Annotated in this window: 109 protein-coding genes, 13 pseudogenes and 1 riboswitch; of the genes and pseudogenes, 61 read left to right on the forward strand and 61 right to left on the reverse strand. The window is 58.8% G+C overall.

Annotation, left to right across the window (positions count from 1 at the left end; translation table 11 throughout):
• Positions 1 to 135 precede the first annotated feature (135 nt).
• A complete protein-coding gene (locus ASD03_RS19085) occupies positions 136 to 408 on the reverse strand; it encodes a helix-turn-helix domain-containing protein (protein WP_057215025.1) in 273 nt (90 codons plus the stop codon).
• Positions 405 to 800, reverse strand: coding sequence for a hypothetical protein (locus ASD03_RS39720; RefSeq protein ID WP_162250512.1), 396 nt, complete (start codon positions 798 to 800; stop codon positions 405 to 407). Before ASD03_RS39720 ends, ASD03_RS19085 begins: the two co-directional genes overlap by 4 nt.
• On the opposite strand from ASD03_RS39720, the pseudogene ASD03_RS37870 reads away from it, so the two are divergent.
• Positions 694 to 930, forward strand: a pseudogene (locus tag ASD03_RS37870) (alkylphosphonate utilization protein). The gene ASD03_RS39720 and the pseudogene ASD03_RS37870 overlap by 107 nt on opposite strands.
• A 322-nt stretch (positions 931 to 1,252) precedes the next feature.
• Here the strand turns inward: ASD03_RS37870 and ASD03_RS19095 are convergent.
• Positions 1,253 to 1,747, reverse strand: coding sequence for a YbgC/FadM family acyl-CoA thioesterase (locus ASD03_RS19095; RefSeq protein WP_234908033.1), 495 nt, complete (start codon positions 1,745 to 1,747; stop codon positions 1,253 to 1,255).
• 94 nt (positions 1,748 to 1,841) lie between these two features.
• Between ASD03_RS19095 and ASD03_RS40590 the strand changes: the two are divergent.
• A pseudogene (locus ASD03_RS40590) lies at positions 1,842 to 1,952 on the forward strand (IS6 family transposase); the annotation flags it as partial.
• 88 nt (positions 1,953 to 2,040) lie between these two features.
• Here ASD03_RS40590 and ASD03_RS19100 read toward each other — a convergent pair.
• The 8 genes from ASD03_RS19100 to ASD03_RS19135 are packed head-to-tail and all read right to left on the reverse strand — an operon-like array spanning position 2,041 to position 10,629.
• Positions 2,041 to 3,129 carry a DUF4365 domain-containing protein gene (locus ASD03_RS19100; protein WP_057215031.1) on the reverse strand — a complete coding sequence of 363 codons (1,089 nt, stop codon included), beginning with the start codon at positions 3,127 to 3,129 and terminating at the stop codon, positions 2,041 to 2,043.
• Positions 3,130 to 3,141: 12 nt separating this feature from the next.
• Positions 3,142 to 3,675 carry an NADH-quinone oxidoreductase subunit B family protein gene (locus ASD03_RS19105; protein ID WP_057215034.1) on the reverse strand — a complete coding sequence of 178 codons (534 nt, stop codon included), beginning with the start codon at positions 3,673 to 3,675 and terminating at the stop codon, positions 3,142 to 3,144.
• Between the two features lie 12 nt (positions 3,676 to 3,687).
• Positions 3,688 to 5,202: a hydrogenase expression protein HypE gene (locus tag ASD03_RS19110; RefSeq protein WP_057215037.1), complete on the reverse strand. Its 1,515-nt coding sequence runs from the start codon at positions 5,200 to 5,202 to the stop codon at positions 3,688 to 3,690.
• 16 nt (positions 5,203 to 5,218) lie between these two features.
• On the reverse strand, positions 5,219 to 6,682 hold the full coding sequence (locus ASD03_RS19115; RefSeq protein WP_057215040.1) for a hydrogenase 4 subunit F: 1,464 nt from the start codon (positions 6,680 to 6,682) through the stop codon (positions 5,219 to 5,221).
• Entirely contained in the window at positions 6,679 to 7,344 is a 666-nt protein-coding gene (locus ASD03_RS19120) for a hypothetical protein (protein WP_057215043.1), read from the reverse strand. The genes ASD03_RS19115 and ASD03_RS19120 overlap by 4 nt, the downstream gene beginning before the upstream one ends.
• Complete coding sequence (locus ASD03_RS19125; protein ID WP_057215046.1) at positions 7,344 to 8,300, reverse strand: NADH-quinone oxidoreductase subunit H; 957 nt, start codon at positions 8,298 to 8,300, stop codon at positions 7,344 to 7,346. The genes ASD03_RS19120 and ASD03_RS19125 overlap by 1 nt, the downstream gene beginning before the upstream one ends.
• Positions 8,291 to 10,312: a hydrogenase 4 subunit B gene (hyfB, locus tag ASD03_RS19130; RefSeq protein WP_057215050.1), complete on the reverse strand. Its 2,022-nt coding sequence runs from the start codon at positions 10,310 to 10,312 to the stop codon at positions 8,291 to 8,293. The genes ASD03_RS19125 and hyfB overlap by 10 nt, the downstream gene beginning before the upstream one ends.
• Complete coding sequence (locus tag ASD03_RS19135; RefSeq protein WP_057215054.1) at positions 10,309 to 10,629, reverse strand: helix-turn-helix transcriptional regulator; 321 nt, start codon at positions 10,627 to 10,629, stop codon at positions 10,309 to 10,311. The genes hyfB and ASD03_RS19135 overlap by 4 nt, the downstream gene beginning before the upstream one ends.
• Before the next feature lie 435 nt (positions 10,630 to 11,064).
• Here ASD03_RS19135 and ASD03_RS40595 point away from each other — a divergent pair.
• Both ASD03_RS40595 and ASD03_RS40600 read left to right on the forward strand, forming a co-directional pair.
• A pseudogene (locus ASD03_RS40595) lies at positions 11,065 to 11,586 on the forward strand (phosphoribosyltransferase family protein); the annotation flags it as partial.
• An 849-nt stretch (positions 11,587 to 12,435) separates the two neighbouring features.
• Positions 12,436 to 13,718 (forward strand): annotated as a pseudogene (locus tag ASD03_RS40600) (erythromycin esterase family protein); the annotation flags it as partial.
• A gap of 41 nt (positions 13,719 to 13,759) precedes the next feature.
• Here the strand turns inward: ASD03_RS40600 and ASD03_RS39065 are convergent.
• Both ASD03_RS39065 and ASD03_RS39070 read right to left on the reverse strand, forming a co-directional pair.
• Complete coding sequence (locus ASD03_RS39065) at positions 13,760 to 13,927, reverse strand: hypothetical protein (RefSeq protein WP_156407992.1); 168 nt, start codon at positions 13,925 to 13,927, stop codon at positions 13,760 to 13,762.
• A 529-nt stretch (positions 13,928 to 14,456) separates the two neighbouring features.
• On the reverse strand, positions 14,457 to 14,603 hold the full coding sequence (locus ASD03_RS39070) for a hypothetical protein (protein WP_156407993.1): 147 nt from the start codon (positions 14,601 to 14,603) through the stop codon (positions 14,457 to 14,459).
• Positions 14,604 to 15,020: 417 nt separating this feature from the next.
• Between ASD03_RS39070 and mgtA the strand changes: the two genes are divergently transcribed.
• Positions 15,021 to 17,573 (forward strand): magnesium-translocating P-type ATPase, encoded by a 2,553-nt coding sequence (gene mgtA / locus ASD03_RS19145; RefSeq protein WP_057215059.1) that lies wholly within the window; start codon positions 15,021 to 15,023, stop codon positions 17,571 to 17,573.
• A gap of 555 nt (positions 17,574 to 18,128) precedes the next feature.
• On the opposite strand, the gene ASD03_RS19150 is transcribed toward mgtA, so the two are convergent.
• Genes ASD03_RS19150 through ASD03_RS19160 form a run of 3 tightly spaced genes read right to left on the reverse strand, consistent with a single transcriptional unit; the run spans position 18,129 to position 21,353 of the window.
• A complete protein-coding gene (locus ASD03_RS19150) occupies positions 18,129 to 19,496 on the reverse strand; it encodes a DUF1254 domain-containing protein (RefSeq protein WP_057215063.1) in 1,368 nt (455 codons plus the stop codon).
• Positions 19,493 to 20,518 carry a DUF1214 domain-containing protein gene (locus ASD03_RS19155; RefSeq protein WP_082557341.1) on the reverse strand — a complete coding sequence of 342 codons (1,026 nt, stop codon included), beginning with the start codon at positions 20,516 to 20,518 and terminating at the stop codon, positions 19,493 to 19,495. Before ASD03_RS19155 ends, ASD03_RS19150 begins: the two co-directional genes overlap by 4 nt.
• A gap of 49 nt (positions 20,519 to 20,567) precedes the next feature.
• Positions 20,568 to 21,353 (reverse strand): hypothetical protein, encoded by a 786-nt coding sequence (locus ASD03_RS19160; protein WP_057215069.1) that lies wholly within the window; start codon positions 21,351 to 21,353, stop codon positions 20,568 to 20,570.
• 340 nt (positions 21,354 to 21,693) lie between these two features.
• On the opposite strand from ASD03_RS19160, the gene ASD03_RS19165 reads away from it, so the two are divergent.
• Positions 21,694 to 22,383: a Crp/Fnr family transcriptional regulator gene (locus tag ASD03_RS19165; protein ID WP_057215072.1), complete on the forward strand. Its 690-nt coding sequence runs from the start codon at positions 21,694 to 21,696 to the stop codon at positions 22,381 to 22,383.
• Positions 22,384 to 22,548: 165 nt separating this feature from the next.
• Here ASD03_RS19165 and ASD03_RS19170 read toward each other — a convergent pair whose 3' ends face one another.
• Positions 22,549 to 23,796: an ATP-binding protein gene (locus tag ASD03_RS19170; protein WP_057215074.1), complete on the reverse strand. Its 1,248-nt coding sequence runs from the start codon at positions 23,794 to 23,796 to the stop codon at positions 22,549 to 22,551.
• Positions 23,793 to 24,518 carry a response regulator gene (locus ASD03_RS19175; protein WP_057215077.1) on the reverse strand — a complete coding sequence of 242 codons (726 nt, stop codon included), beginning with the start codon at positions 24,516 to 24,518 and terminating at the stop codon, positions 23,793 to 23,795. The genes ASD03_RS19170 and ASD03_RS19175 overlap by 4 nt, the downstream gene beginning before the upstream one ends.
• A 218-nt stretch (positions 24,519 to 24,736) precedes the next feature.
• On the opposite strand from ASD03_RS19175, the gene ASD03_RS19180 reads away from it, so the two are divergent.
• From ASD03_RS19180 to ASD03_RS40605, 5 genes and pseudogenes are all read left to right on the forward strand, one after another.
• Positions 24,737 to 25,384, forward strand: a complete 648-nt coding sequence (locus ASD03_RS19180; RefSeq protein ID WP_057215080.1) for a Spy/CpxP family protein refolding chaperone — start codon at positions 24,737 to 24,739, stop codon at positions 25,382 to 25,384.
• 58 nt (positions 25,385 to 25,442) lie between these two features.
• Entirely contained in the window at positions 25,443 to 26,591 is a 1,149-nt protein-coding gene (locus tag ASD03_RS19185) for an efflux RND transporter periplasmic adaptor subunit (protein ID WP_162250516.1), read from the forward strand.
• Complete coding sequence (locus ASD03_RS19190) at positions 26,588 to 29,704, forward strand: efflux RND transporter permease subunit (RefSeq protein ID WP_057215085.1); 3,117 nt, start codon at positions 26,588 to 26,590, stop codon at positions 29,702 to 29,704. The genes ASD03_RS19185 and ASD03_RS19190 overlap by 4 nt, the downstream gene beginning before the upstream one ends.
• A gap of 3 nt (positions 29,705 to 29,707) precedes the next feature.
• Positions 29,708 to 31,111: an efflux transporter outer membrane subunit gene (locus ASD03_RS19195; RefSeq protein WP_057215088.1), complete on the forward strand. Its 1,404-nt coding sequence runs from the start codon at positions 29,708 to 29,710 to the stop codon at positions 31,109 to 31,111.
• A gap of 68 nt (positions 31,112 to 31,179) precedes the next feature.
• A pseudogene (locus ASD03_RS40605) lies at positions 31,180 to 31,263 on the forward strand (transcriptional regulator); the annotation flags it as partial.
• Here the strand turns inward: ASD03_RS40605 and ASD03_RS37880 are convergent.
• The gene (locus ASD03_RS37880) at positions 31,248 to 31,409 is read right to left on the reverse strand and encodes an HAD family hydrolase (RefSeq protein ID WP_234908031.1); all 162 of its coding nucleotides are present in this window, start codon (positions 31,407 to 31,409) and stop codon (positions 31,248 to 31,250) included. The pseudogene ASD03_RS40605 and the gene ASD03_RS37880 overlap by 16 nt on opposite strands.
• Positions 31,410 to 31,784: 375 nt before the next feature.
• Between ASD03_RS37880 and ASD03_RS19200 the strand changes: the two genes are divergently transcribed.
• Together ASD03_RS19200 and ASD03_RS39075 are read left to right on the forward strand one after the other, a co-directional pair.
• Positions 31,785 to 32,567 (forward strand): universal stress protein, encoded by a 783-nt coding sequence (locus tag ASD03_RS19200; protein ID WP_057215091.1) that lies wholly within the window; start codon positions 31,785 to 31,787, stop codon positions 32,565 to 32,567.
• 155 nt (positions 32,568 to 32,722) lie between these two features.
• Positions 32,723 to 32,827, forward strand: a pseudogene (locus tag ASD03_RS39075) (protein-L-isoaspartate O-methyltransferase); the annotation flags it as partial.
• Positions 32,828 to 33,016: 189 nt separating this feature from the next.
• On the opposite strand, the gene ASD03_RS19205 reads toward ASD03_RS39075, so the two are convergent.
• From ASD03_RS19205 to ASD03_RS19225, 3 genes and pseudogenes are all read right to left on the reverse strand, one after another.
• Positions 33,017 to 33,421 carry a ProQ/FINO family protein gene (locus ASD03_RS19205; RefSeq protein ID WP_057215094.1) on the reverse strand — a complete coding sequence of 135 codons (405 nt, stop codon included), beginning with the start codon at positions 33,419 to 33,421 and terminating at the stop codon, positions 33,017 to 33,019.
• A gap of 121 nt (positions 33,422 to 33,542) precedes the next feature.
• Positions 33,543 to 34,807 (reverse strand): annotated as a pseudogene (locus ASD03_RS37890) (type IV secretory system conjugative DNA transfer family protein); the annotation flags it as partial.
• Between the two features lie 618 nt (positions 34,808 to 35,425).
• Positions 35,426 to 35,806, reverse strand: a complete 381-nt coding sequence (locus tag ASD03_RS19225; RefSeq protein ID WP_057215107.1) for a hypothetical protein — start codon at positions 35,804 to 35,806, stop codon at positions 35,426 to 35,428.
• 65 nt (positions 35,807 to 35,871) lie between these two features.
• On the opposite strand from ASD03_RS19225, the gene ASD03_RS19230 reads away from it, so the two are divergent.
• The 3 genes and pseudogenes from ASD03_RS19230 to ASD03_RS40610 all read left to right on the forward strand — a co-directional run.
• The gene (locus ASD03_RS19230) at positions 35,872 to 36,618 is read left to right on the forward strand and encodes a cysteine desulfurase family protein (RefSeq protein ID WP_244494655.1); all 747 of its coding nucleotides are present in this window, start codon (positions 35,872 to 35,874) and stop codon (positions 36,616 to 36,618) included.
• A 369-nt stretch (positions 36,619 to 36,987) separates the two neighbouring features.
• On the forward strand, positions 36,988 to 37,602 hold the full coding sequence (locus tag ASD03_RS19235) for a class I SAM-dependent methyltransferase (protein WP_057215111.1): 615 nt from the start codon (positions 36,988 to 36,990) through the stop codon (positions 37,600 to 37,602).
• A 673-nt stretch (positions 37,603 to 38,275) separates the two neighbouring features.
• A pseudogene (locus tag ASD03_RS40610) lies at positions 38,276 to 38,418 on the forward strand (nucleotidyltransferase); the annotation flags it as partial.
• A gap of 284 nt (positions 38,419 to 38,702) precedes the next feature.
• On the opposite strand, the gene ASD03_RS19245 reads toward ASD03_RS40610, so the two are convergent.
• The 4 genes from ASD03_RS19245 to ugpB all read right to left on the reverse strand — a co-directional run bounded on the left by ASD03_RS19245 (position 38,703) and on the right by ugpB (position 42,889).
• Positions 38,703 to 39,755 (reverse strand): sn-glycerol-3-phosphate import ATP-binding protein UgpC, encoded by a 1,053-nt coding sequence (locus ASD03_RS19245; protein WP_057215117.1) that lies wholly within the window; start codon positions 39,753 to 39,755, stop codon positions 38,703 to 38,705.
• Entirely contained in the window at positions 39,755 to 40,603 is an 849-nt protein-coding gene (ugpE, locus tag ASD03_RS19250; RefSeq protein ID WP_057215120.1) for a sn-glycerol-3-phosphate ABC transporter permease UgpE, read from the reverse strand. The genes ASD03_RS19245 and ugpE overlap by 1 nt, the downstream gene beginning before the upstream one ends.
• 9 nt (positions 40,604 to 40,612) lie before the next feature.
• Entirely contained in the window at positions 40,613 to 41,494 is an 882-nt protein-coding gene (ugpA, locus tag ASD03_RS19255) for a sn-glycerol-3-phosphate ABC transporter permease UgpA (protein ID WP_057215123.1), read from the reverse strand.
• A gap of 72 nt (positions 41,495 to 41,566) precedes the next feature.
• On the reverse strand, positions 41,567 to 42,889 hold the full coding sequence (ugpB, locus tag ASD03_RS19260; RefSeq protein WP_082557344.1) for a sn-glycerol-3-phosphate ABC transporter substrate-binding protein UgpB: 1,323 nt from the start codon (positions 42,887 to 42,889) through the stop codon (positions 41,567 to 41,569).
• A gap of 538 nt (positions 42,890 to 43,427) precedes the next feature.
• On the opposite strand from ugpB, the gene ASD03_RS19265 reads away from it, so the two are divergent.
• From ASD03_RS19265 to ASD03_RS41310, 7 genes are all read left to right on the forward strand, one after another.
• Positions 43,428 to 43,631, forward strand: coding sequence for a DUF2892 domain-containing protein (locus ASD03_RS19265; protein ID WP_057215129.1), 204 nt, complete (start codon positions 43,428 to 43,430; stop codon positions 43,629 to 43,631).
• Positions 43,632 to 43,713: 82 nt separating this feature from the next.
• Entirely contained in the window at positions 43,714 to 44,724 is a 1,011-nt protein-coding gene (locus tag ASD03_RS19270) for an efflux RND transporter periplasmic adaptor subunit (RefSeq protein WP_057215328.1), read from the forward strand.
• Positions 44,721 to 48,005: an efflux RND transporter permease subunit gene (locus ASD03_RS19275; protein ID WP_057215132.1), complete on the forward strand. Its 3,285-nt coding sequence runs from the start codon at positions 44,721 to 44,723 to the stop codon at positions 48,003 to 48,005. The genes ASD03_RS19270 and ASD03_RS19275 overlap by 4 nt, the downstream gene beginning before the upstream one ends.
• A gap of 26 nt (positions 48,006 to 48,031) precedes the next feature.
• A complete protein-coding gene (locus tag ASD03_RS19280) occupies positions 48,032 to 48,418 on the forward strand; it encodes a DUF302 domain-containing protein (protein ID WP_057215135.1) in 387 nt (128 codons plus the stop codon).
• 116 nt (positions 48,419 to 48,534) lie between these two features.
• The gene (locus ASD03_RS19285; protein ID WP_057215138.1) at positions 48,535 to 48,999 is read left to right on the forward strand and encodes an EF-hand domain-containing protein; all 465 of its coding nucleotides are present in this window, start codon (positions 48,535 to 48,537) and stop codon (positions 48,997 to 48,999) included.
• Positions 48,996 to 49,466 carry a thioredoxin TrxC gene (trxC, locus tag ASD03_RS19290; RefSeq protein ID WP_057215144.1) on the forward strand — a complete coding sequence of 157 codons (471 nt, stop codon included), beginning with the start codon at positions 48,996 to 48,998 and terminating at the stop codon, positions 49,464 to 49,466. Before ASD03_RS19285 ends, trxC begins: the two co-directional genes overlap by 4 nt.
• Before the next feature lie 407 nt (positions 49,467 to 49,873).
• Entirely contained in the window at positions 49,874 to 50,083 is a 210-nt protein-coding gene (locus ASD03_RS41310; RefSeq protein ID WP_347376826.1) for a hypothetical protein, read from the forward strand.
• A 71-nt stretch (positions 50,084 to 50,154) separates the two neighbouring features.
• Here the strand turns inward: ASD03_RS41310 and ASD03_RS41315 are convergent.
• The 9 genes and pseudogenes from ASD03_RS41315 to ASD03_RS19330 all read right to left on the reverse strand — a co-directional run.
• Positions 50,155 to 50,289 (reverse strand): annotated as a pseudogene (locus ASD03_RS41315) (hypothetical protein); the annotation flags it as partial.
• Positions 50,290 to 50,312: 23 nt separating this feature from the next.
• Positions 50,313 to 50,582, reverse strand: a complete 270-nt coding sequence (locus ASD03_RS19300; protein WP_025428909.1) for a hypothetical protein — start codon at positions 50,580 to 50,582, stop codon at positions 50,313 to 50,315.
• 250 nt (positions 50,583 to 50,832) lie between these two features.
• Positions 50,833 to 51,450, reverse strand: a complete 618-nt coding sequence (locus ASD03_RS19305) for a thiamine phosphate synthase (RefSeq protein WP_057215147.1) — start codon at positions 51,448 to 51,450, stop codon at positions 50,833 to 50,835.
• Entirely contained in the window at positions 51,447 to 52,220 is a 774-nt protein-coding gene (locus ASD03_RS19310) for a thiazole synthase (protein ID WP_057215150.1), read from the reverse strand. Before ASD03_RS19310 ends, ASD03_RS19305 begins: the two co-directional genes overlap by 4 nt.
• 2 nt (positions 52,221 to 52,222) lie before the next feature.
• Complete coding sequence (gene thiS, locus ASD03_RS19315) at positions 52,223 to 52,420, reverse strand: sulfur carrier protein ThiS (protein ID WP_057215153.1); 198 nt, start codon at positions 52,418 to 52,420, stop codon at positions 52,223 to 52,225.
• A complete protein-coding gene (thiO, locus tag ASD03_RS19320) occupies positions 52,410 to 53,396 on the reverse strand; it encodes a glycine oxidase ThiO (protein WP_244494656.1) in 987 nt (328 codons plus the stop codon). Before thiO ends, thiS begins: the two co-directional genes overlap by 11 nt.
• A 231-nt stretch (positions 53,397 to 53,627) precedes the next feature.
• A riboswitch (TPP riboswitch) is annotated at positions 53,628 to 53,759 on the reverse strand.
• Positions 53,760 to 54,220: 461 nt separating this feature from the next.
• The gene (locus ASD03_RS41145; protein WP_277996348.1) at positions 54,221 to 54,343 is read right to left on the reverse strand and encodes a hypothetical protein; all 123 of its coding nucleotides are present in this window, start codon (positions 54,341 to 54,343) and stop codon (positions 54,221 to 54,223) included.
• Between the two features lie 183 nt (positions 54,344 to 54,526).
• Positions 54,527 to 54,784: a hypothetical protein gene (locus tag ASD03_RS19325; protein ID WP_057215160.1), complete on the reverse strand. Its 258-nt coding sequence runs from the start codon at positions 54,782 to 54,784 to the stop codon at positions 54,527 to 54,529.
• Positions 54,785 to 54,919: 135 nt separating this feature from the next.
• Complete coding sequence (locus ASD03_RS19330; protein ID WP_057215163.1) at positions 54,920 to 55,171, reverse strand: hypothetical protein; 252 nt, start codon at positions 55,169 to 55,171, stop codon at positions 54,920 to 54,922.
• A 157-nt stretch (positions 55,172 to 55,328) separates the two neighbouring features.
• Here ASD03_RS19330 and ASD03_RS41320 point away from each other — a divergent pair.
• Together ASD03_RS41320 and ASD03_RS19335 are read left to right on the forward strand one after the other, a co-directional pair.
• Positions 55,329 to 55,482 (forward strand): annotated as a pseudogene (locus ASD03_RS41320) (glycoside hydrolase family 19 protein); the annotation flags it as partial.
• Positions 55,483 to 55,585: 103 nt separating this feature from the next.
• Positions 55,586 to 56,944, forward strand: a pseudogene (locus tag ASD03_RS19335) (DUF1254 domain-containing protein).
• Positions 56,945 to 57,073: 129 nt separating this feature from the next.
• On the opposite strand, the gene ASD03_RS19340 reads toward ASD03_RS19335, so the two are convergent.
• Positions 57,074 to 57,343 (reverse strand): hypothetical protein, encoded by a 270-nt coding sequence (locus ASD03_RS19340; protein ID WP_057215166.1) that lies wholly within the window; start codon positions 57,341 to 57,343, stop codon positions 57,074 to 57,076.
• Between the two features lie 361 nt (positions 57,344 to 57,704).
• Positions 57,705 to 57,911 carry a hypothetical protein gene (locus ASD03_RS19345; protein ID WP_057215170.1) on the reverse strand — a complete coding sequence of 69 codons (207 nt, stop codon included), beginning with the start codon at positions 57,909 to 57,911 and terminating at the stop codon, positions 57,705 to 57,707.
• Between the two features lie 371 nt (positions 57,912 to 58,282).
• On the opposite strand from ASD03_RS19345, the gene ASD03_RS37905 reads away from it, so the two are divergent.
• Positions 58,283 to 58,597, forward strand: a complete 315-nt coding sequence (locus ASD03_RS37905; RefSeq protein WP_082557345.1) for a hypothetical protein — start codon at positions 58,283 to 58,285, stop codon at positions 58,595 to 58,597.
• A 1,013-nt stretch (positions 58,598 to 59,610) separates the two neighbouring features.
• Here the strand turns inward: ASD03_RS37905 and ASD03_RS19355 are convergent.
• The 3 genes from ASD03_RS19355 to ASD03_RS19360 form a co-directional block, all read right to left on the reverse strand.
• Positions 59,611 to 60,036 (reverse strand): hypothetical protein, encoded by a 426-nt coding sequence (locus ASD03_RS19355; protein WP_057215175.1) that lies wholly within the window; start codon positions 60,034 to 60,036, stop codon positions 59,611 to 59,613.
• A gap of 95 nt (positions 60,037 to 60,131) precedes the next feature.
• Complete coding sequence (locus ASD03_RS40005; protein ID WP_200957335.1) at positions 60,132 to 60,305, reverse strand: hypothetical protein; 174 nt, start codon at positions 60,303 to 60,305, stop codon at positions 60,132 to 60,134.
• A gap of 55 nt (positions 60,306 to 60,360) precedes the next feature.
• Positions 60,361 to 60,630: a hypothetical protein gene (locus ASD03_RS19360; RefSeq protein ID WP_057215178.1), complete on the reverse strand. Its 270-nt coding sequence runs from the start codon at positions 60,628 to 60,630 to the stop codon at positions 60,361 to 60,363.
• Between the two features lie 614 nt (positions 60,631 to 61,244).
• Between ASD03_RS19360 and ASD03_RS19370 the strand changes: the two are divergent.
• Positions 61,245 to 61,734 (forward strand): annotated as a pseudogene (locus ASD03_RS19370) (C-5 cytosine-specific DNA methylase); the annotation flags it as partial.
• 21 nt (positions 61,735 to 61,755) lie between these two features.
• On the opposite strand, the gene ASD03_RS40010 reads toward ASD03_RS19370, so the two are convergent.
• A complete protein-coding gene (locus ASD03_RS40010) occupies positions 61,756 to 61,929 on the reverse strand; it encodes a hypothetical protein (protein WP_164474905.1) in 174 nt (57 codons plus the stop codon).
• A 63-nt stretch (positions 61,930 to 61,992) separates the two neighbouring features.
• Here ASD03_RS40010 and ASD03_RS19380 point away from each other — a divergent pair, with 63 nt between their 5' ends.
• Positions 61,993 to 62,175, forward strand: a complete 183-nt coding sequence (locus ASD03_RS19380; protein ID WP_057215192.1) for a hypothetical protein — start codon at positions 61,993 to 61,995, stop codon at positions 62,173 to 62,175.
• 286 nt (positions 62,176 to 62,461) lie between these two features.
• Here ASD03_RS19380 and ASD03_RS39085 read toward each other — a convergent pair whose 3' ends face one another.
• Positions 62,462 to 62,671, reverse strand: coding sequence for a hypothetical protein (locus tag ASD03_RS39085; RefSeq protein WP_057215195.1), 210 nt, complete (start codon positions 62,669 to 62,671; stop codon positions 62,462 to 62,464).
• Positions 62,672 to 63,135: 464 nt separating this feature from the next.
• Here ASD03_RS39085 and ASD03_RS19390 point away from each other — a divergent pair, with 464 nt between their 5' ends.
• Positions 63,136 to 63,630 (forward strand): ferritin-like domain-containing protein, encoded by a 495-nt coding sequence (locus ASD03_RS19390; RefSeq protein ID WP_057215198.1) that lies wholly within the window; start codon positions 63,136 to 63,138, stop codon positions 63,628 to 63,630.
• 727 nt (positions 63,631 to 64,357) lie between these two features.
• Here ASD03_RS19390 and ASD03_RS41150 read toward each other — a convergent pair.
• The gene (locus tag ASD03_RS41150) at positions 64,358 to 64,483 is read right to left on the reverse strand and encodes a hypothetical protein (RefSeq protein ID WP_272953752.1); all 126 of its coding nucleotides are present in this window, start codon (positions 64,481 to 64,483) and stop codon (positions 64,358 to 64,360) included.
• 417 nt (positions 64,484 to 64,900) lie between these two features.
• Positions 64,901 to 65,134 (reverse strand): hypothetical protein, encoded by a 234-nt coding sequence (locus tag ASD03_RS19395; protein WP_025428891.1) that lies wholly within the window; start codon positions 65,132 to 65,134, stop codon positions 64,901 to 64,903.
• A gap of 195 nt (positions 65,135 to 65,329) precedes the next feature.
• Between ASD03_RS19395 and ASD03_RS41155 the strand changes: the two genes are divergently transcribed.
• Complete coding sequence (locus tag ASD03_RS41155) at positions 65,330 to 65,461, forward strand: hypothetical protein (protein ID WP_277996349.1); 132 nt, start codon at positions 65,330 to 65,332, stop codon at positions 65,459 to 65,461.
• A 755-nt stretch (positions 65,462 to 66,216) separates the two neighbouring features.
• Here the strand turns inward: ASD03_RS41155 and ASD03_RS19410 are convergent.
• The gene (locus tag ASD03_RS19410) at positions 66,217 to 66,459 is read right to left on the reverse strand and encodes a hypothetical protein (protein WP_057215207.1); all 243 of its coding nucleotides are present in this window, start codon (positions 66,457 to 66,459) and stop codon (positions 66,217 to 66,219) included.
• A gap of 227 nt (positions 66,460 to 66,686) precedes the next feature.
• Between ASD03_RS19410 and ASD03_RS19415 the strand changes: the two genes are divergently transcribed.
• Both ASD03_RS19415 and ASD03_RS40615 read left to right on the forward strand, forming a co-directional pair.
• Positions 66,687 to 66,971: a hypothetical protein gene (locus tag ASD03_RS19415; RefSeq protein ID WP_057215211.1), complete on the forward strand. Its 285-nt coding sequence runs from the start codon at positions 66,687 to 66,689 to the stop codon at positions 66,969 to 66,971.
• Between the two features lie 389 nt (positions 66,972 to 67,360).
• A pseudogene (locus tag ASD03_RS40615) lies at positions 67,361 to 67,529 on the forward strand (IS110 family transposase); the annotation flags it as partial.
• A gap of 27 nt (positions 67,530 to 67,556) precedes the next feature.
• Here the strand turns inward: ASD03_RS40615 and ASD03_RS41160 are convergent.
• From ASD03_RS41160 to ASD03_RS19425, 3 genes are read right to left on the reverse strand one after another with little or no spacing between them, the layout of a single operon-like run.
• Complete coding sequence (locus ASD03_RS41160) at positions 67,557 to 67,682, reverse strand: hypothetical protein (protein WP_277996351.1); 126 nt, start codon at positions 67,680 to 67,682, stop codon at positions 67,557 to 67,559.
• A gap of 18 nt (positions 67,683 to 67,700) precedes the next feature.
• The gene (locus ASD03_RS19420; RefSeq protein WP_348523272.1) at positions 67,701 to 68,180 is read right to left on the reverse strand and encodes a thermonuclease family protein; all 480 of its coding nucleotides are present in this window, start codon (positions 68,178 to 68,180) and stop codon (positions 67,701 to 67,703) included.
• A 20-nt stretch (positions 68,181 to 68,200) separates the two neighbouring features.
• The gene (locus tag ASD03_RS19425) at positions 68,201 to 68,959 is read right to left on the reverse strand and encodes an SOS response-associated peptidase (RefSeq protein ID WP_057215214.1); all 759 of its coding nucleotides are present in this window, start codon (positions 68,957 to 68,959) and stop codon (positions 68,201 to 68,203) included.
• 135 nt (positions 68,960 to 69,094) lie between these two features.
• Here ASD03_RS19425 and ASD03_RS39090 point away from each other — a divergent pair, with 135 nt between their 5' ends.
• On the forward strand, positions 69,095 to 69,277 hold the full coding sequence (locus tag ASD03_RS39090) for a hypothetical protein (RefSeq protein WP_156407998.1): 183 nt from the start codon (positions 69,095 to 69,097) through the stop codon (positions 69,275 to 69,277).
• A gap of 22 nt (positions 69,278 to 69,299) precedes the next feature.
• Here ASD03_RS39090 and ASD03_RS19435 read toward each other — a convergent pair whose 3' ends face one another.
• The gene (locus ASD03_RS19435) at positions 69,300 to 69,548 is read right to left on the reverse strand and encodes a hypothetical protein (protein ID WP_057215220.1); all 249 of its coding nucleotides are present in this window, start codon (positions 69,546 to 69,548) and stop codon (positions 69,300 to 69,302) included.
• Between the two features lie 394 nt (positions 69,549 to 69,942).
• Between ASD03_RS19435 and ASD03_RS40620 the strand changes: the two genes are divergently transcribed.
• Entirely contained in the window at positions 69,943 to 70,269 is a 327-nt protein-coding gene (locus tag ASD03_RS40620) for a succinoglycan biosynthesis protein exoi (protein ID WP_244494657.1), read from the forward strand.
• 213 nt (positions 70,270 to 70,482) lie between these two features.
• Here the strand turns inward: ASD03_RS40620 and ASD03_RS19440 are convergent, their stop codons facing one another.
• A complete protein-coding gene (locus ASD03_RS19440) occupies positions 70,483 to 70,716 on the reverse strand; it encodes a DUF982 domain-containing protein (RefSeq protein ID WP_057215222.1) in 234 nt (77 codons plus the stop codon).
• A 187-nt stretch (positions 70,717 to 70,903) separates the two neighbouring features.
• Here ASD03_RS19440 and ASD03_RS19445 point away from each other — a divergent pair, with 187 nt between their 5' ends.
• Positions 70,904 to 71,311 (forward strand): hypothetical protein, encoded by a 408-nt coding sequence (locus ASD03_RS19445; RefSeq protein ID WP_057215224.1) that lies wholly within the window; start codon positions 70,904 to 70,906, stop codon positions 71,309 to 71,311.
• Between the two features lie 631 nt (positions 71,312 to 71,942).
• On the opposite strand, the gene ASD03_RS19450 is transcribed toward ASD03_RS19445, so the two are convergent.
• The 4 genes from ASD03_RS19450 to ASD03_RS19465 all read right to left on the reverse strand — a co-directional run bounded on the left by ASD03_RS19450 (position 71,943) and on the right by ASD03_RS19465 (position 75,930).
• On the reverse strand, positions 71,943 to 73,016 hold the full coding sequence (locus ASD03_RS19450; RefSeq protein ID WP_057215226.1) for an ABC transporter substrate-binding protein: 1,074 nt from the start codon (positions 73,014 to 73,016) through the stop codon (positions 71,943 to 71,945).
• Between the two features lie 49 nt (positions 73,017 to 73,065).
• A complete protein-coding gene (locus tag ASD03_RS19455) occupies positions 73,066 to 73,833 on the reverse strand; it encodes an ABC transporter permease (protein ID WP_057215333.1) in 768 nt (255 codons plus the stop codon).
• Positions 73,834 to 73,918: 85 nt separating this feature from the next.
• Positions 73,919 to 74,788, reverse strand: coding sequence for an ABC transporter permease (locus ASD03_RS19460; protein ID WP_156408008.1), 870 nt, complete (start codon positions 74,786 to 74,788; stop codon positions 73,919 to 73,921).
• Positions 74,789 to 74,814: 26 nt separating this feature from the next.
• Positions 74,815 to 75,930: an ABC transporter ATP-binding protein gene (locus ASD03_RS19465; protein ID WP_057215231.1), complete on the reverse strand. Its 1,116-nt coding sequence runs from the start codon at positions 75,928 to 75,930 to the stop codon at positions 74,815 to 74,817.
• 283 nt (positions 75,931 to 76,213) lie between these two features.
• On the opposite strand from ASD03_RS19465, the gene ASD03_RS19470 reads away from it, so the two are divergent.
• The 5 genes from ASD03_RS19470 to ASD03_RS19490 all read left to right on the forward strand — a co-directional run bounded on the left by ASD03_RS19470 (position 76,214) and on the right by ASD03_RS19490 (position 81,579).
• Positions 76,214 to 76,912, forward strand: a complete 699-nt coding sequence (locus ASD03_RS19470) for a GntR family transcriptional regulator (RefSeq protein ID WP_057215234.1) — start codon at positions 76,214 to 76,216, stop codon at positions 76,910 to 76,912.
• Between the two features lie 103 nt (positions 76,913 to 77,015).
• Positions 77,016 to 78,374 (forward strand): aspartate aminotransferase family protein, encoded by a 1,359-nt coding sequence (locus ASD03_RS19475; protein ID WP_057215239.1) that lies wholly within the window; start codon positions 77,016 to 77,018, stop codon positions 78,372 to 78,374.
• Entirely contained in the window at positions 78,371 to 80,080 is a 1,710-nt protein-coding gene (locus ASD03_RS19480) for an acetolactate synthase catalytic subunit (protein ID WP_057215242.1), read from the forward strand. Before ASD03_RS19475 ends, ASD03_RS19480 begins: the two co-directional genes overlap by 4 nt.
• On the forward strand, positions 80,077 to 80,853 hold the full coding sequence (gene fabG, locus ASD03_RS19485) for a 3-oxoacyl-ACP reductase FabG (protein WP_057215245.1): 777 nt from the start codon (positions 80,077 to 80,079) through the stop codon (positions 80,851 to 80,853). The genes ASD03_RS19480 and fabG overlap by 4 nt, the downstream gene beginning before the upstream one ends.
• Positions 80,854 to 80,883: 30 nt before the next feature.
• A complete protein-coding gene (locus ASD03_RS19490) occupies positions 80,884 to 81,579 on the forward strand; it encodes a response regulator transcription factor (RefSeq protein WP_057215250.1) in 696 nt (231 codons plus the stop codon).
• Positions 81,580 to 81,613: 34 nt separating this feature from the next.
• On the opposite strand, the gene ASD03_RS19495 is transcribed toward ASD03_RS19490, so the two are convergent.
• Both ASD03_RS19495 and ASD03_RS19500 read right to left on the reverse strand, forming a co-directional pair.
• A complete protein-coding gene (locus tag ASD03_RS19495) occupies positions 81,614 to 81,919 on the reverse strand; it encodes a helix-turn-helix transcriptional regulator (protein WP_025428883.1) in 306 nt (101 codons plus the stop codon).
• 4 nt (positions 81,920 to 81,923) lie between these two features.
• A complete protein-coding gene (locus ASD03_RS19500) occupies positions 81,924 to 83,261 on the reverse strand; it encodes a HipA domain-containing protein (RefSeq protein ID WP_057215252.1) in 1,338 nt (445 codons plus the stop codon).
• Positions 83,262 to 83,735: 474 nt separating this feature from the next.
• On the opposite strand from ASD03_RS19500, the gene ASD03_RS40625 reads away from it, so the two are divergent.
• Positions 83,736 to 84,050 carry a hypothetical protein gene (locus ASD03_RS40625; protein ID WP_082555506.1) on the forward strand — a complete coding sequence of 105 codons (315 nt, stop codon included), beginning with the start codon at positions 83,736 to 83,738 and terminating at the stop codon, positions 84,048 to 84,050.
• Between the two features lie 337 nt (positions 84,051 to 84,387).
• On the opposite strand, the gene ASD03_RS40630 is transcribed toward ASD03_RS40625, so the two are convergent.
• The 3 genes from ASD03_RS40630 to ASD03_RS39100 form a co-directional block, all read right to left on the reverse strand.
• The gene (locus ASD03_RS40630) at positions 84,388 to 84,576 is read right to left on the reverse strand and encodes a hypothetical protein (RefSeq protein WP_057206313.1); all 189 of its coding nucleotides are present in this window, start codon (positions 84,574 to 84,576) and stop codon (positions 84,388 to 84,390) included.
• Between the two features lie 648 nt (positions 84,577 to 85,224).
• The gene (locus ASD03_RS19510) at positions 85,225 to 85,458 is read right to left on the reverse strand and encodes a hypothetical protein (RefSeq protein WP_057215254.1); all 234 of its coding nucleotides are present in this window, start codon (positions 85,456 to 85,458) and stop codon (positions 85,225 to 85,227) included.
• A 2-nt stretch (positions 85,459 to 85,460) separates the two neighbouring features.
• The gene (locus tag ASD03_RS39100) at positions 85,461 to 85,676 is read right to left on the reverse strand and encodes a hypothetical protein (protein ID WP_156408000.1); all 216 of its coding nucleotides are present in this window, start codon (positions 85,674 to 85,676) and stop codon (positions 85,461 to 85,463) included.
• A gap of 149 nt (positions 85,677 to 85,825) precedes the next feature.
• Between ASD03_RS39100 and ASD03_RS19515 the strand changes: the two genes are divergently transcribed.
• The 3 genes from ASD03_RS19515 to ASD03_RS39105 all read left to right on the forward strand — a co-directional run bounded on the left by ASD03_RS19515 (position 85,826) and on the right by ASD03_RS39105 (position 88,396).
• Positions 85,826 to 86,539 (forward strand): response regulator transcription factor, encoded by a 714-nt coding sequence (locus ASD03_RS19515; protein ID WP_057215257.1) that lies wholly within the window; start codon positions 85,826 to 85,828, stop codon positions 86,537 to 86,539.
• Between the two features lie 188 nt (positions 86,540 to 86,727).
• Entirely contained in the window at positions 86,728 to 88,011 is a 1,284-nt protein-coding gene (locus ASD03_RS19520) for an aminotransferase class I/II-fold pyridoxal phosphate-dependent enzyme (RefSeq protein ID WP_057215260.1), read from the forward strand.
• On the forward strand, positions 87,992 to 88,396 hold the full coding sequence (locus ASD03_RS39105) for a hypothetical protein (protein WP_156408001.1): 405 nt from the start codon (positions 87,992 to 87,994) through the stop codon (positions 88,394 to 88,396). Before ASD03_RS19520 ends, ASD03_RS39105 begins: the two co-directional genes overlap by 20 nt.
• 65 nt (positions 88,397 to 88,461) lie before the next feature.
• Here ASD03_RS39105 and ASD03_RS19530 read toward each other — a convergent pair whose 3' ends face one another.
• Positions 88,462 to 88,815, reverse strand: a complete 354-nt coding sequence (locus tag ASD03_RS19530; protein WP_057206320.1) for a MarR family transcriptional regulator — start codon at positions 88,813 to 88,815, stop codon at positions 88,462 to 88,464.
• Positions 88,816 to 89,427: 612 nt separating this feature from the next.
• Between ASD03_RS19530 and ASD03_RS19535 the strand changes: the two genes are divergently transcribed.
• From ASD03_RS19535 to ASD03_RS19605, 15 genes are all read left to right on the forward strand, one after another.
• A complete protein-coding gene (locus ASD03_RS19535) occupies positions 89,428 to 90,132 on the forward strand; it encodes a transglycosylase SLT domain-containing protein (RefSeq protein ID WP_057215266.1) in 705 nt (234 codons plus the stop codon).
• Positions 90,129 to 90,425 (forward strand): TrbC/VirB2 family protein, encoded by a 297-nt coding sequence (locus tag ASD03_RS19540; protein WP_057215268.1) that lies wholly within the window; start codon positions 90,129 to 90,131, stop codon positions 90,423 to 90,425. Before ASD03_RS19535 ends, ASD03_RS19540 begins: the two co-directional genes overlap by 4 nt.
• A gap of 5 nt (positions 90,426 to 90,430) precedes the next feature.
• On the forward strand, positions 90,431 to 90,757 hold the full coding sequence (locus tag ASD03_RS19545) for a type IV secretion system protein VirB3 (protein ID WP_057215337.1): 327 nt from the start codon (positions 90,431 to 90,433) through the stop codon (positions 90,755 to 90,757).
• 3 nt (positions 90,758 to 90,760) lie between these two features.
• Positions 90,761 to 93,127: a VirB4 family type IV secretion system protein gene (locus ASD03_RS19550; protein WP_057215270.1), complete on the forward strand. Its 2,367-nt coding sequence runs from the start codon at positions 90,761 to 90,763 to the stop codon at positions 93,125 to 93,127.
• Entirely contained in the window at positions 93,127 to 93,819 is a 693-nt protein-coding gene (gene virB5 / locus ASD03_RS19555; protein WP_082555508.1) for a P-type DNA transfer protein VirB5, read from the forward strand. The genes ASD03_RS19550 and virB5 overlap by 1 nt, the downstream gene beginning before the upstream one ends.
• Entirely contained in the window at positions 93,816 to 93,956 is a 141-nt protein-coding gene (locus tag ASD03_RS39110; protein ID WP_156408003.1) for a hypothetical protein, read from the forward strand. Before virB5 ends, ASD03_RS39110 begins: the two co-directional genes overlap by 4 nt.
• Before the next feature lie 5 nt (positions 93,957 to 93,961).
• The gene (locus ASD03_RS19560; RefSeq protein WP_057215272.1) at positions 93,962 to 94,894 is read left to right on the forward strand and encodes a type IV secretion system protein; all 933 of its coding nucleotides are present in this window, start codon (positions 93,962 to 93,964) and stop codon (positions 94,892 to 94,894) included.
• Positions 94,895 to 95,221: 327 nt separating this feature from the next.
• The gene (locus ASD03_RS19570) at positions 95,222 to 95,893 is read left to right on the forward strand and encodes a virB8 family protein (RefSeq protein WP_057215276.1); all 672 of its coding nucleotides are present in this window, start codon (positions 95,222 to 95,224) and stop codon (positions 95,891 to 95,893) included.
• A 5-nt stretch (positions 95,894 to 95,898) separates the two neighbouring features.
• Complete coding sequence (virB9, locus tag ASD03_RS19575) at positions 95,899 to 96,771, forward strand: P-type conjugative transfer protein VirB9 (RefSeq protein WP_057215342.1); 873 nt, start codon at positions 95,899 to 95,901, stop codon at positions 96,769 to 96,771.
• Positions 96,768 to 97,940 (forward strand): type IV secretion system protein VirB10, encoded by a 1,173-nt coding sequence (virB10, locus tag ASD03_RS19580; protein WP_057215278.1) that lies wholly within the window; start codon positions 96,768 to 96,770, stop codon positions 97,938 to 97,940. The genes virB9 and virB10 overlap by 4 nt, the downstream gene beginning before the upstream one ends.
• Positions 97,941 to 97,950: 10 nt before the next feature.
• The gene (gene virB11 / locus ASD03_RS19585; RefSeq protein WP_057215280.1) at positions 97,951 to 98,946 is read left to right on the forward strand and encodes a P-type DNA transfer ATPase VirB11; all 996 of its coding nucleotides are present in this window, start codon (positions 97,951 to 97,953) and stop codon (positions 98,944 to 98,946) included.
• A 186-nt stretch (positions 98,947 to 99,132) separates the two neighbouring features.
• Positions 99,133 to 100,275: a TRAP transporter substrate-binding protein gene (locus tag ASD03_RS19590; protein ID WP_057215283.1), complete on the forward strand. Its 1,143-nt coding sequence runs from the start codon at positions 99,133 to 99,135 to the stop codon at positions 100,273 to 100,275.
• A gap of 44 nt (positions 100,276 to 100,319) precedes the next feature.
• Entirely contained in the window at positions 100,320 to 101,009 is a 690-nt protein-coding gene (locus ASD03_RS19595; RefSeq protein WP_057215286.1) for a TRAP transporter small permease subunit, read from the forward strand.
• On the forward strand, positions 101,006 to 102,748 hold the full coding sequence (locus tag ASD03_RS19600; protein WP_057215289.1) for a TRAP transporter large permease subunit: 1,743 nt from the start codon (positions 101,006 to 101,008) through the stop codon (positions 102,746 to 102,748). The genes ASD03_RS19595 and ASD03_RS19600 overlap by 4 nt, the downstream gene beginning before the upstream one ends.
• 401 nt (positions 102,749 to 103,149) lie before the next feature.
• Positions 103,150 to 103,359: a dodecin gene (locus ASD03_RS19605; RefSeq protein WP_057215292.1), complete on the forward strand. Its 210-nt coding sequence runs from the start codon at positions 103,150 to 103,152 to the stop codon at positions 103,357 to 103,359.
• A 56-nt stretch (positions 103,360 to 103,415) separates the two neighbouring features.
• On the opposite strand, the gene ASD03_RS39115 is transcribed toward ASD03_RS19605, so the two are convergent.
• Positions 103,416 to 103,568 (reverse strand): hypothetical protein, encoded by a 153-nt coding sequence (locus tag ASD03_RS39115; protein ID WP_156408005.1) that lies wholly within the window; start codon positions 103,566 to 103,568, stop codon positions 103,416 to 103,418.
• Positions 103,569 to 103,968: 400 nt separating this feature from the next.
• Between ASD03_RS39115 and ASD03_RS19610 the strand changes: the two genes are divergently transcribed.
• Positions 103,969 to 104,292, forward strand: a complete 324-nt coding sequence (locus ASD03_RS19610) for a DUF736 family protein (RefSeq protein ID WP_057215297.1) — start codon at positions 103,969 to 103,971, stop codon at positions 104,290 to 104,292.
• Positions 104,293 to 104,357: 65 nt separating this feature from the next.
• Positions 104,358 to 104,708, forward strand: coding sequence for a DUF2958 domain-containing protein (locus tag ASD03_RS19615; RefSeq protein ID WP_198956882.1), 351 nt, complete (start codon positions 104,358 to 104,360; stop codon positions 104,706 to 104,708).
• Positions 104,709 to 105,197: the final 489 nt, after the last annotated feature.

The following is a 105,197-nucleotide window of genomic DNA, read 5'->3' on the forward strand; positions in this document are numbered from 1 at the left end:
GCCGTTCAACGCCAACACACGCAAAGAAGAGAAGAAGAGGTGCGAGGATAGCCTCATCATTAGATTCCGAAACCTAGAGAAAGAGAAACAGGACAATGATGGATGTGAACGCCGAGTGCTGGTGGACCGTTTGATCTAGTTCAGCCTGCCCAAGGGCGCCTCTGCATGCCGGAACCGGACGCCCCGTCCGCAGCCGTTGCTATGCGTATGTTCGCCAAGCAGTTCGATGCCGGCGCGGTTGAGCGCTTCGATGACTTTCATCAGGCTATCGACGATGCCTCGCACGTTGCCTTGACTAGCTTCCATTCGTTGGATCGTTGGCAGGGAGACCCCAGCCATCTCGGCCATGGTTTTCTGGTCGATATCGAGGAGTGCGCGGGCGGCACGAAGTTGGGCGGCGGTGATCAACGAGGCGTCCGTGTTTGCATATGAGGAATGGGATTAATAGCATTATTATTGATGTAAAAAGCATCAAAATAAAACAATAAAATGTTGATCGACACTTGGCATGAATGACGTCGGCGATTACTGTTGCCCGTATGACCCAACGCTACAAAGCCTTTAGGGAACTGGACGGGACATGGACCGTCGTCGACGCTCGCACTGAGCGGCCCGCCGAAATGGGCAGCCGCACCGTCATCGGTATGAATCAGCAGGACGCTGAGGAGTTTGCCGAACTCTATAGTAGGCTGGATGCACAGAAGCAGGAAACAAGTCACGAACGTTAAAGACAGCAACGGCACGCCGCTCAGTGACGGTGACTCGGTCACGCGCATCAAGGACCTGAAGGTGAAGAGCACCTCCATCACCCTTAAGCGGGGAACGTTGATCTAGAACATCACCCTCACCGGCAATGAGGAGGAGATCGAGTGCCGGGCAGAGAAGGTGAAGAATCTGGTGCTGCGGACAGAATTCCTGAAGAAAGCCTGAACTGACGCCGCGCGCCAGCGCAATGAGCACAAACGGACTCCCTCTCATGCCGAGAGGTCTCGTCCATGTGCCGTGGCGACCATCGCTTCAGTCTCCCTCTACATTCCCAACATGACGAAGACCAGCATTGCAACGGGCACGGCGACGCATAGCGTCAGCAGTGCGTCTGCGCTAACATTTCGCCAGTACTGGGTTCTCGTATTTATATGAGAGGATCTCATCGTCTAGCCCTCCATTCCATTCGCTGTATTTTACTGCGATTTCGAATGGAAATCCTTGAGATTTGCATGATGCCCAGATTGTCGGTGAAGCAAGGTAGGCACTACATATTTTGCGGGCGGAAAAGCCGCTTCCATTCTTTTGGGAAGCGCTGAGGGCGGCCGTATTGATCAACGAGTGCGCATTCAATCTGCGCATTGACCAGAATTTTGCCGCTTCGCGTGATCGTCTGTACCACAAACACCCTGGCCCCAGAAATATCGGCGGTCTTTGTTTCTATGGTCAGCGTATCGTCCAATCGTGCCGGCTGCCGGTACTCAATTTCCAGTCGCCGGATGATCCAAACGACGCCATCACCTTGTTTTCGTTCGGTAAGGTTAGCGCGGTGTGCGCCCACTAGCCGCAGATACTCGATCCGCCCGCGCTCAAGGAACTCCAGATAACGTGCGTGATAAACAGAGCCAGACAAATCCGTGTCTGCATAATAGACGCGTGCTTCAAGCAAATGACCTGTCGCGGTTAGTGCTCCGGCGAGCGTAGCAGTTTCACCGGTCGCCAAACCGTCTAGCTCCTCCATTTCGTTAGTTACCGACGGCATCAAAATCCCTCATCGCGGCATATGGGTACCAACAGAACATGTCATGCCAATGCTTATCATCGATGGCCAAGCGGTCGATGCTGCACCGGCACGGCAACATTTTGTGTCGATCGTCTCCGCCTTCAGAAATCTCTTCGTTCCGTCCCATTCCATACGCTCAGCATTTGCCATCCATGTTCACCGCCAACGCGCCGTGCCGCAATGAAAAGCCGTGACCACAAGTTCCGCTTGAAATTCGCTCGTAACGCTTTCACGCCGAGATACATCAAGCAAGCTGACAACACGGCTGCGTTCTATTCCGCGATATCTGTGTGATCCCACTTCGTGAAACGAATTAACCCTTCCCTATCATGCGGATCGCGAGACCCTCGCCGGCTGCGCCAGAATTCTTGTTCCTCTTTCTCCGTTACGAAGTCCTCGGGTTCCGGAGGGAATGGTTCGTCATTCTCCGGATAGCCGGCCTCAAAGAAACTCTCGACCTCTAGGTACGCGTGAGCTGCAGGTCTGAGCTCGACATCCAAGATATGCACTGCGACTACCCCGGAATATTCCGAAATTGGTTCAGCATATGAGTAGGTCGCCCAAGGGAAAAGCTTGGTCATGATCTCATGGAGACTAGGCGCGCGCAGATGGTAGTCGATTGTTGCAACCAGCTCCTGCTCTTCGTCCTCGCCGATGTAAATGCGAAGATTGCGGAACGACAGGTTCTGGTTCAGCCATTCGTCCCACACAAAAAACGTCGTCTGATCCTGCATCTCCTCCATAAGGGCACGGTCGAGTGCAAAAGCAGAGCGTATCAATGACTCTGGATCCGAGGATATGGCCTCATCGAAAGAAAGCCTGGCAGAGGCATCCAGCACGTTCGTCGCTGGAATGATAATCGACCATCCCGTTCCGGTTGCCTGACAAAGCTGTTCTTCAACCCGCCACCACAGCACAAGACCAGTTTCGCGGGTGACGATGACCACGCAAACCGGCAACGAATGTTTGGTCCAGTATTCCAAGTGCTTGTTTTCCCCGTGATAGATATAGTCGCCGTCACTCGTCTTGAACCAAGACTGCCCCAACCTGATTTGCAGCGCTATAAACCTTCCTGTCGGGTTGCCGGCGTTTAGGATTTCCGCTTGCGCATCGACGCCGATATCCGGCTCGTATCGTTTGCGGAAAAACCACCTTGGATCACCACGGAAAACTTTTTCGACCGCGTCTATACCTTGGCACGCAGTAAAATCTTCCTCAGAGATATGAGGCCTGTTCTTGCGCGACCGACGTGATGCAGGTGGTGGATTGATCCGGTGTCGAACAGCCGCAAGGGCTGTCTTTGCAACGGCGACGAACCGAGCGCTTATTGCGATAAGTCTAGCCTGGAAACGTCCAACCATTGAAGATTGCCTTCACGAAGCGCGGGTTCCCAAAGTCACATGCTCGAGCAGTGCGAGCAAACCATTGAGGATGTCTGCCGGTGATGGCGGGCAGCCTGGAATATGGAGATCGACCGGTATGACGGCCGAAACCCCGCCCACGACAGCGTAGCTACCCGCAAAACAGCCGCCGTCGCGCGCGCAGCCGCCGAGCGCGACAACCCATTTTGGACCGGGCGTGGCGTTATATGTCCGTTCCAAAGCCTCTCGCATGTTCTTCGTCACCGGCCCGGTAACCATGAGCACGTCGGCATGCCGCGGCGAGGCAACAAAGCGGATCCCGAAGCGCTCAATATCGTAGAAAGCATTGCTGAGTGCGTGCATCTCCAGTTCGCAGCCGTTACAGGAACCGGCATCGACGGCGCGGATCGACAGGCTGCGGCCGAGATGCCGGCGGGCAGCGTTGTCGACAGCCGAGGCAAGTTCCTCCACCGCGGCATCCGAACGGGACGGAGCGCGTTCGGTCAGGGGCATACGGATCAGGCTTTCGAAGAGGAGCTTGCGCATGTTGGCCTGCCTTTAGAGATCGTGACCGGAATAGGAGCAGTTGAACGATTTGTTGCAGAGAGGAAAATCGGCGACGATATTGTCCTCGATCGCGGCTTCCAGAAGCGGCCATTGGAACCAGGACGGATCGCGCAGATGGCATCGGTCGATTCTGCCGTTTTCGGCGAGGCGCAGCCAGACCAGCACATCGCCACGAAAACTTTCAACGAGCGCCATGCCTTCCCGTTTCTCACCAATGTCCGGAATATCGATGCATACCGGACCAGCCGGCAGTTGATCCAGGATCTGCGCGATCAGCGACAGGCACTGTTCAACCTCGCGGATGCGGATCCAGATCCGGGCATTGACATCGCCTTCGTTCAGGACCGGGATCTCAAAGTGGAGGCTGTTATAGGGCGGGTAGCCAAGAGCGCGCCGGGCGTCGAAACCGCGCCCGGAGGCCCGTCCGACATAGCCGCCAGCACCGTACTGGTGCGCAAGTTCCGACCTGAGCACACCGGTGCCGACGGTCCGGTCCTGAAGCGAGGCGGTATTGTCGTAGAGTTCGACCAATGCCGGGAACGTCCGCCCGATCTCGGTGGCCACAGCCTGCAGAGCAGCCGCTCCCTCATGATCCAGATCGGCAGTGACGCCGCCGGGCTTGATGCGGTCGCGCATCAGGCGATGGCCAAACGCGGTGTCGGCAGCACGCAGCACGCGCTCGCGCAGCACGCCGCAATGCGTATGCATGAGTGGAAAGGCGGCGTCGTTGCAGATGGCGCCGATATCGCCGACATGGTTGGCGAGCCGTTCGAACTCCGCCATCAGCGCGCGCAGCCATATGGCGCGCGGTGGCACCTCGAGCTGTAGGGCGGCCTCGATCGCCCGCGAAAAGGCGTAAGCATAGGCGACCGTGCTGTCGCCGGACGTTCGTCCGGCAAGTTGCACCGCGCGGTCCAGGCTTGCTCCAGCCATGAGCGCCTCGATCCCCTTGTGGACATATCCGAGCCGCTCTTCGAGACGGACGATCGTCTCGCCGTTGGCCGTGAAGCGGAAATGCCCGGGCTCGATGATGCCGGCATGTACCGGGCCGACAGGAATCTGGTGCAGGCTGTCACCTTCTGCACGCAGGAACGCGTAGGGAGCGGTTTCGGGTGGAGGGGGCAGGCGGTCGCCCAGGGGAAACCGCAGGCCCCAGCGGCCGTGATCGGGCCATGGGCGCGGATCGGGCAAATCCTGCGGGACCAGCCCGACCAAATCGTGGATGGCGCGCTCTGGACGGAGGGCCGGTGGATGGTATTGCGCGACAGAGGGATATCCGCCTTCCAGTCCTTCCAAAGTGATGACGCCGATCATGCCCGTTGGTTCTTCGAGCAGGGCCATGTGAACCGCATCGGCCTCGCCCCAAAGCCCAAGCAGGGTCCAGTGGCCCTCCGCAAGGGACACAGTTGCCGATGTCCAGACCATTGGATCGACAATCGTCCGCGGCCAGGGGCGATGGTGTTGAACCGGACGGCCTTCCAGAATGAGATCGGCCAGGGCTTGCATCGAACGGCTCTCCCTATCATCGAAGAAGGGTGGCTATATGCTGGAACCAGGCGACCAGCGGCGGCGGCAGGTAAATGCCTGCGCCCAGTACGAGCGCCAGGTGGGAGTACATCGGTATGTAGGAAGCCTCGGCTGGTGCCGTGCTGCCGCGCGGCTGTCCGAAGGCAACCCCGGTGAGCCGCAGCAACAACGCGCCAAAGGCGATCAGAAGGCCGAAGACGAGCGGAATGGCAAGTAAGGGCTGCCGGGCGAAGGTGGAGCTCACGACCAGGAACTCGCTCATGAAAATCCCCAGCGGCGGCAGGCCGGCAATGGCAACGACGCCGATCACCAGGCCCCAACCGAGCCCCGGATGCGTTTCGGTGAGGCCGCGGATGCTGGAAAGCCTTTGCGTTCCCTTGATCTGCGCAATGTGGCCGACGGCAAAGAAGATCGCCGATTTGGTGAGCGAGTGCATGACCATGTGCAGCAGTCCGGCAAAATTGGCGATCGGCCCGCCCATGCCGAAGGCAAAGACGATGATGCCCATGTGCTCGATGGAGGAATAGGCGAACAGGCGTTTGATGTCACGGCGGCGGTAGAGCATGAACGCGGCGAAGACGAGTGATATGAGCCCCATCGTCATCATCAACGGCCCAGGGGCGATCGCCTCGGGACTGGCGGCAAGCAGGATCTTGAAGCGCAGGACGGCATAGAGCGCGACATTCAGCAGGAGGCCCGAGAGCACCGCCGAGATCGGTGTCGGCCCCTCGGCGTGCGCGTCGGGCAGCCAGGCATGCAAGGGCGCAAGCCCGACCTTGGTGCCATAGCCGAGCAGCAGAAACACGAAGGCGACATTGAGGAGAGCCGGGTCGAAGGCGGCAGCGTGCGTAATCAGGAGGGTCCAGACCATCGCATCATAGCCTTCGCCGACGACAGGCTGTGCGGCCATATAGACGAGGATGGTGCCGAACAGCGCAAACGCGATGCCGACGCTTCCCAGAATGAAATATTTCCACGCGGCTTCGAGCGCTTCATGCGTGCGGTAGATGCCGACCATCAGCACGGTGGTCAGCGTCGCAAGCTCGACGGCGACCCACATCAGGCCGATATTGTTCGACACGAATGCGAGATTCATGCCGAACATCATGATCTGATACATGGCGTGGTAGAAGCGAAGGTTTGCGGGCGTCAGCCGGCCGGTTTCCAGTTCATGTGCGATGTAGCTGGCGCTGAAGATGCTGGTGGTGAAACCGACGAAGGCGTTGAGGACGATGAAGACGATGTTGAGATCGTCGACGAGGAGATACAGTCCCGGTATCGGCCTTGCGGTCACGAGCAGCGAAAGTGCGGCAAGCAGGGTCAGCAGGCTCGCGACGACGTTCAGCCGAGCCGTCAGCCGATAGCCGGGCAGGAGCGCCAGCAGGGCAGCGGCGGCGACCGGTATCAGGAGAACGGCGGTGACTGCATCGAAAGCCAAGAGGGGGAAGAGAGCGTTCATTTCCGCCTTCTCCCCTTGAAATCATCGAGCGCACGAACATCGACGGTGTCAAACCTCTCGCGGATGCGAAACAGGAAAACGCCGATCACAATGAAGGCGATCAAGATCGAGAAGGCGACGCTGATCTCGACGACCAGTGGCATGCCCTTTGCGCCGGTCGCGGCGAGCACGAGCCCGTTCTCGAGCGACATGAACCCGACGACCTGGCTGACGGCGTTGCGGCGCGTGACCATCACCAGGAGCCCGAGAAGCAGAACCGACAGCGCGAAGGCAAGATCTTCGCGCGCCAATGGATTGGCTTCAGGCGTGACGCGCAGCATGACCACCATCGCCAGTGCGACAAGTCCGATACCGGCCAGCATCGTCGGGCCGATACCGACGACGGTCTCGATCTCACGGTGGATGCCGAGTTGCCGGATCATGCGGTGGAGCGCCACAGGAATGATGACGGCCTTGAAGACGAGCGCAATCGCTGCCGTCACATAGAGATGCGGAGCATCCTGGACGAAAGCCTGCCAGGCCACCGACAGCGTCAGCACCAGCGAATGCAGCGCAAAGACGTTGAGCAGCGCATAAAGGCGATCCTGATACAGCATCATCATGCTGACCAGGACCAGGCCACCGGCAAGCATATGCGCAATATCGAAAACAAGGCCGCTCATCACAGGCTCCTCGAGACGAACAGCAGGAGGGTGGCGAGCAGGCCAAGCATCAGTGCCGCACCGAGGAACTCTGGCACCCGGAAGATCCTCATCTTGGCGGTGGCGGTTTCGAACAGGGCAAGCAGCGTGCCGCCGACCGCAAGCTTGGCGAGGTAGGCGAGCAGGCCGACCAGGTAGACGGCGGGACCGGCCTCCAGGACCGCAAGTTTCCAGGGGACGAACATGCAGGCGATCAGGGAGATGTAGAGCAGCAGCTTGAGAGAGGCGGCCAGTTCGATCATCGCGAGATGGCGCCCGGAATATTCAAGTACCATGGCCTCATGCACCATGGTGAGTTCGAGGTGTGTCGCCGGGTTGTCGACCGGGATGCGGGCATTCTCGGCAATCGCCACCATGATCAGAGCGATCAGGGCGATCCCGAGCGAAACGCGCAACCCCACCTGCGGAGAGGTCATGAAGGCGGCGATGGTGGAAAGCTGGGTCGAGCCCGCGACAAGGGCAAGCGTAAAGATGATGAGCAGCATTGCAGGCTCGGCAAGTGTCGCGATCATCACCTCGCGGCTCGATCCGAGGCCGCCGAAGCTGGTGCCGACATCCATGCCGGCAAGTGCCAGAAAGAAGCGCCCGCTGCCAAGCAGGGCAATGATGGCGATCAGGTCTGCGGTCCAGCTGAACATAAGTCCCGTAGCGAACGTGGGGATGATCGCCGCCGCAACCCAGGTGACGGCGAAAATCACATAAGGGGTCACCCGGAACAGCCAGGACGCATTCTCTGCCAGTACCACTTCCTTGCGCAGAAGCCGCAAGATGTCGCGGTAGGGCTGGATAACGGGCGGCCCCTGCCTGCGCAGCAATCGCGCCTTGACCTTGCGGATGAAACCGGTCAGCAGCGGTGCCAGCAACACGACCGTTACCATCTGGACTGCCTGGACGAGGAGGGCGGAGATCACGACCATAGCGCCAGCACCAGGAGCAGGACGACGAGCGCCAGGAAGACCAGGCTTAGATAGCGCCTGATGGTGAGAAATTGCAGGTGATTGAGCTTTTCTGCGATAAATCCGACGGCGCCGGCGATCGGTACGTAAAGCCCGTCCCAGATCAGATCACGTGATACGACGGCAAGACGCGCCGGCCGCAGATCGCCTGGCGCCGGCATGTCGACCCGTTCGCGGGCTTGGAACGCGAGCGTCCCGAAAACCCGCCTGATGGGCTGGGCGAAGCTGCCGGCGGTATATTGCGTTGCAGGGTCGGCCTCGGGAAAGCCGCAGTCCCAGGCGGGGGCCCGCCGCAGAGCCCGCGAGGCGAAGCGGTGGACGAGATAGGCCGTAAGCGACGCCGAGAATGCGGTGAACAGGAAAACGAGCAGGCCATTATAGGAACTGCGGGTCTCAGTGATTGGTACGATCGAAAGCCATGGGACCCCCATCTGCACCGGCATTCGGGCACCGACCAGAGAGAGCGTCACCGTTGCGAGACGGTCCATGACGATCGCAGGCAGAATGCCAGCGAGAAGGCACAATGCAGCCAGCACCAACATGGCGGCAAGCGAGAGGCGGTCGACCTCCCGTGCTTGCCCGGCGACGAGCGTACGTGGGCGCCCAAGGAAGGTCACGCCGAATGCCTTGACGAAACAGGCAGCTGCGAGCGCTGCCGACAATGCCAGCAAGCCACCGATAGCCGGTATGATGATCTTGAGCCCCCATTGCGGCAGATCGGGGCTTTGAAGGATGGCCTGGAAGGCCAGCCATTCCGAAACAAAACCGTTGAGCGGCGGCAGAGCCGAGATTGCCATACAGCCGACAAGAAACGCAAAACTGGTGAACGGCATGCGATGGATGAGACCGCCCAGTTTCTCCATGTCCCGTTCGCCGGTCGCCACCAGCACGGCGCCGGCGCCGAAGAAGAGCAGGCTCTTGAAGAACGAGTGGTTGAGAACGTGGAACAGGGCAGCGGTGAGCGCCAATGCCGCCGCCAATCCCATGCCATTCGCGGCAAAGGCGAGTGCAAGCCCGAGGCTGACGAAGATAACGCCGATATTCTCGATGGTGCTGTAGGCAAGTAGGCGCTTGAGATCTTTCTCCATCAGCGCGTGCAGGATGCCCAGGACCGCGGTCGCGCCGCCGAAGATTAGCACGACAGCGCTTGACCAGGCCGTCGGTGTGCCGAGCAGGTCGAAGACAACCCGGATGAAGCCGTAGACGGCGACCTTGGTCATGACACCGCTCATGAGTGCCGAAACGTGGCTCGGCGCGGCCGGATGTGCCAGCGGCAACCAGACATGCAATGGCACGAGCCCTGCCTTGGAGCCGGCGCCGAGCAACAGGAGAACGAGCACGATACCGGCTGTAGACGACGTGTGCTCGGTAGCGCGCATAACGGCGAAATCGTAACTGCCTTCGGGACCGGCAAGCAGGCCGAATGCGAGGAGCAGGGCCAGCGTGCCGAAGCTCGCCATGACGATATAGAGGTAACCTGCGTTCCGGTTGCCGGCGGCCCGATGGTGCGCCATCACCAATGCCCACGAAGCCAGCGACATGAATTCCCACGAAAGCAGGAAGGTAAAGGCATCGTCCGCCAGAACCACGAGGTTCATGCCAGCGAGAAAGGCTGGGAAAAACGGCAGCACCCGTTGCGGCGCATGTTCGCGACGGCCGTAGCCGAGGCCATAGAGACTGGCGAGGGCGCCCCCGAGATCGACGACCACAAGGAAGAAGGCGGCAAGCGCGTCGAGCCGGAAATGGGCTCCCAACCAAGGCAACCCGAGGGGGAGAGTGAGCGTCGATGCCGAGGTGGGAGAGACAGCCGCAGCAAGTTGGATGAGCGCGGTCGTAAAGGCGATACACGAAACAACAAGGCTTGCGCCGTAGATCACCTGTGTCGCCCGGTCGGACCGCGCAGCCAGGATCGCCAGGATCGCCGTTCCCAAAAAAGCCGTCGCACATAGCAGCATGACGACCGCCGGCGTCATGAGCGCGCCCTCGGTCCACGCACTGTTCCCGGTAGTTTGGAGGGTTTCCGCGGCAAGGGCTTGACGTTGGCGTTTGCTTTCAGCCGCACCCCGCGTCCGCTACCTTCGCTGACCGCTCCCTCGTTGATCACCTCTATGCCAGCGGCATCCAAGGCTGCAAGCAGCCGCATCAGCGTATCTACATTGCCGCGAACGACATGCGCGCTTGCTTCCATGCGCTGGATGGTCGGCACCGAAACCCCGGCCAAGTCGGCCAGATGGCGCTGGTCGATGCCGAGAAGGGCCCTGGCGGCCCGTAACTGAGCGGCAGTAATCACGATTCAACCATCGCTTATGTTACTCAGGCTCTGATGTTTGAAGCTTACGGCCTCCTTATTGATGTTTCAAATTAATATTGCGAGGTCACGAAGATCACGCGCGCCCGGCGCACCGCAAAAGCAATGAATGTAAGCTCAATTGTCCCGCCCATCGGACCGTCCCACGAGCGTCAGCCAGTGCTGCCAGCGTTGTCATTCATCGTAGTCTCCATCCTTTAGTGATGGCTAAGATGCCGAATGTCGCGCCGACTTTGTTTGCGCTGGATCAATTGGGGCAAATTTACCGCGACAATGAAGATTGGGCGCAGCCAGCCCGCTCCCAGGCGAAATAGCTCCAGTCGAGAAGAGAAAAACAGCACTGGCAAAACAAGGAGCGACAGCAAACGCCTTGATCCTGGTCAATGCAGCTCGGCGTCCAAAGAATATGGTGTTCCTATGATACGATCTTCTTTCCAGTTCTCGGATCGATCCGATGCAGGACGTCAATTGGCGGCCAGCCTGGCCGACCTCGACCTGATCCACCCCGTCATTTACGCGCTTCCTCGCGGCGGCGTGCCGGTCGCACTAGAAATCGCGCGTGCGCTGCACGCACCTCTAGATCTTATTCTCGTGCGCAAGATCGGTGTGCCCGGAGCACCCGAGGTGGCGCTTGGTGCTATTGTGGACGGTGCAAGCCCTGCGACCGTCATCAACGAGGACATTCGCAGGCTGATCGGGGCCGACGACATCTATCTGGAGCGCGCAAAACTGCGCGAACTTGCCGAACTCGAGCGCCGCCGCACGCTATACCTCGGTAATCGCGCGCCAGTGGATCCGACCGGACACACTGCCATCATTGTCGATGACGGTCTCGCCACCGGGGCCACGGCAAAGGCAGCGCTCATCGCGGCTAAAACGCGAGGAGCTGTCAACGTCATCCTCGCCATTCCGGTCGCACCCGAAGAAACGCTCGCCGAGATGCGTCAGCACGCCGACGTTGTGGTGTGCCTTCTTCCTTCCAAGAACTTCCAGGGAGTGGGATCATTCTACCAGGACTTTCACCAGCTAACTGATGAAGAAACGATCGGACTGCTGCGTCAGGGATGGGCTGAGTTTGATCAAGCTGCCACGAGCCCCATGAAGCGCCAGATATCGGTACCACCGCTCGGCCTGCTTGGTGATCTAAGCGTGCCAGCGGACCCGCGAGGCATCATCCTGTTCGCCCACGGTAGCGGTTCAAGCCGCCTTAGTCCGCGAAACACTGCGGTCGCCGACAGGCTGAACGCCGAGGGTTTTGCCACTCTTCTTCTCGATTTGCTGACTGCGGACGAGGCCGAAGATCGCCGGAACGTCTTCGATATACCTTTGCTCGCGGAGCGCCTGCTCGAAGCTGCGATCTGGATCGGAGCCGAGCCAGATATTGCAGACTTGCCACTGGGTCTGTTCGGCGCAAGCACTGGCGCCGGCGCGGCAATGCTGGCGGCCGCCGAACTGCGCGACCGCGTAGCAGCGGTGGTGTCACGCGGTGGCCGCCCCGATCTTGCAGGACCACGACTGGCCGAGGTTGAGGCGCCGACTCTGTTTATCGTCGGCGGCGACGACCGGCAGGTTCTTGAACTGAACCGCAAGGCACTGGCCGTCTTAAGATGTGACAAACTGCTGAGAATCGTTCCCAACGCCACACATCTGTTTGAGGAGACTGGCGCATTGGCGACCGTGACCGACATGGCCAGCGTCTGGTTCGCGCATTATCTGACGCTGCCGGCATCCGGACGAATGCCTGCGCCAGCGCGGACGCCGCCAGCACAGCATATCCCGACGGTGGCCATCATACGGGCGGCCGCCGAGCCGCTACCCTCGCTGGATGACCCAGATTTCGCCACTGCCTTCGACCGATTTGCCAATGCCCGTGTCGTGTTGCTTGGTGAAGCGTCTCACGGCACGTCGGAATTCTACCGGGCGCGCGCCGCCATTACGCGCCGGTTGATCGAGCAGCATGGTTTCACCATTGTTGCGGTCGAGGCTGATTGGCCTGACGCCGCTACGATAGACCGCCATGTGCGGCGCAGACCGCATCAGCCGACGAATTCAACGCCATTTTCCCGGTTCCCGACCTGGATGTGGCGCAACAAGGATGTTGATGCCTTCGTCAGCTTCCTGCGCAATCACAACGCAACAAAATTGCCCAACGATAAGGTCGGTTTCTACGGCCTCGATCTCTACAACATGACGGCGTCGATCGCCGCGGTGCTCGCCTACCTCGATCGCGTCGATCCAGAGGCCGCGGCGGTGGCCCGCGCGCGCTACGCTTGCCTGTCGCCATGGTCGCGAGAGCCAGCAGCTTACGGCCGCGCATCGCTGACCGAGGGCTACGCATTATGCGAACGGCCTGTGACACGCATTCTCGTCGACCTCTTGCAGAAGGAACTCCACTACGCAGAAAAGGATGGCGCGGAGTTCTTTGACGCTATGGAGAATGCCCACCTTGTGGCCGATGCGGAACGCTACTATCGAGCCATGTACTACGGTGCCCATGAGTCCTGGAACCAGCGTGACCAGCATATGTTCAATACGCTACAAAATATCCTCGCCTGGGCAGGTTCAAGGGCGAAGGCGGTGGTCTGGGCACACAACTCCCACGTCGGGGATGCTCGTTCACAGATATGGGGATGGAGCGAAACGAGCTGAACATTGGCCAGTTGTGCAGACAGGCCTATGGAGAAGATACCGCCCTGATAGGCTTTGGCACGCATACTGGTACCGTCGCCGCAGCTTCGGAATGGGACGCGCCAATGGAGATAAAGACGGTGCGCCCGTCGCGCTCCGACAGTTACGAGGCTCTATGCCATGAGGTCGGCACTGACCGCTTCCTGCTCGACCTTCGCGCTGGGCGGCACGACGACCTTCGCCGTGCCATGGCTGACCCACGCCTTGAACGTTACATAGGGGTTGTCTATCGGCCGGAGACAGAGCGCTGGAGCCACTACAGTTACGCATCACTGCCCGATCAGTACGATGCTTTCGTATGGTTCGACAAGACTAGCGCCGTGATCCCCTTGCCGACGCAAGTGGCCGCCGGGGAGGATGAAACCTATCCTTTCGGCCTGTAATGTCATTCAAATTGACCAAAAATATGAAATGGGTCTGGCCCCTAAACTTGATTACCGTGAGTTTGATGTTTTCGCCATTGCTCTTGCTCGGGATTAATTGAAAGCATTCTGACGCGTTCGATCGCCGTGAGTACCGCAATCTCGGCGCCCGCGTCGCGGGCGGAGTCCACCGCCTTTTTGAAGCAAACCGATTGATCAAGATCGAGCATGTAATTCCCATCGCACGGCCTCAATAAGCGCGCATAAAACCGCCTCGATGGCGAGCTGTGCCTCAAAAGAAATGCCGGTCTTCGATGCACGATCCGCAAGCTTACCTCGGTACCACGGCGAAAAGGTTCCGCCGATTTGCAAAGAGGAAGGGCATACTCATGAATGCTCCCGCGGTTGCGCCGTGGATGGTCAAAGGGAAGTCGGGCGGCGGTCGAATCTCCCTGTAAACGAACCATCAAGGGTGAGAGGCTGCACTCGCGGCCTCTCTCCCAGATCCCTACGCGCCCCCCGCATCGCGGTAAGCGGGACGCGCAACCAGTTGCAACAGAACGCAGGCAATTCCACTCCTTAAATTAGGGAACAAACGCAGTATGCGCCTGTGGCGCTTGTCTCTCGCGCGATGCAGACGGCGTGCCCGCCCCGACGGCGTTACGACTTATCCCGTTCTCAGCGTGAGTATCGTCACCACTTCCGCCTGCAAATCTAGGCAGATCTGACGGTACTCATGTATCAAGTCCTCACGTCTCGTCATCTCTCGCTCGAGATGTCGAGTGTCGTCGATGCCAATGCGTAGGCCTCGAAATGGATGCGATGGTCCATTGCACCCCGCAATTGCTCGCGATGGCCTGGCAGCACCATGTCCAGTCGAGCACGCCCCAGTTCCAACAAGCTCATGCGCCCTCCAATGCCGCGCGGCCCGCGCAGGGTTAGTAATTCCGTGCTAACGGCGCGATGGTCCGGCTACGGCACGTCAAGAATATTAGCAGCCGTGCTGTTGATCCCGCGCCGGATGTTCGACCCCCTCTGCCTTTCCGCCGCGCAGCCTGAACCGGTAGTTCTGACCCGTTACTGACCCAACAACATCAATCGACGAAGAGCCGCTTCTCCGGGAAAGCGGACGCCGCGAGTTGCTTGGGACAATTTCGCGCTCGTCATGACATATGGACGGAATCAGAATTGCCCCACGAAACCGAGATGCGGAGCCGTGTTCGCTGTTTGACTGTTGTCGGACCTCTGCCGGTGCGACATCGCTTTTATTGGCGTAATATGAGAATTCTTTGCACCAATAGCTCATGATGATCGGACCTTTGGATGGGCGAGGCAAGTGCTGACGCTCCCTACTGGAGCCAGGACCGGACCGCGTTAGCGGCGTCTCTCGGATCCGGCCCGGTCGGTCTCACCTCCGATGGCGCTGCCGCTGAGCTTGCCCTTGTCGGCCCCAACAGCGTCGAGGATGCGGTGCATCTGAATGCTCTACGGCTCCTGCTGCGTCAGTTCGAAAGCCCTCTTGTTCTCATCCTGGCCTTCGCCGCGGCAATCTCTCTGGTGCTGAAACAATGGGTCGATGCCGGAATCATTCTGGCCATCGTAATGGGAAGCTCGCTGCTGAGTTTCTTTCAGGAGTACCGGGCGTCCACCGCAGTCGAGGAACTGAAGAAACGCCTCTCACTGACCTGCCGCGTCGTTCGCGATGGAGCGGAGCAACAAGTCTCCGTCAGCACGATCGTTCCCGGTGATCTCATTCTGTTGTCGGCTGGTAATCTCGTTCCAGCGGACGGCGTGGTGATCGATGCGGCGGACTTCCTCGTCACCGAGGCAAGCATGACCGGCGAGTCCTTCCCGGTCGAGAAGCGCCCGGGGACCGTCAGGCCGGACGCGCCCATCACGGAACGGACAAATTCGGTATTCCTGGGCGCATCGGTGCGCAGCGGCACGGCAAAGGTGCTCGCGGTCAAGACAGGCCATCGAACCGAGTTCGGCGCGATTGCCGCCAGGTTGCGGGCGCGTCAGCCTGAAACCGACTTCGCCCGCGGCGTGCGGCAGTTCGGTTACCTGCTCATCCGCGTGATGGTCGTGATCGTCCTGTTCGTGCTGACGGTGAACCTGCTGCTCGATCGTCCGGTAGTCGAGTCGCTGCTATTCGCCGTGGCTTTGGCTGTCGGATTGTCGCCGGAACTTTTGCCCGCCATCATCAGCGTCACCCTCTCGGCCGGCGCACGCGCCATGAGCAAGCGTGGCGTCATTGTGCGGCGGCTCGACGCTATCGAGAACCTTGGCAGCATGGACATCCTGTGTACCGACAAGACCGGCACGTTGACCGAGGGCACCATCGTTCTGAGCGATGTGCTGGACGCTGCCGGCCGTCCTTCGGAAGAGGTTCGGCGGCTCGCCTTCCTGAATGCGGCTTTCGAGACCGGGATCAAGAACCCGCTGGATGCGGCGATTGTGGCGGCAGGCGAGAGCGCCGGCCTGACGACGAGCGGTCTGATCAAGATCGACGAGATCCCCTACGACTTCATGCGGCGTCGGCTGACGATCGTCGTGGCGGAGAGGGCAACATCAACCCAGCACCTATTCGTGACCAAGGGGGCGTTTTCGAACGTGCTCGACATTTGCTCCTCGTTCGATCGCGATGGCGTCGAGGTTCCGCTGGATGCCAAAGCGCGGGCAGAATTCGAGACCTTGTTCAAAGCCAGCGGCGCCGAAGGATTTCGGGTTCTCGCGCTTGCCACCCGCAGGGTCGCAATAAAGGCGGATTACGACCGCGACGACGAACGCGAGATGACCTTCTGCGGCTTCCTTGTCTTCTATGACCCTCCCAAGGCGGATGCGAAACGCACGATCCATGACCTCAACCGTCTTGGCATCCGCATCAAAGTGATCAGCGGCGACAATCGCTACGTGACTGCCCATCTCGCCGAGGCCGTCGGACTGGACGCCAAGTCCATGCTGACCGGCGAAAAACTGGCGACATTGAAAGACGAGGCGCTATGGCACCTCGCGCCGCGGACCGATCTCTTCGTCGAGATCGATCCCCAGCAGAAGGAACGGATCGTGCGCGCGCTCCAGCGGACCGGGCACTCGGTCGGCTATCTCGGCGACGGGATCAATGACGCGCCGGCTCTTCATGCGGCCGATGTCGGCATCTCCGTCGAAGAGGCGGTCGACGTTGCGCGCGAGAGCGCCGACATCATCCTCTTGAGCCGCGACCTGGACGTCCTCCGCACCGGCGTTGAAGATGGCCGGCAGACATTCGCCAACACGCTGAAATATATTTCGATCACGACCAGCGCGAATTTCGGCAACATGATCAGCATGGCGCTGGCGACACCTCTGTTGCCGTTCCTGCCGCTCGCAGCCAAGCAGATCCTTCTGAACAATTTCCTCTCCGACGTGCCCTCGATCGCGATCTCCAGTGATAACGTCGATCCGGAGCGGGTGCTGCGTCCGCAGCGTTGGAACATCAAGGACATTCGGAAATTCATGATCGTCTTCGGGCTGATCAGCTCAGTCTTCGATCTCTTGACCTTCGGCGTCCTGCTCCTCGTTTTTCATGCGAATGAGGCGACCTTTCAGACGTCGTGGTTCATGATCTCGCTACTGACGGAACTGGCGGTGGTGCTCGTCTTGCGCACCCACAAGCCCGCTTTCCGCAGCAAACCCAGCCAGTTGCTCTTGGGGTCGACCGTTGCGGTGGTCATCGCGACTTTCGCCATCCCGTTCCTTGGAGGCCTGCCGTCGGTGTTCGGGTTCGTACCGCTCTCAACGGCCCAGCTAGCCGCCATCGTCGTCATCGTGCTCGGATACATCCTGGCCACAGAAATGGTGAAAGCGCGGTACTTCCGGTTGGAGAATTCGACTTGAGCGGGATGCTGCGCAACCGATCGCCGAATGAGGCCGATCCCGTTGTGGGGGCGACGCCAATCCTCCAACTTTTCGCGAGCATCCGCGAGGACCAGATGTAATCTTTATCATGCTGCCACATCGCACTTTTTTTCACGGGCCGGGATGTGGTTCCAGCCGGCATCCCTACTGCGGGTGTTGGTTAGACCCTCTACGCCGAAGCAGGCAGCAATTTCGCTTGTGCCGCAAGCGCCGCAGCCAGCTTTTCGTTCTCAAGGTCTAGCAACTCCAGAAGAACGCGCCTTTCGGATTCGTCTGGCGCTAATAGATGCAGCTCCTGATCTCCAGCAAAAGAAGGCGCTTGCTCTTGCCGTCAAGGGAAGGCTTCACGGGCATCGTGCTGTGCTTGTCTCCGATTTGTGCGATCTAGGATTGCATAAGGTATCAACTGGACTGGGCCGATGCGTAAGCGTGGCGCGGTTGACCGCAGGGGAGCGGGTTCCTGGGAAGGAGTTCGTCAATCCTGTTTGCGGATTGATCGGCCACGCGATCGAAGGTCGCCTTGATCTACATTTGTCACGCAAGGGCTTCGATCGGGGGCGGTGTCCAACGCCCGTCCAACGCCTCCGCCCTAGGCAGATAGAGCCTCATGACCGCATAGAAGATTTCGCTCGGGGCGGGGAGCCAGTTCGATTCCAGCTCCGGTCCTGGGCTTTCGTGCTGAAGGTAGAGGACGATCTGGCCGTTGTCGCTCTTCTTGAGTCCGGCAAACATCGGCGAGTTGATCAGGTAACGGTCGATGGGGTTGTCGACAAGGAATTGCTTGGGCCTGTCATACATGGTTAGCGACCAAAAGGCGTCAACCGGTGGAAGCGTCTCGGGCGTGAAGGTCAGAGTGCATCTTCCTGTCCGACCGTCAAGTGGCGCCTTCTGTGCGTCGAAGGCATAGATGACATAAAGCGCCTCCTGCACGGAGTTACCGTAGATGCCGCCTTGCGCCGCGGCGGCGCGGACCATGAACCGGCCCTTCATGAATTCGGGCGTACCGAATATCTTGGACGAATCCGTCAGCCGGGCAGCCTCGTCGCGAATCTCCTTTTCCGTCGCGACCGCCACGCCATTCATGAGCGTTACAGTTTCTGGTGAAAGATCCGCTCCGGGCCACGCTGCTCTTTCACGGATACCAAGCTTGGCAAGGTTTGCCCGCTGCGCGTCATCACCCGAATAAGGTGGAGCGAACTGCAACAGGAAGGCGGCAAGCGACCAGTAGTCCGTGACCATCAACTCGTCCGAGATAGGCACCCAGTCGACGGACGGAGGAGCAGCCGAAGCCGGCGTTTCCGCATAGACTGACAGCAGCGCGGCCTTGTAGCCCGCCTGGATCTCTTTCACTTTCTCGAGATCGTCGGGCGAGAAGAGCTGCGTCCTGATGATGCCTATGGCGAGCGTGGTCGGCATTTCGATCACGCGCTTGATGCCCTTCGGTATATCGCCCTTCCAGCCGGGGCCGGTGATCAGAAAATCGCCGCCGTCATTGCCGTCGACCCGGGTACCCGGATAGTCAACATTGTTGGTGTAGAGGTCGATGAGTTGCAGCGAATAGTAGCGGTCCTTCTCGATCGGCGGCATCGTCACGACGACAGGTTCAGCTCTCAGATCGAAGACGATGAAGGAATAGGGCGTGTCGGAATTCGGCGTGATGATTGCAGTATCTTCAGGCGTGTAGACCCTGGCGATGCTGACCAGAGTGTTGAGTGGCCCCTTATATTGGCTGCCGCCCGGTTCCAGCGCGTATTGATACATGGTGAGGTAGTTCTTCACCATCGGATAGGTGTAAATATACGCCTCACGGGCGATCGCCCTGATGTCATCCTGCGCGAAAGCCGGAAGTGACGGCAGCAGCATCAGTGCAGTGGTGCCTTGCAAAAAGGTGCGGCGCTTCATCTTTTCACGTCCTCCACAACCGGGAATTTCCAGCTTCCATCGAGAATTCGCGTCTCGGGCCGATACAGGCGCACCATATAGTTCCAGCCTTCGGGCGTCGGCAGGCAGTTGGCGACCTTGCCATCGCAGCCTCCGAACTGGATCGTGAAAGACCCGTCGGCGCTCTTCTTCGCGGTCACGTTGTTCAGCGAGTAGGCATTCAACTCGTTAGGCGTGAAGAAGCCGTCCTTGTTGTAGACCGTCACCGACCAGAAGTCCTTTACGGGAACATCGTTCACAGTCAGCCGATAGATGCCCTTGCCATCGTTCTTTTCCGGCGTCACGTTGAGATAGAGCGCGTCCTTGTCCGGGTTTCCACCCCATCCAAGTGCTGCTCCAATCAGATGCCGGACCGGATCTACTTCGTCATGCGATCCAAACATCTTCGCGGTGTTCGGGAGCAACGCGCCGAGATCCAGGAGCGCGCGGCGGGTCCTGTCCCGGCTTTTGCCGTCCCACTCGGGGATCTCGAAACTACCCGCTGCTGGTTGCTTGACCGTAACCGCATCCTGAAGCGCATGAACCTTCTTCATATCTTCGGCGCTATTAGGATCAGCGAAAAAGCGAAAGGCAGCCACGACGTAGCGGGTACCTATGTCGTTGCGCGTCAAGGTGTACGAGCCAGCCCCATAGTATACGCCATGGGCATAATGGTCTTGGTCGATCACCAGAAGCGACACGAATCGGCCGTCGGTATCCGGCACGTCAATCGTCACAGGTCCCGCATCGAGATCGAATACGGCGGAAGAATAAAGAGTGTCCCGGTTCAAACGGATGATTGTCTGCTTGTCGAGCGGTGCCATTTCGCGCGTGTGATCGAACTTCCCGAAGCCACCGTTCGCGGCGATACCAGAGAAGTAAAGGTCGCTCTCAGCGCGCACGAAGTTGTCGCTATTGACGAGGATTGGGTCGGCAGAAGCCGGAGGCGCAGCAAGCAGTGCTGCCGCCGCAATCGTCGAGAAGCTCATTTTTGCAAGAGACATGGAAACCCACCAAAGTTGAAATTGAAAGATGCGGATTGACCGACGAACGTTAGAAGCGCACGACCAGTCCGAGGATCGGACCTTGCTGCACCGCGTCGAAGATAAAGCGGTCGTGGTTGTAATCGACGCCGAGTGCGCGATAGCCAGCGATGGTTGAGATCCTGTCGCTGAACTCGTAACCGACGCCGGCGGCGAGATCCCAATCAAGATCCGCCTGTCCGGCCCCGACCAGACCCCAGGCGCTGAAATAGAAGTGGTCCGTCAGGAAATACCGACCGCGAATGCCCGCTATGGCGTCCACCCATGTGGCGCTGTCACGGCCCGAAATCCCACCTAGAAGCCCGCCGGAAAAAGAGAGCTCTGTACTCACATGCCAGACGCGCACCCCGGTCACGACGTCGACGTTGCTGCGGCCATCCTGAAAGACGGCATAACCCACACCGATCAGCCCGGCGAATGTCTCCGACGTGGTGTCGACCCGTCTCGTGACGACACCGAGCGGAGTGGCAGCCTCCGACGACACCTTGGTGTAGATGACGTCACCAAAGACGCTGAACCGATCGTAACGCGCTTCGCCGATCCCCATGAACCCGACGTCGAGATCCTTCAGGATGTCGCCGAAATCCGACTCAAGATGAACTGCGGGTAGACCGAACTGCCCGATATCACCAGAGATGCCGGCGCCCCAAAAATAAGGGCTTGCCGCAAAGGTCCAGCCCTCACTTGCAGCCTTGGCTTCGGGGACAATGAATGGCTGCTGAAGGTCCGCAGCGTTCGCGGACGAAGCCTGCACGACAGTGATCAACACTGCCGCCGCTAGTAGACAAGCTTTCATCGACCTGGCTCCGCCATTGAGCATAGCTTGCGCTCTGGTTTGCGCTTTCGGTAACAGGAGTGTCGACCGATTTGCGAACCATTCCGGAGGCTGGTCGGCGTAGGATTGCTCTCCGCGTCGAATGCTCATGGTGAAGACACCGGAGGGGCGCGGTATTTCCTTGCTGCGGTAGTGTGACGCAATTGAAGAGCTCAAGCTGTATGTAACCCCGTCGACCGTTGGCGATGAGCCCACTCTGCATATGCGATGACGAAAGATTGTCCGGATCCAGACAGTTTACGAAATTTTGTGTTTGATCAGCGAAAGACGTTCTGTCCGGATCGTGGCATTTGGAGAGACCATGTTGGAGTTGACACGAGAAAAGGCAGAACAGGTCATGAGCCAAGGCCCTTGGCTCGCGAGTATGACCGAGCAATTTCGGACGGAGCTGCTGCGCCACGCGCATTTGCAGAAGTTCGCTCCCGATCAAATCATCTATCGATATGGCGATGCGCCTGGCGGAATGTATGGTCTTGTCGCCGGTTCTCTCACAATCAACTCAGCGCCCTCCGACGCGATCCCCCGTCTGATCCATCTCGGAATGGCGGGCGCATGGACAGGTGAAGGTCCTTTTCTGACCGGCCAACCGCGCAGGGTGGAGTTGAAAGCTCTTGGTGACGCTTGGATGATGCATGTGCCACTGGACGCCCTGGAGCAGATGGCGGCACGGAATCCTGGCGTATGGCGTGCGGTGGGCTTGAACACAGTCTTAACCGTGGATGTTCTTGTCCGTATTATTCATGATCTGCAAAAGCGCAATGTCGAACGCAGAATCGCGTCCGTGGTTCAGCGAGCGGGTTGGCTCGGCGACATGGCCATCCCGTTGTCCCAAAGCGACCTTGGCGTCATGGCAAATGCATCACGGCAGCAGGTCAACAGAGCAATGCGGAGTTTCGCAAGGGCAGGTTGGGTAAACTACACCTATCGTTCTGTGACTATCATAAATCCGCAAGCGCTAAGACGGTTCTCCGACGGAGATGGCTCGGAGTAGTAAAAACGAGAATAGTGCCAGCCACGGTCTGGAATCCGATTCCACTCAAGGCGGCGGATTGAAGTCTCGTATCGTCGAAGGCACGATTGCCTGAAAGTCAGCAGTGGCCCCTCGTTTTCCTTGTAGCTCTCACATGGGTAGCTGCACGCCACTACAGGCACCTAACTAGTCGATATCAAACACGAGTCTCTGCTGCAGACCGCCCGTTGCCCGATTGGACAGGGTAATCGATCCGCCGTTCCGCTCGATAATTTCCTTGGCGATCGCGAGTCCCAAACCTGCTCCAGGTACCGATTGCCGGCGGGCGGGGTCGACACGGAAGAAGGGCTCGAAGGCCTTGTCGAGAAGATCAGACGGGATACCGGGTCCTCGATCGGCGATCGTGATGATCGCCTCGTTGTTTTCCACCGTGACGTCAACGTGGCAGCCTTGGCCGTGGGTGGCGGCATTGACAATCAGGTTTCTGAGCGCGCGGCGCAGGCCGAGCCCGCCGGCGCGCACTGAGACTTTGTCGATGCGGCCCGCCTCCACTTTCAAGCCGAGGGAGGCGAGTTCTTCGACAACGCCCAGCACCGCACCGTCCAAGGCCGTGGGTTCCAGGTTGTCTTCGTCGATTTCCTCGCGCACAAGGCTGATGGCACTGTCGGCGATGCGATCGAGTTCATCGAGGTCTCTCACCCAATTTTCGCGGTTCTCGTCTGGCAGGAACTCGGCGCGTAACCGCATGCGGGTCATGGGCGTTCTCAGATCGTGACCCGCCGCCGCAATGAGCCTCATCCGGCTCTCCATCGCCGACTTGAGCCGCGACGAAAGCCGATTGAGGGCACGTGCGGTGGCACGGACGTCGCTCGAGCCCTCTTCCGAGAGGGGAGCGAGAACGCCGTCTGGCCCAATGCGCGCTACAGCCTTTTCAAGCATCGCCACGGGTCGTGTGAGCACGGCAGCAAAGTAGAGTGAGACGGCGGTGGCGCCGAGCACAATCAGGATGATCCAGCCCGACAGCACCAACCAGCGATCGCGCGGCGGCGAATAGTCGGGAACATCCAGGATCAGCCACTGGCCGTTCGCAAGCGGAACGGACGCCACGATGCCGGGCCTTCCTACGGCGCGCGCCACAACGGCGGAAAGTGCGCTACCGCTTTTCTTGAAAGCTTCGTTGAGGAACTGCGTCGCCCTTTCATCCGCTTCGCCTTCGGCCCGTCGGTCGCGCAGATCAATATCCGGCTGCGGTCTGCCTGCTGCTACGGTTGGAAGCAGCTCGGTGAGAAGTCGGATCTGCCGGGCCAGCGGCTCGACGGTCGCTTCGGGCGCCGGGCCGCGAATAACACTTACAACTGCGAGCGTCGCCAGCCCGACGACGCCGACGATCGAAGCGATCAGCAGGATCGCAATGCGCATTCTGAGCGAGGTCATTCGGACATGTCCACGGCTTCGACGCGCACGGTCAGTTGGTAGCCGCCGTTCCGTACGGTCTTGAACAGAGGCGATCCTTCGTTGTCGCCGAGTTTGCGCCGCAACCGGCTCATCAGAACGTCGATCGACCGGTCGAGCGGATCGCGCCCACGTCCCTGGGTGAGATCGAGGAGTTGATCGCGAGAGAGGAGACGGCCGGGCCGCTCGATAAACACTTGGAGGAGTTCGAATTCGGCGCCGGTAAGGTCGATGTTTTCTCCAGCCGCGTTTGTCACCTGCCTCGTTTCGGGCTCCATCGTGTATACGGCAAAATGATAGCTGCGCTTGGTCGGAGCGTCGTGCTGGCCGATGACCGCTCGGCGGAGCACGGCACGAATGCGCGCGACGAGCTCACGCGGGTTGAACGGCTTGCCGAGATAGTCGTCCGCGCCGAACTCAAGCCCGATGATGCGGTCGACATCCTCCTTCAGGGCGGTCAATAGGATCACCGGGATATGCGGCTTGCGATTGCGCAAGGCGCGACAGATGTCCAGTCCCGAGCCATCGGGCAGCATGACGTCGAGGACGACCAGATCGAAATGGCCCGTGGCCAGCCTCATCTCGCATTCTGCGCGGTTGGCGGCCGAGGATACGCGGAATCCCTGCCCATCGAGATAGCGTCCAAGCAAGGTTCGGATTTCGCCGTCGTCGTCGACGACAAGAATATGCGGCTGAGTCTGCATCGTCCGTATCATTCAGTCCCTGTTACCAGCCGTGACTATAGGGCCGAGCCAAGGGTCTCGCATGGAAATTTGCAACCGAATGTTTCCGTCGATCGCCCAGCAAAGTTCAGCAACAAATCTCCTGAAACGAGAAACCTTGAGACACAGCTCGAAGCACGCCGGAAATGGATGCGTTCTACCTCTCCCTTCGTCACAGACACGTGGAAAGGAAACACATCATGCGAAACGGATTTCGGGCGCTTGGCGCCGCGTCCATCGCCGTGGTTCAGGTTGCTGCCGCACAGACGGCATTGGCCGCCGAACAGACTGCAGTCGTCGAAGAGGCTGGCCAAACCTTGGAGCGGGCAGGGCATGGCGACTTCGTCCCACCAGGGCCGCGTCGGTTCGAGGGGCGAGCTGGGCGCCAGATGCCTGGATTGGATGTGCCACCTGAAGCGGCGCTCGCCGCCTGTTTGGCGATCCTCGAGACACGCATCGGAATTCGTGCCGAGCAACTGAACGCATGGCGCGACTTCACCAGCGCCCTGCAGGCGCTCCTGTCTCCGCCGGGGCCGCGCCACTTCGATCCGCGTGAGTCGCGCCCGGAAGCCATGCCTGGCGGCCCGCCCCAACTCGCTTCGGACGCTGCGAAGGGGCCTTTTGCACGTGAGGAAGCCCTCGCCGATGACTTCGTCAAGCGCGCGGAGGCAGCGCAGAAGCTCAAGTTGGCCATCTCGGCGCTCCGCACCACCTTGACCCCTGAACAGCAAGCAATTCTTGCTTCGGCGCTTCACCCCTGGGGGCCTGAGTTCGACCCGGGAGGCCGGGGGCGTGCGCCGGAGGATGCAGCCGGCCCGGCAGGCGGCCACAAAGTGGGCCATCCGTGAAGCCGTCCCCAGGCGGAAGGGCACTTTGCTGATGCAGACCATGACAAGAGCAATACCCATGAGAACGTCACTTAAAAGATCCCTCCTCGTTGCGGCGGTCCTAGTCCCGGTCGCGGCTGTGGCGGTGCTGAAGGCCTACGGGCGAACGAGCGAGGCGCCGGGAAAAGAACCCGTCCCGGCCCAGGCTTCACTGACGGTCTCCGTCGAGAAGGTCCGCACGGACCCGTCCGCCATTTTCGTGACAACAACCGGATCGGTAGAGGCCTGGCAGGAGGCGACAATCGGCGCCGAAGCGAGCGGGCTGCGTTTGGCGGAAGTTCTTGTCGAGGAAGGCGACCACGTCGCCAGCGGCGAGATTGTCGCACGGCTGGACAGCGCGCTCTTGAAAGCGCAACTCGCCGAACAGCGGGCCGCGGTCGAGCAGGCACGCGCGACGCTGGAGTCCGCCCAGTCGGCGTCTGCGCGCGCGCAGAAACTCCTGGTCAGCAAGGCAATCAGTGTCGAGAGCGCCGAAGAGAAGTCGACCACCTTCAAGACCAGTCGCGCCCAGCTCGCCCAGGCCGAAGCGGCTGCCGAGCGGAAAGAGGCGGAACTGGCACAGACCGAGATCCGGGCTCCGTTCGATGGTGTCGTTTCCGAGAGGCCTGCGGTCGTCGGTGCGACCGTCCAGAACGGAACCGAGCTGATGAAGATCATCCGCGACGGTAGAGTCGAAGTCGCCGTGCAGGTTCCCGAAAAGAACCTGCAATCCGTCGCGGTTGGGCAGGCAGCGACAGTCACCGATGCGTCCGGCAGGGTATCCCAAGGCAGCGTTTCGTCTGTTGCGGAGAAGGTCGACGCAACTACCCGCCTCGGCACGGTGCGCGTGTCGATCGCCGACGGTTCCGCGCTCAAGCCGGGCATGTTCGCACGCGTTTCGATCGAAACGGCGGTAAGCCGCATGCCGAGCGTTGCCGAAAGCGCGCTTATCTGGCGAGACGGCACGTCGTCCGTTTTCGTTGTCGGGGATGGCGGCAAAGTCACGGCACGAGCAATTGAAACCGCCACGCGCAGCAGTGGGCGCGTCACCGTCCTTTCAGGCCTGGAGGGCGGGGAAAGCGTCGTCATCGCCGGGGCAGGTTTCCTGACGGACGGCAACACGGTCCGCGTCAGCCCTATCGCGGCAAACAACACCTCAAACACCGCGAGTAGCGAGACACTCCGATGAACGCCATTTCCTCCTGGTCGATCCGCAACCCTGTTCCGACCATCGTCCTCTTTCTGTCCTTGACGATCGCCGGGCTCTACGGGTTCACGCAGCTTCGTATCAACAATCAGCCTGATATCGACTTGCCGACCGTAACGGTGACGGTGTCGCAGCCGGGTGCTGCGCCGAGCGAGATGGAGGTCCAAGTCGCTCATGTCATCGAAAACGCCGTGGCGAGCCTCGAAGGCGTTGACGACGTCTCGACGTCGGTCAGTGAAGGCTCGTCCACCACGACGGTCGAGTTCACACTCGACACCGATCCGGAAACCGCGACCAACGACGTGCGCAACGCCGTGTCTTCGGTTCAGTCAGACTTGCCGGACGGTGTTCCCGAGCCAGTCGTCACGCGCGTCAACGCGACCGGCAACTCCGTGCTGACATTCACGGTCGACGCGCCGTCCATGGCATCGGATGAACTGAGCTGGTACATCGATAACGACGTCGCCAAGACGATGCTTGGAGTGGACGGCGTATCGAAAATCGAGCGTTCCGGGGGCGTTGATCGCGTGATCCGGGTCGAGCTCGATCCGGATAGGCTCGCGGCGCTCGGTATCAGTGCTGCCGATATCAGCCAGCAACTTGCCAGGATCAACGTCAACCAGCCGGGAGGCCGCGCCAATGTCGGCGGCCGAGAACAGTCGGTCAGAACCGTCGGGAGCGCGAAGACGGTCGAGGCGCTTGCCGAAACGCGCGTGCCGCTCTCCAACGGCAACGATGTAAAGCTCTCCGATCTCGGACAAGTCGTCGACAGCTGGGAGAAGCCGCGCCAGACCGCGTTCCTGAACGGCCGGGAAGTGGTGGCATTCAGCGTCTATCGCTCAATCGGTTCGAGCGAGCTCGACGTCGTCGAAAAGGTCCGTGCGGCGATTGCCGCGGCCGACGCCGGAAACGCTGACGTCACCCTTACGGAGGTGACCTCGTCCGCCGGCTTCGTCGAGGAAAGCTATGATGCGGCCCTGGAAGCCCTGTGGCTTGGGGCATTGCTCGCAATCGGCGTCGTCTGGCTGTTCCTGCGCGATATCCGCGCCACGCTGATTTCGGCAGTCGCCATGCCGATGTCCTTGATACCGACCTTCGCAGTGATGTGGGCCTTCGACATATCGCTGAACAACATCACGCTGCTGGCGCTTTCGCTGGTGGTGGGGATCCTCGTCGACGATGCCATTGTCGAGATCGAGAACATTGTCCGCCATATGCGCCAGACTGGTGCCAGCGCTTACCGCGCGGCGATCGAGGCAGCCGACGAGATCGGCCTTGCGGTTGTCGCAACCACGGCGACCATTGTCGCCGTCTTCTTGCCCGTGGCCTTCATGCCGGGGATCCCCGGCAAGTTCTTCCTCTCCTTTGCCGTCGCCGTCTGCGTCTCCGTGCTCTTCTCGCTCGTGGTCGCGCGGATGTTGACGCCCCTGATGGCTGCCTATCTGATGCGCGCCGGAGGCCATGCCAGCGAGGATGCGCCCGCCTGGGTGCCGACCTACGTCTTGCTGCTGCGCATCGCGCTCAGGCACCGCTGGATCACGCTCTTTGCCGGCGTCGCATTTTTTACCGGCTCGATCATGCTGGCCACGCAGCTTCCGACCGAATTCATGGCGGCGACGGACCGCGGCCGGTCGGTGATTTCGGTCGAACTGGCGCCGGGCTCGACCATCGAACAGACGTCGGCCATCGTGAAGGACATTACCCACCGGCTTGAGGGCGATCCGGTCGTCGCCAGCGTCTTTGCCTCTGTCGGCACGGCGGCGGAATCGGGCGCCGGCCCGAACCGATCGTCTTCCTCCTCGGAGGTCCGCACGGCGACAGTCACGGTGAACCTCGTGGCGGCGGACGAGCGCAACATTTCGCAACAGGAATTCGAAGCACAAGCCGCGCCGAAGCTTGCCGATATACCGGGAGCCCGCATTCAGTTCGGTGCCGATGGCTCCTCGGGCGCCAAGGTGTCCGTCACGCTCGTCGGCGACGATCCCGATGCGCTTGGGGCCACAAGCGATACGCTGCTCCGACAAATGCAGTCGGTCCCGGGGCTGACGCATCCGACATCGACCGCCACCAACACGAAGCCGGAATTGATCATCCGGCCAGACAATGCGCGCGCATCCGAGCTTGGGATCACCCCGGCTGAGATCGCCGAGACGGTGAAGGTGGCGACCATTGGTGACAACGACGCGAGCCTACCGAAGTTCAACCTCGGAGACCGCCAGATATCCATCATCGTGACGCTGCCGGACGGAGCGATCGATGATCCCTCCAAGCTCGCGGTTCTGCCACTCACCGGCACCAAGGGTACCGTGCCGCTCGGCGCGATAGCCGACATCGACTTCGATGCCGGACCGAACACGATAAGCCGTGTCGACCGCAGTCGCAGTGTTACGATCGAGGCGGAATTGTCGGGCATCACCCTCGGCGAAGCGAGCGCGGCAATCCGCAACTTGCCGGCGATGCAGTCGCCGCCGGACGGCGTCCACGAGCTGGCGCGCGGCGATACGGCCCGCATGCAGGAGCTGTTCTCGGGTTTCGCGACCGCGATCAGCGCCGGAATCCTGCTCATGTATCTGACGCTCGTTCTGTTGTTCCGCGGCTTTGTCCAGCCGGTGACGATCCTCGTCGCCCTGCCGCTCTCCGTCGGCGGCGCGCTCGGCTTCCTGCTGCTGACAGGCAAGGCGATCGGGATATCGGCCCTGATCGGACTGCTGATGCTAATGGGCATAGCCGCCAAGAATTCAATTCTGCTTGTCGAATATGCGCTGAAAGCCGAACAGGAGGGTGGCATGGGCCGCATCGAGGCGCTGCTCGATGCGGCGAGCAAGCGCGCGCGGCCGATCGTCATGACGTCGATCGCCATGGGCGCCGGCATGCTGCCGATCGCGTTTGGGATCGGCGCCGACGCGGAAACGCGCGCACCGATGGCCATCGCCGTCATCGGTGGACTTCTGTCGTCCACGGTCCTCAGTCTGGTTTATGTGCCTGTCGTCTACACTTTCCTCGACGACATCCAGCGCATTCTTGCCTGGCTCCTGGGCAAGCTTCTGCCGGAAGGGACGGAGCCGCGCGTATCAGTGAAAGCTCAGGAGCGCTGATCCGTGCGTCATCTTTCCATCGCATTGGGGGCGGTCTGCCTCCTCGGCGGCTGTGCCGCGGTTGGCCCCGATTACGCCACACCGAACCCCACGCTTGTCACCAGCTACGCGGAACCGGCGCAAAAGGGGTCCGCTGTCGAGCCCGAGACGCGCTGGTGGGAGGCGCTCTCTGATCCCTTGATAAACCGGCTCATCTCGGAAGGGCAGATCTCGAACCTGACCGTGGCCCAAGCCCTGGAGCGGGTTCGCGAGGCACAGGCCGACGCCAAGGCGATCGGAGCCGAAGGATTGCCGGACGTCGACGGCTCGATTTCATCCGAAACGACGAAAACGAGCGGCAAGTCAGCGTCGACGACCGCGACCGGAGAGTTGGCCAGCGGCTGGGAAATCGATCTCTTCGGCAAGTATCGGCGCAACCGCGAGGGCGCGCGAGCCACGGTGGAAGCGGCGCAGGAGGATCTGAGCGCAGCGCGCCTCGCCCTGCTCGGCGATATCGCCACTTCCTATGTGGAGGCGCGCGGGTACCAAAATCGACTTAGCGTGGCGCGCAGGGCGCTCAACGGAAAACGAGAGGCGGTCACCGTTGTCCAGGCTCAGCTTCAAGCCGGCGGAGCGACCACCTTGGACGTCTCCCAGGCGGTCGGGAGCGCCGCCTCGACGGAAGCGAACATTCCCGCGCTTGAAACCTCGCTGCATGCTTCCCTCAATCGGCTGGCGTCGCTGCTCGACCTTCCGGTTGCAACGATGCGCACTGAGCTCGCAAAGGGGAGGGCAGTGCCGTTGCCGCGGCAGAGCATTTCGGCCGGCTTGCCGGCGGATCTCCTGCGCAACCGGCCAGATATTCGCCGTGCAGAACGAAACTTGGCGGCCGTGGTCGCCGATATCGGCGTGCGCGAGGCGGACCTCTATCCAAGCCTGTCGCTTTCCGGTTCGATCACTATTTCCGCCGAACGCATCGCCGGCCTCTCGACCGATAGTGGCGGCTGGGCGCTCGGCCCGTCGCTGACTGTACCGGTTTTCGACGCCGGTCGGCGCAAGGCCCTCGTAGACGTCTCGCGTTCTCAGGCGCGCGAGCAATATCTAGCGTATCGCGAAACGGTGGCGAGCGCGGTGGAGGAGGTGGAAAACGCGCTCGTCAGCTACAATCGCGAACGACAGCGGCAGATGGCTTTACGCCGGAGCGTTGTCGCCTACAAGCAGGCCGTCACGCAGTCGAGCGAGCTATACAAGTCCGGCGCTGCGGACTTCCTCGATCTGCTGGACGCGCAAGACGATTTCTACTCGGCGGAAGACAAGCTGGTGCAGAACGAGGCGGCGATTGCAACGGCCTATATCACACTGTGCGAGGCGCTCGGTGGGGGATGGGCAATCACGAATCCTCTGGAGCAGTCGAGTACAGGAAACTGAGGAGTGCGACCGTTGGTCATTCGATCTCCCGCGGCGGTCGTGTTGAAAGGAGGTTCCCTCAGCCATGCCAACTTGCCGGCGCGATTGGCGTTGGCGTACGTTTTTTGCGTGAGCTTGAGGCCGGAAAAGTGAGCTGTCAGATCGGCGGCGCGTCGTTGACCCCGTCGCCAGTCATAGCGACCGACAGTCCGTTTGCCTGAAGGGCCGTGACCAGGCGCAGCTTGTGTTCCGGGCTGGTGCGGGCAAAGAGGCCCACCCCCGCGACCTCGAGCGCCAGTTGCGCATCGTCCAGCTGCATGCATCAAGCTCCCTTCACCGTGCGGTATAGCCGCCGTCCACCACCAGTTCGGCTCCGGTGACGAATTCGCCTCGTCGGATGGCGAAGCCGTGTCGCTGATCCATGCCAAACCTCCGTTTGCACAATGGATTCAGATTCATCGCATTGGGAAGCGAAATGAGTCGCAGCCTATGCCGGCTGGTGCGAGCCCTAAAATTTGCGACAGGCCCCCAAACCGCTGCCACCGAATCAAACGATATCGTTATTTCTTTGCGATCGTCCGGAACCTGCAGCGTCAATGGGTATTAGGTGCTCAAGGGGTTCGCCTCTAGTCCTACGACGGAGAAGCGAGCCCACGGAGCACTCGGCGCTGTACGTTCGCAAATGGAGGAAACTATGGGCTACCGAGATATCGTTGTCTATTTGGACGCTGGAGCAGATTGCGCGGCCCGTTTGCGCACTGCCATTGATGTCGCTGCCAAGCACCAAGCTAGGCTGATCGGCGTCGACATCAGCACGAAGGAAGCACAGGAAGGGGAGAGCCACGATCTCGCGCTGGCTATCGAGGATACATTCACCACGGCAGTTCAGGCGGCTGGCCTTGATTTCCAGTATCACGCGGCAAGGCCGGAAGCTCATACCGCAGAGCAACTTTTTTCCCACTCCGCGGATATTCTGGTAGCGACACAGCCCCATCCCGACCACCGCCATCTTTCCAATTCATCAGTTCCCAAAGAAGTTCTGTTGACAGCTGGGGTTCCAATGTTGGTGCTTCCGGCTGGCTGGACCGGAGAGGATGCGATCGGCGAGCAGGTGATCGTTGCCTGGAATTTCAGCCGCGAGTCAACCCGGGCCGTTCACGACGCGATGCCAATCCTCAAGGCAGCGCGCAAAGTTCTCCTGTTCGTGTTCGCGAGCAATTACAGCGACCAAAATGCAGATGTTCAAGAGATAAAGCGTCATCTCGAACACCATGGGGTAACGGTTGCCTTGGAAGGATGGCGCGATACGGGGCAAACAGATTTCACCAGTGCGTTGTTTGCTGTCCTCGACCGAGAGAGCGCAGACCTTATCGTCTGCGGCGCGTATGGCCACTCGCCGCTTTTCGAAGATGTGTTCGGCGGCGCGACGCCCAATCTGCTGAATAACATTTCCATGCCGGTCTTGATGTCGCACTAAATCGCAGCATTGCAGACTGGCCATTAACAGAACGGTGAAACATAGATACCGGCAGGGCCGCCTTTAATCCCGTCCATGTGTGTTGTTGACGAACTCACCTCGGTCGAAAAGCAATCTTATTGCCGCTGATGACAATGCGAGGAGAGGCCGCCCTCATGAAGCCAATGAACGAAAAGCACCTCGCTGTTCTGCTCGAGATGATTGCAATCCATACCGACCTTGCAAGCGAAGAACTCGGCAAAGCGGTGCTCAATGACAGGACAGCTCGAGGCGTGGCAACTGATCTCCGGTTCAGCCGGCTCGAGGCGGCCTAATGTGGGGCAGAGCTACGCCATCATCTATCAACTTCAGATATGTGAAATCGCCAAGGGGCTTTTTCCTGATTTTTCCCCCGACGCCGCCCTCCTGTAGAGCTTCAGTTTGCGCCACCTCATGAGGCTTCTTTTCTTTTATTGGCCAACCGCAGGTGCCGCTGCCTTTCGGGCCTCATCGCGCTTTCTGAAGCCTTCAATCTTCTCTGCAGCCGCCAATCTGTCGGCGTCCGATACCGAGTCGATCGGCATTCCGCCGATGTCGTGGCGAGCGGAGAATATCTGCGCGACCGCCAGATGATAGCTCTTTGAGTGGAGATGGGCGCCCGTCGCACGGCGCAGCGTCGAGCCGCTGATTTCGGGCCTTAGTAGTGGCCTGATTTGATTCCAGAGCCCGAGCGCGAATGGTCGGATTGGATCGCCTGCCTTCGTGGGCAGCATCGCGATCGGCTGGGTGAGGAGCGCATTGATCGCCCGGGCTTTCAAAACGTCCATCTCGCGCGCCGCAACCGGGCCAGATTTCTCTCTCGGCGATTTGCTCATGGATGGTTTCTCACACGTCACTTTCGGGACCTGTAGCAACGGATATGGGCAATGTCACGGTTGAGAACATCTCGGCTGAAGGTGAAGGCCAAGATTTCGGATAGGTGTTCGGTCTCGTCACTCATGTCGGATCGAACGCACCCTTGAACTCCGGATCGGCATAATACCGAAGCTTCTGAACCCAGGCCGGCCGTTGCCCCTGTCGCAGCAGGAATCATCCTGTCTTCCGGTAGTCGCATGATTTCATCGGCATTGATGAGATCACGCGCCGATACGTGCTCGGACGACGAGTTCTTGCCCTCGCTCCAGGACCTGGTGATGTACTGCGCATCGGTCTTGCCGATCGAGCGCGCGATCAGCTCGGCCGTTTCGGTATCATTGACGCCAAAGACTTGAAGGACGGCAGCATTCGACAGGAACGTGCCGGCGCCCCCACCATAGGTGGCGCGCAGCTAATGGGTATCCTGGAGGATCGGCCAGAGCTGGACGCCATAGCCGGCCATGAGGGCCATGGCGCGTTCGACCGGTGCCAGGTGGCCGAGTGCGGCAAACTCGTCGAGGAGATAGAGCACCGGCCGGGTGAGAAGTGCGGGATCACACGCCATGTCAGTGAGGCTCTGGGTGATCAGCAGCCGCAGCCACCTGGAATAGGTGGAAAGCCGATCAGGCGGCAAAACGAGGAAGACGGTGGCGTTGTTGCGCTTGAGATCGGCGAAGCGGAAGTCCGATCGGCTAAGCACGGCCGTCATGCGCGGACTGTCGAGAAAGTGGGTGTGGCGCAGCGCGGCCGAAAGAACGCCGGCCGCTTCCATGTCCTGCATTCGAGCGAGCAGGCCCAGGAAGCGCTCCGGGGCAAGCGTGAGATATTCGCGCAACGTTGCGAGGTTTCGGCGCCCTGGCGATTCCGCGACGACGATCTTGAGGATGAGGCCGGCGATCAGTGCCTTTGCTTCTTCATTCCAATGTGCGTCACCCGCCATGCCGGGTTCATCGAACACCACGGCGTCGGCCAGCGTGCTGGCATCCTCCGCGACATCAGGACCAGCGGGATCGAGCATATCAAGTCGTTTGAAAGCAGCGGGCCGTATACCCGCCACGCCACATGGATCGAGGATGTGAACCGGGCCAAATTGCTCACGGGCGCGACCAGCGACTCTGGCATTTTCTAACTTCGGATCGATGCAGATCACCGATCGATCGGCTGTCAGCAGATTGGGAATGATGGTGCCCACGCCCTTGCCGGTTCTCGTCGGCGCCGGTCAGCAGATGGGATGGCCCATCGTAACGCAGCAACTTGTCCGTCGTCGGATCGCGGCCGATCAGCAGGCCTTCATCTGTTGTCGAGAGATTCTGGAGTTCCTTGCCCATTGCCCAGCGGGCGGAGCCGAACACAGAGGCGATCGGCGCATCCGTCATGAATGCCGCGAGGAAACCGACTACGCAGGATTGTCTTGGGTTGTCCACGAGCGGCGACTTGGAGCGCAGCGCGAAGCTGAAACCTGGCAGCGCGAAAGGAGAGACGTGGTCGAAGTTCCTGGGCTCACTCAAGCAGTGAGGCCATGTTGAAGCAATTCAACGCTATTCCTCAGGCCAAGAAGGCGCAATTCGTGGAAGTGCTCGCCGGCAATCCCGCTGGAAGAGAGGCGCTTGAGGAAGCAAAGACGCTCGCGCATGCACTTGAATGCGTTTCGGAACCTCGGACCCACGTTCATTCAAGACAGAGCTCGACCGGCTAGGGTTCGCTGACGCGGCTAAGATCGAGCGTATCAATGAGATCGCCCGGATCGTCGATCGGGCACACGGGGCGGAGTTGAGCCGAAAGCACGAGCTGACGCGTGGACTGAAGAAGGGGCTAGGTTTGCGCCTGTAGGTCTTCGACGAGGGTGGAGTGCCGAGCCTTTTCAGCTCGTGCAGGATTTTGACGAGTCCGTTCGCGGTGGCGACATGGATTTCGAATTTACCCGTTCGGGTAGAATTACAGGACCATCCACCTTGTGGCATCTTTTAGGCGGCAACGTCGCCGATCAACGAGCCAGCGGGAATATTCCATTCCTTACTAAGCTTTCGAATCTGGTCCAGATTGATTTCCCGCTTGCCATTCAGAAGATCAGCCGCTCGCGCCTTGGAGCCAATGACCGCCACTAGATCGGCGCGAGAGTAATTGTTCGCAACCATTACCGACTTGATCACGTCAACCGGGCTCGCTGTCGGGATTGCGTAGTGTTTGGCTTCATACTGTTCGATCAGAAGGACGAGCGCGTCAAAATGAGCAGCCTCATCGGACCCTTCGTCGGGTTCGATTGCGAAATACGGCCGAACTTCATCCAATGCGGCGTTGTATTCGTCCTCACTCTGAAGTGTTCGAAAAGCTTTCAAATTCAACATAACGATCTCCTTTCACGTCAGAGTTCTTTCACATCAATCGCATCGTATAGCGCGTGGAATAACCCGTGATAACGATCTATCTCGACTGCAACGCCAGCACGCCGATCGATCCAGACGTGGCGGCTGCCATGCGGCCGTTTCTCGATAGGGCGTTCGGGAATCCTTCCATCGGCCACTGGGCGAGCACCCCGGCGAAGGCTGCTCTGGAGAATGCGCGGAGCCCGGTTGCCGGACTGCTCGGCTGTGAACCCGACGAGATCGTGTTCACAAACGGTGGCAGCGAGGCCAACAACCTGGCGATCAAGGGTACGTTCTTTGCCCTCCGGGATAAAGGCGAGCATCCCGCCGTGCTCGGCCCTTGCCGTTTTCTCGAGCGGCTCGGCGCGACGGTGACCTACCTTCCGGTCGACGGCACGGGCATGGTCAATCCCGAGGACGTGCGTCGCGCCATTACACCGCGCACCATCCTGATCAGCGTCATGCACGCCAACAACGAGGTCGGCACGATCCAGCCGATCGAGGAGATTGGCGCTATTGCGCGCGAACGGGGGATTCGTTTCCACACGGACGCGGCGCAATCTATCGGCAAGATTCCTACCAAGGTCGATACGCTCGGCGTCGATCTGCTGTCCATCGCCGGTCACAAGCTCTATGCACCCAAGGGCGTCGGGGCGCTCTACGTCCGCCGTGGCATCGAGCTCGGGCCGCTGATCCACGGCGCCGGGCATGAGCATGGCCGGCGCGCCGGCACCGAAAGCGCGTTGCTCGCAGTCGGGCTCGGAGCCGCCTGCGCGCTCGCCGTGGACCTCTAACCGATGACCCGCGTCCGGCCACTGCGCGACCGCCTTTGGAATGCGCTGCAGGAGGGGTTCGGCGGACGTGTCGTGCTGAACGGCCATCCACAACACCGACTTCCCAATACGCTGAACGTCTCGTTGTCGGTTTGGTCGGCGCCGAGGTGCTTGCCGGCCTCGACGGAGTCGCGGCCTCGAACGGGTCGGCATGCCACGCGGGCAGCGTCGAACTCTCTCAGGTGCTGGCCGCCATGGGAGTGGCCGAGACGGTCGGCATGGGAACGGTCCGCTTCAGTCTCGGTCGGACCACGACAGAAGCCGAGAGCGATAGCGTCGTGGATCAGCTTCGGACCGCCTTATCCCGATCTACGGCTGAAGGAGGTTCCGATGGCCTTCTATAATGACGTTATCCTACCGAAGCTTTGCCATCTGTCGATGCGCAACAAAAACCTTGTCCCTTATCGCGAGAGGGTGATCGGCGGGGCGCAGGGCCGGGTCCTTGAGATCGGCATCGGATCGGGAATGAACCTGCCTTTCTATGGATCTGGCGTGCGTGAAGTCCTGGCGCTCGAGCCCTCCGCGCCGCTTGTCGACATGGCTCGTGGGGCACAGCACGGAAGCGACTTTCCGGTCCGCCTTCTCGAAGCCTCGGCGGAGGCGATTCCGCTCGAGGATCGGTGCGTTGACACGGTGGTGACGACTTGGACACTGTGCACCATACCGCACGCGGACATTGCTCTTACAGAGATGCGCCGTGTGCTTCGCCTGGGCGGCCAACTGCTCTTTGTCGAACATGGGCTGGCGCCGGACGAAAGTGTTCGGCGCTTGCAGCACTGGCTGACCCCAGCTTGGCGACGCATCGCTGGCGGTTGCCATCTCAACCGCCAGATCTCCACGATGATCGAGGAGGGCGGCTTCCGTTTGGACCGATTGGAGACCGGCTACATGCCCGGCCCGAAGCCGATGACATTCATGTATGAGGGCAGCGCGAGGCCACGGTGACCGCGCAACAGAACGAAACTCTGGTCTCGGCGACTCCGACCAACACTATGCCGAACTCACGATCAGGAATTACCGGAAGTCACAGGCTTTGGAGAAGGACTCGGCATAGTTTCCTGCTCGGGACAAATACCGGATCGTCACGTTGACACCCTCAAGGTGAAGTCCAGAAATTTCCACTGATACCGACAGGAGACAAGAGTGCGTGAGGTTTGTACTAAACAAACTCAATAACTTGGCGACAAGCGTCGCGACGCGCGCGTTACTGAAAAATCTCGCGAGCTTCGGCCTTGGCCGCTAACAGCGCCTCCATTAAAAGGCTCTCGGCGTGAATATGCCGGCGGAGCGCTTCCTGGAAGCGGTGCAATAGACGGGCAACGGTGTTTGGCCCGAGATCGGACCGGCCATCGGCCAACTTGCAAAGGAGGAGTGAGAGTTCCTCTGCCGCCAGCCGGTCGCAGCGATGATCAGCCTTCGGCCTTTCGATGGCCTGACGATATCTCCATTCTACTGTTCCCATCATGCCGCCTGCGCCGCCGCTTCTCATTGCGCAGGCGCAAAGACTGGCTCACTCTCGACAGTTCGACACGGTCCTTGGAAGTTACTTCTTGTTTTCGGCCGCTGGCCGTCGGAGGCGACGATCGAGAGACCCAATCGCGCGCCCTGATGCCGCGACAGTCCGGCGTCCCACAATCTGAAATTCCTGCGTGGTCTTGCCGAAGAGCAGCATAGCGAGCTGCCGGAGTTCTTGCCGCGCGACCAGCAGTGTTCGCTGCTTGGTTTAATATCTTCAAAGAAGCCTTTGTAAAGGCGAGATATTACCGGACGTTATCAAATTACGGAAGAGGCTTGATGTGGTTAGGCGATGCACTCATTGATCTCGTGGAAAGCGTCCGCCGCACCGACCTCGAAACACCTAAGGTACAGACAGACAGATCATTTGGCATTGTGGAATAACTAGTAATATCAGCTGATTATCCGTACCTATTCATCTAGATAATAATCGTCTGGGATACAAGACACGCGGAACGATCGCTCCATTCTGCCGCCGAGGCAAGGCTCATTGATTTTGGCGAGGACGGGAAGCCGCAAAGCCCGTGTTTTTAGGACACGCGCTTGCCCCTATCATCAAACACATGCAGGTCCTTGGCCAGCGCGCCGACCGTGACATGGTCGTCGATCTGCCTCACCGATCGCCCTGGAACTCGGAACACGAGATCCTGACCATTGGCGAATTTGCCATGCACGTAGCTTTCCGCTCCAACGAGTTCGATGCTGTCGATGCGGACCTTGGCGGTGAAATCAAAGTCCGTCGCGGTGGGTTCACAGACTGCGAGGTCTTCCGGTCGGATGCCGATCGTGAATGCGCCGGCTGGTTTGGGCACATTTGGCGAGATCGACCAGCCTTCAAGCGTTTCAGCATGTTTGAGCAGGTTCATCGACGGTGAACCGATGAAAGTTGCGACAAACGTCGTCGCCGGTTTTTCGTAGAGTTCGATCGGTGATCCGACCTGCTCGATCTGTCCGCCATTGACCACGACCAGCTTGTCGGCAAGCGTCATTGCCTCCATCTGGTCATGCGTGACATAGACACTGGTCGTGCCAAGAGAGCGTTGCAAGCGCTTGATTTCGATGCGCATCTGCCCCCTCAACTTGGCGTCCAAGTTCGACAGAGGCTCATCGAACAGGAACGCCGCCGGTTCGCGCACGATCGCTCGCCCCATGGCCACACGCTGGCGCTGGCCGCCGGAAAGCTGGCGTGGTTTGCGGTGTAGATACTGCTCGATCTCCAGGGTCTTGGCGGCAATCGCGATACGACGCTCGATCTCGTCCTTCGGCGTGTTGCGGTTCTTCAGCCCGTAGGCAAGGTTCTGATGAACAGTCATATGCGGGTAGAGCGCGTAGTTCTGAAACACCATCGCAATGTCCCGCTCAGCGGGTTCTAAATCATTGACTGTTCTGTCGCCGATAACGATCTCGCCGGAGCTGATACTTTCGAGACCCGCGATCATGCGCAGAAGCGTGGACTTTCCACATCCGGATGGGCCGACGAGAACGACGAGTTCGCCATCGTCGATCTGGAGGGATACGCCTTTGATCGCCTCGATATTGCCGCCATAGATCTTGCGGACGTTGTTCAGGGTAATTTGAGCCATTACTTCTCAGTCTCCACAAGACCTTTGACGAACCAGCGCTGCATCAGCACGACGACGAGGATTGGCGGGATGATCGCGAGGATCGCGGTTACCATCACGTAGTTCCAGGGTGTCGAGGCGTCGGTGAAATCGACCATGCGACGCAGGCCGATGATGATGGTGTTCATCTTCGCGTCGTTCGTCACCAGCAACGGCCAGAGATACTGGGTCCAGCCATAGATGAAGAGGATGACGAACAGGGCGGCGATGTTGGTTTTTGAAAGCGGAAGCAGGATGTCGCGCATGAAGCGAAACGGGCCGGCATTGTCGATGCGCGCCGCTTCCACCAGTTCGCCCGGGATCGTCAGAAAGAACTGCCTGAAAAGAAATGTCGCCGTTGCCGAAGCCATCAAAGGCAGCGTCAGGCCGGCATAGGTATCGATCAACCCGAGGTCGACGATCACCTTGTAGGTAGGCAGGATGCGCACCTCGACCGGCAGCATCAGCGTTATGAAGATCATCCAGAAGAAGACCATCTTCAGCGGAAAACGAAAGAAGACGATCGCGAAGGCCGAGAGGAAGGAGATGACGATCTTGCCGACGGCGATGGCAATCGCAACGACTGTCGAATTGAACAAAAGCCGCTCAAGGCTGACGCCGACGACACGCTCGACGCCGCCAGACATCGCTTCCGTATAGTTCTCGGTCAGATGACCGCCGATGGTCAACGACATCGGTGGACGGATGATCTCGACCGAGGTCCGGGTGGAGGCGACGAAGGTGTAGTAGATCGGAAAGGCGACGATGATGACGCCGATGATCAGCACCAGATGGCCAATGAAATTGGCGATGGGACGTTTTTCAATCATCGGCGCGCCTCATGCGTAGTGAACCCGCTTCTCGACGAAGCGGAACTGGAACGCCGTCAGTGCGACAACGATGACCATGAGAATGACCGACTGGGCCGCCGAGCTGCCGAGGTCGAGATTGACGAAACCATCATTGTAGACCTTGTAGACGAGCGTTTCCGTGGCCTTCGCCGGGCCCCCGCCTGTGACGGCATGGATGATGCCGAAAGTGTCGAAGAAGGCGTAGACGGTGTTGACCACGAGCAGGAAGAAGGTGGTCGGTGCCAAAAGCGGGAAGACGATCGTCCAGAAACGCCGCGCTCCGCGCGCGCCATCAATCGATGCAGCCTCGATCAGCGATTTCGGGATCGCCTGCAGACCGGCGACGAAGAAGAGGAAATTGTAGCTGATCTGCTTCCAGGCAGCCGCGACGATCACCAACGCCATGGCCTGGTCGCCATTTAGAAGCGGATCCCAGGCAAAGCCGTTGCGCCGCAAAATATAGGCAAATGTCCCCATCGCGGGATTGAACATGAAGAGCCACAGCATGCCGGCCACTGCAGGTGCAACGGCATAGGGCCAGATCAGAAGCGTGCGGTAGATGTTTCGGCCGCGAACGACACGGTCTGCCGCCGTTGCCAACAACAGAGCGACAGCCATGGAGAGCAACGCTGTCGCCAGGCTGAAGACCACCGTGACCTTCAGCGAATGCAGGTAGTCCGGGTTTGCCAGAACAGCGCGAAAATTGGCAAGACCGACGAAGCCGGACTTGAGCCCGAATGGGTCCTCGCGAAGCACGGATTGATAAAGCGCCTGGCTCGCCGGCCAAAAGAAGAAGATGACCGTGAGCACGATCTGCGGCGCGAGCAGGAGATAAGGCAGGATTTTATTGGGAAAGACGACAGGCTGCAAAGCGACCCCCTTCTTTGCGCGAGGAGATGGCCTGCCCCGGTTCACGCCCGCGGCAGGCCTGCTGTGGCGTCGCTAGTTTCCGATGGCTGCCGCGATTGCGGCGTTCGCCTTCTTGGTGCCTTCGGTCAGGGCCGCTTGCGCATCCTTCTGCCCGGCGAGCATCGCCTCGAACTCTTCGTTGAGGATGTCTCTCACCTGCGGAAGATTGACGAGCCGCACACCCTTGGAGTTTTCCGTTGGCGCCTTGCCCATCATCTGCAGGATCGGCGTTTCACGGCCGGGGTTCTTTTCATAGAATCCCGACTTCTTGGTTTCCTCATAGGCGGCGAGGGTAACAGGCAGATAGCCCGAGACCTGATGCAGGCGTGCCTGGATTTCGGTCTTCGACAGGAAGTTAAAGAACTCGGCGATGCCCTTGTATTCATCGTCGGATTTGCCCCCGAACACCCAGAGGCTTGCGCCGCCCGGGATCGTATTCTGCGGACCGCTGCCCTCGTAATAGGGCAACTGGCCGATACCGTATTTAATTCCCGACTTGATGATGTCGCCGAGACCACCGGATGATTCCGTCAGAATGGCGCATTCACCTGATGTAAAGAGCTGTTTTGCCTCCGAAGTGCGACCGCCGTAACGGAACGTACCGTCCTTTGCGAGATCGGCAATCGCCTGGAAATGCTGCACGAACAGCGGCGCATCGACCTTCAGTTCGACGTCGAGGCCAGCAAGGCCGTTCTCGTTGGTTCCGTAAGGCACGTTGTTCCAGGCTGCGAAGTTTTCGGTCTGGATCCAGGTGAGCCAGGTGGAGGTGAAGCCGCAGGCCGAAGCGCCGCTCGCCTTGATCTTCTTGGCGGCGTCAAATACTTCCGGCCAGGTCTTCGGCGGCTTTTCCGCATCGAGCCCCGCCTTCGTAAACGCTTCCTTGTTGTAATAGAGGATCGGCGACGACGAATTATACGGGAAGGACAGCATCGTACCGTCCGCCTTCGAATAATAAGCGACGATGCCCGGCAAGTATTGATCCTTGTTGAATTCGTAACCGCCCTTCTGCAGAACCTCGGCCACCGGCAGGATTGCGCCTTCCGCACCCAGCATCACGCCGCTGCCGGCATCGAAGACCTGTAGGATCGCGGGCGCCTGCTTGGATCGGAACGCGGCAATGCCGGCGTTCAACGTTTCCGGGTAGGTTCCTTTGAAGACGGGCACGACCTTGTAGGCGGTCTGGCTGTCGTTGAATTCCTTTGCCAGCTTGTCGACGACTTCGTTGTTGGCGCCGGTCATGGCGTGCCACCAGGAAAGTTCGGTAGCGGCCATTGCGTTTGAGGCTAGGCCTGCTGAAAATGCGGACGCCGCGACCAAAACGGTCCAGTTCAAGTGTCTGAACATGATTCCTCCCATTTTTCAAAAGCCAGGGCATTTGGCACGCCCGGCGAAATCGATCCTCCTCGATCGAAGCTTACGCAACCTTCGCTGCGAAACCAAAAAGCAGTAGAAGCGAAATGAAATGAATATGCAACGAAAATATGACAATGGAATTTGCATTCCACGGCCGCCACGAAGGGGCCAGCGCCAATTATTGTGGATGCTTTCAGTGAGCCTGTGCAGGCGGAGGTCTATCGTTTCGTTCGCAACCCACTAAGGGTCAGGCTTGGTGTTGTTCCCGAAATAATCAGCGGCCAGAGCCGAGCCTGTCCAATTTTCCTGAGGTCCATCCCTTCCTTCCCTGTTGTGAAGTCCGGCGCTCAGTTGCTCAGGCACTTCTGCTGTCAAGTTTGAGCAGGATCAATGCGACTTTGCGCGATGGGATTACGATAGGTCGACGTTGAAGGCAGAGTTGAAGGCACAAGGGAGATCATTCGTGAGAATTCCGCCCTGGATCTGCTCGGGTCAGGGAGACCGGATCGAACAGATCAGCCGAAGCTCAAGGAGAAAGATGATGTCGATCGATCGTGCAGTCCTGATGTTCGCGGGAACGTTGATTCTCGTGTCCCTCGCGCTCGGATACTATGTCTCGTCCTATTGGTTCCTTCTGACGGCGTTCGCGGGCCTCAACATGATACAGGCGTCCTTCACCGGATTCTGTCCAGCCGCATTCGCCTTCAAGAAGATCGGCTGCAAGCCAGGCGTCGCTTTCAAGTAGCCGAGCCCCGAGGCGTCCGACGCCCCTCGGAGCAGCCGGTGGGCCGTTGCGGCTGAAGCCTCGCATCAAATGGACGTCCATCATGCTGAGATCACGGGTTTCCGCCGCCGTATTGCTCGCAGCCGCGACTGTCGTTTGGGGCGCGGCAGACGCTGCAGAATTCGTTGCCAGGAGCACGACGGTTACGCAGATGAAGGCGGTTTTCGGCCAGGTCGAAAGCCGTACGGTTGTTCCATCGCGCGCCCGCATCGGCGGCACGGTGCGCGAGATCCGCGTTTCCGAGGGGAGCGAGGTTAACGAGCGAGACATCATCGCTGTCGTTGTTGATGACAAGATTGCACTCGAGTTGCAGGCCGCCGGTTCCAAGATCAAGGCCCTGGAGTCGCAGCTCGAGAATGCGCGCACCGAACTCGAGCGCGCGCAGCAGCTACTTGCACGCGGAGCTACTGCCCAGAGCCGGCTCGACACGGCGAGAATGGCTCTCGAGGTGGTGCTGAACCAGGTTGCGGCAGCGCAGGCCGAACGGGCCGTCATAGAGCAACGTGCACATGAGGGTGACACCCTGGCGCCGGCGACCGGCCGTGTGCTGACGGTTCCAGTCACCCCAGGCTCAGTGGTCCTCCTGGGGGAGGAACTGGCTCGCATCGCGACCGGACCTTACTACCTCCGCCTTTCGCTTCCCGAGCGCCACGCGACGGAGATTGTGGAGGGCGGCACAGTGGTCGTTGGCACGCGCGGTCTCGCACAGCCCCCGACGGGACCGAAGGCTGAGGCGCACGAGGGACGCATCGCCAAAGTCTATCCGGAGATCTCGAATGGACGGGTGATCGCGGATGTCGAAGTCGCAGGTATCGGTGACTATTTCGTGAACGAGCGTACGCTCGTGTCGATCCCTGTCGGCAAACGATCAGTGCTTGCCGTGCCGCCTGTAGCCGTAAGGACGCTGCACGGCGTGGACTTTCTCCGGGTCGTGACGCCCGATGGTGAAATGGACATCACAGTCGTTCTCGGTGAGCGCTTCGAAGACAACGGTGAACAGCGGATCGAAATCCTCACTGGCCTTCGCGACGGCGATCGGATCGTACTGCCATGAAACTCGGACTCGCCGGCAGCCTCACGCGCGCCTTTATCGCTTCCCCGCTCACGCCCCTTCTTCTGATGGCCGCGCTGGTTCTCGGCCTCGTCGCGCTGATGACTCTTCCCCGCGAAGAGGAGCCGCAGATCTCCGTACCGATGGTGGACATTCATGTGGAGGCCAATGGACTGAAGGCCGAAGACGCGGTCAAGCTTGTGACCGAGCCGCTGGAAGCCATCGTGAAGAGCATCAATGGCGTCGAACATATCTATTCGCAGACGCGGGACGACGGAGCGATCGTCACCGCGCGCTTCTTGGTAGGCACGAGCGCGGATGCCGCGATCCTGCGTGTGCACGAAAAGGTCCGGGCCAACTTCAACCGAATCCCTGTCGGCATACCGGAGCCGCTGATCGTCGGCCGCAGCATTGATGACGTCGCCATCGTTGTCGTGACGCTGACCCCTACGCCGGAGGCGGCATCGCGCTGGACAGCGAACGGGTTGACCCGGCTCGCGCGCGAATTGCAGGTCGAGGTGACGAAGCTGCCCGGCATCGGATTGACCTACATCGTCGGCGAGCAGCCTGATCAAATCCGCGTTGAGCCGGATCCGGAAAAACTTTCGCTTTATGGCATCACCATTCAGCAACTCGCCGCCAAGATCGAAGGGGCGAACCGGTCGTTCCAGAGCGCGCTCGTGCGCGAAAACGGGGAACAGCGCACCTTGGTTGCCGGACAGACGCTGCAGAGTCAAAGTGAGATTGGCAACCTGCTCTTGACGGCGCGAGACGGTCGACCAGTGTATGTGCGCGATGTCGCCGAAATAGTGCTCGCCGGCGAACCGAATGAGACGCGTGTCAACGAGGTGCGCAAGACAGAAGGCGGCCTGGAGCGGGTTCCGACAGTCTCGCTGGCGATCGCCAAGCGGACCGGCACCAATGCCGTCGCAATTGCTGAAGACATTATTCACCGCCTCGAACAGGTCCGCGGGCAAATCTTTCCCGAGGAAGTCGAGATGGTGATCACCCGCGACTACGGCGAAACGGCCAGCGAAAAGGCGAATGAGCTCCTCTTCCATCTTGGTCTCGCCACCGTCTCGATCGTTCTGCTCGTCGCGGTTGCGATCGGCTGGCGTGAAGCGCTCGTCGTCGCTGTGGTCATCCCGACGACAATCCTGCTGACCCTATTGGCCTCCCGGGTCATGGGCTACACGTTGAACCGGGTGAGCCTGTTCGCACTCATATTCTCGATCGGCATTCTTGTCGACGACGCCATCGTCTTGATCGAGAACATCGCCCGGCACTGGGCGATGAAGGATGGACGCAGCCGGATCCGGGCCGCGACAGAGGCGGTTGCCGAAGTCGGCAACCCGACAATCGTCGCCACTATGACTGTCGTGGTCGCGTTGCTGCCGATGCTCTTCGTGTCGGGCATGATGGGCCCCTATATGAGTCCGATTCCCGTAAATGCCTCGGCGGCCATGTTGTTCTCGTTCTTCGTTGCGGTGATGCTGACGCCGTGGCTGATGACGAAGCTCGCCGGCAGGGAGACTGCAGGTCACCCAGGTGTCCATAGCGACCGCGATAGCCGTGGTGGATGGCTTGGCAAGGCCTATGTCGCCGCTGCCAGACCGATCCTGCAGTCGCGCGCTCGCGCGTGGACATTTCTGCTGCTGGTGGGCGTTGCAACCGTCCTCTCGCTTGGCCTCATCTATACCAAGGACGTCACAGTCAAGCTGCTGCCGTTCGACAATAAGGCCGAGTTGCAGGTCTTGGTTGATCTGCCGGAAGGGGCGTCGGTGGAAGCCACGGACCGCGTCTTGCAGCAGGTCGTAGCACGGCTGGTCGCGATTCCTGAGACGACGTCCTTCCAGACCTACGCCGGAACGTCCGCACCGTTCAACTTCAACGGCCTCGTGCGCCACTACTATCTGCGCTCCTCACCGGAACTGGGCGACGTACAGGTCAACTTGGTTCCGAAGAGCGAACGCAGTCGCGCCAGCCATGACATTGCGCTCGACATCCGCACCCGGCTGCAGGGACAGGACGTTCCTGCCGGCACGTCGGTCAAAGTGGTGGAGCCGCCGCCTGGTCCGCCGGTGATGTCAACGCTCATTGCCGAGATCTATGGCCCCGACGCCGAGACCCGGCGCGCAGTCGCCGCCAAGACCAGGGAGGCTTTCGAGAGCATCCCCTTCATCGTCGATGTGGACGATTCCTTCGGCGTTCGGCCCGAGCGTTTGCGGTTGGCGATCGACCAGGACAATCTGGAATATCACGGCGTCGAGCAAAGCGACGTCTACGACTCCATCCGCTCTCTTTACGCGGGAACGGCAGTCGGCTATTCGCATCGCGGCGGCGGCCGGCCGCCGATTCCGATCCGCATCGCACTTGCCAAAAGTGCGAAAGTCGTTAGCGAGCGAACGCTGGCGACGCCGGTTCCCGCCAATGCGCTGCCCGGCGAACGCGGCATCGTCGAGCTTGGCGACGTTGTGACGCTCAGGCGCGAGCCGGCATCCTTCCCAATCTTCCGACACAACGGCCGGTCTGCCGAGATGGTGACGGCCGAGCTCGCGGGCGAGTTCGAGGCGCCAGTCTACGGCATGATGGCGGTGGCAAAGGCCATCGAACGGGCCAACTGGGGCGACGTGCCGAAACCGGCTATCGCGTTTCACGGACAACCGGATGACGAGTTGGGACCAACCTTGCTTTGGGATGGTGAATGGGAGGTGACCTGGGTCACTTTCCGAGACATGGGTGCCGCCTTCATCGTTTCGGTCATCGGAATCTACATCCTCGTGGTCGCCCAATTTGGCTCGTTCAAACTCCCCTTGGTGATCCTGACGCCGATTCCTCTGACCTTCATCGGCATCATGGTGGGCCACTGGCTGTTCGGAGCACCGTTTTCGGCGACCTCGATGATTGGCTTCATCGCCCTCGCCGGGATCATCGTTCGTAACTCGATTCTGCTTGCCGATTTCATCCGTCTTGCCCGCAGTCCGGACCGACCGTTGATCGACGTGCTGCTCGAAGCCGGCGCGATCCGCTTCAAACCGATCCTGCTCACCGCGATCGCGGCGATGATCGGCGCAGCGGTCATTCTCGTGGATCCGATCTTCCAAGGCCTCGCGATCTCGCTGCTCTTCGGCCTGATCTCCTCGACCGTGCTCACTGTTTTGGTCATCCCCGCGATCTATATCGCCCTCAGAGGCGATGGCCGCGGCAGCGAGACGTTCCGGCCGGGTCCCCAACCGAGCAAATTGCCGGAGCACGAACCGGAGCACGAGCTTGAGCCAACCTGAGACATGATTGAACAAAGGAGATGCCGATGAGCTACTATTTCGCCAAGACGCTTACCTGTGGCTTCGATGAGGCCGTGCAGAGAACGACCGAAGCACTGAAGAATTCCGGCTTCGGCATCATCACGGAAATCGACGTGAAGGAGACGCTGAAAAAGAAGATCAACGCAGACTTCCGATCCTATAGGATTCTCGGCGCCTGCAATCCGCACATGGCGTATGAGGCCTTGAAGATCGAGGACAAGGTCGGGACGATGCTGCCTTGCAATGTCATCGTGCAGGATGCTGGGCCAGGCAAGACCGAAGTTGCGGCGATCGATCCCGTCGCCTCTATGCAGGCGATCGACAATCCCGAGCTACTGGTGACGGCAAAGCAGGTGCGATCGATGCTGGAGAAGGTCATCGACGGCCTCTGAGCGCGGGCGCGCCGTAGGGGCGAACCGCAATTCATTGCCCCGTCTGTTGACCTCGCTCAATGTCCGACGCCGTACGATAAGCTAGCCTTCTTTTGTCTTCAAAAGGAGCACTCATAATGTTCAAGGTTTCTGGCATCGCATTGATCGCGCTTGGCTTTTTCTCGGGACAAGCATTGGCTGACGACTATGGTGCGAGATGGGGGCGGTGGCATGGCTACGGCCCAGGGATGATGATGGAGCGAATAGGAACGATCGACACGAACGATGACGGCGTCATCAGTGACGATGAAGCCGCCGACCAGGTCGAAACGATCTTCGCCGCGATGGACGGTGACGATGACGGCGAACTAACAGAAGATGAATATATGAGTGTGCGCATGGGCCCAGGCCAAGGCTTCAATGAAGCGCGGCAAAAGGCCATGCAGGAACGAAAGAAGGCCAGTTTCACCAAAATCGACACGGATAAGAGTGGAAAGGTCAGCAAGGCCGAGTTCTTGACGGCCGGTAAGGCTCGCTTCGAAGCGGCTGATACGGACGGGCGGGTTACACCGTGGGAATTTCGCGCCCAACGGCGGGGATGATCCATCGACAAGGCACGTTGGTTGACAATGGTAAAACACGTCGATGTCCTAACTGCGCGGCTGTAAACCGGCTGGCCGCGGGCCGCACCGCCGTCACAGCCAAGTGTGGGACCTGTCGCCGGGCACTCTTCAACGGCCATCCGATTGACGCTGACGCAGAGATGTTTCGCAGACAAACCAGTCGGAGTGACATCCCCGTCCTGATTGATCTCTGGGCTCCATGGTGCGGCCCCTGCCGGATGATGGCCCCTGCATATCAGGAGGCCGCCAGAATCCTCGAGCCCGAAATACGTCTTGTGAAGCTCAATTCGGAAGCCAATCAGGAGATTGCGTCAACGCTTGGCATCCGGGGGATCCCAACCTTGATCCTGTTCTCCGGGGGCCGTGAGCTTGCCCGGGTGTCCGGAGCAATGAGCGCGGGCCAGATCGTCGACTGGACACGCACTCATCTCCGTGGAGTACAGTAAAGCGACACCATGGGTATCGCTGGGTCATCGGTTCCGCCGGGGCGGCGTCGTCCGGTCGCGAAGGATGAAGGCCTCGACAAAGTGGAGCGGCTTGCCGGGGGTAGTCGTTCCCGGTTCCCGGCCTGCGGCCGGCGCTTGCGCTGAACCTCTTTCGGCGACCCTTTTAGCCGGTCAAGCCGCGCGAACGGGCTTTGGCCGCTTTGGCGGCCGCCGCCTGGTACGCTCATCCTCTTCTGATCGTGCGGCATGGCCAGCATGGGCACATCGCGCGCACGGAGCCAGTTTCACGGCGATGCCCGGCCGTCAAGATCATCAGCTCCGCGCGAGCCTGCATCGGAAGAGACCTTTGGACTTGTCCGCCCTAAAAGGATGCTTGTGAGACGATGGGGCTGGAAAACGCCGCCGCAATGAGGACCTACATTTTTGAAAGTGCAGGTCTCATCAACTCGGCCGGCGGTGATCTGTGCTATCTGACCGCAAAGGCGCGGCGAGGGGAGTTTTTGCTCGGGCCAGTGGTGATGGCGTTGTTGGGCGCGCAGATAAAGTCGATCTCGCCAGCTTGTTCGAAGATGATCTCCAACGCTCTTGATCCACCGGACCCACAGCCGTCAGGGTAGATATCGAGCGCGTAGCCTTGTGTCTCTGGGTTCAGGTATGGCAGAAGCTGCGGATCATCGATGAAGATGTCGACATCAAAGCTCTCGCGATGATCGATCTGGAGCATCAGGGCGGTACCGCCTCCAAAAGTCCAATTGTCGATCAATGTGAGTTGGGAGCTTGCCTGATCGATAATGCAGCCAGCGTGGTCAAACAGGTCCCCCATCTGCTGGCTGGGTGTTCGACCAATTATGCCGCCCGCGCCAAAGGTAGCGGGTAACCGGCAAGTGCCGAGAACTTCCGTGCTAAGTCGGAAGCGATCGCCGGATCAACGTGCATTTCGCCAAGGAACGAGATCTGAAGGTTCTCGTCTACCTCGGAAAAAAAAGAGAACGCCGACGCATCGAAATTGACTGCGCTGGCAGGATCGGAAATCTTGGATGCCAATTGCTCAGCCGAAAGCTTCGTCCCATAAGGGGCGTTGACAGTCGACAAAACCTTTACTGCAACAATGGACATCTTCCTCGACCACAGAACCTTCAGGTTTTTATATACCTCGACGATGCTTGCGAAAAAAGGATCGCCGGTGAGGACGCCGTCACACGTTAGCGAATGACTGCGATAATTCTGACAAACTGATGTTCAGCCTCGAGAAATTCTTCGAGGCATCTGTATTCGGCCGATTTTCCGATGTTGCGGCTTGTCTGAGGGCGAGGCTCATCCGGGGACGGTACTCGGCGTGGGCGTGGACCGGGAAACGAAGATCTCGTCAAGCTGGCGCAGTGCGCCATCGTGAGGTTGCAGCGATCCATTGTCCTGTTCGGCCCTCGGGATCCTGGCTACGTGTAATGTCGGTCACGACCGCGGCACAATCCGCGCCATGGGTGAGGACGCCATCAATGCGTTCAATGTTCAGTCCACCGATCGCAACCAGCGGGGTCGATCCGATTTTCTTCCTCCATGTGGTGAGGCGGGCAAGCCCCTGCGGCGCCCACTTCATCTTCTTGAGAACAGTCGGATAGACCGGTCCCAACGCGACATAGTCGGGCGCGACGGAGAGCGCCATATCGAGTTCGGCCTCGTCATGTGTGCTGATTCCCAGCTTCAGTCCGGCCCCACGGATCGCGGCCACGTCAGCTTGCGCCAGATCTTCCTGACCGAGATGAACGAAATCGCAGCCTTCGTCGATCGCCACGCGCCAATGGTCGTTGACGACAAGTTGGCAACCGTGTCTGTCGCATATGGTTCTGGCGATGCGGATATCGCTACGAACCTCGCTATCGGGTCTTTCCTTGATGCGAAGCTGGACCAGCCTGACTCCTATTGGAACGAGGCGCTCGACCCAATGCGCGCTGCCGACAATGAGGTAAAAGGGATCGAGCTTCATGAGAAGACCGCCTTTCCGATCAACGGGGTGGAGGGGACTGCCATGTCTCTCGGTTCGAGCATGCCGGCTTCAAAAGCCAGCCGCCCGGCCGCGATCGCCTTGGCAAAGCCCGATGCCATCACGGCCGGATTTCCGGCACCGGCCACCGCCGTATTCAGGAGCACGGCATCGAAACCGAGCTCCATCACCGTCGTTGCATGCGAAGGGCGGCCGATGCCCGCATCGACAATCAGAGGCACGTCCGGGAAGTGTGCGCGCATCGACCTCAAGGCGGACAGGTTTTGCGGCCCCATGGCACTGCCGATCGGAGCACACCAGGGCATCAACACGCGGCAGTCAGCCTCCAGCAGGCGCTCGGCAACGACTAGATCGTCGGTCGTATAGGGAAAGACCTCGAAGCCTTCGTTCGAAAGGATCCGTGCGGCTTCGACCAGCGCGAACACATCCGGCTGCAATGTGTCGTGATTGCCGATCACTTCGAGCTTGATCCAGTTCGTCTTAAAAACCTCGCGCGCCATCTTGGCAGTGAGCACCGCCTCCTTGGCGGTGTGGCAGCCGGCGGTGTTCGGCAGTATTTTCGTCCCAAGCTCGCGGATCAGTTCGAAAAACGCACCTCCCGCTTTGCCGCCGGCCGTCTCTCTCCTCAAGGAGACCGTGATGATTTGTGTCCCTGAGGCCCGCACGGCGTCCGAAAGCACGGCTGGAGATGGATAGCCCGCTGTGCCCAGGAGCAGTCGAGAGGTAATTTCCGTGTCGTAGACTTGCAGCATGGTCAGCCACCTTTCATCGGCGAGAGAATTTCGATGCGATCATGGTCGCGTAAGCGCCATCGATCGCGGTCGGCCGCGTGAACGAGTTCGCCGTTGACAGCGGTCGCCAGCCAGCTTCCTTCATAGTCAAGTGCTGCCATCAGTTCGGCGAGCGTCGAGCAGGCGATCTCGTGCTCGTCGCCATTAATGTTAAGGTTCATCATAGAACTCCGATCTGTGGTCCGGGTTGAGCAGAAGTTCGGCAACGTCGTGCGCAAGGGCAGGCGAGAGCAGGAAACCGTGTCGATACATCCCGTTCACGGAATAGATCGAACCGCTTCTGGTGATCCTCGGCAGATTGTTGGGGTAGGCGGGGCGAATGCCAGTTCCGGTTTCGGTGATCTGCGCTTCGCCGAAGGCCGGGTGCAGGGCGTAGGCTGCGTTTAAGAGCTCCATCAGCGACCGTGCAGTGATGGGACCGGACAATTCGCTCTCTATCATTGTTGCCCCGACCATGAAGACGCCCTGGCGGCGTGGAACGACATAGATGGGGTGTCGTGGATGCAGGAAGCGCACTGGACGCGACAGCTGAATGTCGCCGGTGCGCAGATAGAGCATCTCACCACGCACGCCCCGCAGTGCCGCGTCATCCGGGAGCCTGGCACTGCCGGTGCAATCGATGCGCCAATCGACACGGCGATCGACGGTCGCATCCGTCATCTGGCCGAAGTGAAAACGCACGCCCATGGCCTCTAATGTGTCACGGAGCGAAGACAGCGCCTCTCTCGGATCGAGATGCGCTTCCCTCGGAAAGTAGAGTGCACGAGAGAAACGGCCGGCGAGATCCGGTTCCAATTTGGCTATCTGATCTGCATCAAGCCACCTGTACCCTGTGGTTCGTGTCGCGAAGCGATCGAGTTCGCGTGTGTCACGTGCGGCGGCGACGACGAGTGTCCCCTCTTGCGCGACTTTGTCGGGCAGCGCCGTCTGCCACCACTCAATAGCTGTCGCGCCGACGCGTTCGACCTTCTCGTCGGCACATTCGCGCTCACACCAGGGTGCCAGCATGCCTCCGGCAAACCAGGATGCCCCGGCGCCAATCCGTTCTGATTGTTCGACGACGTCGACCTCAATGCCGCGTCGTGCCAGCTCGTAGGCAGTGACAAGACCGACGACACCCGCTCCTTTAATGACCACCGGATTCATTCGGCAGCCGCTCGAGCAGATACTTGGTTGGCGCTGTAGGGCCATTCACCCATGCGCCGCTCTGCTAGCGGGCGTAGGTGTTGCCGTCTATGCCCGCGGTTTGGCTCGTGTACGACATCTGAAAAAACCATTGGCTGGCTCCAACCTTGACGTTTGGAGACCCAGATCTTGGAGCTGGAAAGATAGAGACACGTCCACGCGATAGCAAAGGAGCTGTCGCAAATGCCGTGGTTCCCACCGTCCCTACGCCAGCATGAACTGGATCAGGTTCAACGGGTCATTGCGCTGCGGTCGAAAGAGCCGATCCGCCCAGCAATATCTCAGCCCCTTGTCGGGACCCCCCTGGTGAATGAGCCGAGTTGAACGGCCAATGCCGTGCTTTGTCAAGCGTTGTTAGTTCATTCCCAACGGGGCAAAAACGTCATCCACATGCCATAGAGCATATCTTAATGCGTATCGCGCCGTGAGGAGGGAGGTGAAGCGTGAAGAAGCACGCCACGATTCATTTCGCCTGCAACGATCATCGCGACGGTTCATTCGCCGGAAAGGTCAATTTAGCGGCCTACGCGGAAAATGACTTGTGAACGCCAGGCATTGCTGAAGTCCGGTTCACCGTTGGCGATGATTTCATGCGTGTCCACCGCCGCAATTTCAAGTCGGAACGTCATATTGAGTCGGCGACTGGTGCTGGAATGCTTACGCCGATGGCGACATCGCGCCCGGACCAATCGTCATTCCGCCTGTACTGCCGATCAATCCGTCGCAGCTGCTCGCCGATTGGGTTATTCGAGTTCGGCGTTAGAGCAGCCAACCGCCTAGAGCGCCCTGGTCACGACCTGCGTTGCGACTCCGACCAGTAGACCCGCCAACGCCACGGCGGTTCCAAATCTCGCCACCTTCATACGGCGCCAGCGCGCGCCATCCCAATCATAGCTCATCAGATGCTCCGTCACGCGAAAGAACCGCAATCCATGGGGGCTGGATTACGGTTCCGAGTTACCGGCGGGGTACAGGAGGGCGACGGCAACGAACGAGAGCGTGCGTTCTGCCCGTTAATTTCTGGTTGGCGCACAGAGGCACCTTTTCGCCTCTAAGAATTTACTGCCATAATGAACTGGGTGTCAGCGCACGATACGCGGGCTAACGCTGGCGAGTACCTTGATGATGTCGTCCTCAAGGGTCTGACAGAGCGTTTCATACTCCTCGAGCATCGTGTGCTCGGGCGTCAGTTGTTCGCGTAGCTTGTCGCGCTTCATTGCTGCCTCGCCGTAAGCCTCAAGCAAATGGGTCATCGCGAGGAAGTTGGCATCGGAGATCTGTCTCCGGTGCCTTGGCAGCCGCATCATCATGCGGCCCCGCCCGATCTTTTCAAAGTCCATTGCGCTCCCAGCCTGCCGGCTCGGAGGGATTTTCTCCGACAAAACAGAAAGTAGCAACATGAACACGAACCGACGCATCAATGCGGCGGGCCTCGCGCTCGTCTAACGGTGGGAAGGCGTCAAGGAGCATGGCGTCTAGTAGAACAGGCGCTGCAGCGTGAGCTTTGCTCTCAGGCATGTGGAGGCATCATCTGCAACACTGCAATCAATGTCGCGAATGTTCTCAAGCGATTCTTTTCTCGCTTCTTCATTGATGTCGCTCAAAGACCTTTCATGGTTGGTGCCGTCCCTGGAAGTGACAGTACACGCATTTCCCAAACACACCGTCGTGTCCGCCTGAGCGGGCGCGCCCGAGGCGATGAGAGCCACGGTAATAAACGTGCGCATGCAGTTCGACCATTTCTCCTCGGTAGGTCGCCGTTCCGCATCCATTTGAGTTCCCCGTTTTGAGTGGTTCACGATGCAACGCCCGGTCGGTAATTGTCCAACTCACTAGTAAAAAGGAAAGTCCCAATGAGCGCCATATCTGTGCAGCAAATTTGTTCTGACCAGTAAGGACAACTATCGCCGATTTCGTGAATGTTACCGCAAGGAAGGTCTTCTGCCCCGACTTCGTCGCCGATCCGGATGCAGTCAACCGCGATCCATGGGAAGGACTGGTGCCTATATTTTATTGGCAGATGCGCGACCTCAACCGATAGGCCGACGTCGAGACGATCACGAAGTATCAACGGCGGCGGGCGATGCTCGCTCTGACTACGACACTTGTCCTGACGGCCTGTGGGATTTCGGCGCCAGCAATTGTGGACGGCCTGCGTCGGGTCGTCGGGAGTGGCTGTCGGCAGTGCTCGGTAACATTCCTCGGTGAGGCAATAGGAGGGGTCAAATCTTCACTTCGCTTGACAAGTGATCACAAACGTGGCCGAACCCAAAGGTACCAAGGCGCCGATGGGCCAGATTGGTCGACTGCGCGCCTATCCGGATGCGTCTTTCCGCGACGTGACGGCTCCCAACGCAGATACTCTCTACACCTATAGTTTCTTCGATATCGCCAAGGAACCCTATGTCTTGAGTCTTCCAGATCTGGGCGATCGCTACGCGCTTTTCCCAATGCTTGACGGCTGGACCAACGTCTTTGAAGTGCCCGGAAAGAGAACAACAGGAAAGGGCGCGCAGACATATGCGATCACCGGACCTGGGTGGACCGGGACCCTGCCTGAAGGGATGACCGAGTACAAATCACCGACAAGCATGGTGTGGCTCCTCGGACGTATCTATTGCACCGGAACGCCTGAGGACTATGCCGAAGTCCACAAGCTTCAGGATGACGTGAAGCTCGTTCCCCTGAGTGGCTACGGAACCAACTACACCCCACCTGCCGGCAACCCCGACCCGACTGTCGACATGAAGACCGCCGTTCGTGAGCAGGTCAATGCGTTGGATGCTGTCGCCTACTTCAAACTATTCTGCGACCTGCTGAAGACTAATCCACCCGCTGCAGCCGATGCCCCATTGTTGGAGCGGTTGGCCACCATCGGGATCGTTCCCGGTAAGGACTTCGACGAGAGCAAACTCGACGTCGTCCTTCAGAAGCGACTTCCACAGATCGCGTTCGCGCGGATTATGTTGCACTTCAAGGATAGTGGTGGCGATATCAACGACATCAACGGGTGGGCATACACGACGAAAACGGGTCTCTATGGCACGGACTATGTGCAGCGCGCCCTGATCACCGCCATCGGGCTTGGTGCCAATCGCCCACAGGATGCGGTTTATCCGACGAGTACGAAGTCCGGCGATGGCCTGTTTGCTCGCGACTATAACGGTTCGGAAAGCTATGTGATCAATTTTGCCAAGGGACAGCTGCCGCCGGCAAACGGGTTCTGGTCGATCACGATGTATGACGCGGGATACTTCTTCGTGGATAACCCGCTGAACCGCTATTCAATCAGCCCCCGCCAGGACCTCAAAGCCAATGCTGACGGATCGACCGATATCTACATCCAGCATGAGTCTCCAGGCGCAGACAAAGAGTCGAACTGGCTACCTGCCCCGAAGGGTAAGTTCATTCTGATGATGCGGTTGTATTGGCCAAAAGAAGGAAATCCGTCAATCCTCGACGGATCGTGGGTCCTACCGCCTGCAACGAAGACGAATTAACAGGCATAAGCATACGGCGTGGCCGTTTCGCGGCCACGCTGACCGGAGTATACTTGGCGTAGTGCGATCCCAGTCGAGGGCCGAGAGTGGGGCAGCGCGTCACTCTGCGGTGTTGATCATTCACATCGCTTAGTGCAGCATCCTGGTCGGTTGCTGTTCGCTCTGATCTCGACGTGTTGGGCTCGTCCGCCTACAGAACCAGCGACCGCATTCGGTCAATGCCAACTCATCCGTATTGCCGAACCTAAATTCATCCATCAGGAATTTTGCGAGGCGGCCAGCGCGGATGTCTTGGCGCGGGATCCTCGTTTCGAAGCAAATGCGATCGAATATCCTTTGAAGTGTATCGAGCTGTTCGGGTGCGAGTTCAAAACCTGACTGGTCAAAGTGAATAGCCATTTAGACCTCCCTTCTTAAGCTACCGCCTTCACCGAAGAGAGAAAGATAGCGAAATCTTTAATTGGCTCCAAGTGAGCAAAAGTTGAGATTGCGTGCGTCGAACTGCTGCTGGTAGTGGGGCCTCCGGCTCAGAGCCCACAGAGAAGCGGCCCTGATAAAAGGCGCCGCAGCAACGAAAGCGGAAACGAGACGACTCCTTAGCTGCTCCTTTCCTTAAATGCGAATTGTTCTCGCCAATCATCGGATTTGGTTCTATATTTAGCCATTGCTGATATTATAGACGGCCTTCCCGCCACAGAGCCCCAAGCTACAAAAGAAGGCCGCTCTTTTCCAATTGTCTCGCTGGGTCAGGCAGCCACCCTCACAAATAACCAGCCATTTGCTTGAGCGCATCGTGGTCGTGGATGCCGCTTTGAAAAAGGCTGATCAGGTGCGCCGCGAGCGTAACGGCATCATCGCTATCAAAGGCGAGGTGCCTTTCCTGGACCATTTCCCGGAAGACACTTTCGATCTGCTTGAAGTCGTCAGGCGTTATAATCTCTGTGCGAGATCCAACCGCTTTACCCATAGCCCTAATCCCAGCCGGCCCAGGGGAGAACAGGGCCGACGTTTGCCCCGCATAGAGTATGCGCCGTTGCTGGGGTATTACATTGGGAATCGTGGAAGGAGATCCAGACGGTCTTTGGGGGTAGCCAGACCGTCCGGAGCCCACGTTGGGTTGCCTCCACAATACACCAACGCTTATGCACTCAAAAACGCGTGCGGCAGGGCATTGTTCCGATTGCTAATGTATCGTGACTCTGTTCGGCGTGTGTGCCTTATGGTCATGGTTAAAGTACCCGACCACGGTTCTCGACCAAGGAGCCTGCTTCACAACGGCGATTGGGTCAAGCTGAAGTGTAATCAAAGCGATGGCTTTGTCGTCGTTGGATTTGAGCCATCGACGAAGGTGGCCGGTGCGATTTCGCGGTTGCTTGCGCGGCGAGACGAGGCGACGAGCTGGTCTATGTCGGCGGCGTCGGCACAGATCTTACCGACAAGATGGCCCGCGACCTGCGCAAGCAACTGGCAGCCATGCCGGCGAAGGCGCCGCCGGTCGCACTCAAGCGCAAGAACGCGGTTTTCTGTGAGCCGGCATTTGTCGCCGAGATCACCTATACCGAGATCACCAGCGACGAGAAGTTACGGCATCCATCGTTCAAAGGGCTGCGCGAGCTGGCCGATGACGTTGATGTCTTCGAGCTCAAAAAATAGGCCCCGGGGAAGAGGGGCCTTGGAGCTGATACGTTGGGGTGCTCTTATAACTCGGGTGCGACAACAATGTTCCATGGCTGCGGTCGACAATCACCGTCGGTGTTTTCGCACCCGGATCACGTTACCGTTGTTGTTGCTGCACTGTTTACAACGCACGCGTCGACCGAGTGCCACGATCGACTGAGTTGTGCCGAACCATCGCACCAGGCCGTGCCGATCAAGGTGATCCCAGAGCGCTGCTTTGCTCGGGACAGGGGCGTGCGCCCTGGGACCTCTAGCGACCTAGAGGCCGCTCTGGACATTCGGCAGCCAGAGACCTTCGGCGCCCCGCCAGCCGGTAAGTGGAATGTCGCATTTGCGGTCGAACTTGCCAATTGGCGCCTCGCGAACACAATTCTCAGTCGAGCGAAATGGGTGTCCTGGGACCTGGAAGGTCGTCTGAACAGTGGAACACGAAAAGTATGTGAGGATAGCTAGGGCGCATGCGATATAGTTCGGCATTGCGGGATCCTCTCCAATTTTAGAAGATGCTAAATCTACTTCAAAAGGGAGCGATTTGCCCTTAGCCTTTTCGAACTAGCTCAGGCGGAGGGGACTCTTGTTCAAACGTGGAAGCTTCATTCCTTCCCATTCAGGATGATCCGCAACGTCCGGATCATATTTGCTGCATCGAGCAGGGCAGCCCTGATTTCTCCTTTACGCGGCTCTTGATAAAACCAGGCTGGCACACCTCGTCGGGAAGGTGTTGCCACCATGCCGCTAGAAAGGTGTCGTTCTGCAAACGATTAAAGGTGGACCCATCATGGGGCAGCGACGGGAAGCTCCGTCATACGTCGTTCAAACGGCTGCGCAAGCTGGCCGATAATGCCGACGTGTTTGAGAATAGGCCCCAGGGGAAGGGGCCCAGAGATTGGGACAGCGCCGCGGGGCGACTGCCTGCTGTCACGTGGCATGTCCGGAAAAAACGCGTCTCTAAGAGGATTGTTCCTTCCCATAGACAAGCCTTTCAGGCGCTATCGACGTGGGCCAACATTGGGCGCCTTGTAGATCGACGGCCCCATGCCCCGATACTCGGGTTGAAGGAACGTGAATTCGTAGCTCCGGGTCAATGCTTCGACCAGCGCATTGACGATGGCTGCACGGGCGACCTCTTTCCTGTTGGCGTCAATTGCGACGAGGTCTTTCGCCACTGCCTCAGGCAGCTTCCAAAGCTCGGCCGCGACGAGCGCGACAACTTCGGCATCGTCGACCGCAGTCCCGGCGCGCTCGATACGGTGGTTGATGCGGATATGCCTGACGAGTTCCTCAGCGATTGAGCGGGCGCTGTCTTGTTCGCGGCGGCGCGAAACGCCTGTTCCTGCGAAGCGGCGTTTGGTCGATTGGTCTATCACCGCCAGATGGATGGCGATGAATGAGGATAGTTTGGCGTGGTCGGTCACTTGCTGAACTCCAGATAGCATTCTTCAGTGCCCGATCGTCGATCGGGGTGAGTTGTGCCTCATGTCTGAGATTGGCGCCCGCCTAGCGCCGTGGGTCAGGATCGCTTGGCCGGTGGCCATTCGATCTTGTGTTCGAAGCAATACCAGTTTGGCGCCGCCTGTCCGCAGGCATAGCCGAACGCGCCCCAATTCGTGCAGCCGGGATGCTCGCAAAGGTGCTCGACCAGGCCGCTTTCCGTTCTCTTGGTAGCGCCAACTTCGTCGCTCATGCTCAATGCCTTTTGAGTAAATATGTTCTACAGATGTTCTCATTGGGGCAGAGAGTCAACGACCAGATTTGGGGAGGCTTTCCGCATAACTCAAAAAGGGAAGCGCTGAATCGCGGAGCTCAATCGACCATTCGAAGCCGGTAGGTGGCTCGCAATTGTCCCAACCGCCAAACTCATTCATTTGCTGCCATCGACCCTTCTTGCCGTGTCGAAATTCCTCGCTATTCGATTTGTAGATTTTGAACCGATAGGGGCGCACGACGCGGACAAAGATTACGGATCCATCCTCCGGCATGTCGCCTTTTCGCCATGTGGTGCCGGGCATTTTAGCCTCCATCCAATCAATGCGGCTTTGGGGCTATCAGCACGACGCCGGCGCCAAGCTCAAACATTTCTGCCTCAGCATTGATCGAGAGATAGTGGTTTTCGGCCAGCTCGATCAACGCTGATGAGGCCTCTTCGGGCGACCATCCTGCTGCCTCGATCCTTTCGATCANGGATTGGTTTCCTTTTTTTGCCATTCCTCATTTCAGCCTCAGCATTGATCGAGAGATAGTGGTTTTCGGCCAGCTCGATCAACGCTGATGAGGCCTCTTCGGGCGACCATCCTGCTGCCTCGATCCTTTCGATCAGGAACTGGAATTCATCAGTGATCGCCTCCTGGCATTGCAGGTCACGTTCGGGGTGAGATTTCGGATGTTTAGGCGCGGCGATTTTCGGCATGGCGTATCCTCCTGCAGAAGATGTTAGGGCGGTCATTTCTTTCTGCAAGGCTTGCCTAATTTAACGATTCGCCTTCGATCTTAACGCGCCTGCCAGTCCAGCCGCACCGATAGGCCTCAGCACGTCGCGCCACATGTCATCATCGGACCCGTTGACCCAATTTGCTTGAGCAAGCAGGAAGACGGCCACCAGGTAAACATCACGAAGCTCGTCGACGCCCAGACGGTGACGCCGTACATGAAGGCCTACTACGGCACGGGTGGCTGCCAGTCGGAAACGGAACCGATGCGAACCATCACCACGAAGGACCGAGAAGGTCATGTCGAGGCGACCGTCACTGCACCGCCGTTCACGCCAGGGTAGGCTGAGCGGGCTCGCGAGGTCGCCAATTTCATGCGGGTACACGGGCTTTCGGGACGATCGCGAGTTCGTCACGGTCGAGGCCAAGGGCGCAACCTTCGTCATCGTCGATATCGCCATGCGGATGGTGACGCCGCGGGAACTCTACAACGCACAGGGCTTCCCACCGGATTGCGTCCTCGCCGGTGCCCATGACTATCAGGAAGATGGCTTGGGGCCGGTCTGGCGCTTGTTTTCCAAATTCGTGCAGGTGAACTGCGTCGGCAACTCCGTGTCGCCCCCGGTCGCGTGCGCGCTGGTCTCCGCGAATTGCGGGTACCTGGCAGTGCAGAGGGGCGCCGCATGAAAATCACCTACGCCGACGAAGCTATTTCAGGTGCTTTGGCGGCTTGTCATTTTCATCCGGATTCGGGTTGGGAATCTCGTCGGGAAGGACGTCAGGCTCGGGTTCCTCGATCGGTGGCTGAGGCAGGTCCGGCGGCAGGCCTGGCGGCAGTTCTGGAGGGGGCTTCGGGATGGGTTCAGTAGGTATCGTGCTCATGGTGGACTCCTTTCGGAGGCCAACTGATCCCGCGCCGTTTTTGTTCCGCAAGGGAGACGAAGCATGACGGTAATTGCATCCAACTACGCCCGGCTCGCGAACGATCTCTACCAGACGGAACCATGGGGCACCGAGCTTCTCGAGCGTTTCCCTGTGGATAGTCTCGACGTTTTCCGGCAGCAGGAAACCACCTCATGGCCGATGTTCTGGCAGAGCAAGCCGGGTGGGTCAAGACGTCTAACATAGCCACGTACGATCGCCAGAATGACGAGATTTTCGACTTCCTGAAACCTCATGGGTCTTGGGCGATTTCGGACGCCGTCATCACCAACCCGCCCTGCGGCAAGGGGAACGGTGACGCCCGCCTTTTCGCCGAGTATTCGCTGACCCGTTGCAAGGGTGCTGGTCGCTTTACTCGAGGCGACGCCTGGTGTCGCTGGCATCGTCAAAGCCGCCGACGGTCGCCCTCTCGCGATCGATATCATGGATATCCTCAAGGTAAGGGCGGCCGAGGTCGACGCTGAGGTCGAATTCACTTGCTGTACGTGGTCTTCCCGCTTCTATTCTGGCCACTCGAGTTGCCCTCGGAGATGGAGCCGCGACTTCTACTGGGGCCACCTGCCAGTTCGATCTGGTAGGTTGCTTTCGCGCCGGCTTTCTTTTCGACAGACATCGATGGCACGGCGGCAAAGGCAGAACCCGCAAACGCGAGCGACGCCACTCCGGCGATAGCGAACTTCATTGGTAGTCTCCTAGGTTCCAACCTCCCGTCAAGGATGCGGGAGTCTTGGCCTAGGACTAGCGACGAACCAGTGACATACGGCAGGTGTCGTATTTCCACGGTTCAACGGCCCGCGACACCTCGAAATGGTTACGAACTTGTTTGGAACACATTGGCCCCTTATATACCGGTTGTAGGCATTGGTTATGAGCGCTGAAAGTTTCGCCGCTCGCAAATGCCTTCATCGCTTTAGACTTTTGACCACGGATGTACTGGCACTGGTTGGTAAGCGATGATGAGGAAGGTCGGTGCGGTTTCGCCCCGGCCTTTTTTGTTGCATATAGACGAGCTCTTTAGTTTCCTTGATATTCCTGCGGACCCCTTGCGGCCCGTCGTCTGCGTGTCCGGTATTTTAGACATACGACTGGAACGATTCCGCCGCAGGATGCTTTCTCCCCTGCATTCATTTGCCAAGGAGAGAATTGATGAAATCGCTGGCTGATATTTTCGAACACACGCTGCAGGATGTGTATTTCGCTGAGAATGCCATCACTAGGGCGCTTCCAAAGGTCGCAAAGGCCGCGAACAACGCGGAACTCAAGAAAGCGACCGAGGAGCATCTTTCGGAAACGAAAGAGCAGATCAAGAAGTTGGAGCAGGTCTTCAAGTCAATCGGCAAGACGGCATCTGGCGAAAAATGCGACGCCATCGACGGCCTGATTAAGGAGGCCGACGGTTTGATGAAAGAGGCTGAAGGGACCGCGCTGGACGCTGGTCTTCTGGCCGCTTGCCAAGCCGTTGAGCACTACGAGATCGCCCGCTATGGTTCGCTTCGTGAATGGGCCAAAGACCTCGGCCATGATGAGGCGCACACGCTTCTCAGCGAGATCCTCGACCAGGAGAAGGCGACCAACAACAAGCTCACCAACTTGGCCGTCACGTCGATTAACAAGACCTCGGCGCGCTCAAAGGCGGCATAGCAAAACAAGGGCGGCATTGACCGCCCTTTTCCAATTCAGATTGCCGGGTAGTGCTGCTGGAAAATGCAGATAGACCCCGACCGTGCAAGCGCCACCACCCAATGACCGCAGTCTATGCGATAGTGTTGTCGCCTTCAGTTCCAGCGCGATTGGAAGTGGCGACCTTTGCCTCCTGCCGGAGAGGCGTATGAATCCGGTAACAAATTCAGCAGGCAGGGCAAATGGTAAGCCGCGTGCGAAGAGCCGGGTTCAATTCCCGGGCCTTCACAACCAGATAGCCGCTTAGTCGGCAATAGACTAAAAGTCGGAGCGACCATAGCTCTGGCCCCCACCAGACGGTCAACAAACTGGTGGGGCACCAATGAGAGCAGCGGCTTCGGTCGCCTTTTTCCGCCCCGGTAACGTGAGTAGCGGAAGCACGAGGCACCATGATGCAATTTCAAGCAGGCAACTGCCCGAGCTCTCGTAACGGCCGGCTCTTTCTCTTTCGCGAGAGCGAAACCGCAGATGTCTACGGACACTGCGAGGAGTGAGAGCAGGGTTATCGATCGCCAGAAGAAATCGAGGGCAAGAGCGGGTTTCTAACCCTACTCAACGATTCCGAAGCCGAATGGGCGACCGAGGAAGAAATCTCTCGAAGTGTCTGGGCGAACCATCAGATTTTCGAGGCATAGCCTTACCAGTTTCGAGAAGCTTTAAGGCGCGACCACCGCGCCACCTTTCCAGTTCAACGGGTGATTGGTGGTGTCGGGGCTGTCTCTGATCCGAAATCCTCCTTGAACGCCATGAGGCTAAGCACGATCCCAATGAGGATGCACAGCAGCACGATGAAGATGATGCCGGATTTGTTCATCACTCATTTCAGGCTCAGAATGTGAGAAATTCGTGGCACGACGGTACCACCTGCAGCCGCTGCGGCAGTGTTATCGCCTTCATTTGCGTCACTGAGTTTGCGTACTAGACTGATTTGTCTGCGACGACCCTGTGAACATTGTCGTTGCAGGTCTAAATGCCCAGACCAGCAGAATGCTCATCGAGACGACGAACAGAGATAGCACAAGACGATTTGACATGGCGCTTTCCTCCAAAGTTGGAGCGCTGTGAATTCAGGTTCAGCATTGGTCGCCGTGTCAGGTCGAACATTTCTGGCAAGGAGACGCGCAAGCGCCTTAATCGAGGCGCCGCGGTCCGTGCGGTACGGGCGGGTTTGAAGTGTCCTGTCGCCGCATGGCAACGTGCGAAGTGTACCACGTTCTTGCTTGCGAGCGCGTTAAATAATCAACTGCACGATGTGGGAAAAGGGTGTCATCGCCCATCTGCCGTTGGCATCCTTCGCAGTTCTGTAAATGATGAAATCCCGACCGATCGTGAACTTCCCGTGCATAGTGATCTCGTTACCAGTTGAGAGCACGGCGCGAAGTTCGTTTGCATGACGGTTTGCAATTTCGTCACTGATCAAATCGGCCAGGACCTGGTCTAAAATCGCCGGCTTTGAATCAGTCATTGGAAACTCCGAACTGTTGTGCAGATCTGCACTCTAACCGTTCACCCAGCGATTTCCAGACGTCGACCTGGAGCAGCCCGGCAGCTTGCCAGCGTCGGTCTTGACGGCTTCGACGTTCGTACCCGTTCCACTGCCGGCGGGCCCGTCGGCGGCGCCGGTAACATCATCAACCGGATTGGCATCGGAGGCTAAGACATGACGAAGTTTGCGACACATGACCTGATCGGCCTTCCGACCGCGTTCTACAGTGACGATGTCACAGCCGTACCCGCCCGGTCTGGTCACGCGACGACGTCAGGAACGTCCTTCTCGACGAAGACGGCATAAGCATCATTGGGGCTTATGGCGAAGATATAGGCTGGCGAGCGCGAGCAGCCGAGCGTCGCAGAAATTATTGCTGAGCTGCCCGGCGTTTGTTTGGCCTAGCTGACACCTTGGAGAAGGGACCCCTAAGGACCGAAGCTTTGAAACATCGCAGGTCACCGCGCGTTTACCACCAGATGGTGAATCGAGGTGTCAAATGTCTATCCACATGAGAGATATCGGCGAGGCAGTCTTTGAATTGTTCCATTGGCTTCCTGTCGAAGACGAGCCAGACCTAACCGACGATCAGCGTTTGCTCGTTGAGGCTTACCGATCCGGTCAGGTCCCGGAGGCCGCTTGGCAGGAGCACTTGGATCACGATCCAGTGCTCGCACAATTCTGGCGCATAAATCCGAGGCATTGAAAGGTCGGGTTTGCCTGCAGAGACGCATAAAATGCCAGCGTCTGTGAATTCGAACGCTCAGACGGCCCCCTTCTCCTATTTGTAGGTCGGTCATTGGCCAGGAGAACGGTTGACTATGTTCGCTCGCACGACTTCCCCTTTCTCTTTGTTGAAAGGAATGGCCGATCATCAGAAGGGGCCGTTTGCGTCTCAGAGCGCCCTCGGAATAATCTGTGTCGCGACCGCGACCAGTAGACCCGCCAACGCCACTGCGGCTCCATATCTCGCCACTTTCATCAGGCGCCAGCGCGCGCCATCCCAATCATAGCCCATGTGCCCGTTCCAACGGTTTCATGCTGTTGTGAAGCATCTCTGGTTATCGGCCGCAGCTGAGGAGCTGGACGGCATCCGTTTCAAGTTCAACGCAGACGGTTTCGAATTCTAATAGCAGGCTTGGTTCTGCCGCGGTGCAACGGCGAAGTTCATCGCGCATCGCGACGGCCATACCGTAAGCTTCGCATAGCAACGCAAATGCCGGCCAGGAGTGGTCGGCTATTTGTTCGCGATGGGCTGGAAACTTCATCTGTAACAACGCTCTGCCGAAACGCTCGCTGTCCATGGCAGGTTTCTCCCAGTCACCTTCATTTGTGTGGGTATTTCAGATAGTACTAAAAAAGAAAAAGATAAAGCAAAGATGAACCGACGCATCAACGCGGCGGGCCTTGCGCTTCCGTGGCTTCATGCCTGTAGGGGAATCGAATGAGGGATCAATTATGCGCCAGACTATTGCCACGCTCGTCCTGCTCGGCTCTGCAGCACACGCTCAGGCGTTCTGCGGTGAGGGCTTTGGATACGCCTTTCGACAGCAAGTTCAACAATCGGCTGGAGTATCTCGTGTGCCTGCACAACGAACAGAACGACGCGATTAATCAGCACGCCAACATAATCAACTCCTTCAACACCAAAATCGACGACCTTGAGCGGAAGCTGCGCGAGACAGAGAGCGCCCTTCAGGACCGCGAGATGGAAATCCTCAAGCTGACCAGTGAGATCAGTAGCGTCAGGAGTGATGTCGACGATGTCGAGAGCAAACGCCAGTCGCTCGACAGCCGCGTCTCGGCCCTCGAATAAACGCGTTGGTGTCGCAACGAGGAGTGGGGATCCCAGAGCGCTGCTTTGCTTGGGGCTGGGGCGTCGCTCTGGGATCACTAGCGCCAATGGTGCGGTTGGCGCTCAACCAGCAATGGCAGGACCATCTAGATTCGGCAATGCAACTAGGACCTTTGTCTGCGCGGACCGGACTTAAGTCCTAGGTTGTGCTCTCCGCCGACCGCATGCATGCTAGGATGGGTTCCTTTAGGGCGACGTCTTCAATCGTTCGAAACCAACAGAACGAAAGTGGTCATTGATCTTCTCCTCTTCGCGGCTCTCGGTACTTCCCTTCCGGTAGGGTTCGTCGAGGACTTGTTGCCAGGTTGGTGCTAGAAAGGGGTCGTTCTGCTAGCGGTTCAGGACCGGTCATGGAGAATGTCGCAACTATCGGACCAGACATTGCCAAGAATGTCTTTCAGGTTCACTGGGGCTGACGCGGATGGTGAACCGTTATCCAATCGCACGCTTCGCCGGGCCGAGGTGTTGGCCTTCTTCAAAAGCCTTCCACCATGTCTTGTTGGCATGGAAGCCTGCGGTACAGAGCTGGCTCGGTATGCCGGCTTGCTAGCGCATGTCGCGTATCGTCGCGACCGCGCGTTCCAGCATGCGCCGCTTCTCAAATGTAGTGAGATGCTGCGACTGGTTCGCGGCCCAAACGAGTTCGGCGATGAAGGCGGTGGTGCGGGACATGCGCGCATCTCAGGTATATCAACAGTTTCGCTCATGCTTTGACCGCACGGCGCGGGCCTCACACGGCAACAGGAACTTGCCGCGCCAGATGCCGACACCTCGAGCCTGCGCCTCTTTCTGCGCAATTGCGTAGGCGCCTTTGCTATACCGCTCCCAATCTACAGCATTACCGCTCTGGACAAGCCAGCGGTTGGCGTCACGCCCGTCGGCGCGAAAGCACACGCTTACGAGGCGGTTGTATCGATCATGCTCCACGAACTCGCAGCGGGTTGGCCGAGAGGCTGCGAGAAATTGATCGAGTGCAGCCGCTGCGGCCTTGCCACACCGGTACGTGGCGCCATCGCCGTCCTCGGACTTTTGCCAGCTTTCAGGCGCATCGACGCCGTGCAGCCTGACACGCTTACCGGCGATCTCGATTGTGTCTCCATCGATCACTGATGCGCGCCCGATAAGCAGTTCCGCGGCGACGGTTGGATGGCAGCACACCAAAGCGGCCAAAAAGCCGACAATCCATTTCTTCAGAATAGTAGTGCCTCCTGCGTGTTGGCGGGCGCTTGCATGTCTGCCACCTGTACGATCTTCAGCATTTCGTCGGGCAAGGGGCGCTGAAGGGCGCGCGCTTCTTCCCACGGAGCCGCAAGCCATGTCGCGACCTCGTTCTTCGTCGTCAGAAGCACCGGCATCGCCTTTTGATGGATTGGCGCAACGACACCATTCGGTTCCGTCGTCAGGAAGGCGTACAGGTCCAGCGTGACGAGCCCTTCCTTGATCTTACGAACGCTGGTCCAATCCTTCACCCAAATGCCGGCGAAGAACATCAAGGGATCGTCCGCAGTGCTTGCGAACCACGCGTTTGGAGTGCGGCCGCCCTCGACCTTGCTTGCCGGGTCCGGTTCGGCAAAGCGGGTTACGGGGACGACGCAGCGGTTTTCGACTCCCAGCCAACGCTTCCAGTGCTTGCTGGATGTGTTACGAACGTTGGTGGTCCCGCCATCGGGCTCCATCTTCACCAGTTCCTCGAAGTCGACCTCTTTCCCCTTGGCGCGGAGCTTGTCGGCGCGCTTCTTGGCGCCCTCGAAAAGCGCCTGGCTTGAGGACGGCATACCCCAGCGCACCATCGCCAGTTCGCGACGATCCTCGTTGTTGCGAATGATCGGCGCGAAGCGATCGGGGTAGATGTCAACAGACGGCTCGAGGTTGCCGACTAGGTCATGCGTGATCGAAACGAAATCGCGGATCGCCTGCTGGTTCGTGGTCAAGTTGTAGAGATTGCACATCGTTCTTGCCCCTCAGAAAACGTCGTCTTTCCACACTGGCTTGCGAACCGTCATGATCCTGACCAGCTTCCTGATGCGGAGCTTCCCAGTGTCAGCGGCCCATGGCAACTCGAAAACTGCCCGCAGATAATCCTTGTGATTGCATTTCTCACACCGGAAGTGGTGAGCAATTTCGTCGATCGGGACGTCACCGCAAAGCTGCAGGAGGTCACGACAGCGATAGCGATGCGTGATGCGGCAATACATGCAGTCGATCTTGACAATCTGGCCGGTTTCCTCGGCCTTTGTCAGGGTATGCATGCGCTGGCGACGGGTTAGGCCATTCTGTTCCGGCATGGGGTCAGCCTGAAGCGCTAGCGTCCTCTACAACTGCGGCAGCCGGCTGGCGGCACGGGCGCCATCCCCGCGTAAAACCCAAGCTCATCGAAATTTCGGCGAGCGCGAGTTGTTCGCGTAAATGTCTGCAGTCGGCGAGCAAGGTCCGGATGGTGGCCTCGGCGTCGCCATTATGCCATGCAAGGGCCGAGGCGAGTTCGTCAGGCGTCTGATCGACATCGTCGGTCTGGGTGGTTTGGTGAGCGGCGGACATGGTTGCTCCTTGTCCGGGGTGCCTTCCCGGAGCGTTTGTCTTGTAGGTTTTAGGTTGGCGGCCGCATCGCCGGTGAAATTAGAACTTCTTGGCCGGTGGCTATTCGATCCGGTGTTCGAAGTAATACCGATTGGGCGCTACACTGCCGTGGGCATAGCCGAACGCGCGCCACTTCGTGCAGTCAGGATGCTCGCAAGGTGCTCGACCAGGCCGCTTTCCGCTCTCTTGGTGGCGCCGATTTCGTCACTCATGCTGCTTCCTTCCCGCCTCGATGTTCCTAATATGTTCTCGTGATCGCAAGAGTCAATGTCCTAACTTAGGGCGGTTGCTTTTTGATCGATGGCTAATATATTATACAACTCTAACTTTAGGAATTTGATGGCACGGGGGAGACATGCGCCATCAGCATCGCAGAGTTCCACAGCGACGGAGATCACTGCTACGAGATGCGCCAGCCCTGCTTGTCCTTGTAGGCGCCACAGGCATCGCAGGCGTGACTTCGATCGAGGAGTGGATTTCAGACCCATCGAAGCTCCTTTCGACGGTCGATCCTGGTTGCACTATCAAAGGCAATGTCAGTATCAATACCGGCGAGCGGATCTATCACGTGCCAGGTCAGACGTTTTATTCAAAGACCGTGATCAATTCGCGTTACGGAGAACGGTGGTTCTGCAGTGAGGCCGAAGCGCGGGCCGCTGGATGGCGAAAAGCACGGCGTTAGCCCTGAGGTGTCACCACGCGTTGAGAGATCAACGACACGCCTTTGGCAGTTTCCAGGGCATGAACCATCTCACGGCTACAGAGCTACAAGTGCAGCAAGGAAGGCCGCAGCTCGGCGTAAATACCGCCAAGCGGACTTGTGGGAGAGGGCCTGGGCTCCGGCGTGGAGCACAACGCTGTCCGACTGCACCCGATCGGCAGGGCGACATCAATTTTATCGCAGGATGCCGGCTTCTTTCGCGGCAGCTTCGAACGCGGCCCTGGCTTCCGCGCTAGGGACTATTCCCTTGGCCGCATCCAGGCAGGCCTTCCGAGCTGTTGCGTAATTCGCGCTCTTCGTCTCGGGCCAGGATTTCATCAGGAATGCGACCGCCTCTCGGGCGCTCCTGATGACGTGAAAACGATCATCTATTTTCAACTCAACGTTTTCATCCCAGATGGTGATCATGGCGTCCTCCGTTGGGCAGGCTTCCCATAAACGTATATTAGGGAGATCTGTTCCAAGAGCGCGATCCTGCCAAAATTTTGGGTGGCAGCATGAGGCTGTTTCCGGCCGATCCGCCCTGGCGCTGCCGACGGTTGAGCGCGAGCGTCTGCTCGGTGGCAACTGGAAGATCCGGCCGGCGGCTGGCCTCTTGTTCCGCCGCGGATGGTGCGAGGTCGTCGATGCAATTCCCGCCGGCGCGCGCTGGATGCGCGGCTGGGACTGGGGTGCAACGCCAAAGACTGAGAGCAACGATCCGGACTGGACGGCCGGTACCAAGCTCGGAAAGCTGCCGGACGGTCGATACATCGCCGCCCAACATTGCCGCGATCGCTTGTCGCCCTCTGGCGTAGAGCGGCTGATCAAGAACACCGCCGAAGCCGGCGGTAAGGATGTGCAATCGCTGCCTCAAGATTCGGGGCACGCGGGCAAATCGCAGGTCACCAACCTGACGGAGGTGCTTGCGGGCTTCACCGTCTTGCGGCCGCAGCCGCCGCAAAGTCAAGTCAGGAGCGATGAACCCGAGCGGCTCATCAAGAGACCGAGAATATCACCATGAAAAGTGCGGCCCAGAGTAAGGCCGACAACTCGGCCGCCAACAGAAATCCAAACGTGGTGTCGCTCATGCAATCCTCCGTAGGCAACCTCCATTGCCGGGAGGAACTATAGGGGACGGACGACGGTTCCGCTACTCACTAAGACGCAAGCAGCGAGTAAATCAGAACGCCGACAGAACCCCAGAATCCAACCATTACCAGCGCCATCGCGGCAACCAGAACCTTTGTCACTACAAAAACTCCACGACTGTTGTGCGGTCCAGAACCTAGCCCAGCGCTGAAATTTTAGTATCGGACCATGGTCTGATCTCGCTGATTTCGTTGACGGTGTGTCGAACCGCCACCTTACGATCAAAGTGGTCTCTACAGTTTCATTTCTTTTCGCTCCGCGAACCATGGCATCAAACGCCTCGTGGTCAGCAAGGTCATGCGCGCCTCCCGCGAAGGAAAACGGCTCTACCGAAGCCCATGTGAGAGGCTCGGAAAAGGCGGAGGCAGGGCTTTGCTAAGCGCCTGAAACGTAGAACCCCGCATCTTTGTCGGAAGGCTTCCCGTAGATCGGTTGGCGAACGGACGGCTCAGATCTGCTTGAGAGACCCGAGCTGTCTGTTTCATATCTGCGGCTTTGCGCTGCTAGCGAAGCCACTCGTTCCAGCGTTGCAGCAGTTGCGCCGCATTGGCGTTGATCCACTCTGAATCGGGGACAACCATATAATCCCGGACCTCGTCTGCATGCGGCATCGTCTTGCGCACGACTTCCGACATCAAGGCGATCGCCTCGGTGCTTGGCGGCGTACACGACAGCACTTCGCAAGCCTTTGCCTGCGCCTCCGGCGAATTCAGCCAAAAAGCCATCAGCTTCAGCGCGTTCTCACGGTTGCGAGCACCTCTGACGAGCGCAATTCGGTCTCCAACCAAAAACGATGCCTTGTAGGACCAGGCGATCGGCAACCCTTCGTTCTGCATCGCCTTTGCCCGCGTCAGCCATATCTGTCCAACTGAATAGTCGCCATTGCGAAAACCTTGCACACTCTGGTCGCCGGTCTTCCACCACACCGAAACCGAGGGCCGGATCTCGTCGAGTTTTTTTAACGCCCGTTCGACGTCAAGCGGAAACAGCTCCTCACGGCTGACACCATCGGCAAGCAATGCCGCTGCCATCACACGCCACGGATCATCGAAGTTCGGAAAAGCACGCTCGCCCGGAAAGGTCTTGCTGTCCCACATATCGGCCCAGGTCTGCGGCATTGGTTCTCCGTCGCCAGTTCGATAGGCGAGCAACGTGGCTGTCGATTGCAAAAGTGCACCGCCGGCCGCACAGGCGTTTGCACCGAGATCCTTTCTTCCGGCGAACTGTTTGCAGAAATCCGTCAGGTCTTCGGTGACCGCCTTATGTGCCTTGGATGCCGCCTGGATTTCACCATCGAGATAAAGATCCCAGGTGACATTTCCAGTCTTCACCATTGCCGCGACCTTGGCGCGCATTTCCGCGTTTGTCGCAACGACAGTTACAACCTTTATCCCGGTCGCCTTCGTGAAGGGATCGAACCAGGCCTCCTTCAGCGCGCGGTCATAGGCACCGCCCGTCGAAGCGATGACCACTTGCTCAGCAGCTGCAAGCGATACGGAGGACCAGGTTATCAGAGGCAAAACGCCTGCAAGCACTATCCGGTGTATTCTAGTCCAACGCAGCGGAATCGAAATCATGGCTGTTTCCTTTGTAGGGTTGGCAGGGAAATGGAAAGCGTCGCTGTGATCAGTTTCGCTTTTGGGCATTGGCCAAATGAATGGCGCCCATCAACATGAGGGAAATGGCCACCAGCACGGTCGAGACCGCTGCGATGACCGGCGTGAGGTTGAAGTCGATATCTTCGAACATCTTGCGTCCGATCGACTTGCCGCCAATATCCGAGATGAAGAACGCGACCGTCGCTTCATCGAACGAAGCCAGAAAAGCGAACACGGCCCCTGCCGCCAAACCCGGTGCAATATTGGGCAGGACCACAAGGACGAAGGCCTCAAGCCTGTTGGCCCCACAGTTCAATGCTGCCAGTTCCAGCGCGGGGTCGAAACGCTGCAGCGCCGCCGTCACCGTGATCATCACGTAAGGTGTGGCAAGGACGGTATGGGCAATGAGAAAGCCGAAGAAGTTGCCCGTAAGCTGCAGCGGCGAGAACACCAGATAAAGTGCGACCCCAAGCACAATGTGCGGCACGATCATCGGCCCAAGCGCGAGAGCCTGAAGCGCCGATCTGAAGGGGAGATGCCCTCTCACGATCGCCAGCGCGGCCATCGTGCCAGTAATCGTGGCTGTCGCAGTCGTAGCAAGCGCGATCTTGAGGCTGAACCAGGTTGCCGCCATCCAGTCCGGGTCACTGAAATAGGCACGGTACCATTTGAGGCTCAACCCGCTCGGCGGAAACTCAATATAGTCCATTTCGCTGAGTGACATGGGGATGACGATGAGCGTTGGCAGCAGCAAGAAGAAGAGGACGCAACCGATCACGACAGCCAGAGTGATCATGCCGACGGTCTTGGCAAAGACGTGGAAGGCTGACGCGGCGTAATGGTCGCGAACCAGGGACAGACGATTTGGCGAACGTGCGAGATCAATGGACACTGTGCAATCCCTTGCTGAGCGAGAGCGTCTTTCGAAACAGGAAGACGAAGATGAGCGTCACGGTTAAAAGCACCGTCGAAAGCGCTGCGGCGAACGGCCAGTCGAGCAGAACAGTCGTCTGCTGTCCGATCAACGTTGCCATCAGCATAGATCCTGGGCCGCCGACCAACGCCGGCGTGATGTAAAAGCCCAGGGCAAGGACAAAGCACAGGACGCTGCCCGCAAAGACACCCGGCAGGCTGAGCGGCAAGGTGACACTGATGAATGCGCGAAACGCTCCAGCACCAAGATTGCGCGCTGCCCTGACATAGTCGGGCGGCAAGGTCCGCAATGTCGAATAGATTGGCAGGATCATGAACGGCATCAACACATGCGTCATCGCCACAATGACCGCGCCCTGCGTGTAGATCAGCTTCAGCGGTCCGTCGGTGATACCGACATCCGCCAAAAGTGTATTCACGATGCCATTGCGCTGGAGAAGAACCACCCACGCGTAGGACCTGACCAGAACCGATGTCCACAAGGGTATGAAGACGCAGGCCGCAACCACCATGGCAACGCCATGTCGCAACCGCGCCATCAGATAGGCGACGGGAAAGCCGAGAAGCAGGCTTGCAATCGTCACAACGAATGCAACCTTCACCGTGCTCGCCAACACGCCGAGATAGAGCGGCTCGGCAACAAGACGCCGATAGTGATCAAGGCTTCCGCCCTCAAAACTCAGCGCAACCAGCCGGATGACGGGATAGACGAACCCGAGGACCAGTGCGGCGACAAGTGGCGTCACCAAGCAGACCGAAACGCTACGCGAATAAAACCGTGCGGATGCCTCAGTCGATCGTGGCTGGCGTGCGGACATGGCCTGCGAAACGTCGGAAAGGCCGCTCATGCCGCATGCCTTTCCGTTTCTGGAAACAAGTGAATGGCTCCATCATCGAGCAGAAGGTCAACCTGATCCCGCTCGTGAAATGGCAATCCTCCATCGGCCGGCAGCTGTATCTGCAACACAACGTCCGGGCGGCTTTCCAGCCGTACCATGACAATATGGACAGAGCCCACAAAGACACAGGTCTCCACGACAGCCGCAAGGCAGCCCGCACCACCTTCACCACACCTGGCAACCCGAACCCTCTCCGGGCGTATTGCAAGCTTTACTGTTTGCCCGGCCGATGGGCCGACATTTCGCAGACCTTGTGAACGAATGGAAAGAACAGTGTCGTCGGAAAGACGCACCACGGCCGTGCCACCTGCGTTCTCGAGGCAACTGCCTTCGATGAAGTTCATTCGACCGATAAAATCGGCAACAAATGCGGAATTCGGGTGCCGATAGAGTTCTGTGGGAGGACCGAATTGCATCAACTCGCCGCCGGCCATAACCGCAACGCGGTCTGACATGGTCAGGGCCTCGTCCTGATCATGCGTCACATAGACGACCGTAGCGCCCAGCCGCTCTTGCAGGCGCTTGATTTCGAACTGCATCGCCTCTCGCAGCTTCTTGTCCAGCGCACCCAATGGTTCATCCATCAACAGAACAGGCGGCTCGAATGCCAGCGCTCGGGCTAATGCAACGCGCTGCTGTTGGCCGCCGGACAATTGTTGGGGGTAGCGCTGCCCATAACTTGAGAGCTGCACGAGTTCGAGCATCTCCTCGACCCGTGTGGCAATCCGCGTCCTGTTCGCTCGGCCCCGCATGCGCAACGGAAATGCGATGTTTTGATGCACCGTCAGATGCGGAAAAAGAGCGTACTTTTGAAACACCATGCCGATGCCACGCCGGTTGGGAGCAACATGCGTTACATCTCGTCCTCCAATGACGATCTTGCCGGCGCTCGGTCCCTCAAATCCCGCGATCATGTTCAGCGCGGTTGTCTTTCCGGAACCGGAAGGACCGACAAGCGAAACAAACTCACCGGCACTGATTTCAAGCGACAGGCTCGTGACGGCCCTAACACTGCCAAAATGCTTTTCGAGCCCAACAAGCGATAAATATTGACCAATCAATTCTGACTTTCCTTTCAACTGTTCCGGTGACGCTCTGTGGCGTCTAACCTCTGAAGGGCCCGTTTGACGGCCCCGTACCAACAATCCCATCGGGCGACCCGCAGGCGCAGCCAGGGCAAATCAACGGCGATGAAAAAATCCGCGCCAACCTGGCAGGCGGCACCCGTGACGATAATCAAGAAAGCTGCTAGGACTCGTTGATGCGACAAAAGCTTTGCAGAACTTTCATATTTCATTTTTGTTGCATCAAAAATTTGCATTGTCAACTAAGTGAGAGGTTTGAATGGCGGTCCATGTAAGCGAGTTGGCCAATATTGATCGTGCGGCGGAGAACCTTGGCGATGCGGCGTATCGCCAGATGAAGGAGCGGATTATCCGTGGCGTCTACCGTCCGGGGCATAAGTTGACGGTGAGGGCGGTTGCCCAGGACTTGGACGTAAGCACTACTCCTGCGCGTGATGCCATCAATCGGCTCGCAAGCGAAGCGGCGCTCGTCTATGCCGGCCCAAAGACGGTCGTCGTGCCTGTCCTTGATGCAAAAGCCCTGCAGGAGATCACGCTTATTCGGTTGGCGCTCGAGGGGTTGGCTGCGCAGCAGGCCGCCGAACATGTTGTCCCGCAGGACGTGGAGGCCCTTAGGTCTCTGCAAAAACGAATTAATTCAGCGCTTGACGCCGGGCGGTACGCAGATGCCCTGTGGCACAACAAGGAGTTCCATTTTGGGATCTTCCGGCTGGCAAAATTGCCGCACCTTGTTTCGATGATCGAAACCCTTTGGTTGCGGATCGGCCCCTCCCTGCACGATCTCTATCCAGAATTTGCAAAGGAGCGGTTTGGTGTTCACAACCACGAGGTTGCGATGGAGGCGCTCGAGGAGCGCGATGGGGCAGCCGTCCGGGCTGCAATGGAGAATGATATTCGCGACGGCTATCGGCGTCTGAGGCGAGCCTGTCGCGAAAGGGCGATTGGCTCCGCGCAATAGAGAATTTGTTGCATGGACTTGACTGTTGGGGTTTTTTGTTGCAACAAAAGTGTAAAGCTCGTACAAACGACGAGCCGAATTTGTTGTTCAGAAAGCCCAAGCCATGTCAGTTCAAGGAATTCATGCCGCGCAGGCCTCGCCTGCACGGACTAAATCGACACGTCTTTTCCGTCGCGCAGTGCCGGTTTTTCCCGGTGGTGTGACCCGCGCCACGGTAGAGAAAGATCCTATCCCGTTTTACGTCGCGTACGGGGAGGGCGCCTATCTGGTTGACGTCGATGGCAATCGTCTCCTCGACCTCAACAATAACTTTACGACCCTTATTCATGGACACGGCTTCGAGCCGGTCCGTCAGGCTGCAAGCGATCTTATGCGGACGGGAACGTGCTTTGCCAACCCGACGCAACACGAGATCGGGCTTGCCGAGTTGCTTGTTGATCGTATTCCGGCCATCGAACAAGTGCGCTTCGTCAACAGCGGCACCGAAGCGGTGATGTTCGCAATCAAAGCCGCGCGCGCATTCACGGGCCGGCCTGGAATTGTCAGGGTCGAAGGGGCCTATCACGGCGCTTATGATTGGGCCGAGGCCGGGCAGGCGTTGGCGTCAAACCCAGACGATCGGGCAGCCATCCCACGGGCAATACCTGCCTACCATGGCACTCCTGTCAGTGTCGCCGATGACGTCCATCTCATTCGCTTCAACCACGTGGACGGACTTGAGCAACGCCTACACGCCTTGCGTGACCGTGTCGCCTGCGTGTTGATCGATCCGATGCCCAGCCGCGCCGGTCTTCTTCATCCCAATGCCACCTTCATCGAGGCACTGAGCTCGGCTGCACGCAAGCATGGCATTCTCATCATCGCCGATGAGGTTCTCAATCTCAGGCAGGGCTACGCAGGAGCCTCGCCGCGATACGGGCTCACCCCCGATCTCGTCACTGCCGGCAAAATCATCGGTGGTGGGTTCCCGATCGGTGCGATCGGTGGACGTGAAGAGATCATGCGGGTTTTCGGTACGCAGGTGAACAAGCCTCTGCTGCTGCAGGGCGGCACATTTTCCGCCAATCCCGTCTCCATGGTCGCCGGTCGCGTCGCAATGGAAGCAATGACACATGATAGCTTCAATCACCTGGAGGCGCTTGGAGAACGGCTGCGTGACGGCCTTCGAAGCAGCATCAGCCGCGTTGACGCGCCATTCTCTGTCACCGGCGCAGCTTCGCTGTTTCGAATACACCCCAAAACCAATGCACCAACCGAGTTTCGAGAAGCTTTGCTGAGCGATGCGGAAGGCCTCGTGATGAGGGGGCTTGCACGGCATTTCCTTCAACGCGGCATCCTCCTTCCCCATGGCGCCGCAGCCAGCCTTTCGACACCAATGACCAACAGCGACATCGACCTCATCCTCGCTGCCTTCGATGATTTCCTGAGTGTTCACGCCGCCAACGAGAGGGCGCAATCATGACCAATGCCGCAACTGAAACTGTCGCCGAGCGCATTGCCCGCATCCTTTGCCGCCACCAGGTGGAAGTCATCTTCGCCCAGAGCCTTCCCTCGGCAGTTATTCTCGCAGCGGAGGCGGCCGGCATCAAACAGATCGCCTATAGGCAAGAAAACATGGGCGGGGCGATGGCCGACGGATATGCCCGCATATCAGGCAAAGTCGCTGTGGTTGCTGCCCAGAACGGTCCTGCCGCGACACTTCTTGTCCCGCCTCTTGCGGAAGCCTTAAAGGCGAGTGTTCCGATCGTTGCGCTCGTTCAGGATGTCGAACGCGACCAGGCGGACAGAAACGCATTCCAGGATTTCGACCAGATCGCGCTCTTTCAATCCTGCGCCAAATGGGTCCGGCGCGTTCAAGTCCCAGACCGGATTGACGACTATATCGACGCCGCCTTTACCGCAGCTGCATCCGGCCGCCCGGGGCCAGCAGTCTTGCTCCTACCTGCCGATCTGTTGCGCGCGCCGGCTCAGCCGGCCACCCTTCCGAGATCAAAATGCCTCGGCCGATGGCCACTTGATCGCACGCGTCCCTCTGAAGAAGCCCTCGATGAGGTGGCACGGCGAATTGCATCGGCGAAGGCTCCTATCATCGTTGCAGGTGGCGGCGTGCATGGCTCAGGCGCCGCAGAAGAGCTGACAGCCTTGCAGCATGAAGCAAGCCTGCCGGTGATAACCACTAATATGGGCAAGGGGGTGGTCGATGAGTTTCATCCCTTGTCAGCCGGTGTCCTTGGATCATTGACCGGCCCACGCTCGCTCGGACGTCACTCGCTGCCTTTGATTGAAGAAGCTGATCTTGTCCTTCTGGTCGGTACGCGAACCAATCAAAATGGAACGGACAACTGGCGCCAAATTCCAACCTCTGCGACAATCGTACATATCGATGTCGATCCGGCAGAGATCGGACGGAATTATGAGGCAATCCGCCTCGTTGGCGACGCCGCGGAAACACTTTCGGCCCTTCGGGAAGCACTTGGTCGCGTCGACCTTACGCGTCGCAATAGTGATCGTGCGCGATTGGAGGAGCGCATCAAAGGCTTCTGGACCGCGTTCGAACGTGATCGTTTAGACGTTTCAACCGCGACTTCCGGGCCCATCCGTCCGGAAAGAGTGATGGCCGAGCTTCAGTCCCTACTGACCGCTGACATGATGGTCGTCGCCGATGCCTCCTATTCCTCGATGTGGGTTGTCGGGCAGTTACGTGCACCAGGCGTCATGCGGTTTATCACGCCTCGCGGTCTCGCAGGACTTGGTTGGGGTGTGCCGCTCGCGATCGGCGCTAAGGCTGCCCGTCCACAAAGCCCTGTCGTTGCTCTCGTTGGCGATGGCGGCTTCGCCCATAGTTGGGCGGAGCTCGAAACCATGGTGCGCATGCAACTTCCCGTTCTCATCATCGTTTTGAACAACGGCATCCTTGGTTTCCAACGGGATGCGGAGACCGTGAAATTCGGCAGATACACCACGGCATGCCATTTCGCCGACGTCGACCATGTGCAGATCGCCAGGGCTTGCGGCTGCCCCGCGGTCCGCGTTGAAGATCCTTGTGATCTGGCCGATCTGCTCAAAAGCAGCATCAATGCTGAGGGACCAATGTTGATTGAGGTCATGACAGACCCGGAAGCACATCCTCCTCTTTCTCTCTTTGCCAATATGGATGCGGCAGCATGACAAATCGCCAAACGGAAAGGATCGCCGTGGTGACCGGCGGCACGACAGGTATTGGGCTGGCAACAGCCCAATACCTTCTCGCACGCGGCCACCGGGTTGCGATCTTCGGTCAAAACGAAGGGCATGTGCGAAACGCCAAAGACGATCTTACCCGTGAATTTGGTGCTGAGCGCCTGTTCGCGCGCACCGTTGATCTCGTGCAACCACCTCAGATCACCACATTCTTTCGTGAGCTCGAGCAAAGCTGGGGAAGTGCTGGTGTTCTCGTTTGCAATGCCGGGGTCTCGCCGAAGGGTGTCGACGGTCCGTCCCCCTTCGATGAGGTCGACCTTAAAGAGTGGAACTCAGTTCTTTCGGTCAATCTAACCGGTGCAATGTTGTGCTGCCAGGCGGTGTTGCCAGGCATGGTCCGGCATGGATTCGGACGCATCGTGTTCGTTGGTTCGATCGCCGGGCGAACGCTTCCCCGCATCGCCGGTAGCGCTTACGTAACCTCTAAGGCAGCAATGGCTGGTCTCGCGCGTTCGCTTGTCTGGCCTTATGGCGCTCACGGTGTCACAGCCAACGTCGTTGCTCCGGGCAGAATTGCGACCGCCATGGCCGGTGCTATCAGCGCGCCAACCAATCAGGCGGCTATTGCGCGCATTCCCGCTGGCCGAATGGGCGTCCCGAACGAAGTTGCCGCTGCCATAGGCTTTCTCGCCGGCGATGAAGCCGCCTTCGTCAACGGGGCAATCTTGGATGTCAATGGCGGCGAGTACGCGCCAGCGTGAGGCTGGGCGTTTTCCGCAAAGGGGGGACAGATGAACGGGCGAATAGTTATCCATACCGAAGACGCGGAGCTTTACCTGCTTCTTAAACACATCCTCACGCTTGAAGGTTTCTCGGCTGAAAACACCAACCGTTTGAGCGAGCTGCTAAGCCGCGTTCATCTTGCCCCACCGCTGGCGGTCATTGTCGACGGCTCTGATCCCGACATGAATGCATCTGCCGTCTGCGCCCGCATCAGGGCCAACACAAAGCCTGAGGCAAAGGTTGTGTCTCTCGTGAATACGGCGAACGGCGGCGACGGTCATCACCTGGCCGCGTCAACCGGGGACTGCATCATACACCGTCCGTTCAATCCAGAGCGGCTGCTTGCATTTCTGCGCGGTTTGCGCGCCGATGTGGCGGCGCGATCCAGCACGCAAACACCAACGATACTGCGTTACGCCGACATCGAAATGAACCTCAGTCGGCTTCGCGTCGAGCGAGACGGCCAACCGGTCCTTCTGTCGGCACTCCAGTTTCGTCTGTTGCTGTGCCTGATGCGGGCTCCCGACGTTGTCCATACGCGCGATGACCTAATTGCCGCTGCTTGGCCACCCGATGCAGAGGTCGAACCGCGAACCGTTGATATTCACATTGGACATATAAGACGAGCAATGAAGCGGGCGGGGGCTGATGTCATTCGAACCGTTCGCTCTGTCGGGTACGCGCTTTACCTGCCATCGCATTGACTGAGCGGATTTAATGGCTATGCCACACCTCTTCCTATTTGTGATCTTCGGCCGGCGAATCCAGGCGTGATTTCGGGACGAACCCCAACGTGAATCCAAAGAGCCGCCCGATCTTGGCAACCGTGTCGACAGTCGGATTTGCTTTCCCGGTTTCAATCTCAGCGACTTGTCTGCGAGTAATGCCTGTCAGTTCCGAAAATTGTTTTTGGTTCAAACCAAGTGCCCTTCGGATCTCAGAAACAGCCTGGGGAAGGCGCAGATCCCCAGCCGCCGCTCTTTCAGCCAGGCGCCGTCTCAATTCCCTCGTTTCTTCCTTGGTGGGTTTCTTCCATCGAGGCATATTCTCACACCCCCGGCGCTGAAGCGGCTGCGTCCAGCACCTTTCCAACAAGCTCGGCGCACCCTGACATGGCGAAATCCACGACTTCCGCAGGCACTCCCATTGCCAGCGATATTTTCGGTGCGTTGGCAAGCCGCTCTGCAAACGTCGCCATCTCCCCAAGAAGCGCGGCCGCTGCTCTCTCGTCCTCCATGAAAACTGCACCGCAGACCTGCCACCAATCAGGATCGCTGTCGCGGTGTGTGTGGCGCATCACTCCCCATCTCGTCGATCTGGCGATGCCTTCGATCGCAAGACGCATCGGTGCGAAATCGAACAGCGGCGCAAGCGTGATGCCTCCACCAGGAGTCTTGCGCAGAGCGGTGTTCCGTCCATGGTTGTCAGGATTGCCCATCGCTCTATTGGTGAGATCGCGTTTCGCGTATTCCACGATATCGATGAATGGTTGGTCCGAATGGCGCTTCAAGACATTCACATAGTCTTCGTGGTCGGCGTTGTGTCCGAACTGCGCGACGCCAATGCTAGAAACCATGCTTTCCTGGCCGAAGCGGCATAGCAGCCCTCCTTGGATCTCCCGATCAAAGCGCGGGATCATCAACACCCCTTGCTCATAGGCCGAGACTTCATGAACCCGCAGGCCGAGCTCTTTGGCAACGCGCGAATAGCCGGATTCCGCCTCCAGGATCAGCCGATCGCGTTCGTTGCTGCTCCTGAGTAGTTTTACGATTACGTGTCGGATGGCTTCATCGTCCTTCACAAACGCGTCTGGATAATAGAGACCATCGACCGCTTGTGTTAGAGCGACCTTCGGCCATTCGCCTTGCAGGCCGCTCGATCCTGAGGCGATCAGGCCGAACCGGTCGACGACTTCGATGAATTTTTCGCTGCGATTGAAGATGTCGTCTTCAGTGACCCCAGTGCGCGTCACGTTCTTAAGGCGTTCCCGTTCAGCCTCCGCTGCCTGCTTGATGCGGACATTGCCCACCGGGCTGCCCGCTGCTCTCAGAAGGAGTGGGAGGTCGGATTCACGGTCATCCACACGCAGCCCAAGATGCTCCGCGAGCTTACGTCGCGCGTGCCCCTGTGGCATGAGGTCTAGTAGGAAAGGAGGCCAAGTCGCCAGATATCGACTCTCAAGGTCTACAGGGAACCTGACAGACATGGCTCTGGCGTCGCCTACCTCACCGTTGGCACTATAATCTGCGGCGGCGAAATTTGCGAAATAGTCGATGTCATACTCAACGATCGACGGCCCCCGGTAACCAAGCTGGGCGTCGAGGATCTCAATTGTGCCGCATTCGCGCCAGTCGCCGCTCCAGAATGCTTCGACAGTCAAACGCATTTAATAATCCCCTTTAAGGGATACATTAATAGAGCTTTCGGTTTTTTCCAACCCATCAAAAGGGTCTGTTTTGGTCGAGTTTTACTACGGAGAAGGACTGAACACAGAATTCGACTGCGTCGAGCGTCGCTACGCTTCTATCCAGGATGCGCACCTTGCGTGGCGTCCCAGTGCACACCTTACGATCTCTCAGCGTTGAGAATACGCCAGACCAGAATTTGGAGTTATCGCCACGCACTTCAGTTCAGGCATCCAGGGCGCAATGAGCGGCGGTTGTCGCGGTCTGCGGCCATAGAGAGCAACTGCGGCGGCGACATCCTCCTCTGGCGCCAAGTCCCTCGCTCCTTGCGGGCACAGGGCGATTTTGACGCCACAATTATGCAGCTTCTCCCCATTGATCGTAGCAAGCGCAGCCGTTCATCGGCGGTTCAGGCCAACTAGTTCAGTGTGATAGCCAGTTAGGAGGAGTTTGCGATGAAAAAGCTCTTATCCGCCCTCGCAGCGATTGGCTTAGCTGCGTCTTTCGCCTTACCGCTAAGCGCCGCTCCGATTTTCGTGCCAAAACCCGAACAAGTACAGACCAGCACTGTCGAACAGGTCAGCCACTGGCGTCATCGTCAATGGCGCGCGGATCGTCGGTGGGATCGCCGCTGGGATAGGCGGCACGCTTGGCGTTCCTGCGGTTACTACGGCAGGTGCTACCCGCGCCATTACGGGTACTACGACGGCTACCGCGACCATTACCGCTACCAGCGTCGATCGGGCGTCACAATCTACTTTAATTTCTAGCGGGCTAGCGCGCACAGCACTGCGGCACGTCAATGCACCGACCCCGCGCGTCGTTGGGCGGCGCACATATCGCTCGCCTTGCTCGAGAAAAAAGCCGACGAAGTGAGAATCCTAGAACCGGTCGACAGACGCCCGATCCTCTTCTCATCGTCACCGTCGAACCAACCCTTTAAGTCTGTTGCAATCGGCATAGATCCTCCTGCAGGAGGATGCCGCGATGTCAGAAGAATGGCCGATGTATATTTTGCAGTGTGTTGTTGTGATCGGCCTCGTAGGAGCTCTGTTCATCAGGGCAGACTAAACCTCGATAAATACTGCTTCCTGCTTCGACATCTGCTCAGGTCCGCCATTTCGGCGTGCGCTTTGCGTTGTGTAGCAACTCGCGGGCAGTAGCAAAGTGACCGAATAGGTACCTAAGCCTCTTCTCCTCCTCGTAGCAGAGGCGGTGTTTTTTGCAGAAATCGGTCACTGACCAGACTTTCGTTGCTGCCTCAGCAGCAAGTTTCTCGGTTTCTATACGCTCCATGTCGACCTCCCGGCGATTTACATTCGACCACCCTACTAAAGTCTAATGTAGCGGGAAATAAACTAAGACATAGCCACTTTGGGCTATCCCAGTTGTGGCGGCGCGCCTCCTCTCGCAAAACGGCGATTGAGCGGCCGCTCTCCTGTTTACAGGATCGAGCGGCCGCCTTTGTTATTGCGCCGGTGTTGTCGTCGACGGCTGGGTGGTTGACGGTTGGGTAGTCGATGGCTCCGTCGACGGCGTCGTTGTCGATGGCTCGGTAGTGGACGGAGTTGTTGATGGTGCGGTCGTAGTCGGCTCCGTAGTGGATGGAGTGGTGGTGGACGGAGTAGTTGTAGACGGCGCTGTTGACGGTTCCGTAGTGGTTGCCGGCGGAGTTGCCGTTTCTGTCGCGGTGTCGTTCGTCCCTGGCATTAGGAACATCACCGCCAAGATGATGATCACAACAGCGACGACTAGGCCAATTACGGTATTCCGGTTCATGCAGACCCCTCCTAAGTGTGGCTTTCACTTAGGTACATGGAGCGCAGCTTGGGGTTTTCAATGTGGGAAGCCAATGCACGACAAGCTTGGGCGGCATTGGTCTAATAGCGGTGAAGGCAAAGGCTCTGCCTCCCTTCACCTTCCAGCAAACACTTTCCACTCACACTAAGTCGTCTTGCGATCTTTCAGCGTTGAAAATACTCCAAACCAGAATTTGTAGTCATCACTACGCGCCTCAGTCCAGGCGTCCAGTGCGCAATAAGCGGCGGCTGTCGCGGCCTGCGGTCCATAAAGATCGATTGCGGCGGTGACCGCCTCCTCGGCTCTGAAATTTTTCCAGATGCCGTCCTTACCGTCCGTATCGCTGATGCCGGACGATTTAACGAGAATTTTGGACAAGCTCAATCTCCCTGCTGTCCGGCAGGTGATGTTGATGTTGCCGGACGTTGGAACTCCGTATCCGTGAGCCACAGAAGCCGCTTGGCGGTTCTTATCGTGTCGTCCCTGGCAACATTATTCGACAACGAACGCTTGTCCTCGTCGACTATCGATAGCCCTAAGATAGCGGCAAAGCTCAGGCTTTGGCAATCTTTTGTTGCATCAATGATTGCGAACATTATTGCAAAATCCAAACATATAGCGAAATACACAGTACAATTTGAGGGGTGCAGCGAGTTGGTGGGTTCTGATAGTAAGTTAGTTTGTGACATCAAAATCATGAGGCAACGATGAAACGCCAGCGAAGAACAGCCGCGGAGGCTGCGCAATGAAACCTCTGATCCTTATCTGCCCGCGCAACGTGGACATCTACCTCCTGCTCACGCACATCCTGAACGTCGATGGCTTCCGAACCGTGCTGGCCAGTGAAGAAGAGGTCGTCGAGAAAGCAGCGGCGATGAAGCCGGAGGTGATTATCCTGGATACAGGCACAGACGCGGCATCGACTTTAAGGACAGCCGCGGCGATCAGATCCAACGAGATCACTGCCGCAATCCCAACGATCGCCCTCGTTGCAGCCGGCGAGGAGCGGCATTATCTGGATCTATTGAAGGCCGGCGTAGATGAAAACTTCGTTCGGCCCGTGTTGCCCATTAGGCTATTGAATTATCTTCATTCTCTTTCAAAACTCGCCGCACGGCAGGCGGCAACAGAACCGCCGTTGACGAACACGCTGGCGGATACATTGGCGTTTGGAGGATTGAAAATTCGGGTGGGGCGGCGGCTGGTGATATATGAAGGGCGCGAGCTGCAACTCGGACCAATCGAGTTCAAGTTGTTGAGCCGGCTTCTCGAGGCTCCCGGCAACGTCTTCTCCCGCCAACAATTGATCGAGGTCGCCTGGCCGCCAAACCTCTATGTTCAGTCGCGCACCGTCGATGTGCACATCGGCCACCTGCGTCGTTCGCTGCGACGCCTGACCGGCGGCAATCTCATCCGCACAGGGCGTCAGGCTACGTCGTGGAACTTAAGCCGTCTATAGGAGAAGGTTGATTTAGTAATACTGAATGTCTTGAATTTAGTATCTTATAATTCAGTAAAATGTGAGTTATTGTTTAAGCTACTGTTTTTGTATTTTGCAGAAGATTCAAAAATATTTGCACAATGCTTCGTTGAATAGGATCGTTACAACAGCCAGTCTCCACTCAATTCATGTTCTGGAGGCACGAAATGTCGATAACCACTAAAACCGGTCCGAACGGCGCAAGTAGGAGCCTTCGCCGGAATACCGATAGTCTCATCCGCCATTCGCGAAGCCACTTCGATGCTGCGCATTTCCATGGGCTCATGGCCCTCTATGCGCGCCCTTCAGTCGGTCGAGCTGTCGTTCTACCGCATGAAGGCGAGCGCCGTGTCGTTGATTTCGTGCGCTGCTCCTATCTAGGGCTCGATAATCATCCGAAGATTATCGATGGCGCAATCGAAGCGCTGATCAATTATGGAGCCTTGCATTGGTCTTGCGCGCGAACCCGCCTCAATTTCGCGATCATCGGCGAACTCGAGTTGGCCCTGTCAGAGTTGTTCGATGCGCACGTGATTGCGTTCAGCACTGTGCTGGCCGCAAACATGAGTGCACTTCCGTTGATCGCTTCCGGTCACCTGACAGGTGGCGCCAAGCCCGTGATGGTTTTTGACCGCCTCGCCCATGCGACGCTTGCCTATCACAAGGGAACGCTCGCTGGTGAAACCAAGGTCGAAACGATTGAGCACAATGACATCGAAGCGCTCGAGGCACTTTGTAAAAAAAATCCTGCAGTTGCCTACATTTGCGACGGCGTCTATTCCATGGGAGGTTGTGTCAAGCTCGAACAACTGCGCCAGTTGCAAGACCGTTACGGCTTGTTCCTCTATGTCGACGACGCCCACGGCATCTCCATCTTCGGAGGCAACGGCGAAGGCTTTGCCCGGTCACAGATTGACGGGTCGCTCGGTGACCGCACGATTATTGCAGCATCTCTGGGCAAGGGTTTTGGCGCCTCAGGCGGGTTGCTGATGCTCGGCAACGACCACCAGGAGCAGCTCTTTCGACGGTTCGGGGTTGCTCATGCATTTTCTGCATCTTTGAATGTAGCGGCGATCGGCGCTGCACTCGCATCCCAAGCCTTGCACCGCACGCCGGAACTCCAAAATCTGCAGCTTGAGCTGCAGTCACGCATTGCTCTGTTTGACTGCCTCGTTCCAACCCAGCAGCGCGGTTCCTCTCTGCCGATACGAACAGTCGAGATCGGTGACGAATTAAGAGCAATCGCGGCGGCGAGAACTTTGCTGAATAGAGGATTCTACACATCGGCAATTTTCTTTCCGACCGTTCAAAAAGGCCGCGCCGGATTGCGCATATGTCCGACAGCGGGACACAGCGAGGGCGATATCAAGGCAATCGGCGAAGCGATCGTTGCCGTCCTCGAAGAGTTCGAGCAAGCGGGGGTGGGCTCAAATGCTGACTTCCAACGCTAAATTCGGCTTACCCACGACCGCCAGTGAGCTGTGCATTGAGGTTCCAGGCGCCGCATATGTCGTCAGACGCCTGGCAGAACGTCCCGCACTTGGCCAACTGCTCCAGACGGACGACGGCGACCTCATTAAATTTGTCGCTGGCGGGAAGATCACAATGTGGGCGCGCGGCAAACGATTGTTTCTGTTTGTGGAGGCAAGTGACCTCCTCACGCGTATCGCGATCGAAGACGTTCTGGCCGTGGAGCTTAGTTCCATCCACCCGACGCTTCCGACCTTGCTGCTGTGGCATGCCGCCAAGTGCGCTCGCCTGCAATTTCCGCACCATCGTGAACAAGGGCGACCTTCAATTCCAGTGCGCGAAACATGGGGTTACTCACGCCAGTGAGGCCGCCGCTTCCGCCTCAACCCAATGGAGTGAACCGACTATGATCAATAAAAGTCTATTGGCGCTCAAGGCGAGCTGGCCTGTTTCAGTCTTGCAAAAAGCGTATCCGATATCTCGAATTCGCGGGCCTTGCCCCGTCCGAGCGCGTTCTTCGCCCAGCCTTCCCTCAAAAGGCCGCGGGCAACCAGCTGGTCGATCGGCTCTGCCGCTCCGCCCCGCGTCAATCCTGTCTTTTCCGTGATGTTTGTCAGCGTCAGCGGGATGTTGGCCAGGTGCAAGGTATAAAGCAGGCTCAGCATTCCCAGCTGCTTGAGGCGAGCCTGCGGGGTCTCTCCCTCTACCGGATTGTCCATGATCTCGCTCATTGCGAGCGACGAAAACGTAATGCTCTGCCAGCGGGCGTCAAATGACGTTGGCATGGATTTAACTGTCATTTTTGTGACACGCAGGCGATCTGACAAATCGCTCCCCCATGGTCTCTCTAGTTGCTCCGCGAGGTTTTCGCATGGTTTTCAGCATCTCTAAGATCGTCCTATCCGGCTCTTTGTCGATTGCAATATATGCCGTGTACGAGACTAAATCCTATGCGGATAATTGGGCATGTGAAGTCCTTCTTTGCCTGTCGAACCCTGGCGGCCCAACCGAGTTCGCGGAATGCCGGCCGTCAATCCACAAGCTTTGGAAACATTTGGCGGAGGGGCGGTCCTTCCCCGTCTGTAGCGGTATCGGTTTTCGAGCGTCTCGTCCGGGGTATGAGCCCTATTACTGCGAAGCTGGGTATCGGCTGGGCCAGCGTAGTGGAGACCGCGGCCGCGAAGCGACATGCATTTCGTTGCGGCCGGTCCCAACAGGCAACGACAGTTGTACGAGGCGGTGGCTGGACGGGCGACAGGCGGGTCAATGGGAATGGGCACAAGGACGACGCGTATGCGTAGCGTACCGGCTGAAACCGCCGCATGTGCGCCAACACCCCCGCTTCGTCGACCTAACGATTGATGGGGTGGCGCCCCAACGTGTGTGGTTTTGATCCGATGCCCGTCCTATTCGTCGAATTGGCTGAGACCTGCGCACCGACGATCTCAAGCGAGATCCTCGCGGCTGTCGTCAGCATTGAAAGCGGCATTGCGCCGTTGGCGATCCGTATCAACAGTGATTATCCGCTCGGCGCTCCGCCGCGCGATATCGTCGAAGCCGCCGATATTGCGACCAGGCTCATTGCCGAGGGCCATAGCGTGGATCTCGGGCTCGGGGGCCTAAGCCCGTCTGACCTTGCGAGCATGGGAATGAGCATCGTCGATGGCTTTGACCCGTGCGAGAACCTCAAGGCCACGGCGCACCTTCTGACGCAATACCGGGTCGCTGCGGACCGCGCGGGGTTCGAAGGCACAGAGCTCGAAGCCGTCACGCTGCGCGCCTACTTCGGTCGGGGCGATGCAAAGATCGGTGAGATCGTCGGATACGACCGCCGTGTTCAAATAGAAGAGGAGCGGTTGAAGCCACGCCTGGCCGAGCTCGTACTGGAAGATGTCACGCAGCAGGCACGGTCGCCGCAGCGAGCAATGGGTGGCGGCGACATTGACCCAATGCCCAAAAATGACGCGCCGCGCGACGAACCCATAAAGGCACACGAGGTCCAGCCGTTGTCCCCCGGCGGCCAGGATGAGTGGGATGTATTTGCTTCCAAAGCGGGCTCTTCGGTTGTCGTTTTTGCCAACAATAAAGGGAGTTTCGAATGACCTTGCGATCGCATCTAAAGCCTGTTGCGGCGTCGATATTGATCACCGCAGCGACGACCTTGGCGATGATGGAACCAGCCTTCGCCCAGGCCGCTGGCATTGAAAACGTGCTTCAGAACATTGTCGATATGCTGACCGGCAATATCGCGCGCCTGCTCGCGGTCATCGCCATCATAGTCATCTGCATCTCCTGGATGTTCGGTTACATGGATCTGCGCAAGGCAGGATTTTGGATCATCGGTATCGGCGGCATCTTCGGCGCCACTGAACTGGTCAACACGATCGTCGGATGATGCTCATGTCGCGCGCTGCTGCTGTTGAGGAAGACACGCTATTTCTTGCCTGCACGCGTCCCATCATGGTTGCCGGGGTGACGATGGAGGCGATGGCGATCAACGTGATGCTGACGACGATCCTGTTCATCGTCGCCGGCTCGATTGTCTATGCCCTGGTTGGCGTGGTTCTCCATCTCGCTTTCAAAGCACTCGTCAAGCACGACCACAATATGTTCCGCGTCCTCGTTGCCTGCGTCGAAACGCGATGCAGGGCGCGCAACGCGGTTCTGTGGGGAGGCTCGACTGTCACTCCCTTGCGCCTTGATCATGTTATGGCCTGGAGGATCTAGACCTTGACTAGTTTTGCTAAGTTCAAAGCCCGCGAACTGGAACCGGAAACCTTCATTCCCTACGTCCGTCACATCGATGAGACCGTCATTGGCCTCGATTCTCGCGCTTTGATGACGGTCATCGCCCTTGAAGGCATCGCTTTTGAAACTGCTGATCCGCTCGATATCGATGCGTTTCACCGCGATCTCAACACGCTTTATCGCAACATCGCCGATGAGCGGTTGGCGCTATGGGCACATATCATCCGCCGGCGCGACAATGACTATCCGAATGGCGTTTATGCCAATGCCTTCTCCGACAGCCTCAATCGAAAATACCGCGACAGGATGGTTGGCGAGGATCTCTTTCGCAACGATCTCTATCTGACGCTGGTGTGGCATCCGGCCCGCCATCCTGCTCGCAAGATCGCATCGCTGTTGACGAGGCTAAAGACCGCACGGGCCACTGGCTTCGAACTTGATCGCCAGGCCCTCAAACATCTGGTCGACGTGACGACCGACGTCTCAGCCGGCTTGGCGCGCTTCGCGCCGCGCATTTTATCGATCTATGAGCACGACGGCATTGTCTTTTCCGAGCCGAGTGAGGTGCTCCATCAACTGGTCGGCGGCAGGCGAGAACCGATCCCGCTTACGCAAGGGCGCATTTCTTCAGCGATTTACTCCGACCGGGTCATCATTGGCCGGGAAACCGCCGAGATACGACATGAAGCCGCGAGCCGTTTCGCCGGCATGTTCGGGTTCAAGGAGTACCCGGCGCGCACCCGCACTGGCATGCTTGATGACCTGCTGACGGCGCCGTTCGAGCTCATCCTCACTCAGTCATTCGCCTTTGTCAGCAAGGCCGACGCCAAGGTGATAATGGGGCGCAAACAGAACCAGATGGTCAGCGCTGGCGACAGGGCATGTTCACAACTGCACGAGCTTGCAGACGCCCTCGACGATCTGGAATCAAACCGGTTCGCCCTGGGCGAACATCATCTGACGCTCGCAGTCTTTGCGCCATCGGTGACGGAGCTCAATGACAATCTGGCAAAGTCGCGCGCGCACCTCACCAATGGGGGTGCAGTCGTTGCCCGTGAGGATCTCGGGCTCGAAGCAGCCTGGTGGGCGCAGCTTCCGGGCAATTTTCGCTATCGCGCCCGCTCTGGCGCAATCACGTCCAAAAATTTCGCCGCTCTTTCTCCGTTCCATTCCTATCCCCGCGGTCAGGAGCACGGCAACGAATGGGGCCCCGCCGTCGCTCTCCTGAAAACCGCATCCGGATCGCCGTTCTATTTCAACTTCCACCATGGTGATCTCGGCAATACTTTCGTCTGCGGACCGACAGGATCGGGCAAAACCGTCGTCGTCAATTTCATGCTCTCTCAGTTGCAGAAGCATGATCCGCATATTGTCTTCTTCGACAAGGACCGTGGCGCCGATCTGTTCGTGCGCGCCGCAGGCGGGATTTATCTGCCGCTGCAAAATGGTGCGCCAACTGGATGCGCACCACTTAAGGGTCTTGAGCTCACGCCGCAGAACAAGGTCTTTCTGTCCCAATGGATCGCGAAGCTTGTCGGCTCGAAGGCGCGTGAGCTTTCCGTTACCGAAGTCCGCGATATTGCCGGCGCCATCGAGGGAATTGCTGACCTTTCGCGCGATGAGCGCACCATAGGGGCGCTGCGTGCTTTCCTCGACAACACTGATCCTGAGGGCATAGCGGCGCGCCTGCGTCGCTGGGAAAAAGGCGGGCCGCTTGGCTGGGTGTTCGACAATGATGCCGACGACATAGGCATCGGCGCGAAGTTCCTCGGCTATGACATGACGCATTTCCTCGACAATGAGGAAATCCGCACGCCACTGATGGCCTATCTGTTTTATCGCGTCGAGCAGTTGATCGACGGCCGCCGGATCATCATCGTCGTCGACGAATTCTGGAAGGCGCTTGCCGACGAGGCCTTCCGCGATCTTGCTCAAAACAAGCTGAAGACGATCCGCAAGCAGAACGGATTGATGCTGTTTGCCACGCAAAGCCCACGCGACGCTATCGGTTCACCGATTGCACATACGATCATCGAACAATGCCCGACACAGCTATTCATGCCGAATGCGCGTGGAAGTCATGCCGATTATGTCGATGGTTTCAAGCTGACGGAGCGTGAGTTCGAACTGATATCGTGTGCACTCTCCAACGATGCGAGGCGGTTTATCGTCAAGCAGGGCCACAACAGCGTTGTCGCCGAACTCAATCTCGCAGGCTTCGACGATGAACTCGCCGTGTTGTCCGGGCGCACCGCCAATGTCGAACTGGGGGATCGTATCCGTGCGGACGTAGGAGACGATCCGTCCGCCTGGTTGCCGCTGTTCCAGCAAATGAGGAGTAAAAGCTGATGATCAGGAAGATGACAGCGATGATCGCTGCAGCCGCAGTGCTTTATGCAACAGGGACCTCAGGGCAGGGGATCCCGGTTGTCGATAACGCTGCAATCGCCAAACACATAGAGAGCATTGCCCAGTTGACCAAGCAACTGGATTCGATGAAGGCGCAGCTTGATCAGGCGCAGCAGCTTTACGGTTCCCTTAACAAACTGACCGATATGGCTGATATCGCAACCATTTTGAACGATCCGGCGATCCGCAACGCACTACCCGACGATTTCTCAGCCGTCCAAGGGCTGCTGAAGGGCGCAGGCGCCGGCGCCTTTGGCGATTCCGCCACGAGGTTCCTCGATGACAACAGCATCTATAAAACCAGCGCCAACGATTTCTACGCCTCAGAACTTGCTCGTATGCAGAACCGCAACGCCGGTCAGATGAGCCTCGGGCAGCAGATCTATGACGCGGCAACCAAGCGCATCGACGGCATCGACGAGTTGCGCAAACGGATTGCCGCGGCCGGAGACGCCAAGGACATAGCAGACCTTCAGGCCCGGCTGCTTGCCGAGACCGCCTTTCTCGAGACGGACACCCTGCGCATGCAGGCACTGCAGATGATCCAGCAAGCGCAGGTTCAGGTTGATCTGCAACGCCAGGCCGAAGACTGGCGCAAACGGATGGACGCAATGGGAGCCGCACTCAAATGACAACGTCGATGCCGACCCGCCTGCTGTTGCCCGTCGCCTGCTCGCACGGTGAGGTTCTCACCGACTTGAACCGCTTGGCCGAGGCGGTCCGTGGCAAGGCTCGGCTCGAGCGAACGAACAAGGCGCTTGGGGGCTAAGGCGGATGTACCAGGTCTTTGCTTTCCTCGACAATCAGTTCAAGGCTCCACTTGAGAGTTTCATTTCTTCCGGAACATCCAACATCAGCACGTGGGTGGCGGGGCCGTTGACGGCGGCCCTCGTGCTCTATGTCGTCCTCTATGGCTATCTGGTTCTCAGAGGGTCCATCGAAGCGCCTGTGCTGGAGTTTGCCTACCGCGCGATCAAGCTCGGCATTTTGGTGATGCTCGTGCGCAATGCTGCCGACTATCGGGCGTTTGTAACTGATCTATTCTTCACCAGTCTGCCGCAGGAAATCTCCACGGCGCTCAACACCGGCACCGTACCGAGTGCGTCGACATTTGATGCACTGCTCGACAAGGGGCAGGCGTCGGCCAACCAAATCTGGAACAGAAGCTCTTGGCCGCTCGACATCGCGACCGCGTTCGGTGGCCTCTTGATGGTCGTCATTACATTCGTCGTCGCTGCAATCGGCTATATCGTCTCCCTCTATGCCCGCGTCGCACTCGCCATCATTCTGGCACTCGGTCCCATTTTCATTGCACTGGCGATGTTTCAGAGCACGCGGCGCTTCACCGAAGCCTGGATCGGCCAACTGGTCAATTTCGTTATCTTACAGATCCTGGTCGTTGCGGTCGGCTCGCTGCTGATCACGACGCTCGACACGTCGTTCACCACCGTCGAAGCCTACGAGGACGTCTTGATGCGGCCGATAGCGATCGGAGCCATTGGGATCGCAAGCCTCTACGTCTTTTATCAGCTCCCCGGTATCGCAGCATCCCTTGCTGCCGGTGGTGCGTCGCTGACCTATGGCTACTCTGCGGCACGCGATGCGCATGAGAGTACGCTCACCTCCGGAGCAGTCGCTGTCCAGCGCATCGCGCGACGCGGTATGCGCGCCGCCGTTCGCCGCTTGTCGGAACACGACACGTCGTGACCTGCCGATGCTCTTCCAGCAAGGTGCCTCAACGGCGCTGCGACCCTTTACGGATGAACAAAGGATACCGGTCGATATGCCGCGAACTGTCTTCTGCCTCCTATTGTTGGCCCTGGTCAGCGGATGCAACACGATGACGTCTCATCTCCCGAAATGCGACGGATACACCAAACGCCCGCTCAACCGTTCAATGTGGCAATGGGAGGGCGGTAGACAGCGTTCTGCAAAACCGCTCGGTTACCTGCGTGAACAGCCAGTTCCCGCGGCCTTCGAGGAGTTTGACGAACGCGCGTCCTATCGCAAATGCGCCGAGGCGCTGGGGCGCCAATGATCACCCCGGATGGTTTGAAGGCCTATTTCGACAGGGCGCGCCGTTTCGATCAGGATCGATTGATAAGCGTCGAACGTTCGGCACGAATTGCCTGGACTATTGCGATTGTTGCAAGTTTCGTTGCCTGCGCCGCCGTCTTTGCCGTCGCTGCGCTCGCGCCATTAAAGACGGCCGTGCCATTCGTCGTGCGTGTCGACAATTCGACCGGTATTGTCGACGTGGTGTCGGCCCTGACCTCGGGGGCCGGAAGCTACGACGAAGCGGTGACGAAGTATTTTGCTGCGCGCTATGTCAGGGCGCGCGAAGGCTATGTTTGGTCGGAGGCCAAGGAGAATTTCGAGACCGTCTCACTCCTGTCGGCGCAACCCGAGCAGATGCGGTTTGCCACCCTTTACCGCGGCAGCAATCCCCACTCCCCACAAAATGTTTACGGGCGGGGTTCGACGGTGAAAGTCACGATCAAGTCGATCTCCCTGATCAACGCAAGCGTCGTGTCGGTGCGCTTTCTCAGCACCATCACCCGGGCAGACGATGTGCGCACAACCCATTGGGTGGCGACGATCACTTATTCCTATGTCAATGCCCCGGTCTCCTCGACCGACCGGCTGGTCAATCCAATTGGCTTTATCGTCAGTGAGTATCGGGCAGATCCGGAGGCGATCAATTGAAGACAATTTCATTTCCAGTCTTGGCCGCCCTTGTCGCCGTCACCGCGGTCTTTGATCCAGCCTTGGCCCTCAATATTCCGAGCGGCGCCGGGCAGGACAACCGTGTTCGTTTCGTCAACTATCAGCCGTATAACATCACCCGCATCGTCGGCACACTGCGCTCGTCGGTTCAGGTGGAGTTTGCGCCCAATGAGGAGATCGCGCATGTGGCGCTTGGCAATTCGGTAGCCTGGGAGGTGGCGCCAGCCGGCAATATTCTGTTCCTAAAACCGCGCGAAAACCAGCCGATCACCAACATCTCCATTGTCACGACAAGACGAGATGGCTCAAAGCGCAGTTACCAGATGGAGCTGACAGTGCGCGACGGCTCCGTTGTTGCCGGGCAAGATACCTATTTCTATGTGAAGTACCGCTATCCCACTGACGAGGCGCGGCGCCGGCGCCTGGAAGCGCAGGCCCGTGGCCAAGCGGAGAAAGCCGGTGCTGCAAATGACGTTTTGGCGCTCCATGAGCAATATGGCCCGCGCAACTGGCAATATTCGGCGCAAGGATCTGCCGCGATCGAACCGCAGGCCGTTTACGACAACGGCAAGCTTACAACCTTTGTCTTCGGCGACAACCGGGAGATCCCGGCAATCTACCTTGAGAACTCCGACGGAACCGAAAGTCTCGTCCCGAAATCCGTCTCCGGTGATCTCGTGCTCGTCCATGCCATCAGCCGCAAGTTCATCCTGCGTCGCGGAGCGGATGTGATCTGCGTCTTCAACGAGGCCCAGACTCTTGGCGCAGACAACCCCGGGACACATACGACCTCTCCATCGGTGGAGAGGGTCGTCAAGGTACCAGATGAGGACACAGCCCAAAGAGACGCACAATGACAGACGATGTTCCAACGACGATACCCGGCGAACGCGGACATGCCCAGCTTCCCCAAGGGTTCGACAGCAACCCGGCTCTCAGACGCGGCGCCGTTGTCGCAGCTATCCTCGCCTTCATCGGCTTCGGGCTGTGGTCGATGCGTTCGCAGACCCTTGACCCGAATGCCAATCGTGAGGAGCGGGTGGTCATCCGGCAAGCGACGGACTTCGAGCCGGCAAAAGAGGAGCCGAAGACGGTGGAGCCATTGCCCGAAGTCAAATTGCCAACGCCGGTTGTCGCCGAAGCGCCCACCGAACCCGAAAAAGACGAGCTTCTGGAATCTGCCCGGCGAGCCCCAGTCATGGCCTTCAACGCAGGCCAAGGGATCGATCGCCGTTCCGAATACACGCAAACACCGCCGGATCAAGCTTCGACCTATCTGCCCATTAATGGCGCGCTTGGCGGCGAGGTAGGCGAGAACGAAGATCAGCGTTTCGACCGCAGGCTGAAGCCGACACGGCTCGAAGGTTCGCGCGCCGGACATCTCGGCAACCGGAACTATATCGTCGCGATGGGGACTTCGATCCCGTGCGTGCTCGAAACGGCGCTGTCTTCTGACCAGCCTGGCTTCGCGAGCTGTGTCATCAATCGCGACGTGTTTTCGGATAACGGCCGCGTGGTGCTGATGGAGAAGGGCACACAAGTTGTCGGCGAATACCGCGGCGGTCTGCGGCGCGGCCAGAAGCGGCTCTTCGTCCTCTGGAACCGTGCGAAAACGCCAACCGGTGTCATCATTGCGCTTGCTTCACCCGCAACCGATGCGCTCGGTCGAGCCGGTTTTGACGGTCATGTCGACAGTCATTGGTGGGAGCGCTTCGGCAGTGCTTTGCTCCTGTCGATCGTTGGTGATGTGGCGAGCTTTGGCGGAAGGCAATTACAGGATCAGGACGTTGACGCGGAGGGTACGACGAGCGCCGGCAGGCAAGCGGCAGCGATCGCCGTCGAGCAATCGATTAATATTGTCCCGACGCTCAGCAAGCATCAGGGCGAGCTCGTGTCGATTTTCGTGGCGCGTGATCTCGATTTTTCCGGGATCTATGAATTGCGGGTGTCCAAACCACGTAACTCTGTTCTCGAACGTTCTGTCCTCGGCGACTTCAGCAAACGCGCGCGCGTCGTAACGAAATGAGGATCAGCGCGTGACGGGAACGTGCGACGCGCCTGTCGTGCGCCAGCTTCTCCAGCCGATCGCCGGGTTGCTGCAAAACCCCACACTCTATGAGGTGGTCATCAACCGGCCGGGCGAAGTCCTGGCAGAAGGGTCCGCTGGCTGGTCGCGCTTTGACGTTGCGGAACTGACCTTCGACAGATTGATGCGTCTTGCCCGCGCCGTTGCCAGTCATTCGCATCAGGCGATCGACGAGGCGAGGCCGATCCTTTCGGCAACTCTTCCGGACGACGAGCGTATTCAGATCGTTATCCCGCCGGCAACAACAAAAGGCACGGTTAGCATCACCATTCGCAAACCCTCATCCGTGTCCCTGTCGTTAGGCGGCCTAGACGCAGCAGGACTATTTACCGTGACCGCCGCGGCGGGTGATCGAGCCGACAGTCCGGACAGAAGGCTGTCTAAGCTTTACGAAGCCGGAAACTATGCGGCGTTCCTGGAGCAATCGGTTGTCGCCCGGAAGAACATCATTATTTCCGGGGCGACCGGCTCGGGTAAAACCACGCTGTCGAAGGCGCTGATCCAGCACATTCCGACGTTCGAGCGCATTATCACAATCGAGGACACAGCCGAGCTGGTCATACCGCAACCAAACCACGTTCGACTGTTCTATTCGAAGGGGGAACAGGGCCTTGCGAAAATCGGTCCCAAGGAGCTGCTGGAGTCAAGCCTGCGGATGCGTCCCGATCGTGTCCTGCTGCAGGAACTGCGCGACGGCACGGCTTTCTACTACATCCGAAATATCAACTCCGGGCATCCAGGGTCCATCACCACAGTGCACGCTGACTCGGCAGCCCTCGCGTTTGAGCAACTGACCCTGCTCGTTAAGGAATCCGACGGCGGGCAGGATCTCGCGCGCGACGATATTCGCGACCTGTTGAAGATGTTGGTCGATATCGTCGTTCAGTGCAAACGGGTCGAGGGGAAGTTCCGCGTAACGGAGATATGGTTTGATTGGCCAGCGTAGTGGTTAGTCGAGGGAACGTTTCCTGAAAAGATTTTCGAGCGCTGCTCTCTGCAACCTTTGCTTGGGGCTCGATTGAGGAGTATTGTTTGGGGTCAAGACCCTTGATCACGAGTGGGGCGGGAGACCGCGGCACCCTTCATCGCCCTTCGACTGCGGGTGAGGAGTTCATGTGTTCGGGAGGAAGAGGTGAAACGAAGACCCCATATTGAAGGGAGGACGTCGCGTCGCAAGTTCCTTAGCGGTGCGGCTATGGCCGGCGCGGCGGTGATCGCTGCACCGAGTGTCGTCAAGGCGCAAGGGCCCGTCAACATGCGCTGGCAGAGCACATGGCCCTCCAAGGATATCTTTCACGAGTTCGCGCTCGATTTCGCCAAGAAGGTCAACGACATGACCGGCGGCGACCTGAAGATCGAGGTGTTGCCGGCGGGCGCCGTCGTGCCAGCCTTCGGCCTGCTCGACGCAGTGTCGCAAGGAACCCTCGACGGCGGCCACGGCGTTCTTGTCTACCACTACGGGAAACAGACGGCGCTGGCCCTCTGGGGCTCCGGGCCGGGCTTCGCAATGGACGCCAACATGCTGCTGGCGTGGCACAAATATGGCGGCGGCAAGGAGCTTCTCGCCAAGCTTTATGAATCCATCGGCGCCAATGTCGTTTCGTTCCCTTATGGTCCGATGCCGACACAACCGCTCGGCTGGTTCAAGAAGCCTGTGGCCAAGGTTGAGGATCTCCAAGGACTGAAATTCCGCACTGTCGGCATCTCGATCGACGTCTTCACCGGTCTCGGGGCGGCAGTCAATGCGTTGCCGGGCGGCGAGATCGTCGCGGCACTGGACCGTGGGTTGCTCGACGCGGCCGAATTCAACAACGCTTCGTCCGACCGCGTCCTTGGTTTCCCCGACGTCTCGAAGATCTGCATGCTGCAGAGCTACCACCAGAATGCCGAGCAGTTCGAAATCATGTTCAACAAGACGAAATACGACGCGCTGCCTGAGCAAATGAAGGCCATCATCGCCAATGCCGTTGAGGCTGCTTCACAGGACATGCACTGGAAGGCGATCGATCGCTATTCGAAAGACTATTTGGAGATGCAGACGACCGACAAGGTAAAATTCTACAAGACGCCTGAAACGATCCTCAAGAGGCAATTGGAGGTTTACGACGAGGTCGTGAAGAAGAAAGCGGCCGAAAACCCGCTCTTCAAGGAGATTCTTCAGTCCCAGCTCGCTTTTGCACAGCGGGCAACGCGGTGGGAACAGGACACCGTCGTCGGCCGGAGATTGGTGTTCGATCACTATTTCGGTCCGGACGGTGTCGCCAAAGAACTCTGACGCGTGGCTCGGGCATTTCGGGCGGAGAACTTCTGGCCAAAAGAATGCACCATCTGGGGGCACGCGTGACCGTTCAGGATTTTCTGCTCAGGATCGATGCAATCAGCGTGTGGGTTGGAAAGGCCGCGGCGTGGCTCATCATTGGGCTGATGACACTTGTCTGCGTCGAGGTCATCAAACGCTACATCATGAACATGCCGACCGCCTGGATCTTCGACGCCAGCAACATGTTTTACGGCACGCTGTTCATGCTCGCCGGAGCGTACGGTTTGGCGCAGAACGCTCATGTGCGTGGTGACTTTCTCTACAGCTCACTCAGACCGCGGATACAGGCCGGGCTCGATCTCGTCCTCTACATCCTCTTCTTCCTGCCCGGCGTCGCCGCCCTCGTTTACGCGGGTTACGATTACGCGGCACTTTCGTGGCGGATCGGCGAGCATTCGACCGTGACGGCAGAGGGGCCGCCGATCTACTACTTCAAGACCGTCATACCGATAGCCGGTGCTCTCGTGATGCTTCAAGGACTGGCCGAGATCATGCGCTGCATCGTCTGTCTCAGGTCCGGAGAATGGCCGAGCCGCATTGAGGATGTCGAGGAGATCGACGTCGTCGCCGAGCAGCTTGCGCATAGCGAGCACATAGACGCCGAAACGCGCGAGGCCGCGATCGAGCGCGCCCAGGACATCGACAGGGCAGCGCGAAAACGAGGCCTGGGGGGAGACATCGAGACGTGAGCGATCCGTTCCTCGGACTGACGATGCTGATCTTCATCGTGATCGTGATCATGATGGGGTTCCCGACAGCCTTTACGCTGATGGGGCTCGGCATGCTCTTTGGATTCTATGCCTTCTACAATCCGGCCGAGCACTGGATCGACAATCGCGTCTTCGACCTAATGGTTCAGCGCACCTACGGCGCGATGACCAACGACGTCCTGATCTCCATCCCTCTCTTCGTGCTGATGGGCTACGTGATGGAGCGCGGTGCGCTGGTCGACAAGATGTTCTACAGCATCCAGCTCTGTTTCAGACGGGTGCCGGCGTCGCTTGCCGTTGCAACGCTCATCGTTTGCACCTTCTGGGGCATCGCCAGCGGCCTCGTCGGCGCCGTGGTGGTGCTGATGGGCGTCATCGCGATGAACCCGATGCTGCGCGCCGGCTACGACGTGAAGCTTGCCTCGGGCGTCATCACCGCCGGCGGCACGCTGGGCATTTTGATCCCGCCATCGGTGATGATTATCGTCTACGCGGCGGTTGCCGGGCAGTCGGTCGTCAAGCTTTATGCCGCGGCGATGTTGCCCGGCTTTTTCCTTGCGTTCCTCTATCTTGTCTACATTCTCGGCTGGGCGATGATCAATCCGAAGATCGCACCCGCCTTACCCGAAGAACAGACAAGAGTTCCGGTGCCCGATTGGATGAGGAGCTTTGAGGCCCTCTATTCACACAACATGTTAGCCGGGCTCTTCTCCGCGCTCTTTTCGCCGTCGCGGGCGATGGCAATCGAGACCCCGGAGGGGCGGCTCACCTATTGGAAGCTGATCAAGAATACCTGCGCTGCGCTGGTACCTTTCTTGCTGACCGCATTCACGCTTGCGCTCGTGTGGTGGTATGTCGTCATTTATCCGCAAGCCTCGGCCGAGGCCGAAGCGCCCGAAGGGCTTGAGGAGCTCGGCGCGCCGGCGCTCGATGCGGGTCCGGCGGCGGTCGACGGGCCGACAGGGAGTTTCTACGTAACGTTCGGCATCATCGCCGCCATCGCCGCGGTCGTACTCGTGCGCTACTACCGCAACATGACCACGGATCGCTTGCAGGTCGTGAAGCTTCTGGTCTCCTCCGTCATGCCGCTCGGCATTCTCACTGCGCTCGTCCTTGCCGTTATCCTGTTCGGGATCACGACGGCGACTGAGTCCGCTGCCGTCGGCGCTGCAGGGGCCTTCCTGCTTGCGTTCCAGGCCCGGACGCTCAACTGGAAGCGCACCAAGGAAGCGGTATTCCTGACGGCGAAGACGACCGCGATGGTCTGCTGGCTCTTTGTCGGCTCAGCGCTCTTCTCCGCGGTCTTTGCTATCCTTGGCGGCCAGGCGCTCGTCGAAGAATGGGTGCTGGCGCTCGACCTGACGCCGGTGCAGTTCATGATCCTGTCGCAGGCGATCATATTCGTTCTCGGCTGGCCACTCGAATGGACCGAGATCATCATCATCTTCGTGCCGATCTTCCTGCCGCTGCTAAGCCACTTCGACATCGATCCCATTCTCTGGGGTGTCCTCGTTTTCGTCAATCTTCAGGCAGCGTTCCTGTCGCCGCCAGTCGCGATGTCGGCCTATTATCTCAAAGGTGTCTCGCCGCCACAGGTCACCCTCAGCCAGATCTTCGCAGGCATGATACCCTACATGCTGATCGTCATACTCTGCATGGTCATCATGTATGTCTGGCCGGGCATGGCGCTCTGGCTTCCGTATTATCTCTACGGCTGAGAGACTACCGCCTCATCTGTGCTCTCGGCAACGCAGGCGGCGCCTACACGTTCACGCCGCTTGGTCATCGGGCGCGTCGCTACCCGAACGAGGCTTACGTCTCATCCGCTGTCGAGTGCGAAGTTTCCCGGGAGGTCTCGCACGATAAATGCCAGCGGCGGCAGTCAATCCGGTCGATTGGTCTCCCGGCTGCGGCGGCAGCCTGCGCCGAGCAGCAGACTGTTTGACAACAACCGGTTATTGCCGGATCGTAGGCGTTTAGCTGTGAACTTCCATGCCAGCAGTCTCTTGACGCAGCGTTGTCTGCGTGGCGATGCCAGCTCGGTCGAGCAATCCCATCGAGCGGTGCCCACGAGCCCCTTTGAAGCCGAGCAGAGCCTAAACCAACCTGGGAGGATAACGTGAGCGACCATATCTATAAGAAGGTGGAACTTGTCGGTAGTTCGAAGGTCTCGGTGACCGAGGCGATCGAAACAGCGATTATGCGGGCCTCGAAAACCATGAGAAACCTCGAATGGTTCGAGGTGGATCAAATCCGCGGACAGATCAAGGAAGGCGCAGTGGCGCACTATCAGGTGGTTATGAAGGTCGGATTTCGGATAGACGATTGAAACGTTAGGCCGGTTCCTCGTTCCGACGTACCAACCGGTCTCCGCCTGTCGAACGGTTATCCATGGAGGTTCACGGTCGGCGTTTGTAGCGTAACGGCGAGGAATACCTCTCGGTCGAGCTGGAAGCGCCCGAGATCGGCGTGATCTTCGGCAAACGTCGCGCCTGCGCCTGCGGTGAGGGGAGCCGCAAGGCCAACTTCGTAATCCATTCGCAGACACGCTCATATCATGCGTTGTCGCAATCTTTCGGCCTCCTGCGGACCTTGGCGATCCTGCGAGCCCGTCCGTCGGCGTCACGGCTATTGAAGAGCTTCGCAGCCTTGCACTGAATTCCGGGCGATAACGCTGCTCTTGTAGCGCCGACCCATACCATCCTCGCTGCGGTTTCTGAACGCCGGGATGCGATGGCGCGCACCGGCCACGTGTCTTTCCGATCGGTCGCCTCGGATGCCATTCCCGTTCTCGATGTCGCCTTTCTAAGGGACCGGCCGCGTCCAGCGTCAACCCGCAAGGGGTTTCCCTCCGCTTCGCTGCGGTGACACTTGCGGCTCGGCCCCTTCTTCGGGCGCCATCGGGAATGGTTCCCGAGCAACCGAAGGAGACAGCACCATGGCCACCACGATCGCAACCCTTACCGAAAAGACCGACGGCACCCTCGAAGGTCTCTTCGCCACCATTAAGGTCAACGCCCCGATCGCCCTCATCCCGAATGGGCAGAAGACAAGCGAAGGCGCCCCTGACTATCGCATCATCCACCGCCGCACCGGCTTCGAGATCGGCGCCGGCTGGTACCGGAACTCGCAGCGCACCGGCGAGGAATACCTCTCGGTCAAGCTCGAAGCGCCCGAGATCGGCGTGATTTTCGGCAATGTCGCACCGGCACCGGGCGGCGAGGCGAACCGCAAGGTCATCCTGTGGAATGATCCAGCCTGAGCGTCGCATACGCCGGCCCCGCGGTGATCGCGGGGCCGCTCCGTCCAACCCCTTCATCCTGGAGAATACCAATGCGCCTCATCACCGAGGAAATCCGCGCGGCCCTCATCACCAACGGTCGACGCTTCCAACGCGATCCAGACTTCGATCCGCTTCCGCTCGTCAAACTGTTTACGCCCGACGCGGCCGCCACATGGTTGATCGCTGCTGCCGAACCGGAGGACCCCGATCTGCTCTTCGGGCTCTGCGACCTCGGCGTCGGGTTTCCCGAACTCGGTTCCGTTCTTCTCTCGGAGATCCAATCCGTTCGCGGCCGCCTTGGCCTGCGCGTCGAAAGGGACCTCACCTTTAAAGCGGACCGGCCAATTTCGGCCTATGCCAAAGTCGCTACTGCAGCCAGCCGGATCGTCGCCTAGCTGAGTATATAGCCAGGAGGGGCCGTAGTCGGCAGGCTACGGTCCCGGTCTGTTTGTCGTCATTGGCGAAATGCAACTCGTGGCGCTCTAACCGGATCTTGTCAGAAGCGAGGTCAGCCAGGTGCCAGCACATTGCATACCCAACCCACCCTGTCTGCTCAGAAGTGTCAGGATGCCATGAGGGGCCGGAACGCTTCAGGGCCGCGCGGCCCCTCCAATTTTGCCGCAAGCGGCAAAATCGGCTCCTCCGCGCGCCGGCCCCGCCGGTCGCGTGACGCGAGCCTTGACCCCTTCCGACCCCTCATGACCGACGGCGTCATCTTTCACAAATTCAAGGAGGTGGCATGAAAGCAGCCGCGTCCCAGGAGAGAACGGACCATTGAGATGCAGGTGATGATCGAGGGACAGTCACGCTTCCGGCCTTTCGGCTTACCTTATTGGGGTTTCGAAGATCTCAACAAGGGAGTTGGAAGCATGACTGCCTCTTAT

Origin of the sequence: Ensifer sp. Root127, assembly GCF_001425225.1 — a bacterium.
Lineage (GTDB): Bacteria > Pseudomonadota > Alphaproteobacteria > Rhizobiales > Rhizobiaceae > Ensifer > Ensifer canadensis.

Bases quoted from the DNA above. Each gene is read 5' to 3' on its own strand.
- ASD03_RS19095 (WP_234908033.1), bottom strand. From the start codon at position 1,747: ATGCCGTCGGTAACTAACGAAATGGAGGAGCTAGACGGTTTGGCGACC.
- ASD03_RS19100 (WP_057215031.1), bottom strand. From the start codon at position 3,129: ATGGTTGGACGTTTCCAGGCTAGACTTATCGCAATAAGCGCTCGGTTC.
- ASD03_RS19105 (WP_057215034.1), bottom strand. From the start codon at position 3,675: ATGCGCAAGCTCCTCTTCGAAAGCCTGATCCGTATGCCCCTGACCGAA.
- ASD03_RS19110 (WP_057215037.1), bottom strand. From the start codon at position 5,202: ATGCAAGCCCTGGCCGATCTCATTCTGGAAGGCCGTCCGGTTCAACAC.
- ASD03_RS19115 (WP_057215040.1), bottom strand. From the start codon at position 6,682: ATGAACGCTCTCTTCCCCCTCTTGGCTTTCGATGCAGTCACCGCCGTT.
- ASD03_RS19120 (WP_057215043.1), bottom strand. From the start codon at position 7,344: ATGAGCGGCCTTGTTTTCGATATTGCGCATATGCTTGCCGGTGGCCTG.
- ASD03_RS19125 (WP_057215046.1), bottom strand. From the start codon at position 8,300: ATGGTCGTGATCTCCGCCCTCCTCGTCCAGGCAGTCCAGATGGTAACG.
- hyfB (WP_057215050.1), bottom strand. From the start codon at position 10,312: ATGACGCCGGCGGTCGTCATGCTGCTATGTGCGACGGCTTTTTTGGGA.
- ASD03_RS39065 (WP_156407992.1), bottom strand. From the start codon at position 13,927: ATGCTCGATCTTGATCAATCGGTTTGCTTCAAAAAGGCGGTGGACTCC.
- ASD03_RS39070 (WP_156407993.1), bottom strand. From the start codon at position 14,603: ATGAGCTTGTTGGAACTGGGGCGTGCTCGACTGGACATGGTGCTGCCA.
- mgtA (WP_057215059.1), top strand. From the start codon at position 15,021: ATGGGCGAGGCAAGTGCTGACGCTCCCTACTGGAGCCAGGACCGGACC.
- ASD03_RS19150 (WP_057215063.1), bottom strand. From the start codon at position 19,496: ATGAAGCGCCGCACCTTTTTGCAAGGCACCACTGCACTGATGCTGCTG.
- ASD03_RS19155 (WP_082557341.1), bottom strand. From the start codon at position 20,518: ATGTCTCTTGCAAAAATGAGCTTCTCGACGATTGCGGCGGCAGCACTG.
- ASD03_RS19160 (WP_057215069.1), bottom strand. From the start codon at position 21,353: ATGAAAGCTTGTCTACTAGCGGCGGCAGTGTTGATCACTGTCGTGCAG.
- ASD03_RS19165 (WP_057215072.1), top strand. From the start codon at position 21,694: ATGTTGGAGTTGACACGAGAAAAGGCAGAACAGGTCATGAGCCAAGGC.
- ASD03_RS19170 (WP_057215074.1), bottom strand. From the start codon at position 23,796: ATGACCTCGCTCAGAATGCGCATTGCGATCCTGCTGATCGCTTCGATC.
- ASD03_RS19175 (WP_057215077.1), bottom strand. From the start codon at position 24,518: ATGCAGACTCAGCCGCATATTCTTGTCGTCGACGACGACGGCGAAATC.
- ASD03_RS19180 (WP_057215080.1), top strand. From the start codon at position 24,737: ATGCGAAACGGATTTCGGGCGCTTGGCGCCGCGTCCATCGCCGTGGTT.
- ASD03_RS19185 (WP_162250516.1), top strand. From the start codon at position 25,443: ATGAGAACGTCACTTAAAAGATCCCTCCTCGTTGCGGCGGTCCTAGTC.
- ASD03_RS19190 (WP_057215085.1), top strand. From the start codon at position 26,588: ATGAACGCCATTTCCTCCTGGTCGATCCGCAACCCTGTTCCGACCATC.
- ASD03_RS37880 (WP_234908031.1), bottom strand. From the start codon at position 31,409: ATGCAGCTGGACGATGCGCAACTGGCGCTCGAGGTCGCGGGGGTGGGC.
- ASD03_RS19200 (WP_057215091.1), top strand. From the start codon at position 31,785: ATGGGCTACCGAGATATCGTTGTCTATTTGGACGCTGGAGCAGATTGC.
- ASD03_RS19205 (WP_057215094.1), bottom strand. From the start codon at position 33,421: ATGAGCAAATCGCCGAGAGAGAAATCTGGCCCGGTTGCGGCGCGCGAG.
- ASD03_RS19225 (WP_057215107.1), bottom strand. From the start codon at position 35,806: ATGTTGAATTTGAAAGCTTTTCGAACACTTCAGAGTGAGGACGAATAC.
- ASD03_RS19235 (WP_057215111.1), top strand. From the start codon at position 36,988: ATGGCCTTCTATAATGACGTTATCCTACCGAAGCTTTGCCATCTGTCG.
- ASD03_RS19245 (WP_057215117.1), bottom strand. From the start codon at position 39,755: ATGGCTCAAATTACCCTGAACAACGTCCGCAAGATCTATGGCGGCAAT.
- ugpE (WP_057215120.1), bottom strand. From the start codon at position 40,603: ATGATTGAAAAACGTCCCATCGCCAATTTCATTGGCCATCTGGTGCTG.
- ugpB (WP_082557344.1), bottom strand. From the start codon at position 42,889: ATGGGAGGAATCATGTTCAGACACTTGAACTGGACCGTTTTGGTCGCG.
- ASD03_RS19265 (WP_057215129.1), top strand. From the start codon at position 43,428: ATGTCGATCGATCGTGCAGTCCTGATGTTCGCGGGAACGTTGATTCTC.
- ASD03_RS19270 (WP_057215328.1), top strand. From the start codon at position 43,714: ATGCTGAGATCACGGGTTTCCGCCGCCGTATTGCTCGCAGCCGCGACT.
- ASD03_RS19275 (WP_057215132.1), top strand. From the start codon at position 44,721: ATGAAACTCGGACTCGCCGGCAGCCTCACGCGCGCCTTTATCGCTTCC.
- ASD03_RS19280 (WP_057215135.1), top strand. From the start codon at position 48,032: ATGAGCTACTATTTCGCCAAGACGCTTACCTGTGGCTTCGATGAGGCC.
- ASD03_RS19285 (WP_057215138.1), top strand. From the start codon at position 48,535: ATGTTCAAGGTTTCTGGCATCGCATTGATCGCGCTTGGCTTTTTCTCG.
- trxC (WP_057215144.1), top strand. From the start codon at position 48,996: ATGATCCATCGACAAGGCACGTTGGTTGACAATGGTAAAACACGTCGA.
- ASD03_RS41310 (WP_347376826.1), top strand. From the start codon at position 49,874: ATGAGGACCTACATTTTTGAAAGTGCAGGTCTCATCAACTCGGCCGGC.
- ASD03_RS19300 (WP_025428909.1), bottom strand. From the start codon at position 50,582: ATGTCCATTGTTGCAGTAAAGGTTTTGTCGACTGTCAACGCCCCTTAT.
- ASD03_RS19305 (WP_057215147.1), bottom strand. From the start codon at position 51,450: ATGAAGCTCGATCCCTTTTACCTCATTGTCGGCAGCGCGCATTGGGTC.
- ASD03_RS19310 (WP_057215150.1), bottom strand. From the start codon at position 52,220: ATGCTGCAAGTCTACGACACGGAAATTACCTCTCGACTGCTCCTGGGC.
- thiS (WP_057215153.1), bottom strand. From the start codon at position 52,420: ATGAACCTTAACATTAATGGCGACGAGCACGAGATCGCCTGCTCGACG.
- ASD03_RS41145 (WP_277996348.1), bottom strand. From the start codon at position 54,343: ATGAGCTATGATTGGGATGGCGCGCGCTGGCGCCGTATGAAGGTGGCG.
- ASD03_RS19325 (WP_057215160.1), bottom strand. From the start codon at position 54,784: ATGGACTTTGAAAAGATCGGGCGGGGCCGCATGATGATGCGGCTGCCA.
- ASD03_RS19330 (WP_057215163.1), bottom strand. From the start codon at position 55,171: ATGCGCACGTTTATTACCGTGGCTCTCATCGCCTCGGGCGCGCCCGCT.
- ASD03_RS19340 (WP_057215166.1), bottom strand. From the start codon at position 57,343: ATGGCTATTCACTTTGACCAGTCAGGTTTTGAACTCGCACCCGAACAG.
- ASD03_RS19345 (WP_057215170.1), bottom strand. From the start codon at position 57,911: ATGGGTAAAGCGGTTGGATCTCGCACAGAGATTATAACGCCTGACGAC.
- ASD03_RS40005 (WP_200957335.1), bottom strand. From the start codon at position 60,305: ATGAGCGACGAAGTTGGCGCTACCAAGAGAACGGAAAGCGGCCTGGTC.
- ASD03_RS19360 (WP_057215178.1), bottom strand. From the start codon at position 60,630: ATGCCCGGCACCACATGGCGAAAAGGCGACATGCCGGAGGATGGATCC.
- ASD03_RS40010 (WP_164474905.1), bottom strand. From the start codon at position 61,929: ATGAGCACGATACCTACTGAACCCATCCCGAAGCCCCCTCCAGAACTG.
- ASD03_RS19380 (WP_057215192.1), top strand. From the start codon at position 61,993: ATGACGGTAATTGCATCCAACTACGCCCGGCTCGCGAACGATCTCTAC.
- ASD03_RS39085 (WP_057215195.1), bottom strand. From the start codon at position 62,671: ATGAAGTTCGCTATCGCCGGAGTGGCGTCGCTCGCGTTTGCGGGTTCT.
- ASD03_RS19390 (WP_057215198.1), top strand. From the start codon at position 63,136: ATGAAATCGCTGGCTGATATTTTCGAACACACGCTGCAGGATGTGTAT.
- ASD03_RS41150 (WP_272953752.1), bottom strand. From the start codon at position 64,483: ATGAACAAATCCGGCATCATCTTCATCGTGCTGCTGTGCATCCTCATT.
- ASD03_RS19395 (WP_025428891.1), bottom strand. From the start codon at position 65,134: ATGACTGATTCAAAGCCGGCGATTTTAGACCAGGTCCTGGCCGATTTG.
- ASD03_RS41155 (WP_277996349.1), top strand. From the start codon at position 65,330: ATGACGAAGTTTGCGACACATGACCTGATCGGCCTTCCGACCGCGTTC.
- ASD03_RS19410 (WP_057215207.1), bottom strand. From the start codon at position 66,459: ATGGACAGCGAGCGTTTCGGCAGAGCGTTGTTACAGATGAAGTTTCCA.
- ASD03_RS41160 (WP_277996351.1), bottom strand. From the start codon at position 67,682: ATGTCCCGCACCACCGCCTTCATCGCCGAACTCGTTTGGGCCGCGAAC.
- ASD03_RS19425 (WP_057215214.1), bottom strand. From the start codon at position 68,959: ATGTGCAATCTCTACAACTTGACCACGAACCAGCAGGCGATCCGCGAT.
- ASD03_RS19435 (WP_057215220.1), bottom strand. From the start codon at position 69,548: ATGTCCGCCGCTCACCAAACCACCCAGACCGACGATGTCGATCAGACG.
- ASD03_RS40620 (WP_244494657.1), top strand. From the start codon at position 69,943: ATGCGCCATCAGCATCGCAGAGTTCCACAGCGACGGAGATCACTGCTA.
- ASD03_RS19440 (WP_057215222.1), bottom strand. From the start codon at position 70,716: ATGATCACCATCTGGGATGAAAACGTTGAGTTGAAAATAGATGATCGT.
- ASD03_RS19450 (WP_057215226.1), bottom strand. From the start codon at position 73,016: ATGATTTCGATTCCGCTGCGTTGGACTAGAATACACCGGATAGTGCTT.
- ASD03_RS19455 (WP_057215333.1), bottom strand. From the start codon at position 73,833: ATGATCACTCTGGCTGTCGTGATCGGTTGCGTCCTCTTCTTCTTGCTG.
- ASD03_RS19460 (WP_156408008.1), bottom strand. From the start codon at position 74,788: ATGTCCGCACGCCAGCCACGATCGACTGAGGCATCCGCACGGTTTTAT.
- ASD03_RS19470 (WP_057215234.1), top strand. From the start codon at position 76,214: ATGGCGGTCCATGTAAGCGAGTTGGCCAATATTGATCGTGCGGCGGAG.
- ASD03_RS19475 (WP_057215239.1), top strand. From the start codon at position 77,016: ATGTCAGTTCAAGGAATTCATGCCGCGCAGGCCTCGCCTGCACGGACT.
- ASD03_RS19480 (WP_057215242.1), top strand. From the start codon at position 78,371: ATGACCAATGCCGCAACTGAAACTGTCGCCGAGCGCATTGCCCGCATC.
- fabG (WP_057215245.1), top strand. From the start codon at position 80,077: ATGACAAATCGCCAAACGGAAAGGATCGCCGTGGTGACCGGCGGCACG.
- ASD03_RS19490 (WP_057215250.1), top strand. From the start codon at position 80,884: ATGAACGGGCGAATAGTTATCCATACCGAAGACGCGGAGCTTTACCTG.
- ASD03_RS19495 (WP_025428883.1), bottom strand. From the start codon at position 81,919: ATGCCTCGATGGAAGAAACCCACCAAGGAAGAAACGAGGGAATTGAGA.
- ASD03_RS19500 (WP_057215252.1), bottom strand. From the start codon at position 83,261: ATGCGTTTGACTGTCGAAGCATTCTGGAGCGGCGACTGGCGCGAATGC.
- ASD03_RS40625 (WP_082555506.1), top strand. From the start codon at position 83,736: ATGAAAAAGCTCTTATCCGCCCTCGCAGCGATTGGCTTAGCTGCGTCT.
- ASD03_RS40630 (WP_057206313.1), bottom strand. From the start codon at position 84,576: ATGGAGCGTATAGAAACCGAGAAACTTGCTGCTGAGGCAGCAACGAAA.
- ASD03_RS39100 (WP_156408000.1), bottom strand. From the start codon at position 85,676: ATGTTCGCAATCATTGATGCAACAAAAGATTGCCAAAGCCTGAGCTTT.
- ASD03_RS19515 (WP_057215257.1), top strand. From the start codon at position 85,826: ATGAAACCTCTGATCCTTATCTGCCCGCGCAACGTGGACATCTACCTC.
- ASD03_RS19520 (WP_057215260.1), top strand. From the start codon at position 86,728: ATGTCGATAACCACTAAAACCGGTCCGAACGGCGCAAGTAGGAGCCTT.
- ASD03_RS39105 (WP_156408001.1), top strand. From the start codon at position 87,992: ATGCTGACTTCCAACGCTAAATTCGGCTTACCCACGACCGCCAGTGAG.
- ASD03_RS19530 (WP_057206320.1), bottom strand. From the start codon at position 88,815: ATGCCAACGTCATTTGACGCCCGCTGGCAGAGCATTACGTTTTCGTCG.
- ASD03_RS19535 (WP_057215266.1), top strand. From the start codon at position 89,428: ATGCCCGTCCTATTCGTCGAATTGGCTGAGACCTGCGCACCGACGATC.
- ASD03_RS19540 (WP_057215268.1), top strand. From the start codon at position 90,129: ATGACCTTGCGATCGCATCTAAAGCCTGTTGCGGCGTCGATATTGATC.
- ASD03_RS19545 (WP_057215337.1), top strand. From the start codon at position 90,431: ATGTCGCGCGCTGCTGCTGTTGAGGAAGACACGCTATTTCTTGCCTGC.
- virB5 (WP_082555508.1), top strand. From the start codon at position 93,127: ATGATCAGGAAGATGACAGCGATGATCGCTGCAGCCGCAGTGCTTTAT.
- ASD03_RS39110 (WP_156408003.1), top strand. From the start codon at position 93,816: ATGACAACGTCGATGCCGACCCGCCTGCTGTTGCCCGTCGCCTGCTCG.
- ASD03_RS19560 (WP_057215272.1), top strand. From the start codon at position 93,962: ATGTACCAGGTCTTTGCTTTCCTCGACAATCAGTTCAAGGCTCCACTT.
- ASD03_RS19570 (WP_057215276.1), top strand. From the start codon at position 95,222: ATGATCACCCCGGATGGTTTGAAGGCCTATTTCGACAGGGCGCGCCGT.
- virB10 (WP_057215278.1), top strand. From the start codon at position 96,768: ATGACAGACGATGTTCCAACGACGATACCCGGCGAACGCGGACATGCC.
- ASD03_RS19595 (WP_057215286.1), top strand. From the start codon at position 100,320: ATGCACCATCTGGGGGCACGCGTGACCGTTCAGGATTTTCTGCTCAGG.
- ASD03_RS39115 (WP_156408005.1), bottom strand. From the start codon at position 103,568: ATGGATTACGAAGTTGGCCTTGCGGCTCCCCTCACCGCAGGCGCAGGC.
- ASD03_RS19610 (WP_057215297.1), top strand. From the start codon at position 103,969: ATGGCCACCACGATCGCAACCCTTACCGAAAAGACCGACGGCACCCTC.